103 protein-coding genes, 1 tRNA gene and 4 pseudogenes (2 of these 108 running past the window's edge) are annotated in these 113268 nt (G+C 71.9%); 68 read left to right on the top strand and 40 right to left on the bottom strand.

Going from position 1 to position 113268, the window contains the following annotated elements; all coding sequences use genetic code 11:
• The 11 genes from ACRAKF_RS18340 to ACRAKF_RS18290 all read left to right on the top strand — a co-directional run.
• A protein-coding gene (locus ACRAKF_RS18340; protein ID WP_447038238.1) for a small secreted protein crosses the window boundary here: on the top strand, nt 1-30 show its final stretch. Its footprint begins 558 nt before the window's first position; 30 of the gene's 588 nt are visible here — the last part of the coding sequence; the start codon falls outside the window, past its left edge; its stop codon occupies nt 28-30.
• Between the two features lie 85 nt (nt 31-115).
• Nucleotides 116-1630 carry a DUF7059 domain-containing protein gene (locus tag ACRAKF_RS18335; protein ID WP_447038237.1) on the top strand — a complete coding sequence of 505 codons (1515 nt, stop codon included), beginning with the start codon at nt 116-118 and terminating at the stop codon, nt 1628-1630.
• 386 nt (nt 1631-2016) lie between these two features.
• The gene (locus ACRAKF_RS18330; RefSeq protein ID WP_447038236.1) at nt 2017-2214 is read left to right on the top strand and encodes a hypothetical protein; all 198 of its coding nucleotides are present in this window, start codon (nt 2017-2019) and stop codon (nt 2212-2214) included.
• A 324-nt stretch (nt 2215-2538) separates the two neighbouring features.
• Nucleotides 2539-5376, top strand: coding sequence for a type I DNA topoisomerase (gene topA, locus ACRAKF_RS18325; protein WP_447038235.1), 2838 nt, complete (start codon nt 2539-2541; stop codon nt 5374-5376).
• Between the two features lie 125 nt (nt 5377-5501).
• Nucleotides 5502-8789, top strand: a complete 3288-nt coding sequence (gene tmk / locus ACRAKF_RS18320) for a dTMP kinase (protein WP_447038234.1) — start codon at nt 5502-5504, stop codon at nt 8787-8789.
• Nucleotides 8790-8900: 111 nt separating this feature from the next.
• Complete coding sequence (locus tag ACRAKF_RS18315; protein WP_447038233.1) at nt 8901-10106, top strand: DNA polymerase III subunit delta'; 1206 nt, start codon at nt 8901-8903, stop codon at nt 10104-10106.
• A 108-nt stretch (nt 10107-10214) separates the two neighbouring features.
• A complete protein-coding gene (locus tag ACRAKF_RS18310) occupies nt 10215-11828 on the top strand; it encodes an alpha/beta hydrolase (RefSeq protein WP_447038232.1) in 1614 nt (537 codons plus the stop codon).
• A 95-nt stretch (nt 11829-11923) separates the two neighbouring features.
• A tRNA-Thr gene (locus ACRAKF_RS18305) sits at nt 11924-11997 on the top strand.
• 122 nt (nt 11998-12119) lie between these two features.
• The gene (locus tag ACRAKF_RS18300; protein ID WP_447038231.1) at nt 12120-12245 is read left to right on the top strand and encodes a hypothetical protein; all 126 of its coding nucleotides are present in this window, start codon (nt 12120-12122) and stop codon (nt 12243-12245) included.
• A gap of 199 nt (nt 12246-12444) precedes the next feature.
• Nucleotides 12445-12942: a histone deacetylase gene (locus tag ACRAKF_RS18295; RefSeq protein ID WP_447038230.1), complete on the top strand. Its 498-nt coding sequence runs from the start codon at nt 12445-12447 to the stop codon at nt 12940-12942.
• Nucleotides 12943-13218: 276 nt separating this feature from the next.
• Nucleotides 13219-13839, top strand: coding sequence for a TetR/AcrR family transcriptional regulator (locus tag ACRAKF_RS18290; protein WP_447038229.1), 621 nt, complete (start codon nt 13219-13221; stop codon nt 13837-13839).
• A 10-nt stretch (nt 13840-13849) separates the two neighbouring features.
• On the opposite strand, the gene ACRAKF_RS18285 is transcribed toward ACRAKF_RS18290, so the two are convergent.
• A complete protein-coding gene (locus ACRAKF_RS18285; RefSeq protein WP_447038228.1) occupies nt 13850-14212 on the bottom strand; it encodes an alpha/beta fold hydrolase in 363 nt (120 codons plus the stop codon).
• Between the two features lie 119 nt (nt 14213-14331).
• On the opposite strand from ACRAKF_RS18285, the gene ACRAKF_RS18280 reads away from it, so the two are divergent.
• Complete coding sequence (locus ACRAKF_RS18280; RefSeq protein WP_447042054.1) at nt 14332-14976, top strand: cupin domain-containing protein; 645 nt, start codon at nt 14332-14334, stop codon at nt 14974-14976.
• The gene (locus tag ACRAKF_RS18275) at nt 14969-15745 is read left to right on the top strand and encodes an SDR family NAD(P)-dependent oxidoreductase (RefSeq protein ID WP_447038227.1); all 777 of its coding nucleotides are present in this window, start codon (nt 14969-14971) and stop codon (nt 15743-15745) included. The genes ACRAKF_RS18280 and ACRAKF_RS18275 overlap by 8 nt, the downstream gene beginning before the upstream one ends.
• A 44-nt stretch (nt 15746-15789) precedes the next feature.
• On the opposite strand, the gene ACRAKF_RS18270 is transcribed toward ACRAKF_RS18275, so the two are convergent.
• Nucleotides 15790-16443, bottom strand: coding sequence for a LuxR C-terminal-related transcriptional regulator (locus tag ACRAKF_RS18270; RefSeq protein WP_447038226.1), 654 nt, complete (start codon nt 16441-16443; stop codon nt 15790-15792).
• On the bottom strand, nt 16407-17696 hold the full coding sequence (locus tag ACRAKF_RS18265; RefSeq protein ID WP_447038225.1) for a histidine kinase: 1290 nt from the start codon (nt 17694-17696) through the stop codon (nt 16407-16409). The genes ACRAKF_RS18270 and ACRAKF_RS18265 overlap by 37 nt, the downstream gene beginning before the upstream one ends.
• Nucleotides 17697-18102: 406 nt before the next feature.
• Here ACRAKF_RS18265 and ACRAKF_RS18260 point away from each other — a divergent pair.
• Nucleotides 18103-18828: pseudogene (locus ACRAKF_RS18260) on the top strand (response regulator transcription factor); the annotation flags it as partial.
• 109 nt (nt 18829-18937) lie between these two features.
• Nucleotides 18938-21067 (top strand): HAMP domain-containing sensor histidine kinase, encoded by a 2130-nt coding sequence (locus tag ACRAKF_RS18255; RefSeq protein WP_447038224.1) that lies wholly within the window; start codon nt 18938-18940, stop codon nt 21065-21067.
• A gap of 321 nt (nt 21068-21388) precedes the next feature.
• Here ACRAKF_RS18255 and ACRAKF_RS18250 read toward each other — a convergent pair whose 3' ends face one another.
• The 3 genes from ACRAKF_RS18250 to ACRAKF_RS18240 all read right to left on the bottom strand — a co-directional run bounded on the left by ACRAKF_RS18250 (nt 21389) and on the right by ACRAKF_RS18240 (nt 26274).
• On the bottom strand, nt 21389-23077 hold the full coding sequence (locus ACRAKF_RS18250; protein WP_447038223.1) for a bifunctional 3'-5' exonuclease/DNA polymerase: 1689 nt from the start codon (nt 23075-23077) through the stop codon (nt 21389-21391).
• A gap of 99 nt (nt 23078-23176) precedes the next feature.
• Nucleotides 23177-25399 (bottom strand): FtsX-like permease family protein, encoded by a 2223-nt coding sequence (locus ACRAKF_RS18245; protein WP_447042052.1) that lies wholly within the window; start codon nt 25397-25399, stop codon nt 23177-23179.
• Complete coding sequence (locus ACRAKF_RS18240) at nt 25399-26274, bottom strand: ABC transporter ATP-binding protein (RefSeq protein WP_447038222.1); 876 nt, start codon at nt 26272-26274, stop codon at nt 25399-25401. Before ACRAKF_RS18240 ends, ACRAKF_RS18245 begins: the two co-directional genes overlap by 1 nt.
• Before the next feature lie 84 nt (nt 26275-26358).
• Between ACRAKF_RS18240 and ACRAKF_RS18235 the strand changes: the two genes are divergently transcribed.
• Together ACRAKF_RS18235 and ACRAKF_RS18230 are read left to right on the top strand one after the other, a co-directional pair.
• The gene (locus tag ACRAKF_RS18235; protein ID WP_447038221.1) at nt 26359-27486 is read left to right on the top strand and encodes a DUF2786 domain-containing protein; all 1128 of its coding nucleotides are present in this window, start codon (nt 26359-26361) and stop codon (nt 27484-27486) included.
• A 60-nt stretch (nt 27487-27546) separates the two neighbouring features.
• Nucleotides 27547-30309, top strand: coding sequence for an FUSC family protein (locus ACRAKF_RS18230; protein ID WP_447038220.1), 2763 nt, complete (start codon nt 27547-27549; stop codon nt 30307-30309).
• A 55-nt stretch (nt 30310-30364) separates the two neighbouring features.
• Here the strand turns inward: ACRAKF_RS18230 and rpsN are convergent, their stop codons facing one another.
• Both rpsN and rpmB read right to left on the bottom strand, forming a co-directional pair.
• Nucleotides 30365-30670 carry a 30S ribosomal protein S14 gene (rpsN, locus tag ACRAKF_RS18225; protein WP_447038219.1) on the bottom strand — a complete coding sequence of 102 codons (306 nt, stop codon included), beginning with the start codon at nt 30668-30670 and terminating at the stop codon, nt 30365-30367.
• A 32-nt stretch (nt 30671-30702) separates the two neighbouring features.
• Nucleotides 30703-30939 (bottom strand): 50S ribosomal protein L28, encoded by a 237-nt coding sequence (rpmB, locus tag ACRAKF_RS18220; protein ID WP_447038218.1) that lies wholly within the window; start codon nt 30937-30939, stop codon nt 30703-30705.
• A 72-nt stretch (nt 30940-31011) separates the two neighbouring features.
• On the opposite strand from rpmB, the gene rpmG reads away from it, so the two are divergent.
• From rpmG to ACRAKF_RS18195, 5 genes are all read left to right on the top strand, one after another.
• Nucleotides 31012-31176, top strand: a complete 165-nt coding sequence (gene rpmG, locus ACRAKF_RS18215; RefSeq protein ID WP_447038217.1) for a 50S ribosomal protein L33 — start codon at nt 31012-31014, stop codon at nt 31174-31176.
• A gap of 5 nt (nt 31177-31181) precedes the next feature.
• Nucleotides 31182-31427: a type B 50S ribosomal protein L31 gene (locus ACRAKF_RS18210; protein WP_447038216.1), complete on the top strand. Its 246-nt coding sequence runs from the start codon at nt 31182-31184 to the stop codon at nt 31425-31427.
• Entirely contained in the window at nt 31427-32566 is a 1140-nt protein-coding gene (locus ACRAKF_RS18205) for a CobW family GTP-binding protein (protein WP_447038215.1), read from the top strand. The genes ACRAKF_RS18210 and ACRAKF_RS18205 overlap by 1 nt, the downstream gene beginning before the upstream one ends.
• A 3-nt stretch (nt 32567-32569) precedes the next feature.
• On the top strand, nt 32570-32809 hold the full coding sequence (gene rpsR / locus ACRAKF_RS18200) for a 30S ribosomal protein S18 (RefSeq protein WP_447038214.1): 240 nt from the start codon (nt 32570-32572) through the stop codon (nt 32807-32809).
• A 240-nt stretch (nt 32810-33049) separates the two neighbouring features.
• Entirely contained in the window at nt 33050-33289 is a 240-nt protein-coding gene (locus tag ACRAKF_RS18195; RefSeq protein WP_361725630.1) for a DUF397 domain-containing protein, read from the top strand.
• Nucleotides 33290-33376: 87 nt separating this feature from the next.
• On the opposite strand, the gene ACRAKF_RS18190 is transcribed toward ACRAKF_RS18195, so the two are convergent.
• Nucleotides 33377-33865, bottom strand: a complete 489-nt coding sequence (locus ACRAKF_RS18190; protein WP_447038213.1) for an ATP-binding protein — start codon at nt 33863-33865, stop codon at nt 33377-33379.
• 303 nt (nt 33866-34168) lie between these two features.
• Here ACRAKF_RS18190 and ACRAKF_RS18185 point away from each other — a divergent pair.
• From ACRAKF_RS18185 to ACRAKF_RS18160, 6 genes and pseudogenes are all read left to right on the top strand, one after another.
• Nucleotides 34169-35058: pseudogene (locus ACRAKF_RS18185) on the top strand (helix-turn-helix domain-containing protein).
• Nucleotides 35059-35135: 77 nt separating this feature from the next.
• On the top strand, nt 35136-36593 hold the full coding sequence (locus tag ACRAKF_RS18180) for an aldehyde dehydrogenase family protein (RefSeq protein ID WP_447038212.1): 1458 nt from the start codon (nt 35136-35138) through the stop codon (nt 36591-36593).
• Nucleotides 36594-36730: 137 nt separating this feature from the next.
• Nucleotides 36731-37279, top strand: a complete 549-nt coding sequence (locus tag ACRAKF_RS18175) for a DinB family protein (protein ID WP_447038211.1) — start codon at nt 36731-36733, stop codon at nt 37277-37279.
• A 106-nt stretch (nt 37280-37385) separates the two neighbouring features.
• Nucleotides 37386-38027 carry a PadR family transcriptional regulator gene (locus tag ACRAKF_RS18170; RefSeq protein ID WP_447038210.1) on the top strand — a complete coding sequence of 214 codons (642 nt, stop codon included), beginning with the start codon at nt 37386-37388 and terminating at the stop codon, nt 38025-38027.
• An 84-nt stretch (nt 38028-38111) separates the two neighbouring features.
• Complete coding sequence (locus ACRAKF_RS18165) at nt 38112-38870, top strand: MerR family transcriptional regulator (protein ID WP_447038209.1); 759 nt, start codon at nt 38112-38114, stop codon at nt 38868-38870.
• A 234-nt stretch (nt 38871-39104) separates the two neighbouring features.
• Complete coding sequence (locus ACRAKF_RS18160) at nt 39105-39800, top strand: DedA family protein (protein WP_447038208.1); 696 nt, start codon at nt 39105-39107, stop codon at nt 39798-39800.
• A gap of 42 nt (nt 39801-39842) precedes the next feature.
• Here the strand turns inward: ACRAKF_RS18160 and ACRAKF_RS18155 are convergent, their stop codons facing one another.
• Together ACRAKF_RS18155 and ACRAKF_RS18150 are read right to left on the bottom strand one after the other, a co-directional pair.
• Complete coding sequence (locus ACRAKF_RS18155; RefSeq protein ID WP_447038207.1) at nt 39843-41513, bottom strand: threonine/serine ThrE exporter family protein; 1671 nt, start codon at nt 41511-41513, stop codon at nt 39843-39845.
• Between the two features lie 129 nt (nt 41514-41642).
• A complete protein-coding gene (locus ACRAKF_RS18150; RefSeq protein WP_030785786.1) occupies nt 41643-42134 on the bottom strand; it encodes an inorganic diphosphatase in 492 nt (163 codons plus the stop codon).
• Between the two features lie 385 nt (nt 42135-42519).
• Between ACRAKF_RS18150 and dacB the strand changes: the two genes are divergently transcribed.
• The 6 genes from dacB to folE all read left to right on the top strand — a co-directional run bounded on the left by dacB (nt 42520) and on the right by folE (nt 49886).
• The gene (gene dacB / locus ACRAKF_RS18145; protein ID WP_447038206.1) at nt 42520-43785 is read left to right on the top strand and encodes a D-alanyl-D-alanine carboxypeptidase/D-alanyl-D-alanine endopeptidase; all 1266 of its coding nucleotides are present in this window, start codon (nt 42520-42522) and stop codon (nt 43783-43785) included.
• 121 nt (nt 43786-43906) lie between these two features.
• Nucleotides 43907-45037 (top strand): zinc-dependent metalloprotease, encoded by a 1131-nt coding sequence (locus ACRAKF_RS18140; protein ID WP_447038205.1) that lies wholly within the window; start codon nt 43907-43909, stop codon nt 45035-45037.
• Between the two features lie 257 nt (nt 45038-45294).
• Entirely contained in the window at nt 45295-46350 is a 1056-nt protein-coding gene (tilS, locus tag ACRAKF_RS18135) for a tRNA lysidine(34) synthetase TilS (protein ID WP_447038204.1), read from the top strand.
• A 53-nt stretch (nt 46351-46403) separates the two neighbouring features.
• The gene (gene hpt, locus ACRAKF_RS18130; protein WP_365360061.1) at nt 46404-46964 is read left to right on the top strand and encodes a hypoxanthine phosphoribosyltransferase; all 561 of its coding nucleotides are present in this window, start codon (nt 46404-46406) and stop codon (nt 46962-46964) included.
• Between the two features lie 182 nt (nt 46965-47146).
• A complete protein-coding gene (gene ftsH / locus ACRAKF_RS18125; protein WP_447038203.1) occupies nt 47147-49171 on the top strand; it encodes an ATP-dependent zinc metalloprotease FtsH in 2025 nt (674 codons plus the stop codon).
• Nucleotides 49172-49280: 109 nt separating this feature from the next.
• Nucleotides 49281-49886, top strand: coding sequence for a GTP cyclohydrolase I FolE (folE, locus tag ACRAKF_RS18120; RefSeq protein ID WP_447038202.1), 606 nt, complete (start codon nt 49281-49283; stop codon nt 49884-49886).
• A 26-nt stretch (nt 49887-49912) separates the two neighbouring features.
• Here the strand turns inward: folE and ACRAKF_RS18115 are convergent, their stop codons facing one another.
• The 6 genes from ACRAKF_RS18115 to ACRAKF_RS18090 all read right to left on the bottom strand — a co-directional run bounded on the left by ACRAKF_RS18115 (nt 49913) and on the right by ACRAKF_RS18090 (nt 54940).
• Nucleotides 49913-50398 carry a DUF3180 domain-containing protein gene (locus tag ACRAKF_RS18115; RefSeq protein WP_447038201.1) on the bottom strand — a complete coding sequence of 162 codons (486 nt, stop codon included), beginning with the start codon at nt 50396-50398 and terminating at the stop codon, nt 49913-49915.
• A gap of 120 nt (nt 50399-50518) precedes the next feature.
• Complete coding sequence (gene folK / locus ACRAKF_RS18110; protein WP_447038200.1) at nt 50519-51130, bottom strand: 2-amino-4-hydroxy-6-hydroxymethyldihydropteridine diphosphokinase; 612 nt, start codon at nt 51128-51130, stop codon at nt 50519-50521.
• Entirely contained in the window at nt 51127-51486 is a 360-nt protein-coding gene (gene folB / locus ACRAKF_RS18105; RefSeq protein WP_447038199.1) for a dihydroneopterin aldolase, read from the bottom strand. Before folB ends, folK begins: the two co-directional genes overlap by 4 nt.
• A gap of 143 nt (nt 51487-51629) precedes the next feature.
• Entirely contained in the window at nt 51630-52220 is a 591-nt protein-coding gene (locus ACRAKF_RS18100) for a nuclear transport factor 2 family protein (RefSeq protein WP_447038198.1), read from the bottom strand.
• Nucleotides 52217-53089 (bottom strand): dihydropteroate synthase, encoded by an 873-nt coding sequence (gene folP / locus ACRAKF_RS18095; protein WP_447038197.1) that lies wholly within the window; start codon nt 53087-53089, stop codon nt 52217-52219. The genes ACRAKF_RS18100 and folP overlap by 4 nt, the downstream gene beginning before the upstream one ends.
• Before the next feature lie 30 nt (nt 53090-53119).
• Complete coding sequence (locus ACRAKF_RS18090; RefSeq protein ID WP_447038196.1) at nt 53120-54940, bottom strand: phosphatidylglycerol lysyltransferase domain-containing protein; 1821 nt, start codon at nt 54938-54940, stop codon at nt 53120-53122.
• 259 nt (nt 54941-55199) lie between these two features.
• On the opposite strand from ACRAKF_RS18090, the gene ACRAKF_RS18085 reads away from it, so the two are divergent.
• A complete protein-coding gene (locus ACRAKF_RS18085; protein ID WP_447038195.1) occupies nt 55200-56318 on the top strand; it encodes an alpha/beta hydrolase in 1119 nt (372 codons plus the stop codon).
• Nucleotides 56319-56399: 81 nt separating this feature from the next.
• Here the strand turns inward: ACRAKF_RS18085 and ACRAKF_RS18080 are convergent, their stop codons facing one another.
• Nucleotides 56400-57557 carry an ABC transporter ATP-binding protein gene (locus ACRAKF_RS18080; protein WP_447038194.1) on the bottom strand — a complete coding sequence of 386 codons (1158 nt, stop codon included), beginning with the start codon at nt 57555-57557 and terminating at the stop codon, nt 56400-56402.
• A 163-nt stretch (nt 57558-57720) separates the two neighbouring features.
• On the opposite strand from ACRAKF_RS18080, the gene ACRAKF_RS18075 reads away from it, so the two are divergent.
• From ACRAKF_RS18075 to ACRAKF_RS18060, 4 genes are all read left to right on the top strand, one after another.
• A complete protein-coding gene (locus ACRAKF_RS18075; protein ID WP_447038193.1) occupies nt 57721-58449 on the top strand; it encodes an ABC transporter permease in 729 nt (242 codons plus the stop codon).
• Nucleotides 58446-59126 carry an ABC transporter permease gene (locus ACRAKF_RS18070; RefSeq protein ID WP_447038192.1) on the top strand — a complete coding sequence of 227 codons (681 nt, stop codon included), beginning with the start codon at nt 58446-58448 and terminating at the stop codon, nt 59124-59126. Before ACRAKF_RS18075 ends, ACRAKF_RS18070 begins: the two co-directional genes overlap by 4 nt.
• A 47-nt stretch (nt 59127-59173) precedes the next feature.
• Nucleotides 59174-60145, top strand: coding sequence for an ABC transporter substrate-binding protein (locus tag ACRAKF_RS18065; RefSeq protein ID WP_447038191.1), 972 nt, complete (start codon nt 59174-59176; stop codon nt 60143-60145).
• A gap of 132 nt (nt 60146-60277) precedes the next feature.
• Nucleotides 60278-61423, top strand: a complete 1146-nt coding sequence (locus tag ACRAKF_RS18060) for a hypothetical protein (protein ID WP_447038190.1) — start codon at nt 60278-60280, stop codon at nt 61421-61423.
• A gap of 149 nt (nt 61424-61572) precedes the next feature.
• On the opposite strand, the gene ACRAKF_RS18055 is transcribed toward ACRAKF_RS18060, so the two are convergent.
• Both ACRAKF_RS18055 and ACRAKF_RS18050 read right to left on the bottom strand, forming a co-directional pair.
• Complete coding sequence (locus tag ACRAKF_RS18055; protein WP_447038189.1) at nt 61573-62970, bottom strand: PH domain-containing protein; 1398 nt, start codon at nt 62968-62970, stop codon at nt 61573-61575.
• Complete coding sequence (locus ACRAKF_RS18050) at nt 62967-63476, bottom strand: PH domain-containing protein (protein ID WP_447038188.1); 510 nt, start codon at nt 63474-63476, stop codon at nt 62967-62969. Before ACRAKF_RS18050 ends, ACRAKF_RS18055 begins: the two co-directional genes overlap by 4 nt.
• A 57-nt stretch (nt 63477-63533) precedes the next feature.
• Between ACRAKF_RS18050 and ACRAKF_RS18045 the strand changes: the two genes are divergently transcribed.
• The gene (locus ACRAKF_RS18045; protein WP_447038187.1) at nt 63534-64697 is read left to right on the top strand and encodes an NADH-quinone oxidoreductase subunit D; all 1164 of its coding nucleotides are present in this window, start codon (nt 63534-63536) and stop codon (nt 64695-64697) included.
• Between the two features lie 41 nt (nt 64698-64738).
• On the opposite strand, the gene ACRAKF_RS18040 is transcribed toward ACRAKF_RS18045, so the two are convergent.
• Complete coding sequence (locus tag ACRAKF_RS18040) at nt 64739-65746, bottom strand: SAM-dependent methyltransferase (RefSeq protein WP_447038186.1); 1008 nt, start codon at nt 65744-65746, stop codon at nt 64739-64741.
• Between the two features lie 105 nt (nt 65747-65851).
• Between ACRAKF_RS18040 and ACRAKF_RS18035 the strand changes: the two genes are divergently transcribed.
• Both ACRAKF_RS18035 and ACRAKF_RS18030 read left to right on the top strand, forming a co-directional pair.
• Nucleotides 65852-67057: a sensor histidine kinase gene (locus ACRAKF_RS18035; protein WP_447038185.1), complete on the top strand. Its 1206-nt coding sequence runs from the start codon at nt 65852-65854 to the stop codon at nt 67055-67057.
• A gap of 68 nt (nt 67058-67125) precedes the next feature.
• Entirely contained in the window at nt 67126-67800 is a 675-nt protein-coding gene (locus ACRAKF_RS18030; RefSeq protein ID WP_447038184.1) for a response regulator, read from the top strand.
• Nucleotides 67801-67833: 33 nt separating this feature from the next.
• Here ACRAKF_RS18030 and ACRAKF_RS18025 read toward each other — a convergent pair whose 3' ends face one another.
• Both ACRAKF_RS18025 and ACRAKF_RS18020 read right to left on the bottom strand, forming a co-directional pair.
• On the bottom strand, nt 67834-68997 hold the full coding sequence (locus ACRAKF_RS18025) for a serine hydrolase domain-containing protein (RefSeq protein ID WP_447038183.1): 1164 nt from the start codon (nt 68995-68997) through the stop codon (nt 67834-67836).
• Between the two features lie 175 nt (nt 68998-69172).
• The gene (locus tag ACRAKF_RS18020) at nt 69173-70279 is read right to left on the bottom strand and encodes a DUF5937 family protein (protein WP_447038182.1); all 1107 of its coding nucleotides are present in this window, start codon (nt 70277-70279) and stop codon (nt 69173-69175) included.
• Between the two features lie 336 nt (nt 70280-70615).
• Between ACRAKF_RS18020 and ACRAKF_RS18015 the strand changes: the two genes are divergently transcribed.
• Nucleotides 70616-70861 (top strand): hypothetical protein, encoded by a 246-nt coding sequence (locus ACRAKF_RS18015; RefSeq protein WP_447038181.1) that lies wholly within the window; start codon nt 70616-70618, stop codon nt 70859-70861.
• Here the strand turns inward: ACRAKF_RS18015 and ACRAKF_RS18010 are convergent.
• Entirely contained in the window at nt 70800-72011 is a 1212-nt protein-coding gene (locus ACRAKF_RS18010; protein ID WP_447038180.1) for a threonine aldolase family protein, read from the bottom strand. The two genes, ACRAKF_RS18015 and ACRAKF_RS18010, sit on opposite strands and share 62 nt — an antisense overlap.
• A gap of 145 nt (nt 72012-72156) precedes the next feature.
• On the opposite strand from ACRAKF_RS18010, the gene ACRAKF_RS18005 reads away from it, so the two are divergent.
• The 10 genes from ACRAKF_RS18005 (at nt 72157) to ACRAKF_RS17960 (ending at nt 80433) form a co-directional block, all read left to right on the top strand.
• The gene (locus tag ACRAKF_RS18005; protein ID WP_447038179.1) at nt 72157-73095 is read left to right on the top strand and encodes a Rossmann-like and DUF2520 domain-containing protein; all 939 of its coding nucleotides are present in this window, start codon (nt 72157-72159) and stop codon (nt 73093-73095) included.
• Nucleotides 73092-74096, top strand: coding sequence for a pantoate--beta-alanine ligase (gene panC, locus ACRAKF_RS18000; protein WP_447038178.1), 1005 nt, complete (start codon nt 73092-73094; stop codon nt 74094-74096). Before ACRAKF_RS18005 ends, panC begins: the two co-directional genes overlap by 4 nt.
• Nucleotides 74093-75811, top strand: coding sequence for an L-aspartate oxidase (locus tag ACRAKF_RS17995; protein ID WP_447038177.1), 1719 nt, complete (start codon nt 74093-74095; stop codon nt 75809-75811). Before panC ends, ACRAKF_RS17995 begins: the two co-directional genes overlap by 4 nt.
• Before the next feature lie 2 nt (nt 75812-75813).
• On the top strand, nt 75814-76803 hold the full coding sequence (gene nadC / locus ACRAKF_RS17990; protein WP_447038176.1) for a carboxylating nicotinate-nucleotide diphosphorylase: 990 nt from the start codon (nt 75814-75816) through the stop codon (nt 76801-76803).
• Nucleotides 76803-77609 (top strand): type III pantothenate kinase, encoded by an 807-nt coding sequence (locus ACRAKF_RS17985; RefSeq protein WP_447038175.1) that lies wholly within the window; start codon nt 76803-76805, stop codon nt 77607-77609. The genes nadC and ACRAKF_RS17985 overlap by 1 nt, the downstream gene beginning before the upstream one ends.
• Nucleotides 77610-77925: 316 nt before the next feature.
• Entirely contained in the window at nt 77926-78558 is a 633-nt protein-coding gene (locus tag ACRAKF_RS17980; RefSeq protein WP_447042051.1) for a hypothetical protein, read from the top strand.
• Nucleotides 78559-78572: 14 nt separating this feature from the next.
• Nucleotides 78573-78749, top strand: coding sequence for a hypothetical protein (locus ACRAKF_RS17975; RefSeq protein ID WP_447038174.1), 177 nt, complete (start codon nt 78573-78575; stop codon nt 78747-78749).
• A 123-nt stretch (nt 78750-78872) separates the two neighbouring features.
• Complete coding sequence (locus tag ACRAKF_RS17970) at nt 78873-79307, top strand: BlaI/MecI/CopY family transcriptional regulator (RefSeq protein ID WP_447038173.1); 435 nt, start codon at nt 78873-78875, stop codon at nt 79305-79307.
• A gap of 9 nt (nt 79308-79316) precedes the next feature.
• Nucleotides 79317-79859 carry an amino-acid N-acetyltransferase gene (locus ACRAKF_RS17965; RefSeq protein ID WP_447038172.1) on the top strand — a complete coding sequence of 181 codons (543 nt, stop codon included), beginning with the start codon at nt 79317-79319 and terminating at the stop codon, nt 79857-79859.
• Between the two features lie 235 nt (nt 79860-80094).
• Nucleotides 80095-80433: a histone-like nucleoid-structuring protein Lsr2 gene (locus tag ACRAKF_RS17960; RefSeq protein WP_447038171.1), complete on the top strand. Its 339-nt coding sequence runs from the start codon at nt 80095-80097 to the stop codon at nt 80431-80433.
• On the opposite strand, the gene ACRAKF_RS17955 is transcribed toward ACRAKF_RS17960, so the two are convergent.
• Entirely contained in the window at nt 80412-80999 is a 588-nt protein-coding gene (locus ACRAKF_RS17955) for an SCO3374 family protein (protein WP_447038170.1), read from the bottom strand. The genes ACRAKF_RS17960 and ACRAKF_RS17955 overlap by 22 nt on opposite strands.
• Nucleotides 81000-81439: 440 nt before the next feature.
• Here ACRAKF_RS17955 and ACRAKF_RS17950 point away from each other — a divergent pair, with 440 nt between their 5' ends.
• Complete coding sequence (locus ACRAKF_RS17950) at nt 81440-83968, top strand: ATP-dependent Clp protease ATP-binding subunit (RefSeq protein WP_447038169.1); 2529 nt, start codon at nt 81440-81442, stop codon at nt 83966-83968.
• A 113-nt stretch (nt 83969-84081) separates the two neighbouring features.
• Here ACRAKF_RS17950 and ACRAKF_RS17945 read toward each other — a convergent pair whose 3' ends face one another.
• The 3 genes and pseudogenes from ACRAKF_RS17945 to ACRAKF_RS17935 form a co-directional block, all read right to left on the bottom strand.
• Entirely contained in the window at nt 84082-84261 is a 180-nt protein-coding gene (locus tag ACRAKF_RS17945) for a DUF397 domain-containing protein (RefSeq protein ID WP_447038168.1), read from the bottom strand.
• Nucleotides 84258-84932, bottom strand: a complete 675-nt coding sequence (locus ACRAKF_RS17940; RefSeq protein ID WP_447042049.1) for a DUF5753 domain-containing protein — start codon at nt 84930-84932, stop codon at nt 84258-84260. The genes ACRAKF_RS17945 and ACRAKF_RS17940 overlap by 4 nt, the downstream gene beginning before the upstream one ends.
• A 36-nt stretch (nt 84933-84968) precedes the next feature.
• Nucleotides 84969-85160: pseudogene (locus ACRAKF_RS17935) on the bottom strand (helix-turn-helix domain-containing protein); the annotation flags it as partial.
• A 311-nt stretch (nt 85161-85471) separates the two neighbouring features.
• Here ACRAKF_RS17935 and ACRAKF_RS17930 point away from each other — a divergent pair.
• Nucleotides 85472-85891, top strand: coding sequence for an ATP-binding protein (locus ACRAKF_RS17930; protein WP_447038167.1), 420 nt, complete (start codon nt 85472-85474; stop codon nt 85889-85891).
• Nucleotides 85892-86417: 526 nt separating this feature from the next.
• A complete protein-coding gene (locus ACRAKF_RS17925; RefSeq protein ID WP_447038166.1) occupies nt 86418-87095 on the top strand; it encodes a M23 family metallopeptidase in 678 nt (225 codons plus the stop codon).
• 10 nt (nt 87096-87105) lie between these two features.
• Here the strand turns inward: ACRAKF_RS17925 and ACRAKF_RS17920 are convergent, their stop codons facing one another.
• Nucleotides 87106-87702, bottom strand: coding sequence for a TetR/AcrR family transcriptional regulator (locus tag ACRAKF_RS17920; protein ID WP_447038165.1), 597 nt, complete (start codon nt 87700-87702; stop codon nt 87106-87108).
• A gap of 144 nt (nt 87703-87846) precedes the next feature.
• On the opposite strand from ACRAKF_RS17920, the gene ACRAKF_RS17915 reads away from it, so the two are divergent.
• Nucleotides 87847-89421 carry an MDR family MFS transporter gene (locus tag ACRAKF_RS17915; RefSeq protein WP_447038164.1) on the top strand — a complete coding sequence of 525 codons (1575 nt, stop codon included), beginning with the start codon at nt 87847-87849 and terminating at the stop codon, nt 89419-89421.
• Between the two features lie 16 nt (nt 89422-89437).
• On the opposite strand, the gene cseC is transcribed toward ACRAKF_RS17915, so the two are convergent.
• The 5 genes from cseC to ACRAKF_RS17890 all read right to left on the bottom strand — a co-directional run bounded on the left by cseC (nt 89438) and on the right by ACRAKF_RS17890 (nt 94064).
• Nucleotides 89438-90862: a two-component system sensor histidine kinase CseC gene (gene cseC / locus ACRAKF_RS17910; protein WP_447038163.1), complete on the bottom strand. Its 1425-nt coding sequence runs from the start codon at nt 90860-90862 to the stop codon at nt 89438-89440.
• Nucleotides 90863-90942: 80 nt separating this feature from the next.
• Nucleotides 90943-91656: a two-component system response regulator CseB gene (cseB, locus tag ACRAKF_RS17905; RefSeq protein WP_447038162.1), complete on the bottom strand. Its 714-nt coding sequence runs from the start codon at nt 91654-91656 to the stop codon at nt 90943-90945.
• 89 nt (nt 91657-91745) lie between these two features.
• Nucleotides 91746-92390 (bottom strand): hypothetical protein, encoded by a 645-nt coding sequence (locus tag ACRAKF_RS17900; RefSeq protein ID WP_447038161.1) that lies wholly within the window; start codon nt 92388-92390, stop codon nt 91746-91748.
• Nucleotides 92378-92917 (bottom strand): SigE family RNA polymerase sigma factor, encoded by a 540-nt coding sequence (locus tag ACRAKF_RS17895; protein WP_363248336.1) that lies wholly within the window; start codon nt 92915-92917, stop codon nt 92378-92380. The genes ACRAKF_RS17900 and ACRAKF_RS17895 overlap by 13 nt, the downstream gene beginning before the upstream one ends.
• Nucleotides 92918-93128: 211 nt before the next feature.
• Nucleotides 93129-94064, bottom strand: a complete 936-nt coding sequence (locus tag ACRAKF_RS17890) for an A/G-specific adenine glycosylase (protein ID WP_447038160.1) — start codon at nt 94062-94064, stop codon at nt 93129-93131.
• 148 nt (nt 94065-94212) lie between these two features.
• Here ACRAKF_RS17890 and ACRAKF_RS17885 point away from each other — a divergent pair, with 148 nt between their 5' ends.
• Together ACRAKF_RS17885 and ACRAKF_RS17880 are read left to right on the top strand one after the other, a co-directional pair.
• Nucleotides 94213-95958: a histidine kinase gene (locus ACRAKF_RS17885; RefSeq protein WP_447038159.1), complete on the top strand. Its 1746-nt coding sequence runs from the start codon at nt 94213-94215 to the stop codon at nt 95956-95958.
• 38 nt (nt 95959-95996) lie between these two features.
• A complete protein-coding gene (locus tag ACRAKF_RS17880) occupies nt 95997-96620 on the top strand; it encodes a response regulator (RefSeq protein ID WP_447042047.1) in 624 nt (207 codons plus the stop codon).
• A 285-nt stretch (nt 96621-96905) separates the two neighbouring features.
• Here ACRAKF_RS17880 and ACRAKF_RS17875 read toward each other — a convergent pair.
• Nucleotides 96906-97517 (bottom strand): annotated as a pseudogene (locus tag ACRAKF_RS17875) (phosphatase PAP2 family protein); the annotation flags it as partial.
• 258 nt (nt 97518-97775) lie between these two features.
• Here ACRAKF_RS17875 and ACRAKF_RS17870 point away from each other — a divergent pair.
• Nucleotides 97776-98594, top strand: a complete 819-nt coding sequence (locus ACRAKF_RS17870) for a hypothetical protein (RefSeq protein ID WP_447038158.1) — start codon at nt 97776-97778, stop codon at nt 98592-98594.
• A gap of 49 nt (nt 98595-98643) precedes the next feature.
• Here ACRAKF_RS17870 and disA read toward each other — a convergent pair whose 3' ends face one another.
• Nucleotides 98644-99768 carry a DNA integrity scanning diadenylate cyclase DisA gene (disA, locus tag ACRAKF_RS17865; RefSeq protein ID WP_447038157.1) on the bottom strand — a complete coding sequence of 375 codons (1125 nt, stop codon included), beginning with the start codon at nt 99766-99768 and terminating at the stop codon, nt 98644-98646.
• 79 nt (nt 99769-99847) lie between these two features.
• A complete protein-coding gene (gene radA, locus ACRAKF_RS17860; RefSeq protein WP_447038156.1) occupies nt 99848-101257 on the bottom strand; it encodes a DNA repair protein RadA in 1410 nt (469 codons plus the stop codon).
• Nucleotides 101258-101440: 183 nt separating this feature from the next.
• Here radA and ACRAKF_RS17855 point away from each other — a divergent pair, with 183 nt between their 5' ends.
• A complete protein-coding gene (locus tag ACRAKF_RS17855) occupies nt 101441-103195 on the top strand; it encodes a BACON domain-containing protein (RefSeq protein ID WP_447038155.1) in 1755 nt (584 codons plus the stop codon).
• Nucleotides 103196-103277: 82 nt separating this feature from the next.
• Here ACRAKF_RS17855 and ACRAKF_RS17850 read toward each other — a convergent pair whose 3' ends face one another.
• A complete protein-coding gene (locus ACRAKF_RS17850; protein ID WP_447038154.1) occupies nt 103278-104192 on the bottom strand; it encodes a hypothetical protein in 915 nt (304 codons plus the stop codon).
• A gap of 71 nt (nt 104193-104263) precedes the next feature.
• On the opposite strand from ACRAKF_RS17850, the gene ACRAKF_RS17845 reads away from it, so the two are divergent.
• The 5 genes from ACRAKF_RS17845 to ACRAKF_RS17825 all read left to right on the top strand — a co-directional run bounded on the left by ACRAKF_RS17845 (nt 104264) and on the right by ACRAKF_RS17825 (nt 108775).
• Nucleotides 104264-105196 (top strand): Ppx/GppA phosphatase family protein, encoded by a 933-nt coding sequence (locus ACRAKF_RS17845; protein WP_447038153.1) that lies wholly within the window; start codon nt 104264-104266, stop codon nt 105194-105196.
• Between the two features lie 96 nt (nt 105197-105292).
• Nucleotides 105293-106117: a sugar phosphate isomerase/epimerase family protein gene (locus ACRAKF_RS17840; protein ID WP_447038152.1), complete on the top strand. Its 825-nt coding sequence runs from the start codon at nt 105293-105295 to the stop codon at nt 106115-106117.
• Nucleotides 106114-106371, top strand: a complete 258-nt coding sequence (locus ACRAKF_RS17835; protein WP_447038151.1) for a hypothetical protein — start codon at nt 106114-106116, stop codon at nt 106369-106371. Before ACRAKF_RS17840 ends, ACRAKF_RS17835 begins: the two co-directional genes overlap by 4 nt.
• Nucleotides 106372-106401: 30 nt before the next feature.
• Complete coding sequence (gene ilvD / locus ACRAKF_RS17830) at nt 106402-108255, top strand: dihydroxy-acid dehydratase (RefSeq protein WP_447038150.1); 1854 nt, start codon at nt 106402-106404, stop codon at nt 108253-108255.
• 151 nt (nt 108256-108406) lie between these two features.
• Nucleotides 108407-108775, top strand: a complete 369-nt coding sequence (locus ACRAKF_RS17825) for an SH3 domain-containing protein (protein ID WP_447038149.1) — start codon at nt 108407-108409, stop codon at nt 108773-108775.
• A gap of 10 nt (nt 108776-108785) precedes the next feature.
• Here ACRAKF_RS17825 and ACRAKF_RS17820 read toward each other — a convergent pair whose 3' ends face one another.
• Nucleotides 108786-111053, bottom strand: a complete 2268-nt coding sequence (locus tag ACRAKF_RS17820) for a serine/threonine-protein kinase (RefSeq protein ID WP_447038148.1) — start codon at nt 111051-111053, stop codon at nt 108786-108788.
• Nucleotides 111054-111269: 216 nt separating this feature from the next.
• Here ACRAKF_RS17820 and ACRAKF_RS17815 point away from each other — a divergent pair, with 216 nt between their 5' ends.
• Together ACRAKF_RS17815 and proC are read left to right on the top strand one after the other, a co-directional pair.
• A complete protein-coding gene (locus tag ACRAKF_RS17815) occupies nt 111270-111905 on the top strand; it encodes an EamA/RhaT family transporter (RefSeq protein ID WP_447038147.1) in 636 nt (211 codons plus the stop codon).
• Nucleotides 111906-112101: 196 nt separating this feature from the next.
• Nucleotides 112102-112986, top strand: coding sequence for a pyrroline-5-carboxylate reductase (gene proC, locus ACRAKF_RS17810; protein ID WP_447038146.1), 885 nt, complete (start codon nt 112102-112104; stop codon nt 112984-112986).
• Nucleotides 112987-113020: 34 nt separating this feature from the next.
• Here the strand turns inward: proC and trpS are convergent, their stop codons facing one another.
• Nucleotides 113021-113268, bottom strand: partial view of a tryptophan--tRNA ligase gene (trpS, locus tag ACRAKF_RS17805; RefSeq protein ID WP_447038145.1) — the 3' portion only. Its footprint extends 763 nt past the window's final position; the window shows 248 of its 1011 coding nt (coding positions 764-1011); the start codon falls outside the window, past its right edge; it ends in the stop codon at nt 113021-113023.

Genomic DNA, 113268 nt, shown 5'->3' with positions numbered 1-113268 from the left:
GCGTCCGCCACGCCCTCCACCAAGAACTAGCTTCTTTCGGCCGTACGTTCCTCACGCCCTCGGTGCCCAGTGCGGCGCCGGGGGCGTCGGCGTGACGGAGGGCCACAATGGAGGGGTGAGTAATGCCAGCCTCCCCCTGCCCTCGTCCGACCGAGCCGACGTGTCCGCCGCCCTGCGCAAGGCTCTGCTCGACGCCGCCTTCACCGCCGACGGGCTGCTCGAACTGCTCGGGGCCACCGCGTACGCCGCGCTCGCCCGCAGCGAGACCGTCCCCGCGCTGCGCGCCACGCGCGGCGACGGAGCCCTCGCCGCGCTCGTCCGCCTCTTCCTGCTCCAGGAATCCGTCCCGCACGCGCGCGTGGCCGACGTTCTGCCCGTCGACGCCCTCCTCGAGAGCGGCTGGCTGACCGGAGGGGACGGTGAGCTGCGGGCGACCGTGGACGTGCGGCCCTACGGCGGGCCGAGCGGCGAGGACTGGTTCATCGTGTCCGACCTGGGGTGCGCGGTCGGCGGCGCGGGCGGCATCGGCAGCCATGACGAAGGCATCGTCCTCGGCGTCGGCGGGGCGTCCACGACGCTCGCCGGGATCACCGTGCGGACGCCGGTGGCCGGCGCCCTCGACCTCGGGACCGGCTCGGGCATCCAGGCGCTGCACGCCGCGCAGCACGCCACGCGCGTGACCGCGACCGACCTCAACCCCCGGGCGCTCCAGTTCACGCGGCTCACGCTGGCGCTGTCCGGGGCGCCCGCGGCGGACCTGCGGGGGGGCTCGCTCTTCGAGCCGGTGGCGGACGAGACGTACGACCTGATCGTGTCCAACCCGCCCTTCGTGATCTCGCCGGGCGCCAGGCTCACCTACCGCGACGGCGGGATGGGCGGGGACGATCTGTGCCGTTCGCTCGTTCAGGAGGCGGGGGAGCGGTTGAACGAAGGGGGGTACGCGCACTTCCTGGCCAACTGGCTGCACGTGGACGGCGAGGAGTGGCAGGACCGCCTGCGCTCCTGGGTGCCGCGCGGCTGCGACGCCTGGATCGTGCAGCGCGAGGTGCAGGACATCACGCAGTACGCCGAGCTGTGGCTGCGGGACGCGGGCGACCACCGTACGGACCCCGCGCGGTACGCGGAGCGGTACGAGGCATGGCTGGACGAGTTCGAGGCGCGCGGGACGCGGGCCGTCGGCTTCGGGTGGATCACCCTGCGCAAGACCGGCGCCGCCGAGCCGGTCGTGACCGTCGAGGAGTGGCCGCACCCCGTCGAGCAGCCGCTCGGTGACACGGTGCGGGAGTTCTTCGAGCGCCAGGACTACCTGCGCACGCACGACGACGCGGCGCTGCTCGCCGGGCACTTCAAACTCGCCGACGAGGTCATGCAGGAGCAGGTCGGGCTGCCGGGCGCCGAGGACCCGGAGCACGTCGTGCTGCGCCAGCACCGCGGGATGCGGCGGGCCACCAAGGTGGACACGGTGGGCGCCGGTTTCGCCGGGGTGTGTGACGGGTCGCTGAGCGCCGGCCGGATCCTCGACGCCATCGCTCAACTGGTCGGCGAGGACCCCGTGTTGCTGCGCGACCGGACGCCCGCGCAGATCCGGCTCCTCGTGGAGCAGGGCTTCCTGCTGCCGGTCGAGGCGTAGGAACCCGTGCGCCCCGCCGAAGCGCCGACCGGACCCCGGCGTAGCGCAGACCGAGCCCCGGCGTAGCCCCGTCTCCGTCCGCGAGGGCGGGGCGGCGGGCCCGCTCCCCGGCGGGCAGCCGCAGCGATCCGGCCATGATGAGCGGAACCGGCCAACATCCCGTACGGCTCAGGAAATTCGGGGTGCTCCCGGGCAGGAGCGCCGAACCGCCTCTGAGGCGCCGCGCGGAGGCGGCAGTCGCCGGCCGCTCGCCGGGGGAGCGGGGGCCGGCCCGGCGGGGCAAGGGGCCGCCGACCGTTCACCCCGATTTCGCGCTCCCGATTCCCTCGCGTGTCAGCCTCCGAGCGGGGACCGCGAAGGAAGAGCTGCACGGGGAGGCAATGGCCATGGAGAGCGCACCAGCGATCTTCGCCGGGACGGTGTTCGCGCTGTTCGGCGCCGGGCTGCTGCTGTGGACCGGCGCGCGTGTCGCGCACCGCGCACCCGTCGCCCAAGGTGTGAGTCCCGTCGCATCGGCGACGCTCGCCGCACTCGCGGGTTCGGGTGCGCTGCTCCTCGCGGCGTGGTGCTTCACGCGGCTGTGAACTCGCTGCGTGGCCGCCCTCTTCCGGTGGGGCGGAGCGGCGTACTCCGGTGATCGCCCCGGTGGCGTGGGGCCACTGCCCGGACCGGGCGCCGAAACGGCAGGTCCACCCTCCGGGCGGCAGGAATGGCGGTAGTCGGGTTACCGTTCGAGTGGCCGTTGCGGGCTTTTCCCGTTTGACACGGGGGCGGGATGTACCGTCACACTCCGCAGCGACAGCGCAACGCAAGCCATGCGAGCACTGCCACCGCACTGCCAGGAGTACTGCCACGAGCATTGCCCTCGCGCACTGCCACCGAGCGTCGAACCGGAGAGAAGAGCGAAGTTGTCCCCGACCAGCGAGACCGCACAGGGCGGCCGCCGACTCGTCATCGTCGAGTCGCCTGCCAAGGCGAAGACGATCAAGAGCTACCTCGGCCCCGGCTACGTAGTCGAGGCCAGCGTCGGGCACATCCGTGACCTTCCCAATGGCGCCGCGGAGGTGCCCGAGCAGTACACCGGCGAGGTGCGCCGCCTCGGCGTGGACGTCGAGCACGACTTCCAGCCCATCTATGTCGTCAACGCCGACAAGAAGGCACAGGTCAAGAAGCTCAAGGAACTGCTGAAGGATTCCGACGAGCTCTTCCTCGCCACCGATGAGGACCGCGAGGGCGAAGCCATCGCGTGGCACCTCCTCGAGGTCCTGAAGCCCAAGGTTCCCGTCCACCGCATGGTCTTCCACGAGATCACCAAGGACGCGATCCGCAGCGCCGTCGCCAACCCGCGCGAGCTCAACCAGCGCATGGTCGACGCCCAGGAGACCCGCCGCATTCTCGACCGCCTCTACGGCTACGAGGTCTCGCCGGTCCTGTGGAAGAAGGTCATGCCGCGCCTGTCGGCGGGCCGTGTGCAGTCCGTGGCCACCCGCCTCGTCGTCGAGCGGGAGCGCGAGCGCATCGCCTTCCGCTCCGCCGAGTACTGGGACCTGACCGGTACCTTCGGGACCGGCCGCGCCGGTGACGCCTCCGACCCGTCGCAGCTCGTCGCCCGCCTCACCACGGTCGACGGCAAGCGCATCGCACAGGGCCGCGACTTCAACTCCGTCGGACAGCTCAAGTCCGACACCCTGCACCTGGACGAGGCCAACGCCCGCTCGCTGGCCGCCGCCCTGGACAACACCGACTTCTCCGTGCGGTCGGTCGAGTCCAAGCCCTACCGCCGCTCGCCGTACGCCCCGTTCCGTACGACGACCATGCAGCAGGAGGCCTCGCGCAAGCTCGGCTTCGGCGCGAAGGCCACCATGCAGGTGGCCCAGAAGCTGTACGAGAACGGCTTCATCACGTACATGCGTACGGACTCCACGACCCTGTCGGACACGGCGATCACCGCCGCCCGCGCCCAGGTCACGCAGCTCTACGGCAGTGACTACCTGCCGGACAAGCCGCGCACGTACGCCGGCAAGGTCAAGAACGCGCAGGAGGCGCACGAGGCGATCCGCCCGTCGGGCGACCGTTTCCGTACGCCCGCCGAGACCGGCCTGACCGGTGACCAGTTCCGGCTCTACGAGCTGATCTGGAAGCGGACCGTCGCCTCCCAGATGAAGGACGCGGTCGGCAACTCCGTCACGGTCAAGATCGGTGGCCGCGCCTCCGACGGCCGCGACGCCGAGTTCAGCGCGTCCGGCAAGACGATCACCTTCCACGGCTTCCTCAAGGCCTACGTCGAGGGCGCCGACGACCCGAACGCCGAGCTGGACGACCGCGAGCGCAGGCTTCCGCAGGTCAGCCAGGGCGACGCGCTCTCCGCCGACGAGATCTCGGTCGACGGCCACGCGACCAAGCCGCCGGCCCGCTACACCGAGGCCTCGCTGGTCAAGGAGCTCGAAGAGCGCGAGATCGGCCGCCCCTCGACGTACGCGTCGATCCTCGGCACGATCCTCGACCGCGGGTACGTCTTCAAGAAGGGGACGGCGCTCGTCCCCTCCTTCCTGTCGTTCGCCGTCGTCAACCTGCTCGAGAAGCACTTCGGGCGCCTCGTCGACTACGACTTCACCGCCCGGATGGAGGGCGACCTCGACCGCATCGCGCGCGGTGAGGCGCAGGCCGTGCCGTGGCTGCGGCGCTTCTACTTCGGTGAGGGCGAGGGCTCCGGCTCCGCGGCCGAGGCGGGCAACGGCGACGGCGACCACCTCGGCGGGCTCAAGGAGCTCGTCACCGACCTCGGGGCGATCGACGCCCGCGAGGTGTCCTCCTTCCCCGTCGGCGACGGCATCATGCTGCGCGTGGGCCGCTACGGCCCCTACATCGAGCGCGGCGAGCGGGACTCCGAGGAGCACCAGCGCGCCGACGTCCCCGAGGACCTGGCGCCCGACGAGCTGACCGTGGAGTACGCGGAGGAACTGCTCGCCAAGCCGAGCGGTGACTTCGAGCTGGGCGCGGACCCGGTCTCCGGCAACCAGATCGTCGCCAAGGACGGCCGCTACGGCCCTTACGTGACCGAGATCCTCCCCGAAGGCACCCCGAAGACCGGCAAGAACGCGGTCAAGCCGCGCACGGCCTCGCTCTTCAAGACCATGTCCCTCGACACGGTCACCCTTGAGGACGCGCTCAAGCTGATGTCGCTGCCGCGTGTGGTCGGTGCCGACGCCGAGGGCGTCGAGATCACCGCGCAGAACGGGCGGTACGGGCCGTACCTCAAGAAGGGCACGGACTCGCGGTCCATCGACACCGAGGAGCAGCTCTTCACCATCACGCTGGAGGAGGCTCTGGAGATCTACTCCAAGCCGAAGCAGCGCGGGCGGGCCGCGGCGAAGCCGCCGCTCAAGGAGCTCGGCGAGGACCCCGTCAGCGGGAAGCCCGTCGTCGTCAAGGACGGGCGCTTCGGGGCGTACGTGACCGATGGCGAGACCAACGCGACGCTGCGCGCGGCGGACTCCGTGGAGGAGATCACCCCGGAGCGGGGTTACGAGCTCCTCGCGGAGAAGCGGGCGAAGGCGCCTGCCAAGAAGACGGCGAAGAAGGCCCCTGCCAAGAAGGCGCCTGCCAAGAAGACGGCCGCCAAGAAGACCGCCGCGAAGAAGACGACCGCTACGGCCAAGAAGACCGCGGCCAAGAAAACGACCACCAAGAAGGCCGCCACCAAGAAGACGGCCGCTTCCGCCGAGAGCGCTGCCTCGGAGAGCTGAAGTCCCGGCTGCCGGGTGCCGTGATCCTTCGGTACCCGGCGGCTTTGGCGATGTGCCCGACGATCGTACGGTCGTTTGTTCGGGTGGGCACGCATGGACGTTGGCGGTCCGGATAGGCTGGACGGATGACGCGTGCCGAGCAGCCAACGGCCGGAATTCCGGCCCCCGACGACGCCCTGGTCGCAGATTCCCGAGAGCGTGCCGTCCGCGCCTTGCTGCGTGTACCGCAACTGAAGCGCCTGTGGAGCGCACAGCTCGTGGGCAGTGTCGGTGACGCCCTCGCCCTGCTCGTCCTGGTGATTCTCGCGCTCCAGTCGGCCATCTCCGAAGCAGCCTTCGGCGGTGGCTACCGGGGTGTCGCCCTAGCGATCACCGCCGTCTTCGGAGCGCGTGTCCTCGCGACACTGCTCTTCGGGGCGGTGCTCCTCGGGCCCCTGACCTCCCTCACGTCACCGGGCGGACCACTCGACCGGCGCTGGACCATGGTCGGGGCCGACGGCGTGCGCGCCGCGCTGCTCGTCGTCGCACCGCTGTGGATCGACTGGACCCCGGACAACGCCCTCGCGGTGATCCTGGTGACGTCCTTCGTGGTCGGCGTCGCCGAGCGGTTCTGGACGGTCGCGAGGGAGTGCGCAGCGCCCGCGCTGCTGCCCCCGCCGCCCCCGGAGGGCGCGACGGTGCGGCCGCTGCCGGACCACATGGAGGCGCTGCGGCGTCTGTCCCTGCGTACGGGATTCGTGGCGCTGCCCGTCGCGGCCGCCGCGCTCGTGGCCATCACCCTCGTCGGCAACCTGCTCGGCGCCGGGCTCGACTGGTTCGCACTGCACCAGGCCGGGCTCGCCTCGTTCGTCGCGGCCGGCCTCTTCGCCGCCTCGCTCTCCATCGTCTACTCCCTCGAACTGCCCGGCAGGCAGACGCCACGCGCGCGTAGCCCGCTCGAAGGGCTGCGCAGGCCGCGCACCGGCACCGGCACCGACAGGGGGCGTACGGGTGCCATCCCGCTGCTCGTCGTCGCCTGCGCCGCGGTCGCCACCGCCATCGCCGCGGCCGTCGCCGTGGCCCTGCTGCACGCCAAGGACATGGGCGGCGGACCCGTCGCGTACGGCCTGGTCGTGCTCGCCCTGACCGGCGGCACCGTCGTCGGCATCCTCGGCGCGCCGTCCCTGCTGCCCTCGCTCTCGCGCCGCCGGCTGCTCGCGCTCGCGATCGCGCTCACCGGCACCGCGCTGCTCGCGGCGGGCCTCGTGCCCGATGTGACCACCGTGCTGCTGCTCCTGGCCCTCGCCGGAGCCTCCGCGGGCGTCTCCGCGAACACCGGGCACGCGCTGCTCGACCAGGAGGTCGAGGACTACCGCAGGACCCGCACCGCGGAGCACCTGCAAGCCGTCGTACGCCTCTGTGTCGCGCTCGGCGCCCTCGTGGCCCCTGTGGTCGCCGCCCTGATCGGGCCGCACCGCGTGGTCAACGGCAAGTTCGTCTTCGACCACGGAGGCGCGTCCTTCACCCTGATGCTGGTCGGCGCGCTGCTCCTGCCGGTGGCCGCGCTGCTGCTCGCCAAGACCGACGACCGGCAGGGCGTACCGCTGCGGCACGATCTGCGCGACGCCCTGCGCGGCGGCGACGACCCGGCGCAGGCGACCTGCGCCACCGGCTTCTTCATCGCCCTGGAGGGCGGCGACGGCGCCGGCAAGTCGACCCAGGCCGAGGCGCTCGCCGAGTGGATCCGCGCCAAGGGTCACGAGGTCGTCGTCACCCGCGAGCCGGGGGCCACGCCCGTCGGCAAGCGGCTGCGGTCGATCCTGCTCGACGTCTCGTCGGCCGGTCTCTCGCACCGCGCCGAGGCACTGCTGTACGCCGCCGACCGCGCGGAGCACGTCGACACCGTCGTACGCCCCGCCCTGGAACGCGGTGCCGTGGTGATCTCCGACCGGTACATCGACTCCTCCGTCGCCTACCAGGGCGCCGGACGCGACCTCTCGACCACCGAGATCGCCCGCATCAACCGCTGGGCGACCGGTGGCCTCGTACCGCATCTGACGTGCCTGCTCGACGTGTCGCCCGAGGCGGCGCGGGAGCGGTTCACGGAGGCGCCCGACCGACTGGAGTCGGAGCCCGCCGAGTTCCACGCGCGCGTGCGGTCCGGTTTCCTCACCCTCGCCGCGGCCGACCCCGGGCGCTACCTCGTCGTCGACGCCGCCCAGGAGCCCGAAGCGGTCACCACCGTGATCCGGCACCGGCTCGACGTGGTGCTCCCGCTCTCCGAGGCCGAGGTGAAGGCCCAGGAGGAGGCGCGTAAGGCCGCCGAGGAGGAGGCCAGGCGCAAGGCCGAGGAAGAGGCCGCGCGCAAGGCCGAGGAGGAGCGCCTTGAGCGCGAGCGCCAGGAGCAGCTCGCCAAGCTCCGCGCCGAGGAGGAGGAGCGCAAGCGCCGCGAGCTGGAGGAGGCGCAGCGCCGCGAGGCCGAGCGGCAGGCCGAGGAGGCCAGGAAGCGTGCCGAGGAGGCGCGCCGCAAGGCCGAGGAGGAGAAGGCGAGGCTGCTCGCGGAGGAGAAGCTCCGCGAGGCCGAGGAGGCGCGGCGCCGCCGGGAGGCCGAGGAAGAGGCCAGGCTGCGCGCCGAGGCGGAGGAGCGCCGCCTGGAGAAGCAGCGCAAGGCGGAGGCGGCGCTGCTCCGGGCGGAGGAGGCGCGGCGGATGGCTGCGGCCTCCGCGGCCGCGGCTGCCGCCGAGGCGGAGACGGCGCGGGCTGCCGCTGCTGCCAAGGCGGCCGAGGCGTCTGCGGCCGCTGCTGCGGCCGCACCGAAGCGGGCGGATCTCTCCAAGGCCGCGGGTTCCGCTTCGGACTCGGGCTCTGCTTCAGGCTCGGACTCGGGCTCTGCTTCGGGCTCGGGCTCGGGCTCTGCTTCGGGCTCGGGCTCTGCTTCGGCTTCGCCGAAGGACGCGGCTCGGGGGACGGCCGCCGGTTCGTCCGGCGCTCAGCCCGTCCCGGACAACGAGACCACCGTGCCGACGCCCGTGGTGAAGCCGCTCACCGGTCCCGCCGACGAGACGGCCGTGCTCCCGGCGGTACGGCTCGACGGGCCCGGCCCCGAGGACACCGAGGTGATGCCGCAGCCGCAGGTTCCGGGTGCGACGGACGAGACGGCGGTGCTGCCCGCCGTCCCGGAGGACCAGGTGCCGCGCGGCTACTACCGCGACGAGCGGCCCACGAGGTCCGCCACGCCCGACGGGCCCAACGAGCGGACGGCGGAGCTCCCGCAGGTCGACGAGCAGGGCGTACCCCGGCGACCGCGGCCCGACTGGGCCGAGGAGACCCCGCTGGACGACCTGCCGACGCTGGCGGACGAACTGCTCGGCGGACAGGACGGCGAGGGCGACAAGGACGGACGGCGGCGGGGCCGGGGCGGGCGCCGGGGCTGACGGTCCGGCGGCCCGCGTGGTCAGTGCCGTGTCCCGTGTTGTCAGTGCCGTGTCCCACAATGGGAGGTCCGGTGAAGCACAGAGCAGTGAGCGGCGTAAGGCGGTGACCCCATGAGCGTGTGGGACGACCTGGTGGGGCAGGAGCGGGTGAGCGAGCAGCTCGAGGCTGCCGCCCGGGACGCCGACGCGCAGGTGACCGCGGTCACCGCGGGCACGTCGTCGCCGGACTCGTCGAAGATGACGCACGCATGGCTGTTCACGGGACCGCCCGGCTCCGGGCGGTCCACCGCCGCGCGGGCCTTCGCCGCGGCCCTCCAGTGCACGAGTCCGGACCGGGCGCTGGGCGGCGCCCCCGGCTGCGGGTTCTGCGACGGCTGTCACACCAGCCTGATCGGCACGCACGCCGACGTCGAGGTGGTCCGCACGGACCTGCTCTCCATCGGCGTGAAGGACACCCGTGAACTCGTGCGACGGGCGCAGCTCTCGCCGGCGGTGGGACGCTGGCAGGTCATCGTCCTCGAAGACGCCGACCGCCTCACCGAAGGCGCGGGGAACGTCCTGCTCAAGGCCGTGGAGGAGCCCGCTCCCCGTACGGTGTGGCTGCTCTGCGCGCCCTCCCTGGAGGACGTGCTGCCGACCATCCGCTCGCGCTGCCGGCACCTGACACTGCGGACGCCCTCCGTGGACGCCGTGGCCGACGTGCTCGTACGCAGGGACGGCATCGAGCCGGACGTCGCGGCCGTCGCGGCGCGCGCGACGCAGGGCCACATCGGCCGTGCCCGGCGCCTCGCCACCGACCCGCGCGCGCGTGAGCGCAGGGCCGCCGTGCTCAAGCTGCCCGTGCGCGTGCAGGAGATCGGCGGCTGCCTGAAAGCCGCTCAGGACCTGATCGACACGGCCGGCGAGGACGCCAAGCAGATGGCCGAGGAGGTCGACGTCAAGGAGACCGAGGACCTGAAGGCGGCGCTCGGAGGCGGACAGGGCAGCCGGATGCCGCGCGGCACCGCGGGCGTGATGAAGGAGCTGGAGGACAAGCAGAAGCGCCGCAGGACCCGTACGCAGCGCGACAGCCTCGACCTGGCGCTCATCGACCTGACCGCGCTCTACCGCGACGTCCTCGCCCTCCAGCTCGGCTCCCGCGTGGCCATCGCCAACACCGAGGTGCAGGACATGCTGGAGCGCATGGCCCTGGGCACCTCGCCCGAGTCCACTCTGCGCCGGATAGAGGCGATCGGCGCCTGCCGCACGGCCCTCGACCGCAACGTGGCACCGCTGCTGGCGGTCGAGGCGATGACGGTGGCGCTCCGGGCGGGCTGAGCCTTGAGCAACCCACGTGCATGACGGACCGGTTGACGGCGTCACTCGTACGAGTACCGTGCGAGCACGTTAAGTGATGTGAAGCTGACGGACAGTTAGCCTCGTCCGATGGACACCAGCCGTCACCGCAGTCGCCGCAGTCGCCGCCCCCTCCGCCGTCACCTCACCTTCCGTACGTGCGGCACGCTGCTCGTGACCGCGGGGCTGCTCGTCTCCGGATGCTCGTCGGGCGGTTCGACGGCGGACGCCTCCCTGGTCGCCGCCCTGCCCGAGTCGACGCCCACGGAGCTCGCCCCGTACTACAACCAGAAGCTGAGCTGGCGCGCGTGCGGCGTGGAGGGCTTCGAGTGCGCCTCCATGAAGGCGCCGCTCGACTACGACGAGCCCGCGAAGGGCGACATCAAGCTGGCGGTGGCCAGGAAGCAGGCCACGCGCAAGAGCGAGCGACTCGGATCGCTCCTGGTCAACCCGGGCGGCCCCGGCGGCTCGGCGATCGGCTACCTCCAGTCGTACGCGGCGCTGGGCTACCCCGAAAAGGTCCGCGCCCGGTACGACATGGTCGCCGTCGACCCGCGCGGGGTGGCCCGCAGCGAGCCCGTCACCTGCCTCGACGGCAAGGAGATGGACGCGTACACGCAGACCGACGTCACCCCCGACGACCGGCCCGAGACGAAGGCGCTCCGGGCCTCGTTCGGACGGTTCGCGGACGGCTGCGAGAAGCGTTCGAAGAAGATCCTTCCGCACGTCTCCACGGTCGAGGCGGCGCGGGACATGGACGTCCTGCGGGCGGCGCTCGGCGACGGGAAGCTGTCGTACGTGGGCGCGTCGTACGGCACGTTCCTCGGAGCGACGTACGCCGGCCTGTTCCCCAAGCGCGTGGGCCGGCTGGTCCTGGACGGGGCGATGGACCCGTCCCTGTCGGCGCGCCGGATGAACCGCGACCAGACGGCGGGCTTCGAGACGGCGTTCCAGTCGTTCGCCAAGGACTGCGTGAGGCGCGGCGCGGACTGCCCGATCGGCACGGGCGGCGCGGGCAGTGCCGGTACCAGTGCCGACGGCGCGGGCAAGCGCCTGAAGGGCTTCTTCGACGCCCTGGACCGCGAGCCCCTGCCCACCGGCGACGCGTCGGGCCGCAAGCTCACCGAGGCGCTGGCCACGACGGGCGTGATCGCGGCGATGTACGACGAGGGGGCCTGGCCACAGCTCCGGGACGCGCTCACCTCGGCGGTGCGGAACAAGGACGGGGCGGCCCTGCTCGCCCTCTCCGACAGCTATTACGAGCGGGACAGCAACGGCAAGTACTCGAACCTGATGTCCGCCAACGCGGCCGTGAACTGCCTGGACCTGCCGCCCGCCTTCACCACGCCGGACCAGGTGCGGAAGGCGCTGCCCGACTTCGAGAAGGCGTCCCCGGTCTTCGGCGAGGGCCTGGCCTGGGCCTCGCTCAGCTGCGCGTACTGGCCGGTCAAGGCCACGGGGAAGCCGCACCGCATCGAGGCGAAGGGCGCGGCGCCGATCGTGGTCGTCGGCACGACACGCGACCCGGCGACCCCCTACCGCTGGGCCCGCTCCCTGGCCTCACAGCTCTCCTCGGCCCGCCTCCTCACGTACGAGGGCGATGGCCACACGGCGTACGGCCGCGGCAGCGAGTGCGTCGACTCCACGATCAACGCGTACCTCCTGGACGGCACGGCCCCGGCGGAAGGAAAGCGCTGCTCATAGCCGCCTCGGGCCGCCCGCGCGGGGGTGTGCGGAGCACCTCCGGAAACTGTGTAGACTTGGCCGCGTTGCCGACCGCACCATGGTGCAGACGGCGCGCCGCCTTAGCTCAGATGGCCAGAGCAACGCACTCGTAATGCGTAGGTCTCGGGTTCGAATCCCGAAGGCGGCTCGGATCAACCCCAGGACTCACTCGCCGTGACCTGGGGTTTTTTTCATGCCTGCCGACAGTACGCTGAGCTCAGCGGGACCGGGCCCGCCCCGCATGTCGTCATGTCGTCTGGGAGGTGCGTCATGACTGCCGAGATGGCAGCCCCTGCGTGGATGCACGAGCAGATCGCGGTGAAGCGGTACGACTTCACCGGCGTCGGCAAGGTCTCGGCGCCCTTCCCGGTGGAGCTCGACCTCGGACGGGTCTGATTTCGTGCCGGGCTCGGCTTCCGGAGGCGGCTCCGGTGGTTCCGGTGGTTCCGGTGGCTCTGATGGTTCCGTGGCCTCGTCAGGCGTCTGGTATGCGGCCTATGGGTCGAACGTGCATCTGGAGCGGCTGAGTGCCTACATCCGCGGGGGGTGTCCGCCCGGTGGGGCGCGCGTGTATCCGGGGTGCCGTGACTCCGCCATGCCTGTCGCGTCCGTTCCCGTGGAGCTTTCCGGGGTGATGTACTTCGCCACTCGGTCGCCCGTCTGGGGCGGCGGGCGTGCCTTTTACGACCCGGGGGCGCGTGGGCGGGTGCTGGGCAGGGCGCATCTCGTCACCGTCGAGCAGTTCGGTGATATCGCGGCTCAGGAGATGTACCGGGAGCCGGGTGGAGTCGGTTCGCGGATCGATCTGAGCGAGGTGCTCTCGCGGGGGCGTGCCGTGCTGGGGGACGGGCGTTACGAGACCTTGGTGTGCGTGGGGGAGATCGACTCCGTGCCTGTGCTGACCTTTACCGCTCCCTGGGGGGTGGGTGACGTTCCAGGGGTCTCGCCCTCTGCCGCTTATCTGCGCCACCTGGGGACGGGGCTGCTGGCCACCGGGGCTTGGGAGGCGGGCGTCGTCGCTTCGTATCTCGCCGGTTGCCCGGGGGGCGCCGAACGCTGGTCGGAGCAGGGCGTTCTGGATTTGTTGGGGTGACGGGGCAGGGCCCCTGCCGGTGCCGGTGCCGGTGCCGGTGCCGGTGCTGGTGCCGGCGCCCGTGCCGGTGTCGATGCCCGTGCCCGGGCTGGTCCGTGGGCAGGCCGGTCGCCGTGCCGATGCCGGTCCGTGCGCACCCCCGTCCGCACGGACGGACACCGGGCCGGGCCCGGCCAGACCAAGCCCGTTGAACAGTCTGGACCATGGCCCTCCGCCAGTGGAAGCTGTTTCTAGAAAAGGGTTCTAGAAAATCTGTGCTTTACGCTGATACGCACCATGAGCCCCAAGCAGCAACGTGGCGCGGAGACCGCCGACCGACTCCTGGACGCCGCCCTCCAGGTGTACGCCGAATCCGGGGATCAGGGCGTCACCGTCGGCGCCCTCACCAAGGCGAGCGGGGTCAGCCTCGGCAGCCTCTACCACCACTTCGGCAGCGTCGACGGACTGATGAACGCCCTGCTGCTGCGCTGGCTCGGCCGCCTCCTCGGGGAGCTGTCCGCGGCCGTGGAACGTTCCCGGACGGCACGGGGCGGCATCCGTGCGCTCGTACGTACGTACCTCACGTTCATCCAGGAGCATCCGGACGCCGCGCGGCTCCTGCACTCCTCCTATGCCAACCGGCTCGGCATGGCGCAGGCCAAGCAGCTTCGCGACGCGCAGGAGGCGCGGCTTTCGCCCTTGACGGACTGGGTGGCCCGGCAGGTCGAGGCGGGACAGATCGCGCCTCTTGAGGTGCCGTTGGTCGAGTCGCTCGTCATGGGGCCGATCGTCGCGGTCGCGCGGCGCCGGCTCTCCGGCATCGACGGCATCGTCGGCCCCGACGACGTCGACGGCGTCGGCCTCGACCGGGCCGCGCGGGTCCTGTCGGAGCGGATCTGGCGGTCGGTCATGCCGTGAGCCGGTGCGGTCAAGCGGCTTCCGGGTCAGCGGCTTCCGGAGCGGCTATCGGGGCGGCTATCGGGGCGGCTTCCGGGGTGGCCGGCGTCATCGTCGTGAGTTCCGCGTGGGCCCTGCGGAGGAGCCGGCTGAACGTGTCCGGCTCCGTCAGCGCCAGCACACGCGGGCCCGGTACGTGGACCAGGCGGGCCGGGGTGCCCGCCGAGCGCAGGGCGTGCAGGAACTGGCGTTCCTGGCGGCGGAAGAGCGGGTCGGCGCGGCCGTTGACCAGGATGACGGGGGTGGTCACCCGGGTGGCGCAGGAGAGGGTGTCCCAGCGTGACAGCTCGTCGATGACCTCGCCGAACGAGTGCCGGGAGATGCCGTCGGCCATGATCTCCCGGAAGCTTTCCCTCTTCCTCTTCCTCTTCCTCTTCCGCTTCTTGTGACGCCGGGTGTGGTTGGGGGGTTGCCGGAGAGGGGAGCGATCGGGGCATGGGTGAGATGGGCGAGATGGGTGAGACCGCCGAGGTGGGTGAGACGGCCGAGGACGTGGCCGTGCGTTATGGGTTGCGGCCGTTGCCGGTGGAGGGCGGGTTGTTCCGGCGGACCTGGTCGGGGGCGGAGGGTGCGGACGGGCGGCCCGCGGGCTCCGCGATCATCGCACTGCTGAGTACCACTCCCGGTGACTTCTCCGCCATGCACCGGCTGCCCGTCGACGAGGTCTGGCACTTCTACCGGGGGGATGCGCTGGAGCTGCTGCTTCTCGCCCCCGACGGTTCCGATCGGCTCGTCCTGCTGGGGGCGGGCGGAGCGGGCGGAGAGGGCGGAGAGGTGCAGTACGTGGTGCCCGCGGGGACGTGGATGGGGGCGCGGGTCATCCGTGGTGGGCGGCACGGGTGGGGGCTCTTCGGGACGACCATGGCACCTGGTTTCGTGCCCCGGGATTACGAGGGCGGGGACGCGGAGGCGCTGTGCGCGCGGTATCCGGGACGGGCGGCGCTCATCCGGGAGCTGTGCCGGGTGGGGGCTCCTGGGCGGATGCCCGATGACCTTGAGCCGGGGCCGGGGCCGGGACCGGGGCCGGGGTCCGGGCCGGAGGCTTGCGGCCGGGCGCCTGGAGATTCTGGGCGGATGGCAGGGGGGTCCGATGCGTGACGCGGCGTTGCCGGGGCTGAGGGGGCGGGTCGCTCTGGTGACCGGGAGCAGCGGTGGCATCGGAGCGGGGATCGCGGTGCGGTTCGCGCGGGCCGGGGCGGCGGTCGTCGTCCACTACCGGGGAGGGGGGACGCGGGCCCGGGAGGTGGTCGAGCGGATCGGGCAGGCGGGCGGTGACGCCATCGCCGTAGCGGCGGATCTTGCCCGGGAGGAGGAGTGCCGGCGGCTCGTCGAGGACGCGTACGCCTGGCGGGGGCGCCTGGACTCCCTCGTGAACTGTGCCGGGGTCCAGCCCGTACGGGAGCTGCCCGGCATGACCGCGGACGAGTGGAGGGACGTCGTCGAGGCGAACGTGACGAGCGCGTTCTGCTGTACGCAGGCCGCGGCGGAGGTCATGGCCGGGCAGGACGGCGGTGGGTCCGTCACGCATGTCGCGTCCATCGAGGGGACGAACCCTGCGCCGGGGCACGCCCATTACAGCGCGTCCAAGGCCGCGTTGATCATGTTCGCCCGCTCGGCGGCCCTGGAGTACGGGCCGCGCGGCATCCGCGTGAACACCGTGTCGCCGGGCCTCGTCGACCGGCCCGGCCTGGCCGAGGACTGGCCGGAGGGGGTGGCCCGGTGGCGGGCCGCGGCGCCGCTGGGACGGCTCGGCCGCCCGGAGGACATCGGCAACGCCTGTGTGTTCCTCGCCTCGGAGGCGGCGTCCTGGATCAGCGGGACGGATCTGGTCGTCGACGGAGGGGTGGGGGCGCGGCCTACGTGGTGACGCCGGGCCTGCCTTCGAGCCCGTCCCCTACACCTCTACCGGACCTACCCCGCGCCCGCGTTCAGATAGGCCAACACCGCCAGTACCCGCCGATTGTCCGTGTCGGACTGCGGCAGGCCCAGCTTCGGGAAGATGTTGCTGATGTGCTTCGCCACGGCTTTTTCCGAGATGAACAGGGCCTCCGCGATGCCCGCGTTGGAGCGGCCCTGGGCCACGCACTCCAGGACCTCGCGTTCGCGGCCGGTCAGGGTGCCCATCGGCTCGTCGCGCTTCTTGCCGGTCAGGAGCTTCGAGATGACCTCGGGGTCCATCGCCGTGCCGCCGTCGGCGACGCGCTGGATGGTCGACATGAACTCGGCGCCGTTGGTGACCCGCTCCTTGAGGACGTAGCCCACTCCCTCGGAGCCCGTGGAGAGCAACTCGTGGGCGTAGAGGGGTTCCACGTACTGGGACAGGAGGAGGACGGGCAGGTTCGGGACGCGGGTCCTCGCCTCCACCGCCGCCCGCAGGCCCTCGTCACTGAAACCCGGCGGGAGCCGGACGTCGACGATCGCGACGTCCGGCTCCCGCGCGGTGAGGCTGCGGAGCAGCTCAGGGCCGTTGTCCACGGCCGCCACGACTTCGTGGCCGTAGGCCTGGAGGAGGCGGCACAGGCCGTCCCTCAGGAGAAAGTGGTCTTCGGCGAGGACAACACGCACGGCAGCTCCATCGTCACCATGGTCGGGCCGTTGAGCGGGCTGCTCACGGCGAGAACGCCGTCGAAGGTGGCGAGGCGGCGCTCGATGCCGCGCAGCCCCGTACCGGCGTCGATGTCGGCGCCACCGCGGCCGTTGTCGGTGATGGTGATGCGCAGCATCCCCGCGTCGTGCCGGATGTCGACCGAGCAGCGCTCGGCACCGGAGTGCTTGGCGGCGTTGGTGAGGATCTCCGAGACGGCGAAGTAGGCCGCCGACTCCACCGGAGGCTCCGGGCGGGCCGGCAGGTCCACCTGGACGTCGGCCTTCAACGGGCTGATCATCGCCAGCGAGCGTACGGCATCGCCGAGTCCGCGGTCGGCGAGCACCGGCGGATGGATGCCGCGGACCAGGTCGCGCAGCTCCTCCAGGGCCTTGATCGAAGACTGGCGGGCCTCGGCCAGGAGGGCGCGGACGGCTTCGGGGTTGGACTCCAGGAGGTGCTCGGCGGCGTCCAGCGTCATGCCCATCGCGACCAGGCGGGCCTGGGCGCCGTCGTGCAGGTCGCGCTCGATGCGGCGGATCTCGGCCATCTGTGTGTCCACGGCGTCCGAACGCGTCGTGGTGAGGTGTTCGATGCGGCTCGCCAGGAGCTCGGCCTCACTGGGGGCCAGCATGGCCCGCAGGTAGCGGGAGTGCTGGTGCACCGCGCGGGGGCCCGCCCAGAAGAACGCCAGGGGGAACTGGGCCAGGCCGACCGCACCCGCCAGGATCGCCGTGCCCCAGCCGTCGACCGGGATGAACAGGTACCAGATGCTGTCCCAGTCCTGGGAGAGCCGCGCCCCGAAGACCGCGGTCGTCAGGCCCCAGAGGCCGCTGAGGACCAGGAGCAGCGGGACGAAGGAGATGACACCGCCCGCGATGGGGTCGATCGTGGCCCAACGCCAGTCGCGGTAGACCTGGTTGTCCTTGGAGAGGAGCTGGGCGCGCAGGGCCTTGCCGCGGCCCTGGGCGGGAACTTCCTTGTACGGGGCGGGTATCTCCATGCCCGAGTACTCGCAGGCCAGTGCCCGCTGCCGGTCGGCGAGGCGCCGGACGCGGGACACCGCGCCCGGCATCAGCCTGACGCCCAGCGGCCCGCTCAGTGTCAGGTGGACGAAGAAGAGCCAGAGGGACAGCCAGAACGCGCGGCACGACAGTCCCCACAGCACCAGCGAACGGCGGAAGCCGGTGGGTCCTGAGGCGAGGGGGAGGGGAGACTTTCGCGAGCTGTCCATCTGGCCAACGCCTTTCTGCCTGCTTCTCATACGGGGCACGGAGCCACGGGGCACGGAGCCACGGGGCACGGAGCCACGGGGCGCGGAGCCATGGGGCGCGGAGCCACCGGGCACGGAGCCATGGGGCACGGAGTACGGAGTACGGCGTACGTACGCGTACGGGACAGGAGCGATGAACTGCTGCGGTTCCGCTCGACCAGTATGAGAGGGGGGCCGGCCCGAAGTCGGTGGTAATAACTCCCCTCTTGGGCCGGGCAGGCGCGGACAAAGCTCCCCCGCCAACGTCCTGGGGGACCCGCCCGGCCGACCCGCTCGCCCGGCCGGCAGTTATGAGAATCCTGTCAGGGCGGCCGCATCGACCGGCCTCGCCGCCCTTCCTCCGGCGGCCCGTGCCTATCCTCACCCCATGTGCGCTGCAGTCCTGATCGCGGAGGACGACGAGAAACAGGCCGAGCTGGTCCGCCGCTATCTGGAGCGCGAGGGCCACTCGGTCACCGTCGTCCACGACGGGAACGCCGCCCTCGCGGCGGTCCGGAACCGGCCGCCGGACCTGCTGATACTCGACGTGATGATGCCGGGTACGGACGGCCTGGCCGTCACGCGGACGCTGCGGGACGGCGGTGTGACGCCGGAGCTGACGCAACTGCCGATCCTGATGTTGACCGCCCGTTCCACCGAGGACGACCTCCTGGAGGGCCTCGACCTCGGCGCCGACGACTACCTCACCAAGCCGTACAGCCCCCGCGAGCTGATGGCCCGCGTACGGACACTGCTGCGCCGCGCGTGCGGCATCCACGCGCCCTCGCCGGACACCGGCCGCCAGGTGCTGCGGGCGGGGGACCTCGTGGTCGACCCGCGGCGCCACGAGGTGACGGTCGACGGGCGGCCGATCGAGTGCACGCCGGGCGAGTTCGACCTCCTCACCGCCCTGGCGAGCGACCCGGACCGCGTCTTCACCCGCCCCCAGCTCCTGGACCGCATCCACGGCTCGTCGGGCTACATATCGGCACGCACGGTCGACGTCCACGTGCTCAACCTCCGCAAGAAGATAGAGCTGGATCCGCGCCACCCGACGCGGCTGCTCACGATCTTCGGCGTGGGTTACAAGCTGACCTCGACCTCGACCTCGACCTCGGCATCGACGTCGACGGCACCCGCCGGGTCCAGGAACGCGGGCCAGGCTTCGGCGATCGCCGGGACCTCGCCGACCGCCACGGCGCCGGGGCCCGCCCAGGCTTCGGGTGCCGTTCGCAACCCGTTGGCCCGCCGTGGCGCGTGACATTCCTCTGCGGCGCAGCCTCCTCGCCCGGCTGCTCGCCGTGTCCGTGCTGGTGTCCGTCGGGTCCATCGCCGCCACCGCGTGGCTCGCCGCGCAGACCACTTCCGGGGCGCTTCGGCAGGAGCAGGGGCAGGTGCTCGCCGATGACGCCCGTATCTACGACCGGCTCCTCGGCGTCGGGGCCGGCGCGCCCGCGTGGCGCGGGGCCGACGAGGCCGTACGCGAGCTGTCCCGGCGCACCGGGCGCCGCATCGCCCTCACCACGCAGGACCGCAAGGTCATCACGGACTCCGCGGCCCCCGCGAAGCACACCCCGCTGCCCCCGAACGCCTCCGCCGTCCTCGACCCGCTCGCCGTCGACACCACGCTGACCCCCGGCCGCTCGGGAGAGGACGCCGCCGCCGACCGCATCGATCCGCGCGCGATCGGCCCCTACCGCCTCACCCGAGCAGAGCGCACCCGGCTGAAGGCGGCCGCCGAACGCGCCGCGGCCTGCCTGACGAAGATCGGAATGACCCCGGAGGTCGTCACCGCGCCCGGCGGCCGCCCCTCCGTCCGCGTCGGCGGCGACCCTATGGCCGTCAACAAGATGGCCTGCGGCGACCCGCGGCTCGACATGCCCACCGAGACCGAACGCAAGGCCCTGAAGAAGCTTGACTCCCTCGCGGGTGCCTGCATGGAGCGCCGCGGCCTCCAGCACATCCCCGTCGGCCTCGACCTGAGCGGACGGTCGGGCCCGAAGCCGGTCGGGGCGGTCCCCACGTACGCCGCGTACGTCCTCCCCGTGGACCCGGTGGACCCGGTGGACCCGGCGGGCCCGGCGGACGCGGCGGACCCGGCGGGCCCGGCGGACCCGGCGGCCCCATTGAACCCCGTGGACCCCTTGGACCCCGTGAACCCCGTGGCCCCAGTGGACCCCGTAGACCTCGCCCCCGAGGAGCCCGCCCCCGAGGAGCCCGCCCCCGTGGAGCCCCCCGCCGCCGAGGCGGACCGCCCGCCCGAGCCGAGCGCCACCCCCGATCCCTTCGGCTCCCGCACCGCCGACGACGCCGCCCGCGAGGCCTGCGTCGACAGCGCCCGGCGCGAACAGCTCGGCCCCTACGTCTCCTCGCCCGCCCTGCTCTTCATCACCAGTCCGGACGGCTCCCGCGGGGAACCGGGGTTCAGCCTCTCCAGGGACAACACCGCCCGCCTGGCCGGGCTCGCCGCGGCCGTCCTCGCCGTCACGGTCGCCGTCACCGCGTTCGCCGCGACCCGGCTGACCCGGCCCCTGCGCGCGCTGACCACCGCGACGCGGCGCATGAAGGCGGGCGAGCCCGGCGACCCCGTCCCCGCCACGGCCACCCGTTCCGCCGGGGAGATCAGCCAACTGGCGGCCGCCTTCAACGACATGGCGGCCCACCGCAAGGCCCTGGAGGAACAGCGCAAGGCCATGGTCAGCGACGTCGCGCACGAGCTGCGGACCCCGCTCTCCAACATCAGGGGCTGGCTGGAGGCCGCTGAGGACGGCGTCGTCGAGACCGACCCCGAACTGGTCACCTCGCTCCTCGAAGAGGCCCTGCTGCTCCAGCACATCGTCGACGACCTCCAGGATCTCGCGGCGGCCGACGCGGGCACGCTCCGGCTGCACAGGGAACCGGTGCGGGCCGCCGACATCGCCGAGCAGGTGGCCGCGGCGCACCAGGCCCGCGCGGACGCGGCGGGGGTGAAACTGAGGGCCACCGCGTTCGGTGACCCCTGGCTGACGGCGGACCCGCTGCGGCTGCGGCAGGCGGTCGGCAACCTCGTCTCCAACGCGGTACGCCACACCCCCGAGGGCGGCAGCGTCCGCGTCACCTGCAGGGGTACGCCCGACGCCGTCCTGATCGAGGTCGCCGACACCGGCACCGGCATCGCGCCCGCCGACCTGCCGTACGTCTTCGACCGCTTCTGGCGCGCGGACAAGTCCCGCACGCGGGCGACGGGCGGCAGCGGCCTCGGCCTGTCCATCGTGCGGAAACTGGTGGAGGCCCACGACGGCACGGTGACGGCGGAGAGCGTGCCGGGCAGAGGCTCCCAGTTCACGGTCCGGCTACCGACACCGACCTCCTGACCAGCGGCCGTACGGGGGTTCCGGCGCGGCGGGCTGTACGGGGCTGCCGCGCGACCGGCGCTACGGGGCGTCCCGCGCGGCGGGCTGTACGGGGCTGCCACGCGACCGGCGTCACGGGGCGTCCCGCGCGACCGGCGTTATGCGGACCCACGCGGCCGGCGCCACGGGGGACTCACGCGGCCGGCGCCACGGGGGACTCACGCGACCGGCGCCACGGGGACCCGCGCGACCGGCGCCACGGGGAACCCACGCGACCGGCGCCACGGGGAACCCACGCGGCCTGCGCCACAGGGACCCGCGCGACCGGCCGGCCAGGCGGGGCTATTTCGCGTCCGCGTAGCACTCCACGATCGCCGTGGTGAACGGGAACCGGACCGGGGTCTCGCCGAAGGCGATGTGGCCCGCCAGGGCGCCCGCCTCCCGTACCGCGACGGCGACGGCCGCCGCTTCCTCCGCCGGGCAGTGCACGATGACCTCGTCGTGCTGGAAGAAGACCAGCTCGGCCCGCATGCCGCCCTCGGACATCGCCCGCCGCAGCGCGGCCAGCATCAGCAGCGCCCAGTCCGCCGCACTGCCCTGCACGACGAAGTTACGGGTGAACCTCCCGCGGGCCCGTGCGTCGTTCGACGCGTACCCCGCGGTGAACTCCCCGGTGGCGGAGGGCCCCTCCTGGGGGATGCCCGCCTCGTCGTCCTCCCCGGCCCCCGCCGCCGGGGGACTCGTCCGCCCCAGCCACGTCCGCACGAGCCGCCCCTCCTCGCCCGCCTTCGCCGCGTCGTCGACGTACGCGACGGCGGCCGGGAACCGGCGGCGCAGCGCGGCGAGGTTCTTCAGGCCGTCCCCCGAGGTCTGTCCGTACACCGCGCCCAGAAGCGCGATCTTCGCGTGGTCGCGGTCGCCGGAGAAGGCACGGTCGGAGAGGCGGGTGTAGAGGTCCTCCTCGCTGCCCGCCACCTCCATGAGCCCCCGGTCGCGGGAGATCGCGGCGAGGACCCTGGGCTCCATCTGGTCGGCGTCGGCGACCACGAGCCGCCAGCCGGGGTCGGCGACGACGGCCCTGCGGATCACCTTGGGGATCTGGAGCGCGCCGCCGCCGTTGGTGGTCCAGCGCCCGCTGACGGAACCGCCCGGCGTGAACCCGGGCCGGAAGCGGCCGTCGTGCACCCAGGACTGGAGCCAGCTCCAGCCGTGGGCCGTCCATATGCGGTACAGCTTCTTGTGCTCGACGAGGGGCTTCACCGCCGGGTGGTCGAACTTCTCCAGCTCCCAGCGACGCGTCGACTTCACCTTGATGCCGGCCTGCGCGAACGCCTTCACCACGTCGGCCGGGAGGCCGGGGCGGACCCGGCGGCCGAAGGCGGCGGACACCTCGTCGGCGAGCTCGGCGAGGCGGCGGGGCTCGCCACCGCCCGCGTACCGCTCGCCGAGCAGTTCGTGCAGGAGCTCGCGGTGGACGTCGGCGCGCCAGGGCAGCCCCGAGGCGTTCATCTCGGCGGCCACGAGCATGCCCGCCGACTCGGAGGCGGTGAGCAGGCGCATGCGGCCGGGGTGCTCGGTGGTGTCGTGTCTTCGCTGCTGATCGGCATAGACCTCGACGAGCTCGGCGAGGGACACGTCGACGCCACCGGGGCGGGGCTCGAAGAGGGAGTCCTGCGTGCCGGGCTCGGCGGCGCGGGGCGGCGGATCGGGCGGTACGGGGGCGTCGCGCAGCCGGGCGAGGGCCGCCGCGGCGGAACGTGGCTCGCCCAGACGTCCCGCGTGGCCGAGGAGCAGCAGCTCGGCGGCCTCCACGTCATAACACCGCTCGACGCGGACCCCGGCGGCGAGCAGCCGCGGATACAGCGCGGGCGTGGACCGCCACACCCACCGCTCCACTTCGGGCCGCCGCCGCACGGCTTCGACGAGGTCGCTCTCGCGCCGCACCTCTCCCGCGGGCAGCCCGTCGTCCCCCAGTGGGACCAGCTCGGCCCCACCCCCTTCACCAGCGACGATCCCCCATCGACCACTCATGCCACGAGTCTCGCACCCGGCACTGACATTGACGCCGACGCTCGGGTCCCGAGGAGGCGTGGCTCGGGCACCGCCCGACGTCCGGCGGACTCCTAACGCCTACCGCCGCGCCACTCTCACCCCCGACCCCACCCCCGACCCCGACCCCGCTCCCACTCCCGAGGTCGCCCCCGCGGCCACCACCGCACAGACCCCCACGCAGACCCCCACCTCGCCCCAGGGCACCGCCACCCCCGCAGGCACCGACAGGCTCGCCAGGCCCGCCGCGAGTCCTGCCAGGTTGACGGCCGTCACTGCGAGGCCGATCAGCGCGCCCGCGGCCACCGCCGCCAGGGCCTCACCGGCGAGGACCAGACGGACCTGCCGGCGCGTGGCTCCCGCCAGGCGCAGGGAACGCAGCTCCGGGCCCCGGACGGAACCGGCCATCAGCAGCGTGCTCGCGAGCGAGATGGCGGTGTAGAGGAGGGAGATGCCAAGGACCATCAGCAGGCCGAGCCGCGTCTGGGCCTTGACGCGGGGATGCGTCGCCGCCAGCCACTGCTCCGCCGTGCGGACCTCGCCGCCGCTGCCGGCCAGGGCCGCCGCGGCCCGCCCGGCGTCCGCGCCCGCCGCCAGGCGTACGTCGACGCGGTCGACCACGGCCGCGGGGGCGTTCGCCGAGGTCACGTACGCCCCGTTGTCCCCGGTGCCGCGCGCGAGGACCGCCGCGACGCGCAGCTCGGCGCGTCGCCCGTCGCCGAGCCAGACGTCGACGCGTTCGCCGACCCGCCGCTTCTCCCACTCCTCGTTGACCACGATCGACCGGTCGTCGAGGTCGCGTACGTCGCCCGCGACGACCGGCAGCCGGGACGTCGCCGCGAGCGCCGCGGGGTCGCGTACCGCGCGGGCCTCGGACCGGATGAGCGCCGAGCCCTCCTCCCGTACGAACACGGCGGTGGCGGCGGACGCCGAGACGGCCACCGCTCCGGGCACATCCCGGCGGCCCGGCGGACGCAGGCCACGCGAGTCGTCCCCGGTCAGGCCACGCGGGCCGTCCCCCGTGACGACGAGGTCGGATGCCACCTGCTCCCGCGCCTCCGCGGCCTTCGCCCCGCTCACGGTCTGCGCCGAGCCGAGCAGGCTGCCCGCGAGGGCGACGGTCACCAGGACCGGTGCCGCGACGGCGGCGGTGCGGCGCACGGACGCGGTGGAGTTCTCGCGGACGAGCAACCCGATGGCCCCCGGCAGCCGGAAGGCGCGGACGACGGGGCGTACGAGGAGCGGTGCGAACGCGGCGGCCGCGGTGATCAGGATCATCGGCTGGGTCGTGTACGTCTTGCGCTTGAGCAGGGCGGACGGATCGGTGGCCAGCGTGTGGAGGAGCAGTCCGAGCCCGCAGGCGAGCAGCAGGGCCCCGACGATCCGCCGGCTCCACGGCATGACGCCGCTGTCCACGGAGGCGTCGCGCATAGCCTCTGCCGCGGTGATGCGTCCGGCGCGGCGCGAGGCCGCCCAGGCGCCCGCGAAGGCCACGAGGAGGCCGGTCCAGAAGGCGAGCTGGAAGGGCCAGGTGAGCCAGGCGCCCGACGCCAGGTCGGCCGAGGCGTCCGTGACCGCGAACCAAGGCGGTGCCACCTCCGCGCCGACCAGCGCGTCGGCGAGCGGCGGCCCGCCCCACGCCCCGAGCGCGCACCCGGCCGCCGAAGCGGCGACGCCGACCGTGAGCGCCTCACCGAGGAGCTGCCCGCGCACCTGCCCCGGCGTCGCGCCCGCCATCCGCAGCAGCCCGAACTCCCGCCGCCGCAGCGCCACGACGAACGCGAACGTCGACGCCGTGACGAACACCGACACGAAGGCGGCCACCCCGCCCGCCGTGCCGAGGAAGGCGTTGACGGCGACCAGCGCCTCGGCGTCACGCGCCGCGCCGGGGTCGGCGAGGCGCCGGTCCGCGCCGGTCAGGACGCGGGCCCGCCCGTCGACGACCGCGCGGACGTCGCGCGCGGGGGCGTCGACACCGACGGCGTCCCGTTCACGCCCGTCGAACCGCAGCGGCCCGAGGCGCCGAAGTTCGCGCAGGAGCCCGCTGTCCACAGGGTGTGGATGGGCGAGCGGCTTCGATACGTGCTCAACACCGGGGCCGCGCCGGACCGGCACGGTCAGCGTGTCCTGGCCCATGACGACGACGTCCGACCCCGCGAACCGCACGGGTTCCCGTACGGGAGCCCGCAGGCTCGCGTCGAGCCCGAGCCCCATGGCGGCGATCAGCCCCACACCGAGCCCGACGGCGACGAAGGCCCCGAACAGGCTGCTCCAGCGGGCGCGGAGAGAAGCGAGGAAGACCATCACGCGCCCACCTCGACGTCGCAGACGGAAGCCGCACGGGACGTGGACGTGGACGTGGATGTGGACGTGGATGTGGACGTGGACGTAGACGTAGACGTGCCGCTCTCCAGCTCCGCCATCCGATCGGCCACCGCCCGCGCCCCCGGGGAGCGGAGTTCGCCGGCGACCAGGCCGTCCACCAGGAACACCACACGGTCCGCGTACGAGGCGGCCACCGGGTCATGCGTGACCATCACCGTCGTCTGGCCCTCCCCGTCCACCAGGCCCCGCAGCAGTTCGAGCACCTGCCGGCTCGTGACCGTGTCCAGCGCACCGGTCGGCTCGTCGCCGAAGAGGACCGCCGGGCGGCTGACCAGGGCCCGCGCGAGGGCCACCCGCTGCTGCTGGCCGCCCGACAGCTCGCCGGGCCGGTGCCGCGCCCGGTCGGCGAGGCCCACCCTGGCGAGGGCGTCGCCGACCTCCGTACGCGAGGGGCGGCGGCCCGCGAGCCGCAGCGGCAGCGCGACGTTCTGGGCGGCGGTCAGTGAGGGCAGGAGGTTGAAGGCCTGGAAGACGAACCCGATGCGGTCCCTGCGCAACAGCGTGAGCCGCCGTTCGCTCAGCCCCGTCAGCTCGGTTCCGCCCACCTCGATGCTGCCGGACGTCGGCCGGTCGAGCCCGGCGGCACACTGGAGGAGCGTGGACTTCCCGGACCCCGAGGGGCCCATGACCGCGATGAAGGTCCCGGACCGCACGGCGAGGCCGACGCCCGCGAGGGCGGCCACATCACGGCCGGCGGCGTCACGGTAGAGACGGCGGACGGCGGTGAGCCGTACGGCGGTCGAGGAGGCCGCGGAGGCGGGGGCCCGGTTCACGGGGGCGGGGGTCTGGTTCATGTCCTCAACCCAACCGCCGCGCGCGCCCCCGCACACGACCACTGGTGGGCGTCGCGAGGGTAGGGCCGGCCCTACCCTTGACCCATGGATTCGGTGATCGACAAGGCGTTCGCGGCGGCGCTGTACGGCGACGGCGACGACGGCCTCGACACCGGTGCCTCCCTCCTCGCGGCGGCCCCCAGCGTGGACGCCGAGCTGCGCCGCCGGGGCGAGGAATACCTGTCCCGCGCCTGGCGCCACGGCTGGCAGCCCGCCGACGTCGTCCGCCTCGTACGCCGTGAGCTCGACGAGCCGCACGTACGCCTGACCGCGGCGCTGGTCCACGCCGAGATCCGGCGCTACGCCCACCTGCCGCCGCGCTGGCCAGCCCAGCTCGCCGAGATCGGCCCCGCGCGTGACCTCTCCGGCGACCGCTTCTCGTACGCCACCACCCACCTGGAGCTCTACCGTCTGCTCCTGCGGCTGCCGCCGATCGAACCGGTCGGCCCGCCGCCCGGCGAGAGTGTGCCGGGCCCGGTCGAGGGCGAGCCGCGCACGCTGACCCGCATCCGCGCCCTGCTCGCCAAGGCCGAGGCGACCGATTACCCGCAGGAGGCGGAGGCGCTGACCGCGAAGGCGCAGGAGTTGATGGCGCGCCACTCCCTCGACGAGGCCCTGCTCGCCGCCCGCACCCACGCCAAGGACACCCCGGTGGCCTGCCGGATCGGCGTGGACGCCCCGTACGAGACGGCCAAGGCGATCCTCCTGGACGCCGTGGCCTCGGCGAACCACTGCCGCGCGGTGTGGAACGAGGCGTACGGCTTCTCGACGGTCGTCGGCTTCGAGACGGACCTGGAGGCGGTGGAACTCCTGCACACGTCTCTGCTGGTCCAGGGCACGGCGGCGATGACCAAGGCGGAGGCGGCCCAGCGCGCGGGAGGCCGCAAGCGTACGAAGACCTTCCGGCAGACCTTCCTCCTCGCCTACGCCCACCGCATGGGCGTCCGCCTGGCCGAGGCGGGCGACCACGCGGTCGCCGAGGCCGCGGAGCCACAGAACTCACTGCTCCCGGCCCTGGCCGCCAGGGACGTGGCCGTCACGGATCACGCCGAGCACATGTTCCCCGAGACGACCGCGACGCGGATACGCGGCGCGACGGACCCGGAGGGCTGGACCCACGGCACGACGGCGGCGGACCGGGCTCACGTGAGAAGCCGGGGCCTGAGCCGGTAACGGCGCCGGCGGCGCGCTAACGACACCACCTTCGCCCGATATGCCCCGTATGATCACAGAGTGACCTGGCTGAGCGCGCTGAAAGAGACAGCCCGCACGGGCCTGACGGTGGAGCGCAAACGCCTGGAACCCCTCGTGGCGGCGAGAGGCGCCGCGGGCCTGGCCCTGGTCATCGGCGTGAGCCTCGCCCTCTTCGGCCCGGCAGTGGCCGCAAGCTCCGCCTTCGGCGCGTTCCAGGCGGCCATCGCCACGTTCCAGCGGAGCTGGCGGCCCCGCCCGGAGCTGGCCCTGGCCTCCGGTACGAGCCTCGCCCTCTCGACGTTCCTGGGCTACCTCACCGGCTCCCACCTGATCCTCTTCCTCACGCTGCTCTGCCTGTGGACCTTCCTGTCGGGCCTGAGCTGGGCCGCGGGCCCGACGGTCGGCATCATCGCCTCGTCGAACGTTGCGATCATGCTGGTGACAGTCACCATCCCGACCTCGGTCGCCGACGCCGCGGGCCACGCGGCGATGATGATCGTCGGCGGGTTCGTCCAGGCGGCGCTGGTGGTCCTTTTCCCGGTACGGAGATGGGGCGCCCACCGCGACGCCCTGGCCGACGCCCTGGCGGCCGAGGCGGACTACGCCCGCAGGCTCAGGCACGACCCCGTGGCCCCCTTCGACCCGGAGCCCCTGATGGCGGCGCGCGACGCGGCGAGGATCACGCCGAGGGAGGCCCGCAACCGCCCGGCGGAACTGCGCGGCTCGCGTGGCCTGGCCGAACGCATCCGCCCCGTCCTCGCCAGCCTGGCGGACCCGGCGGTGGGCGTCCCGGAGGAGGGCAGGGAGCGGGACCGCGTCCGGGAGGTCCTCGCGGCGGCGGGCACGGTCCTCGACGCGGCGGCCCGCGCGATCCGCCACGGCGAGCCGGTCCGTGTCTCCCCGGCGGCCATGGCCGCCCTGAGAACCCCGGACACGGGGGCGATCCTCACCGGCCCGGCATACCGCGCGGCCTCCCGCCTGGCGGCACTCCTGAAGGACGTACTGGAAACAGCGGGCGGCACCCAACCACCCCCCACCCCGCCAAAACCAACGCAGCCCCCACAAACCCCACCGCCGACCCGGGACGCGGACGCGCCCCGGGCCCCCGACTTGCCCCCGACCCCGGAACCAGCCCCGGCCCCCGACTCGGCCCCGGACCCCGACGCGCCCCAGGGCTCCGGCTCAGCCCGGAGCTCCGGCTCAGACCCGGACCCCGACTCAAGCCCAGGCTCCGGCTCAGGCCCAGGCTCAGGCCCAGGCGCGGGCCCCGGCTCCGGCTCCGACCCCAGCCCGGGTCCGGGCCCCGGCACCGGCTCCAGCTCAAGCCCGGGTCCGGGCTCAGGGCCAAGTGCAGCGGCAGGGACAGGCCCGAGCCCCAACCTCAACCCCAACCCGAGCCCAAGCCCGAGCCCGAGCGCCAGCCCCAACCCGAGCCCAAGCCCAAGCCCAGGCGCAGGCTCAGGGTCAGGCCCGGCACCCGACCCGAGCCCAACCACAGCTCCCCGCCCAGCACCCGAGCCCGGCCCGAACCCCACCCCCGAAACCCAAGCCGCGACCCAAGCCGCAAACCAGTCCGGAGCCCAGTCCGGAGCCCAGCCGGGGGCCCAGCCGGGGGCCCAGCCGGGGACCCAGTCCGGGACCCAATCCGAAACCCAGGCGATCCCCCTCCTGCGCCCCACCTTCCCCGCCCTGGTCCCCGCAGGGCTCCGCGCCATGCGGTTGGCCCTCCGGCGGGGGTCCCCGATCGCGAGGCACGCTATTCGGGTCACCGCGGTGGCGGCGGCGGGGTACCTCCTGGGCACGTGGCTGCCCTTCGGGCACGGCTACTGGGCCCCCATGGCCGCGGTCATGGTGCTGCGCCCCGACTTCTCGCAGACGTACTCACGCGCGGTGGCCCGATTCGGCGGCACCATGGTCGGCGTGGCGCTCGCCACGGGCCTGGTCCAGGTCGCCCACCCCGGCACGGCCCTGTCCGCGGCGGTCGCGGTGGTCTGCGCCGGGCTGATGTACCTGCTGATGCGGACAGGCCAGGTGGCCGCGCAGGCCTGCGTGGCCGCGTACGTCGTGTTCCTGCTGGGCATGGGCGGCCAGCAGTGGACGCAGACGGTCCCGGAGCGGTTGATCCTGACGCTGCTCGGCGGCGTCCTCGCGATGATCGCGTACGCGGTGTACCCCGCATGGGAGACCCCGCGGCTGCGCAACCGCCTCGCGGACTGGCTGGTCGCGGACGGGCGGTACGCGGCGGCGGTCGTCGACCACTACGCGGACCCGGCGGGCAAGGCCAGCCCCGACGTCCGCGAGGCGCTGCTCGCCGCGAGGGACGCGCGCATCGACTGGCAGGAGGCGTCGGACCGGGCGAAGAACGAGCCGGTGCGCCACCGTGGCCTGTCGCGCGCCACGGCCGCGGACGCGGAGGAGTGCCTCGCGCAACTGGGGCGCGTGGCCATGCTGATGGAGGCCCACCTGCCGGACCGCGACGCGACCCCCGTACCGGCGGCGGCCCGCCTGGCCGAGGCGCTGCGCAAGTCGACGGAACAGGGCGCCAAGGCGGTACGCGAACGCCGCGTACCCGAGTGGGACGCGGTCCGCACGGCCCTGACGGAGTGGGACGGCGAGGGGGTCCCCGACCGGGTGGTCCGCAGGGGCGCGGCCCTGCTGCTCGAAACCCTGGAAGACCTCTCCGAGGCGCTGGACACGACGCCGCCCCCCATGCTGGTGGACGGCACGTCGACCCGCGCCACGGCGGACGGACCGAAGGGCCCGGAGAACCCCCCGCCCAACCGCCCGCCCAACCGCGAATAGGGCCATCCCCTAGCCCCCGGCAGCCCCCCCCACGGCACCCCAGTCGCGCGCCGAGCTACCAGGACGACTTCCGCACCCCGGGCAGGAACCCGGCGTGCGCCTGCTCACGCAGCGAGATCCTGGAGAGGCCGAACGCCCCCACGTACCCGCGCGGGCGCCCGTCGACGCTGTCCCGGTTCCGCACACGCGTGGCGCTGGCGTCCCGCGGCTGGCGGGCCAACTCCCGCTGGGCGGCGACTCGTTCGGCAGCGGGCGTATCCGGCCTGCGGATGGTCTCCTTCAGCTCGGCCCGGCGCGCGGCGTACCGCGCGACGATCTCGCGGCGCCGCTCGTTCTTCGCGATCTTGCTCTTCTTGGCCATCGTTTCCTCTCCCGGTCCTCTCCTGGTCCTTCTCAGACCTTCACGCCACGGGCGCGGATCCTGGCGACCGCCGCCTCGATCCCGATGCGGTCGATCGTCTTGATCCCCTTCGCGGCGAGCCGCAGCCGCACGTACCGGCCCTCGCTCGGCAGCCAGTACCGCTTGCGCTGGACGTTGGGGTCGAAGCGGCGGGGGGTCCGCCGGTGGGAGTGGGAGATCTGGTTGCCGAAACCGGGCTCGGTCCCGGTGAGCTGACAGTGGGCGGACATGGGTGACGCACCTCTCGGTCGTGGCGAAGGACTCGCTGTTGAAAACGGGAGTCATTTTCATATACTAGCCACATGGCCCGCAACGAACTCCGCCCCGTCATCAAGCTCCGGTCCACGGCCGGAACGGGTTTCACGTACGTGACCCGAAAGAACCGCCGCAACGACCCCGACCGCCTCACGCTGCGCAAGTACGACCCGAAGGCCGGACGCCACGTCGACTTCCGAGAGGAGCGCTGACCGCCATGCGCAAGGACATCCACCCGCCCTACGGCCCGGTCGTCTTCCGCGACAAGGCCGCGGGCTACGCCTTCCTCACCCGGTCCACCGCCACCAGCGGCAAGACGGTCGAGTGGGAGGACGGACACACGTACCCGGTCATCGACGTCGAGGTGTCGTCCGCGAGCCACCCCTTCTACACGGGCAACGCGCGCGTGATGGACACCGCGGGCCGTGTCGAGCGCTTCGAGCGGCGCTTCGGTAAGCGCTGATGGGCCGCATGAACGTCGTGATCGTCGGCGGTCTCCACGCGGACGCCCGCAAGGAGGCCGTCGACCGGTTGCTCGCCACCGCCGCCAACAGCGTGGCCTTGCACCACGACCTCTCGACCGCTGTGCGGGGCACCGTCCTGCGCACCGTGCGCGATGCCACGGGCGTGCTCTCCACCGGCGAGGCCCCGCTCGCCAACGACTGCGCGTGCTGCGCGTTGCGCGAGGACCTCGTGCCCGAGCTGCTGCGGCTCGCGGACGCGGGCCTGACCCGCCTCGCCGTCGTCGAGCTGTGGGACTCGGTCGAGCCCAAGGCCATGGCCGAGGTGGTCGCCGCGCACGCCGGTGAGTCCCTCCTGCTCGGCGGCGTGGTCACGGCGGTCGACCCGGCGCTGCTGCTGCCCTACCTCGGCAACGGCGACGACCTCATGGACGCCGGGCTCGCCGCCGCACCCACCGACCAGCGCACGGTGGCCGACACGTGGGCGCGGCAGCTCGAATACGCGCCCGTCCTCGCCGTGACGGACTCCGCCGAGGCCGACGACGAGGACCGCGCGCTGCTCGCCCAGCTCCACCCGACGGCCCGGCAGGTCGTCATCGGCCGGGGTGACCTCCTCACGGCCGCGCTCGCGGGTTTCGACGTCGAGGCCGCCGCCGCGGCGCAGCACCCCGCGTGCGCGCTGCTGCCGGCCGAGGCCGACGCGTGCGGGGTCGCCACCCTCGTATGGCACCGGAAGCGGCCGTTCCACCCGGAGCGGCTGTACCAGGCGCTCGAAGACCTGACCTGCGCGGCGGCCCGCAGCCGTGGGCGGTTCTGGCTGGCCGACCACCCGGACACGCTGCTCGGCTGGGACGCGGCGGGCGGCGCGCTCTGCGTCGAGAGCGCGGGGCCGTGGCTGGCCTCGCTGCCGGACGCCGCGTGGGAGATGGTCCCGCCGGTGCGCCGCGCCGCCGCCGCGCTGGACTGGCACCCGGAGCACGGCGACTGCTGCAACCACCTGGTCTTCACCTCGCCCGGCCTGGACCGCGAGGGGCTCGTGGAGGTCCTGGAGTCCTGCCTGCTGACCGACGAGGAGTACGCCGCCGGGCGCGACGCCTGGAAACACCTGCCGCCCGCCTTCGACACCCTCCTGGAGGTCTGACCCTTGTCCCCGCGCAAGACCGCCGCCCGCCCGCTGAAGCCGCGCCCCAATCCGCTGGACGCCGCGGGCATCACGTACATCGACTACAAGGACACCGATCTGCTCAGGAAGTTCGTCTCCGACCGGGGGAAGATCCGCAGCCGCCGGGTCACAAGGGTGACCGCGCAGCAGCAGAGGCAGATCGCCGCCGCCATCAAGAACGCACGGGAGATGGCACTTCTGCCGTACGGCACCAACCGCTGATCGCATTACCGCTTCTTGCGCGCACCGCGTCGATGTTTTCCGCCTCCGCGGCGGAACACAAACGGCGCGGTGCGCGTCTTTTCATAGAGGTACTCGTGTCGACGTGGCCTGTAACCAAGCCACCACCCCGCGTGCACGTGCATCTGCCCATGCATCTGCATATGAACAGAGCTATGATCCGGGACAGTTGACTACTGCATCTAGAGGCCATACAGCCACAGCACCACCGGGGAGCGATCTGTGCACCACGCATTCAATGGCATGGCGGCCACGGAGCTTCACGGGGTGGTCTGGCAGAAGAGCAGGCACAGCAACTCGCAGGGCTCCTGCGTGGAGTTCGCGAAGCTGCCCGGCGGTGACGTCGCCGTGCGCAACTCGCGCTTCCCCGACGGGCCCGCGCTCGTCTACACGCGCGCGGAGATAGAGGCGATGCTGCTCGGCATGAAGGACGGCGAGTTCGACCACCTGGCCGGCGGTTAGACCCTTGAACGCCTGACCGCCGCTGGACCGCCGCCTGACCGCCGCTGGACGGCCGCCGGATGGCCGCCGGATGGCCGTCCAGATGATCTAGCCCAGGCGGAACAGCGCCCAGACCACCTTGCCGCGCGTCGCTCCGGCCAGCGGGTGCCAGCCCCAGCCGTCGCTGAAGGAGTCCACGAGGAACAGGCCCCGCCCGGACTCCGCCGAGAAGTCGTCGTCGGTGTCGCGCGCGACCGGACTGTCGTCGCTGGGGTCGCGCACCGCGCACACCAGACGTGACACCCAGCGCATCAGGTGCAGCCGCACGGGCGGTTCCTGGCGCTCACGCGGGGCGTCGGCGGGCAGCGCGTGCCGCAGCGCGTTGGTGACCAGTTCGGAGACGACGAGGGCTATGTCGTCGAAGCGGTCTTCCAGTTCCCACTGACCGAGCGTCGTACGGGTGAACTGCCGCGCGCTGCCCACCGCTTCATAACGGGCGGGAAGGGCGACGGACGCCGTGTCGGAGACCGCAGAGGGGTCGAGTGGGGGAAGCCCCTGCCGTAACGGCTCGAGCATGGTCGATCCATTCGTCCCCATGCGAGGCACTCCCCGGTTTCGCGGTCATAGCGATGGAGCGGTGGCGCGGTCGGTCGCCGATGGTGCGGTCAGGTCCAGCGGTGGCGCGCGGACCATGGTTCCGAATGCGCACAGCAGATGCAAGGGCAGATGCACGTGCACGCGCCGGACTTGATGGTGCCCGTGCCACTTCTTGCCCATTTCTTCCACCGACTTCTTCTGGAGAGCTTTCGGCGGCTTTCCGTTTCTGTAATCGAACGTGTACGGCGTGGTGCGTTTAATGGCAGACTGCAGGCTTCCAGTCGATGGGGAGGATTGAGCGAAGTGACCGCAGGGGAGTCGAGCGGCTCAGTGGTACGGCGCATCCTGCTGGGTTCACAGCTGAGGCGCCTGAGGGAGTCCCGCGGCATCACCCGCGAAGCGGCCGGTTACTCGATCCGCGCCTCCGAATCGAAGATCAGCCGCATGGAGTTGGGACGGGTGAGCTTCAAGTCCAGGGACGTCGAAGATCTTCTGACGTTGTACGGCGTCACCGACGAGACCGAGCGCGGCGCACTCCTCTCGCTCGCCAAAGAGGCCAACCTCACCGGCTGGTGGCACAGTTACTCCGACGTTCTGCCCGGCTGGTTCCAGACGTACGTGGGTCTGGAGGGTGCCGCCTCGCTCATCCGCGTCTACGAGGTCCAGTTCGTCAACGGCCTGTTGCAGACCGAGGCGTACGCGCACGCGGTCGTCAAGCGCGGCATGAAGGGCGCGAGCAAGGCGGAGATCGACCGCCGCGTGGCCCTGCGCCTGGAGCGCCAGAAGCTGCCCTGCGCCTGGAGCGCCAGAAGCTGCTGACCGCCGAGCGCGCGCCGCACTTCCACTGCGTACTCGACGAGGCGGCGCTGCGGCGCCCGTACGGCGACCGCGACGTGATGCGCGGCCAGCTCCAGCACCTCATCGAGATCTCGGAGTGGCCCAACGTCACGCTCCAGGTGATGCCGTTCAGCTTCGGTGGCCACGCGGGCGAGAGCGGCGCGTTCACCATGCTGAGCTTCCCGGAGTCCGACCTCTCCGACGTCGTGTACGTGGAGCAGCTCACCGGCGCGCTCTACCTCGACAAGGCCGAGGAGGTCGCCCAGTACGAGCGGGTGGCCGCGCAGCTCCACAAGGACAGTCCCGACCCGGCCGACAGCCGTGATCTCCTGCGCGGACTTCTCCAACTCACCTGACGCATAAGTACGATGACGTAACCTCAGGGTTCAGGTTCCGTCTGCTTTCGTTGCTGCCGCGGCAAGGGGTCCGTCTCATGTCCTTCTTCACTGACCTGGCTCATCAGTACATCGACGGGGAGTGGAAGGCCGGCTCGGGCTCCTGGGACATCATCGACTTCAACCCGTACGACGGGGAGAAGCTGGCGTCGATCACCGTCGCCACGGCCGACGAGGTCGACCAGGCCTACCGCGCGGCCGAGCGCGCCCAGCGGGAGTGGGCCGACACCAACCCCTACGCCAGGCGCGGCGTCTTCGAGCGGGCCCTGCGGGTGGTCGAGGACCGCGAGGAGGAGATAACCGAGGCGATCATCGCCGAGCTGGGCGGCACCCGGCTCAAGGCGGCCTTCGAGCTCCACCTCACCAAGGAGTTCCTGCGCGAGGCCGTGCACCTCGTCCTGCGCCCCGAGGGCCGCATCCTGCCCTCGCCCGTGGACGGCAAGGAGAACCGCCTCTACCGCGAACCCGTGGGCGTCGTGGGCGTCATCAGCCCCTTCAACTTCCCGCTGCTCCTGTCGATCAAGACGGTCGCCCCCGCGCTCGCCCTCGGCAACGCCGTGGTGCTCAAGCCGCACCAGAGCGCCCCGGTGACCGGCGGCAGCCTGGTCGCCAAGATCTTCGAGGACGCCGGTCTGCCCGCCGGCCTGCTCAACGTCGTGATCACGGACATAGCCGAGATCGGTGACGCCCTGATCGAGCACCCGGTGCCGAGCGTCATCTCCTTCACCGGCTCCGACCGCGTGGGCCGCCACGTCGCCACCGTCTGCGCCTCGCACTTCAAGCGCTCGATCCTCGAACTGGGCGGCAACAGCGCCCTGATCGTCCTGGACGACGCCGACATCGACTATGCCGTGGACGCGGCCGTCTTCAGCCGCTTCGTGCACCAGGGCCAGGTCTGCATGGCCGCCAACCGCATCCTGGTGGACCGCTCAGTAGAGGCGGAGTTCACCGAGAAGTTCGTCGCCAAGGCCGCCTCGCTCAAGGTCGGCGACCCGGCCGACCCCGCCACGCACATCGGCCCGCTCATCAACGCCTCGCAGGCGGAGGCCGTTTCGTCCGTCGTCGAGCAGGCCGTCGCCGCGGGCGCGCGGGCCCTGCTGCACGGCACCACCGAGGGGAACCTGGTCGCGCCCTCCGTGCTGACGGGGCTGCCGGCCGACTCCCCGGTCCTGCGGCAGGAGATCTTCGGCCCCGTGGCCCTGCTCGTGCCCTTCGACGGCGAGGACGAGGCGGTGCGGATCGCCAACGACACCCCGTACGGACTGAGCGGCGCGGTGCACACCGCCGACGTCGAGCGCGGCGTGCGGGTCGCCAAGCGGGTCAGGACCGGCATGATCCACGTCAACGACGGCACGGTGCACGACGAGCCGATCGTGCCGTTCGGCGGCGAGAAGAGCTCCGGTGTGGGCCGGCTCAACGGCGACTCGACGGTGGACGCCTTCACCACCCAGAAGTGGATCTCGGTGCAGCACGGCCGCTCGCGCTTCCCGTTCTGAGCGGCGCTCTCGACCCATCTCATGGCCCCGGGCCCTTGCGGACAGAACCTGACCGCAAGGGTCCGTAGCTTCTGAGGTGTCGGAAAGGCCCCCCGGGGGGGCAGCCCGCGGAAGCGGGCCGGAGAGAGGCGGAACCCATGGTCACCCACGTCAGCTCGGAAGCGCACGGAGACGAGCGCGGCGCCCTGATCGCCTTCGTCGAGGCCCAGCGCGGCGGCATCCGCCGGTCGGTGCTCGGGCTCACCGACGAGCAGGCGGCCCAGCGGCCGAGCGCGAGCGAGCTCAGCCTGTCGGGCCTGGTCAAGCACGTGGCCGAGACGGAGCTGAACTGGCTGCGCATGGCCCAGCAGAAGCCCAACGAGAAGCAGCGCACCCAGGAGACCTGGGGTGACAGCTTCCGGATCGTGGAGGGCGAGACGCTCGCCGAGGTTTTGGCCTTCTGGGACCGGGTCGCCGCCGAGACGGAGGAGTTCATCCGCGAGGTGCCGAGCCTGGACGACACCTTCCCGCTGCCCGAGGCGCCGTGGTTCCCGAAGGACGGTGTCGTGTCGATGCGCTGGATGATGCTGCACCTCGTCGAGGAGGCCGGCCGGCACGCGGGCCACGCCGACATCATCCGCGAGTCCCTGGACGGCAAGACCGCCTTCGAACTGGTGGCCCTGGAGCGCGGCGAGTCCTGGGGCTGATGCCGGGGCGGGCGTGGTAGGCCGCGGGCGGTATGCCGGTGGAGCGGAATCCCCCGTACCCTAGTCAAAATTGATGACTACGGTACGAGCGGAAGGGGCGCGGCGCATGTCAGCGATCCGGCTACTGGTTCTCGGGGCCGTGCGCCAGCACGGCCGCGCCCACGGCTACCAGGTCCGCAACGACCTGGAGTACTGGGGCGCCCACGAGTGGTCCAACGCCAAGCCCGGCTCGATCTACCACGCGCTGAAGCAGCTCGCGAAGCAGGGCATGCTGCGCGCCCACGAGGTCGCCCCCTCCACGGCGGGCGGCCCGCCGCGCACCGAGTACGAGATGACGGAGCAGGGCACGGAGGAGTACCTCTCCCTGCTCCGCTCCTCCCTGACCACGTACGACCAGCGGCCGGACGTCCTCACCTCCGGGCTCGGCTTCATGGTGGACCTGCCGCGGGACGAGGCCGTGGAGCTGCTCAAGGAGCGGGTGCGGCGCATGGAGGAGTGGCGGGCCTCCGTGACGGGCTACTACACGCCCGAGGACGGCCCCGAACAGCTCGGTCACATCGGCGAGATCATGAACTACTGGGTGCACTCGGCGGACACGGGCGCGGAGTGGACCAGGGACCTGATCGCCCGCATCGAGGGCGGCGCGTACACCTTCGCCGGTGAGGGCGCCCCCTTCGTCGCGGTGCTCGCCGAGGGGGAGGAGAACCCGTACGCGACGGGGGAGCGCCTCGCGGAGGACGACCGCTAGCCGGATCTGCGGACGCGCGGGCTTGCACCTCACGTGACGTGAGGATCCAGGCTGAGGGGCGTACCGAGAAGAGAGGCGGAGGTCATGGGCTACTCCGTGGGACAGGTCGCCGGTTTCACCGGCGTGACGGTGCGCACGCTGCACCACTACGACGAGATCGGCCTGCTCGTGCCCGGTGGGCGCAGCCACGCGGGTCACCGGCGCTACAGCGACGGTGATCTCGACCGGCTTCAGCAGATCCTGTTCTACCGGGAGCTCGGCTTCCCCCTCGACCAGGTGGCGGCACTCCTGGACGACCCGGACGCGGACCCGCGCGCGCATCTGCGCCGCCAGCACGAGCTGCTGACCGCCCGGATCGCGAGGCTGGAGGAGATGGCCGCCGCCGTCGAGAGAGCCATGGAGGCGAAGAAGATGGGCATCAACCTCACGCCCGAGGAGAGGTTCGAGGTCTTCGGGGACACCGACCCCGAGCAGTACGCGGACGAGGTGCGGGAGCGCTGGGGCGACACCGAGGGGTACCGGGAGGCGCAGCGCAGGTCGGCCTCTTACACCAAGGACGACTGGAAGCGGATCAACGAGGAGTTCTCCGCGCTCCACGCGCGCGTGGGCGATCTGCTCGCCCAGGGCTTCGCGGCCGACTCCCGGGAGGCGATGGACGGCGCTGAGGACCACCGCCTCTTCATCTGCCGGTACCACTACGAGTGCTCGCACGAGACGCACACCTGCCTCGGCGAGATGTACGTGGCCGACGAGCGGTTCACCGCCTTCTACGAGGCCATCCGGCCCGGGCTCGCGGTGTACATGCGGGACGCGATCCGGGCGAACGCGGCACGCAACGGCTGAGGGGTGCGCGCGGCGGTGATCGCTGGGCGGCGGTGAGGGGGTGCGCGGCGGTGATCGTCATGTCCGGCGGGGGATTTGCCCGGGTTATCCACAGGCCGAGTGCGGAAAGGGGCAGTGGAACCAGGCCGGGCCGCTCGGCGTTGATAACTTTGGGCGGCTGCACCCGCCGCCGCCCCGTTGGACGGCCGCAGCACCGCCGCCGCACCGCCCTCTCACCCTCAGGAGCCCGGAACCGTGACGACGCTTGCGCTCGGACCAAGCTGGCTGGATCCGGATTATCTCCTGAACCAGTTCGGCCTCTGGGGCCTCCTGCTGATCGTCTTCGCCGAGTCGGGGCTGCTCATCGGCTTCTTCCTGCCCGGCGACTCGCTGCTGTTCACCACGGGCATGCTGATCACGACGCACAAGCTGGACACCCCGCTGTGGCTGGCCTGCGTGCTGATCTGCATGGCCGCGATCCTCGGTGACCAGGCGGGCTATCTCTTCGGCAAGAAGGTCGGCCCCTCGCTCTTCAAGCGCCCGGACTCCAAGCTCTTCAAGCAGGAGAACGTGGTCAAGGCGCACGACTTCTTCGAGAAGTACGGACCCAAGTCCCTGGTCCTGGCCCGCTTCGTGCCGATCGTGCGGACGTTCACGCCGATCATCGCCGGCGTCTCCGCCATGCGGTACCGCTCGTTCATCACGTTCAACATCATCGGCGGCATCCTGTGGGGCGCGGGCGTCACGCTGCTCGGCGCCTGGCTCGGCCAGATCGATTTCGTGCACAAGAACATCGAGTCGATCCTGATCCTGATCGTCCTCATCTCGGTGGTCCCGATCGTCATCGAGTTCCTGCGCGCCCGCAGCAAGTCCAAGAAGGCGGCGATGGCCGGGGCCGCCACCCAGGGCCCCCCGCCGCCGTCCCAGCGGGGCCGCCACGCGAAGCGGTGAGCCGGGTCGGCGGAAGCCCCCGCGAGGCGGGCCCACCGGGGGCTAGAAGCCCCTGGTCCGCTTCGCCGCACGGCGATTCGCCGCGGAGGTCGCGCCCGGAATCTTGAGGATCAGCCGGGAGACCTCGCTCCCGAGGTTCACGCCGATCGCGATGGCCAGGGCCGTGGCAACGGCCTTGGTCAGCGAGTTTATGCCCGTGTTGAGGTCGTTCTGGGCCAGCGCGAGCAGCCCGAAGTACGTGGCACTACCCGGCAGCAGCGGCCCGATCGCCGCCGTGACGTACGGCAGTGACGACGCGAACCGGTAGCGCGAGAAGAGCTGCCCGAAGAGCCCCACGAGCCCGGCGGCGATGGCCGTGGCCGCCACGGGCGACAGCGCCAGGGGCGTCTGCGCGAGCGCGCCGAACATCACCCAGGCGATGCCGCCGTTGAGCGTCACGATCAGGACCGTGTGGCGCTCCTGCTGCAACAGGATCGCGAAGGCGAGGCTCAGCGCCATCGACGCCAGGATCTGGATGACCGGCCGCGACGACGTCACGCCGAACTGCGTCTCGGGCGTCAGGTTCGTCGCGTCCAGCATCACGCCGAGCGACAGCACGAGCAGCACACCGCAGACGATGCCGACGATCAGGTACATGACCTCAAGGAGGCGTGCGGCGGCGGTGATGTAGTAGCCGGTGAGACCGTCCTGCACGCCCGCCACCAGGGCCCGCCCCGGGATCAGCGCGAAGAGCCCACCGGTGATGACCGCGGACGCCATCGTCGCCTCGGTGTGGGCGAAGCTCAGGGCGACGCCCAGCGCGGCGGGCGGCATCGCGGCGCCCACGAACTGGTAGAACTCCGGGAGCCCGCGCCCCGCGCAGAGCCAGGCGAGCCGGTCGCCGAGCATCGCGCCGACGGCCGCCACGAGGAACACCAGCGCGCCACCGCCGACGAGCACGGACGCGGAGCCCGCGAGCAGCCCGCTGGCCGCCGTGAGGGCCCAGCCCGGGTAGGGGTGACGGTTACGCCGAATGCCCGCGAGCCGGCGGTAGGCCTCCTCCAGGGAGACGTCGATGTCCGGGTCGCTGATGTCGTCCACCAGGTGGAAGACCGCCGCGAGCCGGGTGTAGTCGGTGCCGCGTCGCCGTACCGTCCTGGACGCCGTGACGGGGTCCTCCACCAGCGAGGGCTGGTGGGAGATCGACAGGAGCGTGAACGTCACGTTCGGCTCGCAGCGGTCGAGGCCGTAGGAGCGGCAGACGGCGAACATGGCCGCCTCGACGTCCTCGGCGCCCTCACCGCCCGCGAGCAGCAGCTCGCCGATACGGAGCGTCAGGTCGAGGACGCGCGGAACGGCGGGGCCGGACTCGTCCTCCTGCTTCTGCGCGGGCTCCGGAGCGGGCCGCTCCGTCACCGGCATCCGCAGCATCGTGCGCATCTGGTCCTGCCAGGGCGCTTCCTTGGTGAGCTTCACCAGGGGTATGCCCTGCGCGGGCGTGAACGCCGGCGGGGCGTTGCGGGAGCTGTACGTGTGCGGCGTCGTGAACGCCGACTTCTCTGTCTCCTGCGTCGTGGTCGACGGTGACGCGAGGCCGGTCGGCACGGCGAACTCGGACGTCGTCTGCGACTCGTCCTCGGGGGTCTCCTGCGCGAGCACTCCGCTCGGCGGGACGAACGCGCTGCGGGCTTCGTCCGACTGAGGCTTACGGTCCTCGGCCTCATGCTCGGCCACTGATGCCCTCACTTCTCCTACGGCTCCTACGACTCCTACGCACCTCCGTATGGCCAGTATGGGCACAGATACGCGAACGGGCCGCGCGGCCCGGTGATCGGTCCGCGCGGCCCGTACGAGGCCGGAGGCTCAGTGGCCGCCCTGCGCCTCGAAGCGCTTGTAGGACTTCTCGATCTCGGCTTCGGCGTCCGCCCGGCCGACCCAGTCGGCGCCCTCGACGGACTTGCCGGGCTCGAGGTCCTTGTAGACCTCGAAGAAGTGCTGGATCTCCAGGCGGTCGAACTCGGAGACGTGGTGGATGTCGCGCAGGTGCTCCACACGGGGGTCCGAGGCCGGGACGCAGAGCAGCTTGTCGTCGCCGCCCGCCTCGTCGGTCATGCGGAACATGCCGATCGCGCGGCACTTGATGAGGCAGCCGGGGAAGGTCGGCTCGTCCAGGATGACCAGGGCGTCCAGCGGGTCACCGTCCTCGCCGAGGGTGTTCTCGACGAAGCCGTAGTCCGCGGGGTAGCTGGTCGACGTGAAGAGGCGACGGTCCAGACGGATCCGCCCGGTCTCGTGGTCCACCTCGTACTTGTTCCGCGAACCCTTCGGAATCTCGATGGTGACGTCGAACTCCACGGGTGGCTCCTCCATGATCAGCACATACTTCGGGTGGTTAAGTGTCCCTCACGCAGATGTGTGATCGCGAAAGGGGCTGGTCGTCGTGCCGGAGCTCAAGCCTTGGCGTCGGCCTCGACAGCTGCTGGAACAGCTGACCGAGCTCTCCGCCGTAAAGCTTCCCCGATTCTCGGGAAAGCTTACGAACTGGCAGCTCACGGCGGGTGCCGCCACCCTCGGCCTGGTGATTTCGGCCGGAGCGGTGGCCGCGGCCGGCCCTTGGGACTCCTCCGGTCAGCGTACGGCGGAGCGCGTTCGGGCAGCCGCCGGGGATGCCGGGGGTGGCGCAGATCACGGTGGCTCCGCCGCAGGGCAGGCGCCGGAGACCGCCCCGAGCGCCCGAACGGTGCTCGCCGGCCTCGGCGCGCCCGTGGGAACGGCGCCCGCGCCGACGGAGCGCGCCCTGGCGGACGTACTCGATCCCCTTCTGCGGGACCCGGCGCTCGGCCCGGAGCGCGCGGCCGTGGTCCTCGACGCGGCCACCGGCAAGCGCGTCTACGGCAAGGACGCGGGCCGGGGCCTGACGCCGGCGTCGACCGTCAAGATCGCCACGGCGGTCGCGGCGCTGTCCGCGCTGGGCCCCGACCACCGCATCACCACCAAGGCGGTGCTCGAACCCGGCTCGTCTGGCTCATCCGACTCGTCCGGCTCCGGGGGCGTGCGGGACGTGGTCCTGGTCGGCGGGGGCGATCCGACGCTCACCGCCCGCAAGGACGGCCGGTACACCGACACGGCCGCGAGCCTGCGCCGCCTCGCCGAGGACACGGCCCGCGCGCTGAAGGCCCGCCACGTCGACACGGTGAAGCTCCGCTACGACACGTCCCTGTACGCGGGGCCCGCGCAGCACCCCATCGGCCCCAACGAGAACATCACCCTCGTCAGCGCCCTGATGGCCGACGAGGGCCGCCTCGACGACTCCACCAGCGGCCCCGCCCCGCGCTCGGGGGACCCCGCGGGCGACGCGGTGAAGAAGTTCGCGGACTTCCTCGACGGCCACGGCATCAAGACCACGACCGACACGGCACGCTCGGCCAAGGCGTCCGGCCGGGCCGAATCCCTCGCCAAGGTCGAGTCGCCGCCTCTGTCGGCCCTGGTCGAGCGGATGCTGACCCACAGCGACAACGACATCGCCGAGGCCCTGGCCCGCCAGACGGCCGTGGCGGCCAAGGAGCGGCCGAGCTTCGACGGCGCCGACAAGGCGGTCCGCGCCCGGCTCACGAAGCTGGGCCTGCCCCTCTCCGGGGCGAGGTTCGCCGACGGCAGCGGCCTCGACCGCGCCGACCGCGTCTCCGCCGAGCTCCTCGCCGCGCTCCTGGACAGCGCCGCCGACCCGGCCCGCCCCGAACTGCGCTCCGCGGTGACGGGCCTGCCCGTCGCGGGCTTCACCGGCACCCTCGTCGACCGCTACCCCAAGGAGTCCCCGGGCACCGGCGTCGTACGCGCCAAGACCGGCACGCTCACGGGCGTGAACACCCTGGCGGGCACGGTCGTCGACGCGGACGGCCGCCTCCTGGTCTTCGCTTTCATGACCACAGGCACGACAGACCCCCAGGCAGCCCAGAAAACCCTGGACAAGATGGCCTCGACCGTGGCGAACTGCGGCTGCCGCTGACCCGCCGGAACCGCGCGGCGAGCCAGGACGGCGACGCGGAGAGCCCCTAGGGGCCCGCCCAGGGGCAAAGTGGGGGGCGCAAGCCCCACCACCGGGGAGAGCGACCACGTACCGTTGACGCATGACGAGCATCGGTGGTGCGGAGATGGTCGACTGGAATCTCGCGGTGGCGACCGCGACCCGGCTCGTACGGCCGGGCCCAGAAGTGAGCCGCGACGAGGCACGCGCCGTCGTCGCCGAGCTCCGTCGGCATGCCAAGTCCTCGGAGGAGCACGTCCGTTCCTTCACCGGTATGGGCACGGATGACACCCACGACACACCGGTTCTCGTCGTCGACAGAGCCGGCTGGATCCGGGCGAACGTCGCGGGCTTCCGGGAGCTCCTCAAGCCCCTCCTGGACAAAATGCAGGACAAGCGCTCGGGCGGCCCCGGCGGAGCCATGCTCGGCGCGGTCGGCGGCAAGGTGACGGGCGTCGAGCTGGGCATGCTCCTGTCGTTCCTCGCCTCCCGCGTCCTCGGGCAGTACGAGACCTTCGCCCCGGCCACCCGAGACCTCCCCGCGGGGGCGAACGGCGGCGGCAGGCTCCTCCTGGTCGCGCCGAACATCGTGCAGGTCGAGCGCGAGCTGGACGTGGACCCGCACGACTTCCGGCTCTGGGTCTGCCTCCACGAGGAGACGCACCGCACGCAGTTCACCGCGGTGCCCTGGCTGCGCGACCACCTGGAGGGCGAGATCCAGGCCTTCCTCGGCGAGACCGAGGTCGACCCGATGACCGTCCTGGAGCGCGTCAGGGAGGCCGCCCAGACGTTCGCCGGCGGACGGGGCGAGGACGAGGACGACGCGGCGGCCGACGGCGGCCGCTCCATCGTGGAGCTGGTGCAGACCCCCGTCCAGCGCGAGATCCTCGGCCGCCTCACCGCCGTGATGTCCCTCCTGGAGGGCCACGCCGACTTCGTGATGGACGGCGTGGGCCCCGACGTGGTGCCCTCCGTCGACGAGATCCGGGAGAAGTTCAAGGAGCGCAGGGCGCGCGGCGCGAGCCGCCTGGACCAAGCGCTGCGCAAGCTCCTCGGCCTCGACGCGAAGTTGCGCCAGTATCGCGACGGCGAGCGCTTCGTGCGGGCGGTCGTGGAGGAGGTCGGCATGGACGGCTTCAACCGCGTGTGGACCTCGCCGAACACGCTGCCGACCAAGGCGGAGATCGCCAAACCCGCGGACTGGGTCTCGCGGGTGCACCGCAAGGCGGACTGAGGGGCCGATAAGGCGGACTGAGGGGCAGATGGGGACCGATGGCAGGAGAATGCCCTCGTAATCACCCGTCCGAGGGACCGTGGGCGGTGGGTAGGCGTGCAATGCTCGGGGAACGGCTCGGCTCTGTCACCATCAACACACTCTGAGTGACCGAATGCTCGGGATTCCGAGGTCTGGCTGACCAGATCCGGTCTCCCGAGCGGTCCCTGAGCGACTGGTCCGAGGACACCCCCCGAACTTCATGAAGGGAACCGGACATGGGTCCCCATCCTGCGGTCGCGGCGATACGCCTGGCGGTCCGCCGCGTACTCCACGACGTACTGACCGACGTACAGCGCAGCTCCGAAACCGACCCCCCACCCCCCGTACTCCCCGCACCCTCCGCCCACGAGCAGGCCCCCCGACCGCTCGTGCTGGTCGCCTGCTCCGGCGGCGCCGACTCGATGGCGCTCGCCTCCGCCCTCGCCTTCGAGGCCCCCAAGCTCGGCATCCGCGCCGGCGGCGTCACCGTCGACCACGGCCTCCAGCCCGGCTCCGACCTGCGCGCCGCCGAGGTCGTCGCCCGCCTGACCGCCCTCGGACTGACCCCGGTCGAGTCCGTCGCCGTGGACGTCGGCCGCGACGGCGGCCCCGAAGCCGCCGCCCGCGACGCGCGGTACGCGGCTCTGGACGCCGCCGCCGAACGGCACGCGGCCGCCGCCGTGCTGCTCGGCCACACCCGCGACGACCAGGCCGAGACCGTCCTGCTCGGGCTCGCCCGTGGCTCCGGGATCCGCTCCCTGTCCGGCATGGCCGCGACCTCGGGGGTCGCCGGCCGGTACCGCCGCCCCTTCCTGCACCTCGACCGCCAGACCGCCCGCAAGGCGTGCATGGTCCAGGCGCTGCCCGTCTGGGACGACCCGCACAACGCCGACCCCGCCTACACCCGCTCCCGGCTGCGCCACGAGGGCCTGCCCGCGCTGGAGAAGGCGCTCGGCAAGGGTGTCGTCGAAGCGCTCGCCCGCACGGCCCAGCTCTCCCGCGACGACGCCGATGCCCTCGACACGTGGGCCGCCCAGGCCGAGACGTCGGTGCGCGACGCCACCGGCCTCCTGGAGTGCGCCAAGCTCTTCGCCCTGCCCCCCGCCGTGCGCCGCCGCATCGTGCGCCGGGCCGCGATCGACGCCGGTGCGCCGGCCGGTTCCCTGTTCGCCCGGCACATCGAGGAGGTCGACCGCCTCATCACCGGCTGGCGCGGCCAGGGAGCCATCAATCTCCCGGGCAAAGTCGTGGCTCAGCGCCAGGGTGGCAGACTGGTGATCCGGCAAGGCTGACGAGGACCGTGCGCGCTGCGGGACACCGTCGGCCGGTGGGACGACCGAAAGTGATGCGGGTGGACGCGAAAGACATGGGCACCGACCTCAAGTCGGTGCTCATCACCAAGGAAGAGATCGACGCGAAGCTGGCAGAGCTGGCCGCGAAGATCGACGCGGAGTACGCGGGCAAAGACCTGTTGATCGTCGGTGTCCTCAAGGGCGCGGTGATGGTCATGGCGGACCTGGCGCGCGCGCTGTCCACCCCGGTCACCATGGACTGGATGGCCGTCTCGTCGTACGGCGCGGGCACCCAGTCCTCCGGCGTCGTCCGGATCCTCAAGGACCTGGACACCGACATCAAGGGCAAGCACGTCCTGATCGTCGAGGACATCATCGACTCCGGGCTGACCCTGTCCTGGCTGCTCTCCAACCTCGGCTCCCGCGAGCCCGCCTCCCTCGAGGTGTGCACGCTGCTGCGGAAGCCCGAGGCGGCGAAGGTCGCGATCGACGTGAAGTGGATCGGTTTCGACATCCCCAACGAGTTCGTGGTGGGCTATGGCCTGGACTTCTCGGAGAAGTACCGGAACCTTCCCTTCGTCGGAACGCTCGCTCCGCACGTCTACGGCGGCTGACACCCGAGGGACCGTGTGCGGCGGCGGGGAACCCTCACCCGTTTCCCGGCGTTGGAGAAGCGAAGACAGTATTGCCAGCCCTCCCGTGCGGCTTCGGGTCACAATGCTGGGGTACCGTCCGAAGAACAGTCTTTATCAAACTCACTATGGCAGGAGGGACGGGGCGTCATCGCTCCGTATGGATGGACGTGAAGCGATACTTCCGTGGGCCAGTCATGTGGATCGTGCTGGCCGTCCTTGCCGTGGTCGTGTTGATGCAGGTCGTCGGCTCGTCCGGTGGCTACAAGACGGTTGACACAGGTCAGGTCGTCCAGGCGATCAACGACAACAAGATCAAGTCGGCCAAGCTCACCACAGGTGACGAGCAGACCATCAAGGCCGAGCTCATCGATGGTGAGAAGGTCAAGGGCAGCAGCAAGATCCAGGCGAGCTACATCGGCGACCAGGGCGTCGACCTCGCCAAGTCTCTGCAGGCCAAGTTCGAGGACAAGCAGATCAAGGACGGTTACACCGTCTCCCCGTCGAAGCAGAATCCCTTCGTCGGCATCTTGCTCTCCCTCCTCCCCTTCGTCCTCATCGTCGTGGTCTTCCTGTTCCTGATGAATCAGATGCAGGGCGGCGGCTCCCGGGTCATGAACTTCGGGAAGTCCAAGGCCAAGCTGATCACCAAGGACACCCCGAAGACGACGTTCTCCGACGTGGCGGGTTCGGACGAAGCCGTCGAGGAGCTCCACGAGATCAAGGAGTTCCTCCAGGAGCCGGCGAAGTTCCAGGCCGTCGGCGCCAAGATCCCCAAGGGCGTGCTCCTCTACGGCCCGCCCGGTACGGGCAAGACGCTGCTCGCGCGCGCCGTCGCCGGTGAGGCCGGGGTCCCGTTCTACTCGATCTCCGGTTCCGACTTCGTCGAGATGTTCGTCGGTGTCGGTGCCTCCCGTGTCCGTGACCTCTTCGAGCAGGCCAAGGCGAACGCCCCGGCGATCGTCTTCGTCGACGAGATCGACGCCGTCGGCAGGCACCGCGGCGCCGGCATGGGCGGCGGTCACGACGAGCGCGAGCAGACGCTGAACCAGCTGCTCGTCGAGATGGACGGCTTCGACGTGAAGGGCGGCGTCATCCTGATCGCCGCCACGAACCGGCCCGACATCCTCGACCCGGCGCTCCTGCGCCCCGGCCGTTTCGACCGCCAGATCGCGGTCGACCGTCCGGACATGCTGGGCCGCCTGGAGATCCTCAAGGTTCACCAGAAGGGCAAGCCGGTCGCCCCGGACGTCGACCTGGGCGCGGTGGCCCGGCGCACGCCCGGCTTCACCGGTGCCGACCTGGCGAACGTGCTGAACGAAGCGGCGCTCCTCACGGCGCGCGGTGACAAGAAGCTGATCGACAACCACTTCCTGGACGAGGCGATCGACCGCGTCGTGGCGGGCCCGCAGAAGCGGACCCGGATCATGTCCGACAAGGAAAAGAAGATCACCGCGTACCACGAGGGCGGACACGCCCTGGTCGCGGCGGCCTCCCCGAACTCGGACCCGGTCCACAAGATCACGATCCTGTCCCGCGGCCGGGCCCTGGGTTACACCATGGTCCTGCCCGAAGAGGACAAGTACTCCACGACGCGCAACGAAATGCTCGACCAGCTCGCCTACATGCTGGGCGGGCGCGCGGCCGAGGAGCTCGTCTTCCACGACCCGACGACGGGTGCGGCGAACGACATCGAGAAGGCCACCGCGACCGCTCGTGCGATGGTCACGCAGTACGGCATGACCGAGCGCCTCGGCGCGATCAAGTTCGGTGGCGACAACACCGAACCGTTCCTCGGTCGCGAGATGGGTCACCCGCGTGACTACTCCGAAGAGGTCGCCGCGCTGGTCGACGAAGAGGTCAAGAAGCTCATCGAGACCGCGCACAACGAAGCGTGGGAGATCCTCGTCGAGAACCGCGACATCCTCGACAACCTCGTTCTCCAGCTTCTGGAGAAGGAGACGCTCAACAAGGAGCAGATCGCCGAGGTCTTCTCCGGCATCGTGAAGCGCCCGGCCCGTCCGGCGTGGACCGGTTCCTCGCGGCGTACGCCCTCGACCCGCCCGCCGGTGCTCTCCCCCAGGGAGCTGTCGCTGACGAACGGTGCGAACGGCGCCACCCCCGCGATCTCCGGAGGCGGCACGGAACACCCCATCGAGGTGGCCCCGGAGGACCGCCCCGAGAGCTGAGTCCCGCGTCCCGGCAGGCCCGGAATGAATGCCGCGCCCCCCAGGTTTTAGCCTGGGGGGCGCGGCATTTCCGTAGCCCCGCGCAGGACGCACAGGAACGAGGCACCACATGACCGACCCGGTGACGTTGGACGGCGAGGGCTCGATCGGCGAGTTCGACGAGAAGCGCGCCGAGAACGCCGTGCGCGAGCTGTTGATCGCCGTCGGCGAGAACCCCGACCGCGAGGGCCTCCGGGAGACCCCGGCGCGGGTGGCTCGGTCCTACCGGGAGATATTCGCGGGGCTCTGGCAGCAGCCGGAGGACGTCCTGACGACGACGTTCGACCTGGGCCACGACGAGATGGTCCTGGTGAAGGACATCGAGGTCATGAGTTCCTGCGAACACCACCTGGTCCCGTTCGTCGGCGTCGCCCACGTCGGGTACATCCCGTCCACGGACGGCAAGATCACCGGTCTGTCGAAGCTCGCCCGCCTCGTCGACGTGTACGCGCGCCGGCCGCAGGTGCAGGAGCGGCTGACCACGCAGATCGCCGACTCCCTGATGAGCATCCTCGAACCGCGCGGTGTGATCGTGGTCGTCGAGTGCGAGCACATGTGCATGACGATGCGCGGGGTCCGCAAGCCGGGCGCCAAGACCATAACGTCCGCGGTCCGCGGCCAGCTCCGCGATCCCGCCACGCGCAATGAGGCGATGAGCCTGATCATGGCCCGCTGAGGCAGGCGTGGCTCTGCAGGGACGGGCTAGGCCGCCGGGGCCGCCTGGCCGTCCTCGTCGTCGTCCTCGGGGAGCTTGCAGACCCGTTCGAGGAAGAAGGCGGCGGCTATCACCGCGATGCCCATGACGACCGAAAGACCGGCGTAGACCGCCTGGTCGCGGCGGGCGGGGACGTCCAGGAACTCCAGCAGGAACGCGCCCGTGCCGCCGTACATCCCCGCGATGAGCGCCGCGACCAGGGCGCTGGCCTGGCCGAAGACGACGGCTCGGGCCGCCATCATCGGCTCGACGCCCTTGGCGCCGGGGCGGCGCTCACGCTGGTCGCGCAGGCGCGAGCGCAGCGAGAGCGCCGTCGCGAGCAGGACGACGGCGATCACCGCGAGCACGATGGGCGCGGCCAGCGGGACCTTCGGCAGGGTGCCGACGGAGTCCCACAGCCTGGCGCCCGACCAGGACAGCACTCCGGCCGCGAGGAAGAGGCCGGCCAGCGTCCTGATGCGCAGTTGCTTCACGAATGACCCTTCATAGCCGTCGTCCGACCTTCATGACCCTGGTCGGCGTCCCGATCGTCGTACATGCCGCCGTACATGCCGTCGTACACGCCGTCGTACGGGTTCATCAGACCCTAACGACTACTCCGGCAGTCGGAGTTCCAGGTCGGCGCGGGGCGTGACGCCCTCGCGGGTGAGGGAGTCGAGCAGATCGGCGACGGAGCCGCGGCCGGTCAGGCTGGCCTCGGGGTCGACGTCGTGCCAGGGGGCGAGGACGAAGGCACGCTCGTGCGCGCGCGGGTGCGGCAGCGTGAGGTCCGGGTCGTCGGAGACCACGTCGGCGTACGACACGATGTCGACGTCGATCGTGCGCGGGCCCCAGCGCTCGTCACGGACGCGGTGGAAGGCCTCCTCGACGGCCTGCGCGCGCTCCAGGAGCGACGTGGGCGGCAGGGTCGTCTTCACCAGGACCACCGCGTTGAAGTACGCGGGCTGGGAGCCGGGTTCGACGCCCCACGGCTCCGTCTCGTACACCGGAGAGACCGCCTTGACCCGCAGGCCGGGGGTGTCCTCCAGGGCGTCGACGGCGCCTTGCAGCGTCTCCAGGCGGTTGCCGAGATTGCTGCCGAGGGAGATCACGGCGCGGTGCGGGTTGGACAGGGTGTGGTCCGCCGCGTCCACCTGCTCGACCACGGAGGCGGGCACCGGCTGGACGGTCGGGTCGCTCTGACCCGCTTTGAAGGGCGCAGTCATACTCGGCTCCGGGTGATGGTGACGGTCACGTCGTCGAACGGCACGGTGATCGGGGCGTCCGGCTTGTGCACGCACACCTCGACCTCCAGGACTCCGTCGTGCTTCAGACACGTCTGGGCGATGCGCTCGGCGAGCGTCTCGATGAGGTCGACGGGATCGCTCTCGACGGCGGCCACGACCTCCTCGGCCACGATCCCGTAGTGCACGGTCTTCGCCAGGTCGTCGTCGGCCGCGGCCGCTCGCGTGTCCAGGCCGAGAACCAGGTCCACGATGAAGGTCTGGCCCTCTTCGCGTTCCCGCGGAAAGACACCGTGGTGTCCGCGGGCCTTGAGGCCACGCAGCGCGACACGATCCACGCGAATCACTCCTGCAATCGTCGGTATCGGCGGGCCTGCACCGAGTGCGGTCGGCGCTCCAGCCTCGATCGAATCTACCTGCGAGCACTGACAAGGCTCGCTCGCGGGGCCCGTGGGACCGGCCACATCCTTGCCCCTACCCACTAGGAAGGCGTCTCGTCGCTCTCGTCGTCGTCGGTTTCGGCGAGTACGGGAGAGGCGTGGTGCGACCAGAGTTTCCAGCCGTCCGGCGTGCGGCGGAACACATTGGTGGCGACCACGAGCTGGCCCACGAGAGGCCCGAGCTCGCCGCCGCCCTCCGGGGGCGGGCCGCCGCTGAGGATGTTCTCGGTGCAGGTCACCAGGGCGGTGTCGCCGGCCACGCCGACCTTCACGTCGGTCAGGAAGAACTGGATGTACTCGGTGTTCGCCATGATCAGCGCGTACGACCTGAGGACCTCGCCGCGGCCGGTGAGGACCGGCCAGCCGGGGTGCACGCAGGAGATCGCGGTGCCGTCGTCGGACACCTCGTCGTCGTCCGCCTCGTCGACCGGCACGTCGTCGGCGGTCGCGTCGCCGTCCGCCACGTCGCCGTCCGCCACGTCGCCGTCCGCCACGTCGTCGTCCGCCGCGGTGTCGGTCCCGGGGTCCAGCCACAGGTCGGAGACCTCGTCGAAGTCACCGCGTTCGAGTGCCTCGTAGAAGGCGGTGTTGGCACTCTCGACCTGCTCGACGTCGGTACGGGCCCCGGTCACCGGCTGTCGCCCGCGGCGTCCGTCACGGCCTGGGCGACGCGCACGGCGTCGGCGGTGGCCCGCACCTCGTGCACGCGGACCGCCCAGGCGCCCTGGTGGGCGGCGATGGCCGAGACCGCGGCCGTGGCGGCGTCGCGCTCGCGGGCGGGTGGCGGTGCCCCCTCCGGGCCCGCGAGGACCCGGCCGAGGAAACGTTTGCGGGAGGCGGCGACCAGGATGGGGTGGCCGAGCTCGCGCAGCCGGTCCAGGCGGGCCAGGAGGGCCAGGTCGTGCTCGGCCTTCTTGGAGAAGCCGAGGCCCGGGTCGACGACGATGCGCTCGGGGGCGATGCCGCCCTCGATGGCGGCCGCCACGCGTGCGTGGAGCTCGTCGACGACTTCGGAGACGACGTCCTCGTAGGCGGGCTCGGCGTGGATGTCGGTGAGGAAACCGCGCCAGTGCATGACCACGAAGGGGGCGCCGGCGGCGGCGACCGCGGGGACCATGCGGGGGTCGGCGAGGCCCCCGCTGACGTCGTTGACCAGGACGGCGCCCGCGGCGAGCGCCTGCTCGGCGACGGTGGCGCGCATGGTGTCCACGGAGACCGTGACGCCCTCGGCGGCCAGGCCGCGCACCACGGGGACGACGCGCTTGAGCTCCTCGTCCTCGTCCACGCGGGTGGCGCCGGGGCGGGTGGACTCACCGCCGACGTCGACCAGGTCGGCGCCCCGCGCGACGAGGTCGATGCCGTGCTTGACGGCGGCCGTCGTGTCGAACCAGCGACCGCCGTCGGAGAAGGAGTCCGGCGTGACGTTCACGACGCCCATGACCGCACAGCGGTCCCACTCCGGCAGTCCCTGGACCGATCCCCGCCCGCGCAACGTACTCATGGTTCCAGCCTAGGCCCGGTCGGCGGCGGGTTACGCCGCCTGGACCTCACGCTCCGTGCTCCGGTGCGCACAGGGGCGGCGCTGGGCGGTGCCCCTGCGCAGGAACCTGGGGAGCGCGAGGTTCACGAAGCCCTCGGCCTGCATGGCGGCGAAGCCGATGCGGGGCAGGTCCTTGCTGGAGCGGTAGACGACGAAGCGGGGCTCCCAGCGGGGGCGGAACTTCGCGTTGAACTTGTACAGGGACTCGATCTGGAACCAGCGCGAGAGGAAGACCAGCAGGCCGCGCCAGGCGCGCAGGACCGGGCCCGCGCCGATCTTCTCGCCGCGGGCGAGGGCCGCGCGGAACATGGCGAAGTTGAGGGACACGCGCGCGATGCCGAGCTTGGGGGCGGCCTGGAGGGCGGCCACGATGAGCAGCTCGTTCATGCCGGGGTCGGCCGCGCGGTCGCGGCGCATGAGGTCCAGGGAGACGCCGTCCTTGCCCCACGGGACGAAGTGGAGGACGGCCTTCAGGTCGCCGTAGGGCCCCGGTTCCTCGTCCGCCTTGTGGGCGGTGGCGATCAGGCAGTCGCCGTCCTCGGGGTCGCCGATGCGGCCGAGCGCCATCGAGAAGCCGCGCTCGGTGTCGGTGCCGCGCCAGTCCTCCGCGGCCTGCTGGATCCTGGCGAGCTCGCGCTCCCCGAGGTCACGGATGCGCCGTACGCGCGTCTCGTAGCCATTGCGCTCGATCCGCTTGACCATCTGGCGTACGTTGCGCATCGCACGCCCGGACAGGGAGAAATCCGCGACGTCCACCACCGCCTCGTCGCCCAGTTCGAGGGCGTCGAGGCCGGTCTCGCGGGTCCAGACCTCGCCGCCCGTCTCGGAGCAGCCCATGACGGCGGGCGTCCAGGAGTGGGCCTTGGCCTCGTCCATGAAGCGTTCGATGGCGCCGGGCCAGGCCTCGACGTCGCCGATCGGGTCACCGCTGGCGAGCATCACTCCGGAGACGACGCGGTAGGTGACGGCGGCCTTGCCGCTGGGGGAGAAGACGACACCCTTGTCGCGGCGGAGCGCGAAGTGGCCGAGGGAGTCGCGGCCGCCGTGCCTGTCGAGCAGCCCGCGCAGCCTCGTCTCGTCGTCCTCGGTGAGGCGGGCGGCCGGGTGCTCGGGGCGGAAGGCCAGGTAGATGGTGGTGAGGGCGGTGAGCATGCCGAGGGCGCCGAGGGAGAAGCCGACGGTCCAGGACGTGCTTCCGTAGTAGCCGACCGGGCCCTCGAAGCCGAAGAGGCCGTACAGGACGTGCTGGAGGCGTTCCGTGATGCCGGGGTCGCCGACGACCTTGCCGGGGTGGGCGCTGACGATCACCAGGCCGAGCAGGATCGAACCGGCGCCGAGCAGGACGAAGTTGGCCAGGGCCCGCCAGCGGCTGCGTGGATCGGGCAGCGCGGTGAATTCACTACGATGACGGAGCAGCAGCGCGAGCAGGGCGACGGAGATCAGTACGCCGATCACCGAGTGCCGGTACGTGAACTGCGCGATGGCACCCGCGGGCAGCAGCACCACGGCGGCCCGCCAGGCCCGCCGCTTGTGGCGCCGCAGGCCGTGGGCGAGCAGGAGGAGCAGGATGCCGGAGCTGAGGGCGAGAGCGGCCGCGAAGGGGCCGAGCGCGCCGGGCAGTACCTCGGCGATGGCGTGCATGCGGCTGTGCCGGAAACGTGGGAACACACCCGCCGCGACGTTCAGCACACCCACGAGCGCGCAGGCCCTGGCGACGAGGGTCGGCACGGCCTCCGGACGCGGACCGCGCGTCAACCGGCGGAACCGGCTGTCGAAGTGACGTTCCTGACCCTCCGGAACCTCGCCCGACATTTCCCCATCTATCCTGACAGACATCGCATCCCGTAGTTCTGCGAGAGAGCTTTAATCCGGTGCCAAAGCGGCATCCGGCACCATTGCCCCCTCTAGGACGGTCCTTCGGGGAAACGGGTTCATTCCCGATCGGAAACCACGGGAAATCTTCGGTGAATCACCGGCGAGCCGCCGTGCGGTCCCGGTCGGTTTCCGGTCGGTTCCGGTCACGCCGCGGCTCTCTCGGGGCACAGGCAGAAAGCGCAGGCAGGAAATCCCCATGGGACTCACGAGCAACGAGGTCCTGGCCCTCGCGGTCCTCTTGGCCGTAGTGCTCTTCTTCGGCACGATCTGGCTCTGGCCGCGGCTCGCCCGCCGCACCTGGCGTGCGGTCACGGGCCGCGTCGGGCTGCTTCTCGCCGCGCAGGTCGCCATCTTCGCCTCGGTGGGCCTGGCCGCCAACCAGGCCTTCGGCTTCTACGCCACGTGGGCCGACCTGTTCGGCCAGGAGACGAGCCCCGGCCTCGTGGTGGACCACGACCCGGCCAAGGGGGCGGGGCCCATCAAGGTCCTCGACACCCGGTCCGTGGACGTTCCCGGGGGCCACAGGACGGTCACCGGAGGCCAGATCCAGAAGATCGACATCGGTGGCAGGGCGTCACAGATCGCCAGCCCGGCCTACGTCTACCTGCCGCCCGAGTACTTCCAGCCGCAGCACAAGAACCGCAAGTTCCGCGCAGCCGTGGTCCTCACCGGCTACCCGGGGACCGCCGAGGCGCTCATCAAGGGGCTGCACTACCCCCAGACCGCGCACAGGCTGGCCTCCGAGGGCAAGATGCAGCCGATGGTCCTGATCATGATGAGGCCGACCGTCGCGCCGCCGCGCGACACGGAGTGCGTGGACGTCCCCGGCGGCCCGCAGGCGGAGACCTTCTTCGCCAAGGACCTGCCCAGCGCCATCTCGGGGCACTACAGGGTGGGCACCGGAGCCCGGAGCTGGGGCGTCGTCGGCGACTCCACGGGCGGCTACTGCGCCCTGAAGCTCGCCGTCCACCACCCCGAGCGGTACGGCGCCGCGGCGGGCCTGTCCGCGTACTACAAGGCGCCCATCGACGTCACCACCGGCGACCTCTTCCAGGGCGACGAGGACCTGGAGCGCCGCGCCGACCTGATGTGGTACCTCCGCCACGAGCCGCACCCAAGGACGTCCCTCCTGGTGACCAGCAGCAAGAAGGGCGAGGACAACTACCAGGACACCCTGGACTTCATCGGCGCGGTGAAGCCGCCCACGCGCGTGTCGTCGATCACGCTGGAGAGCGGCGGGCACAACTTCAACACCTGGCGCAGGGAGATCCCCGCCACGCTCCAGTGGATGAGCGGCCGGCTGAGCGACGGCTGAGCGGCCGGCTGAACTCCTCGGCCGCGTCGTCGCGGCGGGGCGTCGTCGCGGCGGGCGGCGGGGCGGCGGGGCTGCGGCGGGTCACGTCTTGCTGATGGCCGCCACCGTCTCCAGCTCGACGTCCGCGCGCGCCACCGCCCGCGCGTCGGCCGCCGTCGAGCGGCGCAGCGCCTCGTGCAGCCGGGCCGGGGTGAGCACGCCGAGGAAACGGCCCTCGCCGGCCTTGTCGATGACCGCGATCCAGCCCGCGTCGTGCTGGAGCATCGTCGCGAACGCCTGCTTCAGACTCGCGCCCACCGGCAGCCAGGCCTCCATGCGGCGGGCGTGCTCGCGGACCGTGCCGTGCCCCACGCGCGCGTGCTCGGCGGAGATCCAGCCGTGCAGGTTGTTCCCGCCGTCGAGGACCACGGCCCAGCGGGCGTCGAGCTCCTTCGGCAGCGGGTCGTCGAGGTGCACCACGGGGGGCTGTTCCAGGTCGCCCTCCTCGATCGGTGTCACGGAGAGCCGCTTGAGCCCCCGGTCCGCGCCGACGAAGTCGGCCACGTACTCGGTGGCGGGGGAGCCGAGGACCGTCGAGGGAGTGTCGAACTGCTCGACGCGGCCGTGGCCGTAGACGGCGATGCGGTCGCCGAGGCGCACCGCCTCCTCGATGTCGTGCGTGACGAACAGGACGGTCTTGCGCATGGATTGCTGAAGCCGCAGGAACTCGTTCTGGAGGTGCTCGCGGACCACGGGGTCGACCGCGCCGAACGGCTCGTCCATCAGCAGCACCGGCGGATCGGCCGCCAGGGCACGGGCCACGCCGACCCGCTGGCGCTGGCCGCCGGACAGCTGCTCGGGATAGCGGTCGCCGAAGACGGCGGGATCGAGGCCGACCAGATCGAGGAGTTCGGCGGCGCGCTCGCGGGCCTTGCCCCGCTTGACGCCGAGGAGGTGCGGGACGGTCGCGGTGTTCTCCAGGACCGTCTTGTGCGGGAAGAGGCCGATCTGCTGGATGACGTAGCCGATGCGGCGCCGCAGTTGGACCGGGTCGACGTCGGATATGTCGTCGCCGTCGACGAATATCCGGCCCGCGCTCGGCTCGATGAGCCGGTTCACCATCTTCATCGTGGTCGTCTTGCCGCAGCCCGACGGGCCGACGAGCGTGACCAGTTCGCCCTCCGCGACCTCGAAGGACAGATCGTCGACGGCCGTGGTGCCGTCCGCGTAGCGCTTGGTGACGTGCTCGAACCGGATCATGTTTCCCCATTGTGGCGGGCGGCGGCGGGCATTGCGTGTCGTCAGTATTGCGGCCGTACAACGACTCTCGGCGATTGTCGGTGCCGCGCGTTAGGGTCGCCAGACACGGGGGGACGTGTGTACGGCGCGTCCGGGAAATCAGGGTTCGGGGGAGGTGGGGCGCGTGGCCGAGCGGAACTGTCTGGTCACCAACGACTGGATCTGCGGCGAATATGTCCGCTCCCGCAGTCAGGAGCTGATCGACGCGACCCTTGAGCACGTCGGGATCACGCTCGTCTCGGTGGTGATCGGACTCGCCGTCTCCCTGCCGCTCGCGCTGCTGGCCCGGCGGTGGCGCTTCCTCACGGGGCCGATCCTCGGCGTGACGACCGTGCTGTACTCCGTCCCCTCCCTCGCGATGTTCTCGCTGCTCCTGCCCTTCTTCGGGCTCTCGGCCTCGCTGGTCGTCACGGGCCTGGTCCTGTACTCCCTCACGGTCCTCGTGCGGAACATCCTGGCCGGGCTCCAGGCGGTCCCGGACGAGGCCAGAGAAGCCGCCCAAGGCATGGGGTACGGCCCGCTGAGGCTGCTGTGGGAGGTGGAACTGCCGCTCGCGCTGCCCGCGTTGCTGGCCGGCGTCCGCATCACCACGGTCTCCACGGTCGCCCTGACGACCGTCGGCGCCATCGTGGACTACGGCGGTCTGGGCACCCTGATCCTCGACGGCCTCGACACGACCTTCAAGGCCCAGGTGCTCACGGCGTCCGTGCTCTGCGTGCTCCTCGCCGTCGCCGCCGATCTGCTCCTGCTCGGCCTCCAGCGGTGGCTGACGCCCTGGACGAGGGCCCACCGAATACGGACGAGCCGTGCCGACCGCGAGGCGGCCGTGGCCAAGGTGGCTGAACCTGCATGAACGCGATCACCGGTGCGTACGACTGGCTGGCCACGGGCGCCAACTGGCAGGGCGAGAAGGGGGTGTGGCACCGCCTGGCCGAGCACCTGTACTTCAGCGGGGTCTGCCTCGCCGTCGCCTGCTTGATCGCGCTCCCCCTCGCGCTCTGGCTCGGCCACATCGGCAAGGGCGGCGCCCTCGCGGTCAACATCTCCAACGTCGGCCGCGCGGTGCCCACCCTCGCCCTGCTGATCCTGCTTACGCTCACCCCGCTCGGTGAGCACGGCGACGCCCCGACGCTGATCGCGCTGGTCCTCTTCGCCGTGCCGCCGCTGCTGACCAACGCCTACCTCGGGATGCGCGAGGTGGACCGGTCCGTGGTGGAGGCCGCGCGGGGGATGGGCATGAGCGGTGGCCAGCTGTTCGCCCGGGTCGAGCTGCCGCTGGCGTATCCGCTGATCATGACCGGCGTCCGGTCGGCGGGCGTGCAGGTCGTCGCGACGGCCACGCTCGCCGCGATGGCGGGGGAGGGCGGCCTCGGCCGGATCATCACCGCCGGGTTCAACCTGCAGAACACCCCGCAAGTGGTCGCGGGCGCGGTCCTGGTGGCGCTGCTCGCGCTGCTCGTGGAGGGCGCCCTGGTGGTGGCGGGACGCCTCTTCGACCCGATGCGCAGGACGGGCGGCGCCACCCGCTGAGCGTCTTTCACTTCTCCTGGAATTCCCTTCGAAATGGTGGTTCACCGATGAACAGCACAACGCGTCGCGCGCGACGGATGGCAGGGGCGGCCGCGGCCGTCATGGCGCTGACCGCGGGGCTCGCCGCGTGCGGCGGGGACAGCCTGGAGGACGACGGCAAGGGGTCGGACAAGGCGGGCGGTGACAAGAAGGGCTCGGTCGTGGTCGGCACGGCCCGGTTCACCGAGCAGAAGGTCCTCGCCGAGCTCTACGCGGGCGTTCTCGCTGACGCCGGATATGACGCCGAGGTCAAGACGGTGCAGAACCGCGAGATCTACGCGCCCGAACTGAAGAAGGGCTCGATCGACGTCGTGCCCGAATACGCCGCGACCCTCGCGGAATTCCTGAACCTGGAGAAGAACGGCCCGAAGGCCGAGCTCGTCGCCTCCAGCGATCTCGACGCCACGGTGAGCGCCCTGGAGAAGCTCGCGGAGCCCGAGGGCCTCAAGGTGCTCCCCGCCGGCGAGGCGGTCGACCAGAACGCGTTCGCGGTCTCCGAGGAATTCGCGAAGGAGCACAAGCTGAAGACGCTCTCCGACCTCGGCAAGTCGGGCGAGAAAGTCAAGATCGCGGCGGGCGACGAATGCGAGTCCCGGCCGTTCTGCGCGCCCGGTCTGAAGAAGAAGTACGGCATCGACGTCAGCGGAATCGACCCCAAGGGCGTCGGCACCACGCAGTCCAAGCAGGCCGTCAAGAACGGCACGGACCAGTTGGTGCTCACCACGACGACCGACGCGACGCTGAAGAACTACGACCTCGTCATTCTCGAGGACGACAAGAAGCTCCAGAACGCGGACAACGTCCTTCCCGTGGTGAACGAGAAGGAGGCGGGCGACAAGGAGTTGGCCGACGCACTCGGCAAGCTGACCAAGACGCTCACCACGGACGACCTCATGGAGCTCAACCGGAAGGTCGACGAGGAGCGCCAGAAGGAAGCCGATGTAGCGAAGGAGTACCTGGAGTCGAAGGGCCTGGTCTGAGACCGGTTCGGCTGGTTGATCAGCTAGTTGATCAAGAAAAGGGATGGGCAATTATGACGAGTCGTGGCCGAGAAGGCTGCTTTTTGGCGGGCCGGACACATGACTTCGCCTACGCGCGGTAAGTTTCTGGCCATGCCACGTGGACGTCACCGCCATTCCCCACCCCTGCACAGGCTGCTTCCGCCTTCGACGGTCGCCGGCGTCTCTGTTCTCTGCGCCGGCGGCGCCTGGATGTTCGCGGAACCGATCGTGCTCCGCGGGCTCGTCGCGGCCGCGGCCGCCGCTGCCGTCGTCGGCTCGGTGGTCATGCGCCGCTGGGATCAGGCGGCCGGGAAACGGGTCGCCGAGCTCGGCCGGGCCCGCGCGAGCGACGAGTGGCGCCACGAGGAACGGATGGCCGAGGCCGAGAGCGACCTCGAGGAGTCCCGCGAGCTGCGGGGCAGGCTGGAGACAAAGCTGCGCGCCAAGCGGGCCGAGCTGGCCGCGCTGCGCAACGAACACGCCGAGCTGCTGCGCCGGTACGCGACCGCCGAGACCGAGCGGGCCAGCGCCCTGGAAGGCCGGCGGCTGCTCGCCATCGAGGCCACGTCCCCGGCGGCCGCACTGCCGAAGGCGGGCGCCGAGGACATGGTGCCGGGCGCGGTGGACCTCGTACCCGCGGTGCGGGCGGGAGCTCCCGCGCCCGCCGGGCGTACGGAGAACGCTGCCCCGCGCGAGGACGGCCCGCGTGCGGGAGCCGCTTCGGCCGCCGGTGCTGGTGCCCGTGCCGGTGCTGGTGTCGTCCCTGCTCAGGCCGCAGCCCTGCCGGGCGCCGGTCCGACGCCGTCGCTCTTCCAGCGCGCCAACGCCGCGCTCGACCGTATGACGCCGCGAGCGGAGCCCGCCGTGACGCCGCGAGCGGAGCCCGCCGCGGCGCCGGAAGCGGAGGACGAGTCGCGGGGGAAGCCCGGGGCGGCCGACGGATACGGGGGGCATGAGCGCGCGGTCGCCGTCGCGCCGCCCGTGCAGGCGCGCCGCCCGGTACCGCAGGGCGGGTTCGACTTCTTCGGCAACAAGGACGTCGTCGCGGGCGCGCTGGAGACCGTGCAGAACGAGGACCTCGCCGACGTGGTCGGCGAAGAGGCCCTCGCGGTGCACAAGGCCGAGGCGGAGGCGGAGTTCAAGGCCGCGCCCGACTCCGACGCGGCACGCGGCGTGGGCCAGGTCATCGACCTGACGGCCCACGACGAAACCGAACAGATCGACGTGGCCGGCCTCCGGACGGCCCTGCGGGCGTAACGCCCGCGGGCCCGCCGGCCGACCCGCCCGCCGGAATCGGGAGTCGCGAAAAGTCCCGGCGACACGCCGTATCGCACGGCGTGTCGCCGGGACTTTCGTGTGATTCGTGTAAGCAGGCGCCCCGGCCCGGCCCGCCTGCCCCCCTCGGCTCACGCCATCCAGCGGTCCGGGCGGGCCTCGCGGCGGCCCGTGTGGGAGCGGTCCGCCTGGGACTGGAGCAAACCGGCGGCCTCGGCGGCCGGGCGGAGCCGTGCCGTCACGGTCTTGTTGGCGCCGGTGTGGACCCGTACGTCCGCCACGTCCTTGGAGCGCTGCCAGGGGCCCTGCGAGAATTGCACGCTCTGCACCTTGGCGTGCGGCACCAGGGAGAGGCGACGCTTGAACAGGCCGTGCCGGGCCGCGAAGACCGCGTCGGTGACCGCGATGCCGTACCCCTTCCACCACCAGGGGACGCACCACGCCGCGCGCGCGGGCGGCCGCACCAGCTCGGCCGTCCCCGGCACGCGGACGCCGGGCAGGATGCGCCCGATCACCGCCTCGGCGTGCTCCCGCGGCGCCACCGGCACCAGGACGCTGTTGGACGAGCCCGCCACGTCCAGCTCGACGCGCACCCAGCCGTGCCGCCGCCACAGCAGCGGCTGCACGATGTGCACGGTCTGCACGCGGCCCGGCGGCACCGTCTCGTGGGCCTTGTCGAGCAGCCCGTGGTCGATGCGCAGACCGTCGGGGGACTCGCCCACCGTCCAGTCGTACTCCGTGATGAAGCGCCCGCCGCTGCTCGCGAACGCGCCGCCCAGCATCGGCAGGGCCGTCGCGAGGACGGTCCAGACGCTGTGCGTGGCGAACCAGAGGAAGGCGGGCACGACCACCGCGGCCATCAGCATCACCCAGGGCGCGCCGGTCAGCAGCAGGGAGACGGCGAGCATGCGCGGCTGTACGTGCAGGAGGCCCCGCACCGGGGCCTCGCCGACCTCGCGGGCCTGCTCGGGGGCGAAACCGGCCGCGCGGGCGAGGAGTTCGGCCCGCAGCTCGGCCGCCTCCCGCTCGCCGAGGAAGGCCAGCTCGTCCTTCTTGTCCGCGCCGACGACGTCCAGCTTCAGCTTGGCGACGCCCACGATGCGGGCGAGCAGCGGCCGCGTCACGTCGACGGCCTGGAGGCGGTCGAGCCGGATGTGGGCGGTGCGCCGGAAGAACAGGCCCGTGCGGATGCGCAGTTCGGTGTCGGTGACGGCGAAGTGGGTGAACCACCAGCTCAGCAGGCCGTACGCGGCTCCGCCGAGCACCACGGCCGCGCTGCCGATGAGCAGGGTGGTCGCGGTCAGCTCGGAGAGGCGCTGCTGCGTGCCGTTGGGGTCGTGGACCGCCCAGCCCACCAGGATCGCGAACGGCGCCCACGCGCGGCGCAGCGGCGTGACGGGGTGCAGCCGCCGCTCGGGGACCGCGCCGCCGCCCGGCGGCCCGCCCTTGACCGCCGCTTCCTCCGCGACCCCGTCCTCCGCGACCCCGTCCTCCGCGACCCCGTCCGCCACGGACGCGTCGCCGCTCACAGCCCCGCCGATCGGGCCTCGCCGAGCTCGGTCAGCCGGTCGCGGAGCCGCTCGGCCTCCTCGGGGAGCAGCCCCGGGATGCGCGCGTCGGTGGCCGCGGCGGCGGTGTGCAGCTGGACGCCCGCGAGCCCGAAGTGCCGCTCCACGGGGCCCGAGGTCACCTCGACCAGTTGCATCCGGCCGTACGGCACGACGGTCTCCTCGCGCCACAGCACGCCCCGGCTGATCAGCAGGTCGTCGACGCGCTCCGCGTACCGCCACGAGCGCCAGTTGCGCTCAAGCATCCACCAGCCCCACGCGGCCACGGCGAGCGGCAGCAGGGCGAAGGCGGCCCACGCGGGGCCCGCGAACAGGCCGAGCAGCACGCCGACGGCCGCGGCGAGCGCCACCATCCAGAACACGAGCAGCAGCCGCCGCATCTTCAGCAGGCCGCGCGGCAGCCCCGTCCAGACCGGTCCCTCGTGCGCCCCCGCCGGTCGTGCGGGCCCTGCCGTCCCCGTGTCCATGCCTCAAGCGTACGTACGACCTCCGACACCCGGGGGCGCGTGAGGGAGACTGGGCGCATGAGTCCCACGACGGAGACCACCACGCAGACCACGCTCGGCATCGGCGGCGCGGCCGAGAGCACCGACATGGTGCTCAACATCGGCCCCCAGCACCCGTCCACGCACGGTGTGCTCCGCCTGCGCCTCGTCCTGGACGGCGAGCGCATCCAGCACGCCGAGCCGGTCATCGGCTATATGCACCGCGGCGCGGAGAAGCTCTTCGAGGCCAGGGACTACCGGCAGATCGTGATGCTGGCCAACCGCCACGACTGGCTGTCGGCGTTCTCGAACGAGCTGGGCGTCGTGCTGGCCGTCGAGCGGATGCTCGGCATGGAGGTGCCCGAGCGGGCGGTGTGGACACGCACCCTGCTCGCGGAGCTGAACCGCGTCCTCAACCACCTGATGTTCCTCGGTTCCTACCCCCTCGAACTGGGCGGGATCACCCCGGTGTTCCACGCGTTCCGCGAGCGCGAGGAGATCCAGAACGTCATGGAGGAGATCTCCGGCGGGCGCATGCACTACATGTTCAACCGTGTGGGCGGCCTCAAGGAGGACATGCCCGCCGGATGGACCACGCGCGCGCGGGAGGCCGTCGCGTCGGTGCGTTCGCGCATGGACGTGTACGACCGTCTGGTGCTCGGCAACGAGATCTTCCGCGGCCGTACGCGCGGCGTCGGCGTCCTCACGGCCGAGGCAGCGCATGCCTACGGAGTGAGTGGCCCCATCGCCCGCGCCTCCGGGGTCGACTTCGACCTGCGCCGCGACGAGCCCTACCTCGCGTACGGCGAACTCCAGGACACCCTGAAGGTCGTCACGCGCGAGGAGGGCGACTGCCTGGCCCGCTTCGAGTGCCTCCTGGAGCAGACCCACAACGCCCTCGACCTCGCCGACGCCTGCCTCGACCGGCTCGCGGAGCTCCCGCAGGGCCCGGTCAACCAGCGCCTCCCGAAGGTCCTCAAGGCCCCGGAGGGCCACACGTACGCGTGGACCGAGAACCCTCTCGGCATCAACGGCTACTACCTGGTCTCCAAGGGCGAGAAGACGCCGTACCGCCTGAAGCTGAGGTCGGCCTCGTTCAACAACATCCAGGCGCTGGCCGTACTCCTGCCCGGCCAGTTGGTCGCGGACATGGTGGCCATCCTGGGGTCGCTCTTCTTCGTGGTCGGAGACATCGACAAGTAGCGACAAGTAGCGCCAAGCAGCGCCGCACGGGACGCGTCGCGTCAGGGCGTGAGCAGCGTGTCCGGGATGCCGACCGGTTGCAGCAGCCACCGGAAGTCGCCGAGCCCGCCGGGTGCCGTCAGCTCGGCGGCCTCCCCGGCGTGGGCCAGCGCGCGTACGTAGGCCGCGGGGTCGCTGGAGGCCAGGGCCAGCGGCGGGCGGCCGCCGCTCACCCCGAGCGCGCCGAGCGCCGCCCGCTGGCTGAGCAGAGCGGCCCCCTCCAGCGCGCAGGCGTCCAGCGCCACGTGTGCCGTGATGTCGCAGCTCCCGTCCGGCACGGGTGCCGTCTCGCGGCCCGCCCTGAAGCCCGTGAGCGTCCCGAAGGGCGGCCGGGCCTCCCGGAGGTGCGCGTAGTCCACGGCGACCGCCAGGCCGCGCTCCAGGGCCGTTACGGCCGCCGCCCACGCCTCGTCGCGGGGGTGCCCGATCTCGGCCCGCCGGCCGGGCTCGGCGCCCAGCGGCCACCAGCGGGCGAGCCAGCGGGCGTCCCGCCCCTCCACGGGGCCGCCGAGGGACTCCGTGCCGTCGCCGCTCACGAGGACGCGGCGGGCCGTGCCGTCCGCGGCTACTTCGGCGACGTCCAGGGGGACGTTGTCCAGCCACTCGTTGGCGAAGAGCAGCCCCGTGACGCCGGCCGGGGGCGCGGACCGCCACCGCACCCGCGGATCGAGCCCGGCGGGCCGCTCGGCGCGCTCCACCGCGTACGCACGCACGCGTGCCTCCACTTCGGCGGGCAGCGCGGCCAGGACCCCCGCCGTCAGCTCTCCGCGGCCCGCGCCCATGTCGACGAAGGCGAGCTCGTCCGGGTGGCCGAGAACGCCGTCCAGGCGGCACAGGAGCCGCGCCACGGCGCCCGCGAACAGGGGCGAGGCGTGCACGGAGGTGCGGAAGTGTCCGGCGGGTCCCTCCGGGCGGCGGTAGAAGCCGTCCGGCCCGTACAGAGCGGTCTCCGAGGCCTCGCGCCAGCCGCGCGGGAGGGCGATGGGGCTCGTCTGCTCGTCGTTCGTCACGACCGCAGGCTAAGCGGGCCTCCACCTTGGGGAGTACACGCGCTCGATACGGATCGCACCTCCGGTTGACCCCGGAGCGCCGTGGGCCTGCCTACGCTGGGTTACGTGCAGCGCCTCTATGACTTCCTCCGCAGACACCCGACCTGGGTCGACGGCTTCTGGGCTCTCGTCCTGCTCGGTATCTCCGGGATCGGTCTGGTCGCCACGAACGAGGCGGACGGCCACAACGAGCCGTCCATCGGGGCGATCCCCGCCACTCTCGGGCTCTGCCTGGTGATCGCGCTGCGTCGGCGGGCGCCCGAGAAGATGCTGGTGCTCGCCGCGGTCATCGGCTTCCTCCAGCTCGTCTTCGACGTGGAGACGCTGCCCGCGAACTTCGCGATGCTGGTGATCATCTACACGGCGGCGACCGACGGGGCGAAGTGGGCCTCGCGGTTCGCGCTGATCGGCGGCCTGTGCGCGGCCCCGCTCGCGATGATGCGCTGGCCCCAGGGGGACCTGGGTGTCGTCGGCACCATCTTCGTCACGGCGTTCCAGATCGTGCCCTTCGCGCTCGCCTGGGTCCTCGGTGACTCCGTCCGCACCCGCCGCGCCTACCTCGCCCAGCTGGAGGAGCGCGCCGACCGGCTGGAGAGGGAGCGCGAGGCGCAGTCCAAGGTCGCGGTGGCGGCCGAGCGGGCGCGCATCGCGCGCGAGCTCCACGACGTGGTCGCGCACAACGTCTCCGTGATGGTGGTCCAGGCCGACGGCGCCGCGTACGTCCTGGACGCCGCGCCCGACCAGGCCAAGAAGGCCCTGGAGACGATCTCGGGGACCGGCCGCCAGGCCCTCGCGGAGATGCGGCGCCTGCTCGGCGTGCTGCGGACCGGGGAGCCCGAGGAGGGTTCCGAGTACGTCCCGCAGCCCGACGTCGAGCAGCTCGACGAGCTCATCGAACAGGTGCGCACGTCCGGTCTGCCCGTCGACTACAAGGTCGAGGGAACCCCGCGCCCGCTGCCCAGCGGCGTCGAGCTCACCGCGTACCGCATCGTCCAGGAGGCGCTGACGAACACGCGCAAGCACGGCGGCGAGAAGGCAGGGGCGAGCGTGCGCCTGGTCTACTTCGACGACGGCCTGGGGCTGCTCGTCGAGGACGACGGCAAGGGCGCCCCGCACGAGCTGTACGAGGACGGCGGCGCCGACGGCAGAGGGCACGGCCTGATCGGCATGCGCGAGCGCGTGGGTATGGTCGGCGGCACGCTGGACGCGGGCCCGCGGCCCGGCGGCGGCTTCCGGATCAGCGCCCTGCTGCCCCTCAAGCCCACTCATTGATGTCCATGGATGACACCTGACAACCGATGACACCTGTCAACGACATACCCCCCGAAGGGACTCCCTTGATGTCGATCCGCGTGATGCTCGTCGACGACCAGGTGCTGCTGCGCACCGGGTTCCGGATGGTGCTCGCCGCCCAGCCGGACATGGAGGTCGTCGCGGAGGCGGGCGACGGGGTCGAGGCCCTGGAAGTGCTGCGGTCGACCGCGGTCGACGTCGTCCTGATGGACGTGCGCATGCCCAAGCTGGACGGCGTGGAGGCGACCCGGCGCATCTGCCAGGGCGAGAACCCGCCGAAGGTGCTGATCCTGACCACCTTCGACCTCGACGAGTACGCCTTCTCGGGGCTGAAGGCCGGCGCGTCCGGCTTCATGCTCAAGGACGTGCCGCCGGGTGAGCTGCTCACCGCCATCCGCTCGGTGCACAGCGGTGACGCGGTGGTCGCGCCGTCCACGACGCGGCGCCTGCTCGACCGCTTCGCGCCGATGCTGCCGAACGCGGGCGGACAGCCGCAGCACAAGGAGCTGGAGCGGCTCACCGAGCGCGAGCGCGAGGTCATGATCCTGGTCGCGCAGGGCCTGTCGAACGGCGAGATCGCGGCGCGGCTCGTCCTCTCGGAGGCGACCGTGAAGACGCACGTCGGCCGCATCCTGACGAAGCTGGGGCTGCGGGACCGGGTCCAGGTCGTCGTACTCGCCTACGAGACCGGCCTCGTGCGGGCCGGGGGCGGCGGCTCCTAGAGCCGTGCGACGGGGGCTTGCCCGGGTCCCGGTTCAGCGGCACAGGGCCTTGTCCACGACGGCGTCGACGTGGTCCATGACGGCTTTGTCGGAGGGCTGCGTGGTCACCGCGACGTTGGCGGCCCGGCCGTCGTCGGTGGCGCCGCCCCGGGTCTCGTAACCCGTCATGCTGCCGCCGTGGCCCCAGTAGACGCCGCCGCACGACAGCGGCCTGCTCACGAGACCCAGGCCGTAGCGGGCGCCGGGGCCGAAGTAGTCGGCGCGGACGGTGGTGCGCATCTCGGCGAGCTGGGCGTCCTTGAGGAGACGGCCGCCGAGGAGTGCGCCGTAGAAGCGGTTGAGGTCGGAGTTGGTGGAGATCATCTGGCCCGCCGACCAGCCCCAGGAGGGGTCGTACTCCGTGACGTCGACCGGGGCGCCCGCCGCGTCCCTGTCGTAACCCCTGGGGTGGCGTTCCCGGATGGTCGTCTCCCCGGGGGCGGGGAAGTAGGTGTGGTGCAGCCGGGCGGGGCCGATGATGCGCCGCTCCAGCTCGTGGGCCAGGGAATGGCGGGTGACCTTCTCGACGATGAGGCCCGCCAGTACGTAGTTGGTGTTGCTGTACGCCCACTTCTTGCCGGGCTCGAATTCGGCCTCGTGCTCCAGGGCGAGGCGGACGAGGTCGCGCGGGGCGTAGTACCGGACGTCCTCGGCGAGGTACCTGACGTAGTTGGGCAGGCCGCTGGTGTGCTGGAGGAGCTGGCGCACGGTGATGCGGCGGCCGTCGATCCCCTCGCCGCGGACGAGGCCCGGCAGATAGGTCTCGATCCGTGTGTCGAGGCCGATCTTCCCTTCGCCGACCAGTTGCAGTACCAGCACGGCGGTGAACGCCTTGGTGTTGCTGCCGATCCGCACTTGGCCGTCCCTCGGCACCTTCGCGCCGGTCGCCAGGTCACCGGTTCCCGCGGTGTAGGTGCGGGTGTGGCCCGCCCGGTCCTCGACGCTCGCCAGCGCCGCGGGCACGCCGTCGGAGCGCACCAGTGCGCGCAGGTCCTGCCGGACGGTGTCGGGCGCGACGGTGGCCGCCGCCGCGGGCTGCGTGAGGACGGCCGACGCCATGGCCACGGCGGTCACCAGGGCCGCGGCCGTCAGGGCTCCGGGCCGGCCGCCACGGCGCCGCTCGGACGGACGAAGCCTCTGTTCTGCCTGCTCACGCACGGGCCGACTCCTACGGGTTGTCGCTACGGGGCCGCCGGGAAACCCCCGGCGTCTGCCGGACCCAGCTTTTCCGTCGGCGGCGGCCCGGGGCGATCCTGCTGCCCGGTCGGCTCGCGGTGGGGCTAACCCCCGGCGGCGTGTTCCAGGCCGACCCCCGGGCGTGCTCCCGTACCGGCTAGCGCAGGACGCCCTCGATGAAGTCGCTGCCGAGGCGGGAGACCACGCTGATGTCGAGCTGGTGCTGCACATAGCGTCCGCGGCGGCGCGTGGTGACCAGGTCGGCCTTCTTCAGCACCGTCAGGTGCCGGGATATCTCCGGTGCGGTCATGCCGTGGGCGTCGGCCAGCTCGCCCGTGGTGTACGACCCGCGCGCCAGGTGGCGGCAGAGCCGCATCCGCACCGGGTGCGCCAGCGCCGACATGCGGCGGGTGAGCTGCTCCACGGTGGGCGGGGACGTGAGGCCGGGGGCGCTCACGGGATACGTGATCGAGGCCTGCCAGCCCCTGCGGTGCAGCACCATGAGGTGCGGCCAGCCGAGGCTGGTCGGCACGAGCACCAGACCGCCGTGGCCGGTGGCCGTCTGCCCATCGGTGATCTTGTCGATGGTGATGCGGTGGCCGCTCTCGTCCAGGGAGACCGCTCCGGAGATCGACTTGAGCGCCTCGCCGAGGCCCTTGCGCCGCAGCAGTTCGGTCTTGTGCCGGGCGTCCGCGGCGAGTTGATGGCTCAGGCGGGCCCAGGTGTCGGCGAAGAACGCCTCGTCGCACTCCTGGAGCAGCGTGCGGAGCCAGGTGCGGACGGCGGGCGGATCGTCGAGGAGCCGCCGGGTGAACCGCACTTGGTGGGGCCCGCGGGCCGCGGCCAGGTCCAGCGCGCGCTGCTGTACGACGGGGTCCGCCAGGAGGTTGCGGTCCGGCTCCGCGTACGTCGACTGGCAGGTGAACTCCAGGGCGGCGTCCACGAACTGCTCGTCGGTGAGCTTGTCGAGCTGGTCGAGCTCCTCGGCGAGCGTGGCCGCGGGGAGCGCGCTCTGGCCCGGCAGTCCGGCGAAGGGCGCGAACACGTCCGAGAACGTCGAGCGCCACAGGAAGTCGGCCTCGCACATGCGGTCCGCGAGGCAGGGGTCGAGGCGCGTGGAGACGGCCGTCGCCCAGCCCTGGAGCCCCGGGTGGTGGCCCGGCTCGGACAGCGCGTGCAGCGCCATGCCGAGCTCGGCCAGGGGCGAGGGCACGACGTGAATCCGCTCCTGGGAGAGCCCGGTGATGTCGATGCGCACGCTCATGGCCCCATGGTGCACCGCGCCACTGACAGCGCGGCCGTCGATTGACGAGCGTCGTCAATCGACGCGACGGCGGTGGCGCCGGGGGAGCAGTGTGGGGTCATCGAAGGAGCACGGCAGCGCCGCCGTCGCCGATGACCGACACCTACGGCCGGAGCGGCCTTCGTGCCGAGCCGTCATCGCGGCCGGCCCGCCGTTCCGCGATCCGCGTCCCCTTCGCCCATGTCCGCCGATCCGCCGATCCGCCGTCCGCGCCGGCCCGCCCTTCCACCCGTCAGTGCGGCACCACCGGCCCGTCAATGCCCGTTAAGTACCATTTGCCTTGAGAGGGAGTACGTCATGAGCGTCACCCAGCAGCACCTGCTCGACACCTACCGTGCCGCCCAGCACGGCGAGCCGAGGCCGCCCGCGCCGGGACGCCACGACTGGCAGGCCGTCCGCGAGATCCGCGACTACGGCCGCTTCCGGGCCGTCATCGCGGAACGCCCCGCACACGGCCGCATCCGCTCCGCGCTGGCCGGACTCATCCGTGACGCGCGCCGTCGGCGGGAATCCGTCGCACGAACTCCGCGACCGCTTCCTTGACGTCGTCGGCCGTCCACGCCAGGCCCTCGTCGGTCACGGTGACCTCCGTGACCGAGAGGCCGGGCGGCCCGTCGGGGAACCACCGGTCGAAGAGCTGGGTCCCGGTCTCCTCCGCCTGCCCGAGGGACGCCTCGTCCAGTACGCCGGGCTCGTACGGCAGCCAGACCTGGAACTGGTGGGTGTGCGGGCGCTCGGGGTGCACGCGCGACCAGGGCACCCCGGCGGCGGCGAACCCCTCGCGCAGCGCGTCGGCCACCACGCGCGCGTGGGCCACGTAGTCGGGCAGCCGCGGCAGCACGCGCCGCAGGCCGAGCAGGGCCGAGACGGCGGCGGGGTACTGCTGGAAGAGCTGGCCGCCGTAGCGGTGGCGCCACACCCTCGCCTCCTCCACGAGCGTGCGAGGCCCCGCGAGCGCGGCGCCGCTCAGCCCTTCGAGGGACTTGTAGAACGACACGTACACGGTGTCCGCGAGGTCCGCGATCTCCGCCAGGGGGCGGCCGAAATGGGTGGGGCACTCCCACAGGCGGGCGCCGTCGAAGTGGACGACCGCCTCCCGCTCGCGTGCCGCCTCCACCACCGCTTCGAGCTCCTCCCACGTCGGGAGGACGAAACCGGCGTCCCTGAGCGGAAGTTCCAGCATCAGCGTCCCGAAGGGCTCGGGGAAGTCCCGTACCTCGTCGGCCGTGGGCAGCCGCCGCGCGGTCGTCGGATGCACCGTACGCAGACCGCTGACCGCGCCCAGGGAACCTCCCTCATGGAGCTCGGGATGCGCCAGCGGGTGCAGCGCCACGGTCGCGTTCCCCGTACGGCCCGCCCAGCAGCGCAGAGCGACCTGCTGGGCCATGGTGCCCGTCGGGAAGAAGGCGACGGCCTCCTTGCCGAGCAGGCGCGCGACCTCGTCCTCCAGGGCGGCGACGACGCCGTTCCCGTAGATGTCCGCGGACTCCTCCGGGCCGACGACCTCGGTGGCCGCGGCCGCGAGCGCCGAGAAGCGTTCGGCGAGCGGGGTGTACGCGTGCGAGCGGGTCAGGGTACGGGTGGCGCCACGCTCCGCCGCCAAGCGCCTCGCCCGGATGTCCGGCTCCCCGTCGGCGCCGGGGGGATCGGTCCGGTCCTGGAGGAGCGCTTGTGCCGCTTCGGTTGAAGTCATGCCCAGAGCATGACCCGCCCGCCCGATCCAGTCACACTAATAACCACAGCCTGTGGACAGCGGAAGACGTGGCAGCCGCCGATCGCGTTAGCATGACGAGAAATCGTCCGGTACCCCGAGCGGACTGGAACGGAAGGCTCATCGCGTGAACGCATCGCATCAGCCGGACCCGCGGGACCGCCCCGCGAGGCTCACGGTGGGAGTCGTCGGAGCGGGCCGCGTCGGCCCCGCGCTCGCCGCGTCGCTGCGGCTCGCCGGGCACCGCCCGGTGGCCGCCTCCGGGGTGTCCGACGCCTCGGTGCGGCGGGCCGCCGCCATGCTGCCCGACATCCCCCTCGTCACACCCGCCGAAGTCCTTGAGCGGGCCGACCTGGTCCTCCTGACCGTCCCCGACGACGCCCTGCCCGGCCTGGTCGAGGGCCTCGCGGAGACCGGGGCGATCCGCCAGGGCCAGCTTCTCGTGCACACCTCCGGGCGGTACGGCACGCGCATCCTCGAACCGGCGCTGCGGGCCGGTGCCCTGCCGCTGGCCCTGCACCCCGCCATGACGTTCACGGGGACACCCGTCGACGTGCAGCGCCTGGCCGGCTGCTCCTTCGGCGTGACCGCGCCCGAGGAGCTGCGGCTGGCCGCCGAGGCCCTCGTCATCGAAATGGGCGGCGAGCCCGAGTGGATCGCCGAGGAGAACCGCCCGCTCTACCACGCGGCACTCGCCCTCGGCGCGAACCACTTGGTCACGCTGGTCGCCGAGTCCATGGACCTGCTGCGCGACGCCGGAGTCGCGGCCCCGGACCGCATGCTCGGCCCCCTGCTCGGCGCAGCCCTGGACAACGCGCTGCGGTCGGGCGACGCCGCGCTCACCGGACCCGTCGCGCGCGGCGACGCCGGCACGGTCGCCGCCCACATCGCCGAGTTGCGCAAGCACGCCCCGCAGACCGTCGCCGGGTACCTCGCGATGGCCCGCGCCACCGCCGACCGCGCCCTCGCCCACGGCCTGCTCAAGCCGGAGCTCGCCGAGGACCTCCTCGGAGTGCTCGCCGACGGCACGGGCCCGGCGGGCGGCACCGGAGGGGGAGAGCGATGACCACCACCCTCGTGCACACCGCCGAGTCCCTGCGCACGCGCGCGCGGGCGGGCCGCAGAGCCGTCGTCATGACGATGGGCGCCCTGCACGACGGGCACGCCGCGCTGATCCGCGCCGCCCGCCGCGCCGCGGGGCCCGACGGCGAGGTCGTCGTCACCGTCTTCGTGAACCCCCTCCAGTTCGGGGCCGGCGAGGACCTCGACCGCTACCCGCGCACCCTGGACACCGACATCGAGGTCGCCGAGCGGGCGGGCGCGGACACCGTGTTCGCCCCCGGCGTCGACGAGGTCTACCCGGGCGGCGAGCCACAGGTCCGCGTGAGCGCGGGCCCCATGGGCACGGTCCTCGAAGGCGCCACGCGCCCCGGCCACTTCGACGGCATGCTCACCGTCGTCGCCAAGCTGCTGCACCTCACCCGGCCCGACACGGCGCTGTTCGGCCAGAAGGACGCCCAGCAGCTCGCCCTCATCCGCCGCATGGCACGCGACCTGAACTTCGACGCGGAGATCATCGGCGTCCCCACCGTGCGCGAGGACGACGGCCTGGCCCTCTCCAGCCGCAACCGCTACCTCACGCCGGACGAGCGCCGCACCGCCCTGGCGCTCTCCCAGGCCCTCTTCGCCGGTCGCGACCGGCATGCCGCCCAGGAGGCCCTGCGCGCGCGTGCCGCCGGCGCCCACACCACACGCGCGCGCGTCGACGCCCTGAACGCCATCGGCGAGTCCCGCGCGGCCGCCGACGCCCACGCCGTGGCGCAGTGCGCCACGCCCTCGCCGTGCGGCGGCCCGGCCGCCGTCGTCGCGGCGGCCCGCCTCGTCCTCGACGACGCCGCGCGCCTGCGGCCCCCGCTGGAGCTCGACTATGTGGCGCTCGTCGACCCGGCCGACTTCCAGGAGGTCCGCCCGGGCCACACCGGTGAAGCCGTCCTCGCCGTCGCCGCCAAGGTCGGCACGGTGCGGCTGATCGACAACATCCCGCTCACCTTCGGAGACGCCGTATGAGTGCCACCGGAATACGGCTGCACGCGCCCGCCCCTGGCTGGTCCCTCGACGCCGACATCGTGGTCGTCGGCTCCGGCGTGGCCGGCCTCACCGCGGCGCTGCGGTGCCAGGCGGCAGGTCTGAGGGCCGTCGTGGTGACCAAGGCACGCCTCGACGACGGCTCCACGCGCTGGGCCCAGGGCGGCATCGCCGCCGCCCTCGGCGAGGGCGACACCCCCGAACAGCACCTGGACGACACGCTCGTGGCGGGCGCCGGCCTCTGCGACGAAGGGGCCGTACGCACCCTCGTCACCGAAGGCCCGGACGCCGTACGCAGGCTGATCGAGACCGGCGCCCACTTCGACACGGGCCCCGGGGGCGCCATCGAGCTGACCCGCGAGGGCGGCCACCACCGCCGCCGCATCGCGCACGCGGGCGGCGACGCCACCGGCGCGGAGATCTCCCGGGCCCTGGTCGAGGCCGTCCGCGCGCAGGGCATCCCGACCGTGGAGAACGCCCTGGTCCTCGACCTGCTCACGGACGCCGACGGCCGCACCGCGGGCGTCTCCCTGCATGTCATGGGGGAGGGCCAGCACGACGGCGTGGGCGCCGTCCACGCCCCGGCCGTGGTCCTCGCGACCGGCGGCATGGGCCAGGTCTTCTCGGCGACCACCAACCCCTCGGTGTCCACGGGCGACGGCGTCGCGCTCGCCCTGCGCGCCGGCGCCGAGGTCTCCGACCTGGAGTTCGTGCAGTTCCACCCCACGGTGCTCTTCCTGGGCGCCGACGCGGAGGGCCAGCAGCCGCTGGTCTCCGAAGCGGTCAGGGGCGAGGGCGCGCACCTGGTGGACGCCGACGGCGTGCGCTTCATGGTCGGTCAGCACGAACTGGCCGAGCTCGCGCCCCGCGACATCGTCGCCAAGGGCATCACGCGCCGCATGCTGGAGCAGGGCGCCGAGCACATGTACCTGGACGCCAGGCACTTCGGCGCCGACATGTGGGAGAACCGCTTCCCGACGATCCTCGCCGCCTGCCGCGCCCACGGCATCGACCCGATCACCGAGCCCATCCCGGTCGCCCCCGCCGCGCACTACGCCTCGGGAGGCGTCCGCACCGACCCGTGCGGCCGAACCACCGTCCCCGGGCTCTACGCATGCGGGGAGGTCGCCTGCACCGGCGTGCACGGCGCCAACCGCCTGGCCTCCAACTCCCTGCTCGAAGGACTGGTCTACGCCGAGCGCATCGCCGCCGACATCGCGGCACGGCACGCGGAGAACGGCCTCCACGCACGCGTGCCGGCCCCCGTGGCGGAGCCGGAGACACCCACTCACCCCTTGCTGCCGCCCGAGGCCCGCTTCGCCATCCAGCGCGTCATGACCGAAGGCGCCGGAGTCCTCCGTTCCGCCGACTCCCTCTCCGAGGCCGCGGCCCGCCTGGCCCGCATCCACGCCGAGGCCGCGGGCGCGCTCGCCGACGACGGCAAGACCGCGGAGCCCGGCGTCGACACCTGGGAGACGACCAACCTGCTGTGCGTGGCCCGCGTCCTGGTCGCCGCCGCCCAGCGCCGCGAGGAGACCCGCGGCTGCCACTGGCGCGAGGACCACGCCGACCGCGACGACGCCGCCTGGCGGCGCCACATCGTCGTACGCCTGAACCCGGACCGCACCCTGGCCGCCCACACGACGCAGAGCCCCGACTTCCCCCCGACGATCCGTCCCACTCCCCAGGAGCAGTGACCGTGAGCACCCCCGACGACCTCCCCCTCGCCCCGACCGGCGGTGGCTGCGGCGATGCCTGCGGCTGCGGCGGGGACGACGCGTTCGACCCCCTGGAGTGCGGCCTCGACCCCGCTCTCGCACGGCTCCTCGCCGAGGCGGGCCTCGACCCGCTCCAGGTCGAGGACATCGCGCACATGGCCATCGAGGAGGACCTGGCCGGCGGCGTGGACGTCACCACGGTCGCCACCATCCCCGAGGACGCCGTGGCCACCGCGGACTTCGTCGCCCGTGAGGCGGGCACCGTCGCCGGCCTGCGGGTCGCCGAAGCGGTCGTCTCCGTCGTCTGCGAGGACGAGTTCGAGGTCGAGCGCCACGTGGAGGACGGCGACCGCGTGGAGGCGGGCGCCAAGCTGCTCAGCATCACCACCCGCACCCGCGACCTGCTCACCGCGGAGCGCAGCGCGCTGAACATCCTGTGCCGCCTCTCCGGCATCGCGTCCGCCACGCGCGCGTGGGCCGACATGCTGGACGGTACGAAGGCGAAGGTCCGCGACACCCGCAAGACGACGCCCGGCTACCGCGCCCTGGAGAAGTACGCGGTCCGGATGGGCGGCGGCGTCAACCACCGCATGTCGCTCTCCGACGCGGCCCTGGTCAAGGACAACCACGTCGTCGCGGCCGGCGGCGTCTCCGAGGCCTTCAAGGCCGTGCGCGAGCAGTTCCCCGAGGTGCCGATCGAGGTCGAGGTCGACACGCTCCACCAGCTCCGCGAGGTCGTCGACGCGGGCGCCGACCTGATCCTCCTGGACAACTTCACGCCGGGCGAGACCGAGGAGGCGGTCGCCGTCGTCGCGGGCCGGGCCTTCCTCGAATCCTCGGGCCGCCTGACCCTGGAGAACGCCCGCGCGTACGCGGTGACGGGCGTCGACTACCTCGCCGTGGGCGCCCTCACGCACTCCTCGCCGATCCTCGACATCGGCCTCGACCTGCGGGAAGCGGTGCGGGACTGATGCTCCTCACCATCGACGTGGGCAACACCCACACCGTCCTCGGCCTCTTCGACGGCGAGGACATCGTCGAGCACTGGCGCATCTCCACGGACGCGCGCCGCACGGCCGACGAACTGGCCGTGCTGCTCCACGGCCTCATGGGCATGCACCCCCTGCTCGGTGACGAGCTCGGCGACGGCATCGACGGCATCGCGATCTGCTCGACGGTGCCCTCGGTCCTGCACGAGCTGCGCGAGGTCACCCGCCGCTACTACGGGGACGTCCCCGCCGTGCTCGTCGAGCCCGGCATCAAGACCGGCGTCCCGATCCTCATGGACAACCCCAAGGAGGTCGGCGCCGACCGCATCATCAACGCGGTCGCGGCGGTCGAGCTCTACGGAGGACCCGCGATCGTCGTCGACTTCGGCACCGCCACGACCTTCGACGCGGTCTCCGCACGGGGGGAGTACGCGGGTGGCGTCATCGCCCCCGGTATCGAGATCTCCGTGGAGGCGCTCGGCGTGCGCGGCGCGCAGCTCCGCAAGATCGAGCTGGCGCGGCCGCGGAGCGTGATCGGCAAGAACACCGTGGAGGCCATGCAGGCGGGCATCCTGTACGGCTTCGCGGGCCAGGTCGACGGGGTCGTCAACCGCATGGCGCGGGAGCTGGCGGGTGCGGGGGGCGACCCCGACGACGTCACGGTCATCGCGACGGGCGGGCTCGCCCCGATGGTCCTGGGGGAGGCTTCGGTCATCGACGAGCACGAGCCCTGGCTCACGCTGATCGGGCTCCGCCTGGTGTACGAGCGGAACGTGCCCCGCCTCTGACTGGCCGCTCGGCCTTGTTGCGCCCTGCCGTGCCCCGTTGTTTCGCCTCCCGTAGGAGCTTGAAGCCCGCCGCTTCGCGGCGGATGCTTCCCACCCGGCCCACCCGGCCCACCCGTCTCGCCGCGGCCGACCCGGTGACGTAGGAGCGGGGTTCGGCGGTGGCCGGGCCCCGGCCGAGCCGTTTCCCCGCCGCTGGAGGCGCCCCCGCCAGGACCCGGCCAGGACCCGCCGCGCCACTAAACTGGCGTTAAGCGGATTTTGTCCGAGTTGCGCTTATCGTCAACTCATGCCCACGCCCTACGGTTCCCGCGGCGGTATGGCCTTCAGCGCGGAGGAGCTGCGTGTGCTCCGCCGTGCCCTGGCTCTCGCCCTGCATCCACGCCCCGCCTCCGACGAGGACATCCAGGACTGTCTCCGCCTCGCCGAATCGGTCGACGAGGCCGTGAGCGAAGGCGCCAGACTGCGCGCCTTCCTGGTGGCCGACCTCGCCCGCTACCGGGCGGGACTGCCCGGCACCGCGTCCGGCTACCTCGCGCTCCTGGCCGACGTACTGGGCACCGGCTACCAGCCGGGCCCCGACGACCTCGCCGCGCTCCGCGCCCTGCGCGGCAACGCCAAGGCCGCCGCCCTCCTGGACAGCTGCCGCACGCTCACCGAGGACGCCGTGCGCGCCCGCCTCGCGGGACGCGCCGTACCGGCGGCACCGGAGCGCCCGGCCGTACCCGCGTCCCGCACCCACCTGCTCGCCCTGCCCGGCGGCCTTACCGCGGCGGACGACGAGGCCGCGTCGCCCGCGGCCGAGCCCGCCCGGCGCCCCGCGGCCCCCGCTCCGGACCCCGCCCGGCCGGTCCCGACCCCGGCGGAGGTCTTCCCGCCGAAACGCCGCCCCGCCGCGCCGGCGGCTCCGGCGGTACCCACGGGCCCCCCGCGTCAGCGCGCCGCGGGCTAGCTACTCTGGAGGGCATGGACTACGTTTCCGCGCTCGTGCCCCCCGTAGTGATGGCCGTGTTCTTCGCCCGTCTCATCGTGACGATCATGAAGACGCAGGGCGGCGCCAACAAGGCCAAGGAAGACGCGGCCGCGGACGCGATGAGCCGTGCCGAAGCGGCCCGCCGCATGCCGGAGGCCGGCGGCGCCTAGGGCCGGCGTGAGCCTCGCAAGGGCGTACGACTCATACTTTTTTGAGTCGTACGCCCTTTTTGTCGTGTAAATCCTCATCGCGCCGATAGTGCCGATAGTGACGCTGCCCACTATTGTTCTGATGTGCCTCGTCCATTGGGAGAACTCGAAGACGCCGTCATGACACGGGTGTGGAAGTGGAACCGCCCCGTGACCGTTCGAGAAGTCCTGGAAGACCTTCAGCAGGAACGGTCCATCGCGTACACGACCGTGATGACCGTTTTGGACAATCTTCATCAGAAGGGCTGGGTGCGCCGCGAAGCGGAAGGCCGCGCCTATCGATATGAGGCGGTCTCCACCCGGGCCGCGTACGCCGCCGCACTGATGAACGAAGCCTGGTCGCGGAGCGACAACCCCGCCGCCGCTCTCGTCGCCTTCTTCGGCATGATGTCGGCGGAACAGCGCGAAGCGCTGAGCGACGCCATGCGTATCGTCCAGGGTCCGGCCGCCCAAGGCCCGGAGAACCCCGGAGGCGGCCCGGAGAACCCCGGCGACGCCGGGCGCGAGACAGAGCGATAGCGTCCGCTCATGGCAGCAGAGGCATCCGAACTCAGCGAACGTAAGTCAAAAGCGGTCTCCGTCCGCAGGGCGCGAACCTCCGATGTGCCCGCCGTGCGAGGGCTCCTCGACTCATACGTCCGCGAGCGTATCCTCCTGGACAAAGCGACCGTGACGCTTTACGAGGACATCCAGGAGTTCTGGGTGGCGGAACGCGACGACAACGCCGAGTTGGTCGGCTGCGGCGCACTGCACGTGATGTGGGAAGACCTCGCGGAAGTCCGGACGCTCGCGGTGAATCCCGAGGTCAGGGGAGCCGGAGTAGGGCATCAGCTGTTGGGGAAGTTGCTGCAGACCGCCCGTTGGCTCGGCGTGCGCAAGGTTTTCTGTCTCACCTTCGAAGTCGACTTCTTCGGCAAGCACGGCTTCGTGGAGATCGGCGAGACTCCGGTCGACGGAGATGTCTACAGCGAGCTCCTGCGTTCCTATGACGAGGGCGTCGCGGAGTTCCTGGGCCTCGAACGAGTGAAACCGAACACCTTGGGCAACAGTCGGATGCTTCTGCATCTGTGATCGTCACGGTGGTATTCCGTGACCACCTCGTGCCCGGTGGCCTATGTCCGAAACGCGCATGTTTCCAGGGTTCTCGGGGCGCGGATCTCTCATGGATCTCACCCAGGGGTTTGTGTTTTTCGGGCAAAAGCGGTTTGCTTTCCGACGTACTGCAGTACTGCATATAACAGGGGTCGCGAATCGGCGACGCACGTCGTGCGGTCCGGCCTTGAAGTTATCGATGAAAGGAAATCCGGTGGCACAGAAGGTTCAGGTCCTTCTTGTCGATGACCTCGACGGCGGCGAGGCGGACGAGACCGTGACGTTCGCGCTGGACGGCAAGTCCTACGAGATCGACCTCACCACGGCCAACGCGGACAAGCTCCGTGGCGCCCTCGAGGACTTCGTCAAGGCGGGCCGGCGCACCGGCGGCCGTGGCTCCGGCGGGCGCGGCAAGACGCGTGCGGCGGCGACCGGCGGCGGTCAGGACACCGCGGCGATCCGCGCCTGGGCGAAGGAGAACGGTTTCGAGGTCAACGACCGCGGCCGCGTTCCCGCGTCCATCCGCGAGGCCTACGAGAAGGCCAACGGCTGACGGCTGCGACGCCGCAGCCGGACGCGGTGGCACTGGGTCGCCGCCGTGTCCACCAGTCGTACGAGATCGGAGCCCACGGCGGGGTCGCTGTGGTGCACCGTCCCACCCCACCCCACGGCGGGCAGGGACAGGGGCGCCGGCAGCGTCGGCTCCACCTCGCACCCGGGCTCCGGGGGCCGCAGCCAGACGGCGGACCCCGGCGAACCGGACCACCCAGGAGGCGTGGGCGCCTCGATCAGGCCGCCCGCCCCGACCGCGGTGAGGCCGAGGGGGATGTCCCCCCACTCCAGCCAGTCGAGCAGCCCCGGCAGTTCGTCGGCGCCACCCGCGCCGATCAGCAGGCGCATCGTTTCGCCAAGCAGCGCCACCGGCGCCTTCGGCCCGAGATGGCGCAATGCGGCGAACCCCGCCTCGGCGGGCAGTTCCAGTACGTCGAAGCGCAGCCCCGTCACCAGACGCACCGGGCCGGGTCCGGGCGCGGTCGCCCAGCCGAGTTCGTTCTCGTACCACTGCCGCACCGGGTCGCTCTCGACCGGCCTGCGGGGCTGAGGAACTGTGAGGGCCATGTTCGGGCAACAGCCGAAACGGTTCCCGGGTTACGCACTGTGGCCGGTTGAAAGCGCAGAGTGTCCGAAAAGGGGGCGTCCGGGCGCGTCCGGCAGTGCAAGGGTGTTCGCCCGTAGCTGAGGGAACCGGGGTGCGCCGCATGGAGTGTCAGTCGTAACGGGTAAGACATCCCTAGTGGGGAGGGTCGACACGCGGCTCCGGCAGGCCTCCGTTCGCCATCGGCGTAGTGATGGTGGGGGTAACTGCCTGGCCTGCGGGAACATCGTCTCGCACCATCGGGTTGGAGCAGGTGTCGGCTTTCCGGGTCAGGAGATCCTCCGAGAAGGGGTCCGGGTGTCGGCAGATGGAATGAGCGGTCCCCGCTTGCGGGACTAAGCTGCGGAAGGACAGGGAGGGGACCGACCCCTTACTGCCTGACCGCTCTGAGGAGCGATTAACGATGTTCGAGAGGTTCACCGACCGCGCGCGGCGGGTTGTCGTCCTGGCTCAGGAAGAAGCCCGGATGCTCAACCACAACTACATCGGCACCGAGCACATCCTCCTGGGCTTGATCCACGAGGGCGAGGGTGTCGCCGCTAAGGCCCTGGAGAGCCTCGGGATTTCGCTCGAGGCGGTCCGCCAGCAGGTGGAGGAGATCATCGGGCAGGGCCAGCAGGCTCCGTCCGGGCACATCCCCTTCACCCCCCGTGCCAAGAAGGTCCTGGAGCTGTCGCTCCGCGAGGCCCTTCAGCTGGGCCACAACTACATCGGCACGGAGCACATCCTGCTCGGCCTGATCCGCGAGGGCGAGGGCGTCGCCGCCCAGGTCCTGGTCAAGCTGGGTGCCGATCTCAACCGGGTGCGGCAGCAGGTCATCCAGCTGCTCTCCGGCTACCAGGGCAAGGAGACCGCCACCGCGGGCGGTCCTGCCGAGGGCACGCCCTCCACGTCCCTGGTGCTCGACCAGTTCGGCCGGAACCTCACGCAGGCCGCCCGCGAATCCAAGCTCGACCCGGTCATCGGGCGCGAGAAGGAGATCGAGCGGGTCATGCAGGTGCTGTCCCGCCGCACCAAGAACAACCCGGTGCTCATCGGCGAGCCCGGCGTCGGCAAGACCGCCGTCGTCGAGGGCCTGGCGCAGGCCATCGTCAAGGGCGAGGTGCCCGAGACCCTCAAGGACAAGCACCTCTACACCCTCGACCTGGGCGCGCTGGTCGCCGGTTCCCGGTACCGCGGTGACTTCGAGGAGCGCCTGAAGAAGGTCCTCAAGGAGATCCGCACCCGCGGCGACATCATCCTGTTCATCGACGAGCTGCACACGCTCGTGGGCGCGGGTGCCGCCGAGGGCGCCATCGACGCCGCTTCGATCCTGAAGCCGATGCTGGCCCGCGGTGAGCTCCAGACCATCGGTGCGACCACGCTCGACGAGTACCGCAAGCACCTGGAGAAGGACGCGGCCCTCGAGCGCCGCTTCCAGCCCATCCAGGTCGCGGAGCCGTCGCTGCCGCACACCATCGAGATCCTCAAGGGCCTGCGCGACCGCTACGAGGCCCACCACCGCGTCTCCATCACCGACGAGGCCCTCGTCCAGGCGGCGACGCTGGCGGACCGCTACATCTCGGACCGCTTCCTCCCCGACAAGGCGATCGACCTGATCGACGAGGCGGGCTCCCGGATGCGCATCCGCCGGATGACCGCGCCGCCGGACCTCCGCGAGTTCGACGAGAAGATCGCGGGCGTCCGCCGCGACAAGGAGTCGGCCATCGACTCCCAGGACTTCGAGAAGGCGGCCTCTCTCCGCGACAAGGAGAAGCAGCTGCTGGCGGCGAAGGCCAAGCGCGAGAAGGAGTGGAAGGCCGGCGACATGGACGTCGTCGCGGAGGTCGACGGCGAGCTGATCGCCGAGGTCCTCGCGACCGCCACCGGCATCCCGGTCTTCAAGCTGACGGAGGAGGAGTCCTCCCGTCTGCTGCGCATGGAGGACGAGCTCCACAAGCGGGTCATCGGCCAGAAGGACGCCGTCAAGGCGCTCTCGAAGGCGATCCGGCGTACGCGAGCGGGTCTGAAGGACCCGAAGCGTCCGGGTGGTTCGTTCATCTTCGCGGGCCCGTCCGGTGTCGGTAAGACCGAGCTGTCCAAGGCGCTCGCCGAATTCCTCTTCGGTGACGAGGACGCGCTGATCTCCCTCGACATGTCGGAGTTCAGCGAGAAGCACACGGTTTCGCGTCTCTTCGGTTCGCCCCCCGGTTACGTGGGTTACGAAGAGGGCGGTCAGCTGACCGAGAAGGTCCGCCGCAAGCCGTTCTCCGTCGTCCTTTTCGACGAGGTCGAGAAGGCCCACCCGGACATCTTCAATTCGCTCCTGCAGATCCTGGAGGACGGTCGCCTGACCGACTCCCAGGGCCGGGTCGTCGACTTCAAGAACACGGTCATCATCATGACGACCAACCTCGGCACCCGTGACATCTCGAAGGGCTTCAACCTCGGCTTCGCGGCCCAGGGCGACACGAAGTCCAACTACGAGCGGATGAAGAACAAGGTCAGCGACGAGCTGAAGCAGCACTTCCGCCCGGAGTTCCTGAACCGCGTGGACGACGTCGTCGTCTTCCCGCAGCTCACGAAGGACGACATCCTCCAGATCGTCGACCTGATGATCGACAAGGTGGACGAGCGCCTCAAGGACCGGGACATGGGCATCGAGCTCTCCCAGCCCGCGAAGGAGCTGCTCGCGAAGAAGGGTTACGACCCGGTGCTCGGCGCGCGTCCGCTGCGGCGCACGATCCAGCGCGAGGTCGAGGACAGCCTCTCCGAGAAGATCCTCTTCGGCGAGCTGCGTCCGGGCCACATCGTGGTCGTCGACACGGAGGGCGAGGGCGAGACCGCCACGTTCACCTTCCGTGGCGAGGAGAAGGCGGCACTGCCCGACGTGCCGCCGATCGAGTCCGCCGCGGGTGGCGGCGCCGGCCCGAACCTGAGCAAGGAGGCGTAGCCGCCGAGCGGGTCCGCCCCCGGGCGGGCCTGCCTCCGGCACGCTTCACAGGGGCTGCCCCGGACCGTTTCACACGGTTCCGGGGCAGCCCCTTTTTTCATGCGCCTACGGGCCTACGCCGGGGCGGTGAGGGTCCGTATGAGCGCGGCCAGGGCCTCGGGGGTGGTGGTGAGGGCCGCGGCCGGGTCGTCGCTCTCCTGGAGGTGGACCCGGCCGAGGGGGTCGGCGGCGACGTATACGCAGTTGGCCTGGTCGCCGCTGAACGACGACTTCTGCCAGTCGAGAGTGCTCATGCTTGTGCTCCCAGGAGGGTGTACAGGATGTGTTGGACAAGCCCCAGTGAGTCCCGTGTCCCGTGCTCGACGGAGAGCGCCGGCGCGGCAATGGGCGGGAGCGCTGCCGCGCCGAGCCGCTCGAACTGGCGGCGGTACTTGGCGACGGTGTCCTCGCCGTGCAGGAACATCGACTGCGCGGGGTGCTCCATCAGAACGGTTTCCAGCGCACCGCCATGCGAGGTGATGTGGCAGAACGGTGTGGTGAGCGCCGATATGGCGACGGCCGTGAACGGCATGATCTGGATCGTCACGTGCGGCAACCGAGCCAGTTCCACCAGCCTGAGCAACTGCTTGTGCATGACCTGCGCGCCACCGAAACGCATGTGCAGGGCAGCTTCGTGGATGACGGCGTGGACGCGAGGCGGGCGGTCGTTGGTCAGTACGCGTTGACGTCCCGAGCGGAAGCGGACGGCGGTTTCGATCTCTGCCGCCGAGGACACGTTGTCGCTCACCTCGAAGATGGCGCGTGTGTAGTCCTCGACCTGGAAGAGCCCCGGCAGGAACAGTGACTCGTACGAGCACAGCTGCGCGGCCTCGGACTCCAGCTCTGCGAGATCGAGCGCCGATGCGGGCAGCTGCCCCTTGTACGCGGTCCACCAACCCGTGCCGGTGGAGTCGGCGAGGTTCACCAGAGCCTCTACGTAGGGTGAACTTGTGACCCCGTAAGTCCGACACAGGGAGCGGATTCGCTCGGCGGAGATGGAGGTACGCCCATTTTCCGCATGTGTCAGGTGTACCCGTCCCATGCCGATCACTTCTCCGGCCGCTTGCACGGTAAAGCCACTGTGCTCGCGCAACCTTCGGAGTTCCGACCCGAGTCGGAGCTGCCGCTCGGTAGGAGCCGTTCGCAGTGCCAACGCTGTCTCTCTTCGTGGAGGTGGGGTCAGTCTGCACAAGGCGGAGCTACTCGGTCCACCAATGAGGCCAAGCAGGTTGAACAAGTAAGCCCCGTATCGCTACCTTGGGTGAGGCGATGCTCACGCAACGATGCCGGAAGCCTCGCTGTCGACGCAGTCATACCGTCATGCCCGCCCGCAGAAGCGCACCACCCGTTCCAACCCCCGTGCCGGACGGGGCGTTGCTCGCGAGGGGTGGTAGGCCACTGCGGCCGGGACGCGGCGGCGTATCCATCAGCCGAAGCAGCGACCCACCGCCATGGAGGCGTCTCATGGGCGTACCCGAGCGTGACCTCGACCCTGCCGGGCGCGAGCCCGGACCACCACTGACCTACACCCTGTTCACCCCCGGCAACGTCCACTCCGCCAAGATCTGCCGGGACTTCGTGCGCGGCACGCTGGAGACCCTCGGGCTCGGGCGTCTCGGGGACACCGCCGCGCTCTGTACCTCCGAGCTGGTGACCAATGTGCACCGGCACACCGGGAGCGACGTCCACTTGAGGGCCGCCGTCGCCGCCACCCACGTACGTGTGGCCGTGTACGACGGGCGTGTCCTGCTGCCCACGCCCCGCAGGGCCCTCGCCGAGGACGACGGCGGGCGCGGGCTGTTCCTCGTGACCGCGCTGTCGGACGTGTGCGGGGTGACGCCGACCGGGGCCGGCAAGGGGGTCTGGTTCCAGCTCAACCGGTGAGGACCGGTGCGGGACTCGCGGGCGACGGCGGCGTCCGCAGGTCCCGTAACCCGGCCCTCGGGCGTAGCCCGCGTCACAATTCCGGCGGGGTGGATCGCCGTGCCCGGTGACATGACGCACAGGGGTTTTGTCCGTTACTAGGCGGAATAGTGGGACGGCCGCAGGGGGCGTCCGGGACCTTTGGCCCGCGGCCTTCGGGCCGTTCGACGTGGTTGGCGGGACTCCGTCCGGGCCGTCCCCCGCGCGCGGCCGGGCGGCCTCCGACGTGCGGGGCAGTGCGTCGACCCGGGAAAAACGCCGTAAGTCGGACGTGGAGTAATTGTCCGCATTTGGTGGTGTCAAGAGGTTGAAATGCTGACGGCCTGCTACGGCTTTCCGTAGTAGATGGGCCCTTTGTGCGGTGACCGGAGAGCGGGTTACCAAGGTATGGCCGATCCGGCGATACGTGATCCGCGGGAACTCACCCGCTTCCCGCGTGCCGGATCTACGCATGCCCCCCTCAGTCAAAACTCCGGAGGACACACATATGTCGAAGCGCACCAAGTCCCACCAGGCCCGTCCGTCCATGCTCCGTACGAAGGTGGCCGTCGTCGCCGCGGGTGTCGGGGCGTCGGCGGTCCTCGGGGCCGGGGTCTCGGTCGCTGCGGACAGTGCCAAGTCCGGCGGCGCCCTGCCCGGCGTCTCCGTGAACTCTGTCCGCGCCCAGGCCGACGCTCAGGCCAAGGCCGCCGACAAGGCGCAGAAGGACGCGGCGAAGAAGGCCGCGGACGCCAAGAAGGCCGCGACCTCCTGGGTCCACCCGGTCGAGCGCTACACGCTCTCCGCGACCTTCGGTCTCGGCGGCAACATGTGGTCCTCCAAGCACTCCGGCCAGGACTTCGCCGTGCCGGTCGGCACCAACGTGGGCGCCGCGCACGCCGGCACCGTCGTCAAGGCCGGCCCGAACGGCGGCGGTGACGGTCCCGCGTACGGCAACGCCGTCGTGATCAAGCACGACAACGGTACGTACTCGCAGTACGCGCACCTCTCGCGGATCGACGTCCACGTGGGTCAGAACGTCACCACCGGCCAGCACATCGCCCTCTCCGGCAACACCGGCAACTCCAGCGGTCCTCACCTGCACTTCGAGATCCGCAAGACGGCGAACTACGGCTCGGCCATCGACCCCGTGGCCTTCCTCGGCTCGGTCGGCCTGAAGCTCTGAACCCCAGGGCCTAGCCGCCGCTCGTGCCCGTGTGCGCCTGCGTGATCAGATCGATGGCGACCTCCAGGATGGCCTTGCGCTTCTCCTCGGGGTCGCCTTCGACGTCCTTGAGCGCGAACATTCCACCGTGCATGGTGAACAGCGCGCTGAAGCACCGCACCTGGTCGACCATGTCCGCCCCGGGGTCCTTGAGGATGTCGAAGAGCCCGATCATGCGGCCCTTGAAGGACTCGCCGATCTGAAGGTCACGCACCGTGGCCTGGTTCTCCTGCATGAAGCGGAAGAGCGGCGACGCGTCGACGAGGATCTCGCTGTAGCGGTGCAGAACCTCCTGCCGGGTCTCCAGGGAGGGCGGCTGCGGCTGCTCGCGGCCCCACTCGATCAGCTCGTCGATGGGCCTGGTGCCGTCCTCGAAGAGGCTGTTCAGGATGTCTTCCTTGGTCTTGAAGTGGTAGTACAGCGCCGCCTTCGTGACCTCCAGACGCTCCGAGATCTCCCGCAGTGACGTCTTCTCGTACCCATGCTCGGCGAAGAGTTCGAGGGCCACGTCCTGGATGCGCTGGCGGGTGTTCCCGCGGCGCTGCTGCTTGCCTGTGCCCGTGCCCATCGGGGTACTCCTCGACTCCGCTTAACTTACTTGACGCCCGGCTAGTTAGGGGTCTACTTTCCCCAGTGTAATCAACTAGCCGGGCGGCAAGTAAGGCGCCCGGCGTCCAGGGCGTTCCTGGGGGACCGCGGGGAGTGGGAAAACATGGCTGACACGACTACGGCGAGAGCCGTACCGGAGCAGAAGGGGGACCAGCCGGCGCCGCGCAGCGTACGCGTCGTACTGATGGCCCTGATGATCGCGATGCTGCTCGCGATGCTCGACAACATGATCGTCAGCCCGGCGATGCCGACCATCGTCGGCGATCTCGGCGGCCTCGAACACCTGTCGTGGGTCGTGACCGGCTACACCCTGGCCACCGCCGCCTCCACCCCCATCTGGGGCAAGTTCGGCGACATGTACGGGCGCAAGGGCGCCTTCCTCACCGCGATAGTGATCTTCCTGGTGGGCTCCGTGCTCAGCGGCATGGCGCAGGACATGGGCCAGCTCATCGGGTTCCGCGCGATCCAGGGCCTGGGCGCGGGCGGTCTGATGGTCGGCGTCATGGCGATCATCGGCGACCTGGTGCCGCCGCGGGAACGCGGCAAGTACATGGGCATGATGACCGGCGTCATGGCGGTCGCGATGATCGGCGGCCCGCTGGTCGGCGGCACGATCACCGACCACCTCGGCTGGCGCTGGGCCTTCTACATCAACCTGCCGCTCGGCGCGGTGGCGCTCGTCATGGTGACCGCCGTCCTGCACCTGCCGAAGAAGAAGGCCGAGGGGCGCATCGACTACCTCGGCGCGGCCCTGCTCACCGTCGGCATCAGCGCGCTCGTGCTCGTCACCACCTGGGGCGGCTCCGAGTACGCCTGGAGCTCGGCCGTGATCATGGAACTGATCGCGATCGGCGTCGCCACCCTGGTCGGCTTCGTCTTCGTGCAGAAGAGGGCCGCCGAGCCGATCATGCCGCTGCACATCTTCCGCAGCCTCAACTTCTCGCTGATGGCCGTGATCGGCTTCATCACCGGCTTCGTGATGTTCGGCGCGATGCTCTTCCTGCCGCTCTACCAGCAGTCGGTGCAGGGGGCGTCGGCCACCAACTCGGGGCTGCTGCTCCTGCCGCTGCTGCTCTCGATGATGGTCGTCTCGGTGTTCGCCGGCCGGTACACCACGGCCACCGGCAAGTACAAGATCCTCCCGGTCGCCGGCACCGTACTGATGGCCGTCGGCTTCTTCCTGCTCGCGCAGATGGACACGGAGACGTCGCGACTGACCTCGGGCCTCTACATGGCCGTGGTCGGCGCGGGCATGGGCTTCCTGATGCAGGTCACCATGCTGGTCGCGCAGAACAGCGTGCAAATGAAGGACATGGGCGTCGCCTCGTCCTCGGCCACGCTCTTCCGTACGCTCGGCTCGTCCTTCGGCGTCGCGATCATGGGCGCGCTCTTCAACGAGCGGGTCCAGGACGTGATGGCCGAGCGCGCCGGCTCGGGTGGCGGAAAAGAACCCGCGGCCGCCGTCACCGAGCAGTCGACGCAGCTGACCGCGGACAGCCTGGCGAAGCTGCCGGAGCCGGTGCGCGAGGCGTACCAGTACGCGGTCGCCTCCGGTACGCACTCGGCGTTCCTGCTGGGCGCGGCCATCGCGGTGGCAGCCCTGGTCGCGGCGCTCTTCGTCAAGGAGCTCCCGCTGCGAGGCTCGGCCCCGGCCCCGGCCCCGGTCGACAAGAGCTGACGCAGGACCCGTGGAGCTACGGCTTGTCCGGGAGTTGCAGCATGGGGTAGCTGCCGGTGTTCGTCGGGGCGTGCTCCGGTAGCCACAGCACGGCTACCGCGCCCTCGGCGGGCTCGTCGGGCGGCGCGCCGGCCGGGCGTACGTTGCGGAACGTGAGGCGGGCGCCCAGTACGCGCGCCTGGCCCGCCGCGATCGTCAGACCGAGGCCGTGGCCGTGGCCGGCGCGGTCGGTGCTGCCGGTGCGGAAGCGGCTCGGCCCTTCGTGGAGGAGCGCCTCGGGGAAGCCCGGCCCGTGGTCGCGCACCCGGACGACGCGGCCCTCGACGCTCACTTCGATCGGCGGCTTGCCGTGCTTGGCGGCGTTGGCGACGAGGTTGCCGAGGATGCGTTCCAGGCGGCGCGGGTCGGTGGTGACCTCCGACTCGTGCACCACCGTCACCGCGACGTCCGTGGTCAGCGCCGCCATGCGCCGGCTCACGAAGTGGCCGAGGTTGATGTCCTGCAATTCGGCGCGCTCCGCCGCGGAGTCCAGACGGGCCACTTCGAGTACGTCCTCGACGAGCGTGCGCATGGCCTGCGCGCGGTCCTTGACCAGCTCGCTCGGGCGTCCGGGGGGCAGCAGCTCGGCCGCCGTGAGCAGCCCGGTCACTGGGGTGCGCAGCTCGTGCGCGATGTCCGCCGTCACCCGGCGCTCGGCTTCGAGGCGCTGCTTGAGGGCGTCGGCCATGGCGTCCACGGCGCTCGCCAGATCGTCGGTCTCGTCCTTCACCACGCCGCCGATGGCGTCGCGCACGCTGACGTCCGTCTGGCCCTGGGCGACGTCGCTCGCCGCCATCGCCGCCTTGCGCAGGCGCCGCGAGAGCTGCCCGCCGATCAGCACGCCGAGCGCGCAGCCGCCGAAGACGACCGTGATCGAGCCGATGACCAGGGCCTGGTCGAGGTCCTTCATGACGGTGGCGCTGCGGTCGGTGAAGCGCGAGTGCAGCGAGAGGACGTGCCCGTCGGCGAGCGGCACGGCGGCCCAGATGTCCGGCACGCCGCCCGGCTTGTCCTCGACGAACGTGGCGCGGCGGCCCGTGAGCACCTTCTGGCGCAGCTCGCCGGGGAGCGCGGGGTCGTCGACCTTCGTGCCGAACTGGAGGGTCTGCCGCTGGGACGCGGAGTACAGGCGCAGGGCGAACTGGATGCGCTCGTCCTGCACGTCGCGCGCGTTGTCGAGCATCGAGACGCGCGCGGCGTTGTGCACGACGAGGCTGAGGACGACCGCGACCAGCGCGCCGACCAGCGCGATCGCCGCGCTGATCTTCCAGCGCACGCCGGTGCGCAGACCGGAGGGCAGCGCGGTGCGGAACCGTCCGCCCGCCCTGGACGCCCCGCCGCGGCCCGCGCGGGACCGCCGCCGTATGCCGTCCATCACGCGCCCGCTCAGGAGCCCGCTCATCCGTCTGTTCAGAAGCCCGCTCACACGCCCGCTCACACGCCCGCTCATGCGTCCGTTCAGGAGCCCGTCCACGCGCCCGCTCACGCCTTGAGCTTGTAGCCGAAGCCGCGCACCGTCTCGATGCGGTCCTGGCCGACCTTGGTGCGCAGCCGCTGCACGTGGACGTCGACGACGCGGGTGTCGCCGCCCCAGCCGTAGTCCCAGACCCGCTCAAGCAGCTTGTCGCGGGAGAGGACCGTGCCGGGCGCGGAGGAGAATTCGAGGAGCAGCCGCATCTCGGTCGGCGTGAGGCCCACCGGGGTGCCGTTCCTGCGCACCTCCATGCCCTCCGTGTCGATCTCCAGATCGCCGAAGTGCAGCACGCCCCCGTCGGCCGCGGACCCCGCGTAGCCGGCGCCGCCCGTGGAGCCCGGGCCGCTCGCGTGCCCGAAGCGGCGGAGAACCGCGCGGATACGGGCGACCAGGACGGCACCGTCGAACGGCTTGGTCACGTAGTCGTCGGCGCCCGCCTCCAGGCCCAGCACGACGTCGATGGAGTCGGCGCGCGCCGACAGCATGATCACCGGGACGGTCGACTCGTCGCGGATGCGGCGGCAGAGCGAGACGCCGTCCAGACCCGGCACCATCACGTCGAGCAGCGCGATGTCGGGCTGGTCGGCGCGGAACGCCTCAAGGCCCGAGAGGCCGTCGGGCATGGCGGTCACCACGAAACCGTCGCGCTCCAGGGCGAGCTGGGTGGCCTCGCGGATGACGTCGTCGTCCTCGACGAACAGGACATGGGTCTGCTCTGCCATCGGATGCTCTCAGTCCCTCTCGTGCGTGTCGTGCGTGTCGTGCGTCCCGTACATGTACGTGTCGTCCGTAGTGTGCGACCCGGAACCGGTCAGTCCGTGGACGGGGGGGTGGCCTCGCCGCCCGCCGCGTCGCTGAAGTCGCTGCGCGTGCGTTCCGTCTCGGTGAAGTGGTTCGACGCCCAGCGGTACGTGATCACTTCCTCGCCGGAGGGATAGGCCACCGAGTCGCCCTTCTCGTAGAGCTGCTTCGTCACGACCAGGTCGCCCCGGTCGATCTCGGCGTAGACGGACGCGGGCTCCTCGGCCTTGAACACATTCTCGTATCCGCCATCCTGCGCCCGGTATACGTAGCTGCCGATGCCGACCGCGTCCGCGCAGGTCAGAACATTCACCACGACATCGGAGGCCGATCCTCCGGTCAGATTCCCGTACGAGACGTCGACCGGGTACGTGTCCCCGGCGCACGGCTTCAGGTCCCGCTTGATCTCCGGGCTGACCTCCGGATCGTCCTTGACGAGCCGCACCGCGTCGATCTTCTGCTTCGGCAGGGCGGTCGAGGCCGAGGGGGACGGCGATGAGGACACCACCGCCTCGCTGTGGGCCGGGCCCTCGTCACGCGCGCCGGAGCCGCCCGTCGAGCAGGCGGCGAGTGAAAGGCCGAGGGCGGCGAGCACGGCCACCGCCGTACTCACCGCCTTCACACTTCTCGTGACCCCAGAATCTAGGCCGCGCAACGCTCCCGCTCCCCACGTTCGAGCGCGCGGGCATCGAGGTCGCGGCTCTCCAGCTCCTGGCGGAGCCGGGCCAACGCCCGGTGCAGCGTGCTCTTGACCGTTCCGGCCGACATGCCGAGTGCGGCAGCCGTCTCCTCTGTGGACATCTGCTCCCAGTGTCGCAGCACGACCACGCTGCGCTGCTTGGGTGCCAGCACCTTCATGATGTCCATGAGCAGCGCGCGGTCCGCGTGCTGGTCGGTGGAGTCTTCCACGCTCGCGTCGGGAAGCTGCTCGGTGGGTACCTCTTCGAGCTTGCGCGCCCGCCACCACTCCGTACGCGTATTGATCATGACGCGGCGCAGGTACGCGTCCGCGAGCCGCTTGTCGGCTATGCCGTCCCAGCGGCCGTACGTCCGTACGAGCGCGGTCTGGAGCAGGTCCTGGGCGTCCACGGGGTCCGGGACCAGGCGCCGGGCACTGCGCAGCAGGGCATCCTGCCGAGTGCGGACGTACTCTTCGAACTCGAGCACCTCACCGTGCGCCATCTCAAACCGCCTTCGTTCCGTCTCCATCGCCGACCGCTGTCCCTGCTCCGCGGTACGGGTATGAAGTTACGGAGGCGTTGTCACGAGGTTGTGCGGACGAGCCAGCGGAGGACGCACGGCTGTACGTAGGTTGTGTAACAGACGTAGGAGCGGCGTAAAAGCCTGCGTTTGCGAGGGTGGCGGCGGCCGCCACCCCCGGGTGGCAAGGCTCTCAGGTGAGCGGAAGCCGGTAGAGGCCGCCCCGCAGCGGCTCGACGAGACCGTCGGCGACCAGGCCGTCGAGGGCGCGGGCCCGCTGCACCGGCTCGTCCCAGACCCGGTCGAGCGTGGCCTGCGGCACGGGCGTCACGGCCTCGCGGAGCACGGCGAGCAGCTTGCCCCGCACCTGACGGTCCGTCCCCGCGTACGTCTGGCCGCGGCGCGCCGGGCCCTCGTGCGCGGGCTTCCCCGCCGCGAGCCAGGCGCATTGGGCCGCGATCGGGCACCGCTCGCAGGCCTCGTTCCGCGCGGTGCAGATCAGGGCGCCGAGCTCCATCGACGCGGCGGCCCAGCGGGAGGCGGTGTGCTCCTCGTCCGGCAGCAGGGCGCGGGCGAGCTTGCGCTCGGCGGCCGTGGTGGCGTTCGGCGGGTACTGCACGCCGGTCACGGCGCGCGCGAAGACACGGCGCACGTTCGTGTCGAGCACGGCGTGGCGCTGCCCGTACGCGAACGAGGCCACGGCGGCGGCCGTGTACTCCCCGATGCCGGGCAAAGCGAGCAACTGGGCGTGCCCGGTGGGCACATCGCCGCCGTGCCGCTCCGTTATGGCGACGGCCGCGCCGTGCAGCCGCAGGGCGCGGCGCGGGTAGCCGAGCCGCCCCCAGGCGCGGACGGCCTCGCCGGGCGCCTCCTTGGCGAGGTCGGCGGGGCGGGGCCAGCGGGCCAGCCACTGCTCGTACACGGGCAGGACCCGGCTGACCGGCGTCTGCTGGAGCATGAACTCACTGACCATCACGCCCCACGGCCCGGCGTCCTCGCGCCGCCAGGGCAGGTCACGGGCGTGGGCGTCGAACCAGGCGATGACGGGACGGTGCAGGGCGTCACCGGCGGCCCCGGGAACGTCTCCGGGGCTCGGGCTGTGCGGCAAGGGCTTCGCGGGAGCAGTCATGGCACCAACGATCCTGCCATGCCCCCGACGGTTCTGGCGGGACGCCTGCTGTCGTGGCTCCTACGGGGGTGTCCCGACGCGGCGGCCGAGGAAGAACCTGACGATCGGCAGGGGAGACACCCGTCCTCCGGCAAGTACCGTCGGCCGGGTGGAGAGACGTACCCGAAGCGCGCTGCTGTGGGCGGCCCTGGCCGTCCCCGCGGTGTCGGTGGACCATCTGGGCCTGAACGAAACGGCCTCCCCGCAGGAGCGGCTCACCGCGCTGGCCGTCCTGGCCGCGGCCGTCGCCGTCCGCAGGGCGAGCCCCCTCCTCGCGTTCCTCCTCGCCGCGGCCCTGGGCCTGGCCACCGCCCCGTCCCTCTTCACCCTCTCCTACGGCCCCGCCCTCGCGGTGTTCGCGCTGCTGATGGGCCGCGGGGCCGAGCGCATCAGCCCCGCTCCACTCGGTTTCGGTGCGATCGCCCTGATCGGCACGGTCAAGATCGCCGTACGGGACGTCGACCCCGTGGTCGAGTGGCTGGTCCTCACCGGCACGCTGCTCTTCGGCACGGTCTTCCCCTGGCTCGCGGGCCGCTACTGGCGCCAGAACCGCGAACTGGCCGCCGCCGGGTGGGCGAGGGCCGACCAGCTCGAGCGCGAGCAACGCATCGTCGCCGACCGCGCCAGGCTGCGCGAACGGGCCCGTATCGCCCAGGACATGCACGACGACCTGGGCCACGAGCTGAGCCTCATCGCCGTCCGCGCGGGCGCCCTCCAGGTCGACCCCGACCTGCCCGCACCGCACCGCGAGGCCGCCGCCGACCTCCGCGCGGCCGCCTCGCACGCCACGGACCGGCTGCACGCCATCATCGGCCTGCTCCGCGAGGAGGGCGACGAGACGGCCCCGCTCGCCCCGGCCGGGGAGAGCGTCGCGGACCTCGTGGCCCGCGCGGCCGAGTCCGGCCTTGAGATCAGCTACACGGAGGACGGCCTGCCGGCCAGGAGCGGCCCGTCGGCCGGGAGCGGCCCGTCGGCCGGGAGTGGCCCGTCGGCCGGGAGCGGCCTGCCGGCCGGGAGCGGCCCGTCGGTCGGGAGCGGCCCGTCGGTCGGGAGCGGCCTGCCGGTCGGGAGCGGCCTGCCGGCCGGGAGCGGCCCGTCGGCCAAGAGCGGCGGACAGGCCCCGGGTGACGCGTTCCCCGAGGACACGACCGCCCGCACCCTCCACCGCGTCGTCCAGGAAGCCCTGACCAACGCCGCCCGCCACGCCCCCGGCGCCCCCGTCACCGTGGCGGTGACCCGGGACCCCTCGGCGACGACCGTCACGGTCACCAACGACCGCCCGGCGGAACCGGGCCCCCCGTCCCACGGCGGCTCCGGCCTGCGCGCGCTGCGGGCCCGCGTCACGGACCTGGGCGGCACCTTCCACGCGGGCCCGCACGGCCACGGCCACCGGGTCACCGCCCGGCTGCCGGTCCAGGGCGCCGCGCCCGCGCCCCCGCGCTCCGGCGGCCACCTCGCCTACGCACGCCGCCGCACCGTCCTGGCCTTCGGCGCCGCCCTCACCACGGGGGCGCTGCTGGTCGGCGGCGCCTTCGCCTGGTACGCGTACTCACGGACGCACTCCGTCCTCGACCCCGCCGACTTCGCCCGGCTGCGCGTCGGCGACCCGCGCGCGGAGGCCGAGCGCGTACTGCCGGCCAGGACCGCCTCCGACCCGCCCGCGGAACGCGCGCCGAGCCCCGCCCCCGCGGACGCCGACTGTGTCTACTACCGGGCCGAGGACAGGCTCTTCTCCGCCGTCCCCTACTTCAGGCTCTGCTTCGGCACAGCCGGGGACGACGCGGACCGCCTCGTCGACAAGACAGTGATCCCGACGGCGAACGAACGCCCCGAACCCGAGGAAGAGAAGCCGTGAACGAGACCATCCGCGTCCTGCTGGCCGACGACGAGGCGATGATCCGCGCGGGCGTCCGCGCCATCCTCGCCGCGGGCAAAGACATCGAGGTCGTCGCGGAGGCCGCCGACGGGCGCGAGGCGGTCTCCCTGGCCCAGGCCCACCGGCCCGACGTGGCGCTGCTCGACATCCGCATGCCGCGCTTGGACGGCCTCGCCGCGGGCGAGGAGATCGTGCGTACGGTGCCGGGCACCGCGGTGGCCATGCTGACGACGTTCTCCGAGGACGCGTACGTCTCCCGGGCCCTCGGCGGCGGAGCCACCGGCTTCCTGCTGAAGTCGGGTGACCCGCACGAGCTCATCGCGGGCGTACGGGCGGTCGCGGACGGCGCCGCCTTCCTCTCGCCCAAGGTCGCCCGGCACGTCATCGAGGGCTTCGAGGCCGGCCGCATGAACCGCGGAGCCGCCGCGCGGGCCCGCGTCGGGACACTCACCCCGCGCGAGCGCGAGGTCCTCGGGCTGGTCGGCGCGGGCCTCTCCAACCCGGAGATCGCCGCCCGGCTCCACCTGGTGGAGGGCACGGTCAAGGCGTACGTCAGCGCGGTCCTGGAACGCCTCGGCGTCAAGAACCGCGTCCTGGCGGCGATCGTCGCGTACGAGGCGGATCTCGTACCCCGGGACTGAGACGCCGCCCCGCGGGGCGAAAGCCCCGCGAGGCACGGCGATTCAGCGGCGGTGCGAACCGCCGCGGGGGGAGTCCTGGTGAGGGGGCTCGTGACGGGGGGAATCCTGGCCGTACCCGTTCTGGCCGTACGAGTCCTGGCCGTACGAGTCTTGGCCATACGTGTTCTGGCCGTACGCGTCTTGGCCATACGCGCTCTGGCCGTACGCGTCCTGGCCGTACGCGTCGTGACGGTGGAACGTCATCGTCGGGGTGTCGTACGCCGCCGGATCCGTGGCCGGGGACGGGGCGAGCGCGGGTCCTGGCCCGGCGAACCACGTAACGACCCCCGTGGAGGACCCCCGCATCGACTGCACGACCCGCGCCACCGGACGCGTGGTGAGCCGTACGACCACATACGTGACCACCGCGCCGAAGACGAGACCGACCGCCACGTCATGCGGGTAGTGGACGCCGACGAAGACCCGGGACGCGGCCATGAGCACCGCCATCGGAACCGTCAGGGCCGCGATGCGCGGCCAGGCGAGCGTGAGGCCGATGGCGGCGGCGCCCGCGATCGTCGAGTGGTTGCTGGGGAACGACCAGTCGCCGTAGGCGGGACACTCGACGAGCGGCTTCAGCGCCCCGGAGACCGCCCGGCAGGGCCGCTCCTCGTCGATCACGGACTTGAGCGCCTCGCTGCACACGTACGCCACCGCCGTGGCGAGGGGAGCGAGCACGGATATGGCAAGCGCGCGGGGATCCCCCCGCCGGGCCCGCCACCAGGCGACGACGAAGAGCACGCCGAAGAGCAACAGCCCGAGCTCCGTCCACACCTCCGCGAGGTGCTGGAACCACGACGGAGTGTCGTGGGCGAAGTCGAGTGTGTCGCGGTAGAGGTCGTCGTCCATGGTGTCCATGATTATGGACGGTACGGAGAGGCTCCGAATCCCCGCATCCGGCGATCGACCAGTACCGCCCCCCGACGATCGACAGGGTTCGCGGGGGATCGGGTGGATTGCGCCCCATGGCGAAGCCCGGAAGAGGCACCGGAACCAGCATCGGAACCGGCATCGAACCGGCATCGGGTCCGAACCGGAATGATGATCGAACAAACTTTGTTGCTCCGGACGGCGGGTGGGGCGGGAGAAGAGCCGGTTCTCTCGTAAGGTTTGGGCGTGGGATCTCTGCGCAATCCGGTCGGGCCGCTTCCCTCCACCATTTACTGGCGTCGGAGGGCCGTCCTGCTGTCCGTAATCGGCCTATTGGCCCTTCTTGTCGTCTGGATCGTCACCATGGGTGGCGGCGGCGGGAAGAACGGCGCCAACGGGCCCGGCGAGAACGGACCCGCCACGTCCATCACTCCGGGCCCCTCCGAGTCCGGACCCGCGATCAGCCAACACCCGGGCGGGCGCGACGAGTCCGACGACGGCTCGGGCGACGGTTCGGGCTCCGGCTCCGGTTCCGGCTCGGGCGGTGCCGGTGGCACCGGAGGGTCGGGCGGGGGCGGCTCGGCGGGCTCGGCCGGTGGCTCGGGCGGCGACGCCAAGGGCGGCGGCGGCTCGGGTGACCGTCTCTCGGCGGGCACGCGACTGCCCAACTGCACCAAGAGCGACGTCGAGTTGAAGGTCCGCAGCGTCCGCAACACGTACGGGATCGACGAGAAGCCCAAGTTCGAGCTGATCGCGGAGAACGGCGGCGGCAAGGCCTGCAAGGTCGATCTCGGCGGCAGGGGAACGGTCCTGACGATCACTCAGGCCGAGGGCGACGACGCGTTCTGGTCCTCGGACGACTGCCCCTCCGGCAGCGGCAGCCTGCTGCTCCGGGTGCCGGCCGATGGCCGCGTCACGCACACCGTGGACTGGGACCGCAGGGCGAGCGCCGAGAAGTGCGCCACGCCCCCGGCGAAGAAGGCCGCGCCCGGCACCTACCTGGTCGAGGCCAAGGCCCCCGGCCTCGGCACGGCCCAAGCCTCGTTCGTCCTGGAAAAGGACTGAGCCACCGCCCCTGGGGGGGGCGGGTGACACCGCTCCCCGGCAGGAAGGGCTAGACGTACCGCTCCAGGATCGAGGACTCCGCCAGGCGGGAGAGGCCCTCGCGGACGCTGCGGGCTCGGGCCTCGCCGACGCCGTCCACGGTCTGGAGGTCGTCCACGCTGGCGGCGAGCAGCTTCTGGAGGCCGCCGAAGTGCTCGACCAGGCGGTCGATGATGGCGCCGGGCAGCCGCGGGACCTTGGCGAGCAGGCGGAACCCCCGGGGGGAGACCGCGGAGTCCAGGGTCTCGGGGGAGCCCGTGTACCCCAAGGCGCGGGCCACGGTGGAGAGTTCGAGGAGCTCCGCGTGGCTGAGGGAGTCCAGCTCCGAGAGCGCCTCGTCGACCGTGCGGGAGCGCTTCGCGGTGGGCTCCGGCACATAGTCCCTGACGACCAGCTCGCGCTCGGGCTCCACGCCGGCGATCAACTCGTCGAGCTGGAGGGCGAGGAGACGGCCGTCCGTGCCGAGCTCCACCACGTACTCGGCGATCTCGGTGGCGATGCGGCGCACCATCTCCAGGCGCTGGGCGACCGCCGTGACGTCCCGCACGGTCACCAGGTCCTCGATCTCCAGGGCGGAGAGCGTGCCCGCGACCTCGTCGAGACGGAGCTTGTACCGCTCCAGGGTCGCGAGGGCCTGGTTGGCGCGCGAGAGGATCGCCGCCGAGTCCTCCAGGACTCGGCGCTGCCCGTCCACGTACAGCGCGATCAGGCGCATGGACTGCGAGACGGAGACGACGGGGAAGCCGACCTGCTTGGAGACGCGGTCCGCCGTGCGGTGCCGCGTGCCCGTCTCCTCGGTGGGGATCCTCGGGTCCGGCACGAGCTGCACGCCGGCCCGCAGGATCTTGGTGATGTCCTTGTCGAGGACGATGCCGCCGTCGAGCTTGCAGAGCTCACGCAGGCGCGTCGCGGTGAACTCGACGTCCAGGATGAACCCGCCCGTGCACATCGACTCCACGGTCTTGTCCCAGCCGAGCACGATGAGACCGCCGGTGTTGCCGCGCAGGATGCGCTCCAGGCCGTCGCGCAGGGCCATGCCGGGGGCGACGGCGCTCAGGGAGGCGCGCATCAGTGCGTCGGCAGCGGTGCTTCCGCCGGACTTGCCGGAACTCGCTGCCCGGTCGTTGGCTGCCACTGCACTCCCTCGGTCGCGGGTTCTCCATGCCACTTCCGTACGCCTGACTTCGTACGAGTGGGCGAGACCAGGGCAAAGTCTACCGGCGCTCTTCCTCCTCCCGTGGGGCCTCTCGGCGACGCGACCTCGGCAGGACCCGCAGGGCGTCCCCCATGTCGGCGACTTCGATGACCTTCATACCGGGCGGGACCTTCCCCGGATCGGCCGGTACGAGCGCGTGCGTGAAGCCCAGGCGGTGCGCCTCCGACAGCCTGCGCTGGACGCCCGTGACCCGTCTGACCTCGCCCGCCAGGCCCACTTCCCCGATCGCGACCAGGTTCTTCGGCAGCGGGGTGTCGGTCGCGGCGCTGGCCAGGGCCAGGGCGACGGCGAGGTCCGCGGCGGGCTCGGAGAGCTTCACTCCGCCGACCGTCGCGCTGTAGATGTCCCGCTTGCCGAGGGCCGTGATCCGGCCGCGCTGCTCAAGAACGGCCAGCATCATCGAGACACGGGAGGTCTCCAGACCGGACGTGGTGCGCCGGGGGCTCGGGATCTGCGAGTCGACCGTGAGCGCCTGGACCTCGGCGACCAGGGGGCGGCGGCCCTCCAGGGTGACGGTCAGGCAGGTGCCGGGAACGGCCTCGGCCCGGCGGGTGAGGAAGAGGCCGCTGGGATCGGCGAGGCCCGTGATGCCCTCGTCGTGCAGCTCGAAGCAGCCCACCTCGTCCGTCGTCCCGTAGCGATTCTTGATGCCGCGGACCAGGCGCAGGCGTGCGTGCCGGTCGCCCTCGAACTGGAGGACCACGTCGACGAGGTGCTCCAGGAGGCGGGGCCCCGCGATCGCGCCGTCCTTGGTGACGTGGCCGACCAGGAGGGTGGACATGCCGCGCTCCTTGGAGGCGCGGATCAGGGCGCCCGCGACCTCGCGGACCTGCGCCATGCCGCCCGGCGCCCCGTCGATCTCGGGGGAGGCGACGGTCTGCACGGAGTCGAGGACCAGGAGCGAGGGCTTGACCGCGTCCAGGTGGCCGAGGACGGCGGCCAGGTCGGTCTCCGCCGCCAGATACAGGTGGTCGTCGATGGCGCCGATGCGGTCGGCCCGCAGCCGCACCTGGCTCGCCGACTCCTCGCCCGTCACATAGAGCGTGCGGTGCTCGTCGCTGGCCGCCTTCGCCGCGACGTCCAGGAGCAGCGTGGACTTGCCGACGCCCGGCTCGCCCGCGAGCAGCGCCACGGCGCCGGGGACCAGGCCGCCGCCGAGCACGCGGTCCAGCTCGGGCACGCCGGTGCTGCGCGCGGTGGCCCGGCGGCCGTCGACCTCGCCGATCGGCACGGCGGACGAGGTGACGCGGCCGGGGGCGGTGGTGCGGACGGCGGGCGCGCCGTACTCCTCGACCGTGCCCCAGGCCTGGCATTCGGGGCAGCGGCCGAGCCACTTGGCCGTCTGCCAGCCGCACTCGGTGCAGCGGTAGGACGGACGGTCCTTGGTGGATTTCGTACGGGCAGCCATGTTCGGAACCGTAGCCGAGCCCACTGACAACGCCGTCTCCCGCGGTTCACCACCCGTCAACGGGCGGGTTCGGCCGACGGAATGATGGGTTCCTGTCCTCTTTCGAGGGATTGGTTCACCCGTAAGGATTAAATACGCTCAAGAGGGCGGAAGACGCCTGCATCATCCGCCTACCTTCACACGGTGACGAGCAGCAGGCCGGAATCCGCAGTGACCAAAACCGGCGCACACCGGGCGCACCGCGACGCGCGCAAGCGGGTGGCGCCCCGCCAGGTGCCCCGGACCACCCCGCCCGGGCGCTATGACCCCTGCCTGGACGGCCTGTTCACGTACTGCCTGTCCGTCCTCTGCGACCACGACGCGGCGACCGCGGCCGTGGGCGACGTCCTCCACATCGCCGAGCGCAGGGGCTCGCGCGGACCGGACTCCGGCGGCGAGCTGAAGGCCTGGCTCTACGCACTGGCCCGCTGGGTCTGCCTGCGCAGGCTCGCCGAGGCCAAGCGCAGCCGCCATGCCGCCCACGCCACGGGCGAGAAGACGGGCCGCACCCCGAAGGACCCGCCGCGGGACGCCGGCCCCGCCCCCGGGGCGGCCCGCCCCTCCGGGGAGTCCGAGGAGGTCCAGCGGGAGCGCCGCAGCGAACTGGCCCGGCTCGCCTGGCCGGAGGCCGCCGGCACCACCCCCGAGCAGCGTGAGGCGCTGGAGCTGGCCGTGCGCCACCAGCTCACCCCCGCCGAGGTCGCCGCCGTGCTCGGCATGGACCCCACCAAGGCCCGCGAGCTGCTCGCCTCCGCCGCCTGCGAGGTGGAGCGCACCCGCGCCGCCCTCGCCGTGGTGGAGACCGGCAGCTGCCCCATCGTGGCCCGCCTCACCGGCGACAACCAGCTCCTGCTCGGCACGGCCCTGCGCCGCGAGCTCGTCCGGCACGTCGACGACTGCCCGCGCTGCCGCCGCACCGCCGAGCGGGCCGGAGCGGGCACCTGGCCCGGCACGGCCGTGAGTCCCGCCACGCTCCCCCTGATCGAGGCCCCCCGGACCGCCCTGCACCGCGCGATGGCGCACGCCCCACGCGCGCGTGGCGTCCACCCCCGCTATGACCGGCGCGGTTTCCCGATGGACCCCAAGGACCACGCGGCCCGCAGGGACCGGCTCCGCGCGCGTGCCGTCACCACGACCGTCGTCGCCACCGTGGTGGCCGCCCCGGTGCTCGCCCTCTGGGCGGCCTACCGAGGCCCGCTCACCGGCGAGGGCCGCGACGGCGGTTCGGTGACCGCGAGCGAGGACGAAGGCGCCGGAGGCCTCGGCAGCGACCACGCGGGCGACGGCTATGAGAACGCGGGCAATGCCCGCAAGGGCTCCGGGCCGCACTTCACGGCGGGCAGCAGGTCGTCGGACGTCTCCGTGGAGGTCATCAGCGGCGGCGGCTCGTCGACCGGCCCCGGGAGCCTCACCGTGACGGCCAGGCCGAGCGGCGACATCACCCTGATCACACTGACCGCGTCGGGCAGCGCCCCGGTGGACTGGTCGGCCGGCGCGAACGTCTCATGGCTCTATCTGAACCGCTCGTCGGGCACGCTGGCGCCGGGCGAAACGGTCACTCTGCGGGTGTACGTGGACCACCGCCGCGAGCCGTCGGGGCCCTGGCGCGCACGCGTGTCGATCGCCCCTTCCGGCGCGGTCGTCTCGATCGACGGGCACGGCGGAGGGCGCCCGCCGCACACGCCGGACCCCGGCCCGCGGCCCACGGACCCGCGCCCCACCGACCCCGGGCCCTCGGACCCGGATCCGGGTCCCGACCCGACCCCGAGGCCCACCGACCCGGACCCGTCTGACCCCGACCCCACGCCGACGCCCACGGAGCCGACGTCCACCCCGTCGTACCCCGGACCGGGCGGCCCGTCGGCGCCTCCGGGCGACGGCGCGACGAGTCCGGGCTGACGGGGCCCGGCGACCGAGGGGACAGGTGTACCGACAGGGACAGGTGTACCGACAGGGACAGGTGTACCGACGGGGACAGGTGTTACGCGGGGTCCGCGGGATGCGGGGCGAGGAGGGGCAGCCGGGAGGCGAGGCGCTCCTCGCAGAGCTCCACGAGCCGGTCGTAGCCCTCCTTGCCCATCATCTCGATCAGCTCGGGGCGGTAGGTGACGTACACCGGGTCGCCCGCGCCGTGCGCCGACGTCGCCGAGGTGCACCACCAGTGCAGATCGTGGCCGCCGGGGCCCCAGCCGCGCCGGTCGTACTCCCCGATCGACACCTGGAGGATGCGCGTGTCGTCGGGCCGGTCGATCCACTCGTACGTCCTGCGCACCGGGAGCTGCCAGCAGACGTCCGGCTTGGTCTCCAGGGGCTCGCGGCCCTCGCGCAGCGCCAGGATGTGCAGCGAGCAGCCGGCGCCGCCCTCGAAACCGGGGCGGTTCTGGAAGATGCAGGAACCGTTGAACGGACGGGTCTGGCGGTCGCCGTCCTCGTCCGTGGAGACCCAGCCGGTCTCCCGGCCCACGTCGTGGTGCTGCCAGATGTCGGGGGTGAGCCGCTCGACGTGGCCGGCGACGCGCTTCTCGTCGTCGTCGTCCGAGAAATGGGCACCCAGCGTGCAGCACCCGTCATCGGCACGGCCCTCCTGGATGCCCTGGCAGCCGCTGCCGAAGATGCAGTTCCAGCGAGAGGTCAGCCATGTCAGATCGCAGCGGAAGACCTGCTCGTCGTCCGCCGGATCAGGGAACTCCACCCATGAGCGGGCGAAGTCCAGGCCCTTCTCGTCCGGTTCCGCCTTCCCGGTCTTCGCCGGCTTTCCGGACTTTCCCACCTTCTCGGCCTTCTCCGGCCTTCCCACCACCTTCTCCCGCTTCCCCTGCTTCGACGGCTCATGGGACTCGGGTGACGACTTCGCCGACTTCGATTTGTCGGCCTTCGTCTTTTTCGTCTTCGGCACGTCTCCAGGGTATGCGTGCGATGGGCCGCCCGGAGCCAGAGCATCGCCGCACTCGGCGTAGCGTCTCGTACATGAGACTCGGTGTCCTCGACGTGGGGTCGAACACGGTGCATCTGCTCGTGGTCGACGCCCACCCCGGCGCGCGCCCGCTGCCCGCGCACTCGCACAAGGCCGATCTGCGGCTTGCCCAACTCCTCGACCCGTCGGGGGCGATCGGGCCCGAGGGTGTGGACCGCCTCGTCGCCGTCGTGCGCGAGGCGATGGAGGCCGCCGAGGACAAGGGCGTGGAGGAGGTCCTGCCGTTCGCCACCTCCGCGGTGCGCGAGGCGACCAACGCCGACGAGGTCCTCGGCCGGGTCAGGGACGAGACCGGCGTCGACCTGAAGGTGCTGTCCGGCGCGGAGGAGGCCAAGCTCACCTTCCTCGCCGCCCGTCGCTGGTTCGGCTGGTCCGCGGGCAAGCTGCTGCTCCTCGACATCGGCGGCGGCTCGCTGGAGATCGCGTACGGCATGGACGAGGAGCCGGACGCCGCGGTCAGCCTGCCCCTGGGTGCCGGGCGCCTCACCGCCGCCTGGCTGCCCGCCGACCCGCCGGACCCGGCCGACGTGAAGACGCTGCGCCGGCACGTACGCGCGCAGATAGCGCGGACGGTGGGGGAGTTCAGCCGCTTCGGCGCCCCCGACCACATCGTGGCCACCTCGAAGACGTTCAAGCAGCTCGCCAGGCTCGCGGGCGCGGCGCGCTCCGCGGAGGGCCTGTACGTCCAGCGCGAACTGAAGCGGAAGTCCCTGGAGGACTGGGTTCCGCGGCTCGCCGCGATGACCACGGAGGAGCGCTCGGAGCTGCCCGGCGTCTCCGAGGGGCGGGCCGCGCAACTGCTCGCGGGAGCGCTCGTCGCGGAGGGCGCCATGGACCTCTTCGGGGTCGAGAACGTGGAGATCTGCCCCTGGGCACTGCGCGAGGGCGTGATCCTGCGCCGGCTCGACCACCTTCCGCCCTCCTGAGCGGGCGGGCCCCGTGCGGGACGGGCGCCAGGCCTTGTGCGGGGTGGCGTGAGGGCACCTCCCCGGCGCCCCGGCGCGGCCCGTACCCTGTCTTGCGTGGCAGAACCAGTGGTGCGCATCCCGGATGCGAAGGTCGCCCTGTCGACGGCCTCGGTCTATCCGGAGTCGACGGCGACGGCCTTCGAGATCGCCGCGCGCCTCGGCTACGACGGCGTCGAGGTCATGGTCTGGACCGACCCCGTCAGCCAGGACATCGAGGCCCTGCGCAGACTGAGCGACTACCACCAGATCCCGATCCTGGCCATCCACGCCCCATGTCTGCTGATCACGCAGCGTGTCTGGTCCACCGACCCGTGGGTCAAGCTCCAGCGCGCGAAGGCCGCCGCGGAGAAGCTCGACGCCTCCACGGTCGTCGTCCACCCGCCCTTCCGCTGGCAGCGGCAGTACGCGCGCGACTTCGTCGACGGAATCTGGCGGATGGCCGACGAGACGGACGTGCGCTTCGCCGTCGAGAACATGTACCCCTGGCGCTACCGCGACCGCGAGATGCTCGCCTACGCCCCCGACTGGGACGTCACCAAGGACGACTACCGCCACTTCACGGTCGACCTCTCGCACACCGCGACCGCCCGCGCCGACGCCATGGACATGGTCGACCGCATGGGCGACCGGCTCGGCCACGTGCACCTCGCCGACGGCAAGGGCTCGGCCAAGGACGAGCACCTGGTGCCGGGCCGCGGCACGCAGCCGTGCGCCGAGCTCCTGGAGCGCCTGGCCACCACCGGCTTCGACGGGCACGTCGTCATCGAGGTCAACACCCGCCGCGCGATGTCCGGCGCCGAGCGCGAGGCCGACCTCGCCGAGGCGCTCGCCTTCACACGGCTGCACCTCGCCTCCGCGGTCGGAGCGAAGCGCCCGTGACGCCGGGCGACGCGGGCGCCGCCGCCCCGCGCCGCCGGGGATGGCCCTCCCGTACGGAGACGGAGACCGGCCCCGCCACCCGTGACCGGATCATCCGGGCGGCCCGCGACGAGTTCTCCGAGCTGGGTACTTCGGCACGAAGGATCCTCGGCGTCCGGGAGCCGGTCCCCGAGACGCGCGTCCCGGTATTCGGACAGCCTGTCCAGATCGTGGAGGGGCGGCGTACGCTCGACAGCAGTCCCATATCTCTGTAGATCGCCGAATTCCTGAAGGAGCGAGCGACGATGCCCGAGCTCAGGTCCCGCACTGTCACCCACGGCCGCAACATGGCGGGCGCCCGCGCCCTTATGCGTGCCTCCGGTGTACCGGGGGCCGACATCGGGCGGAAGCCGATCATCGCCGTGGCCAACTCCTTCACGGAGTTCGTGCCCGGCCACACCCACCTTCAGCCGGTCGGCCGCATCGTCTCCGAGGCGATCACCGCTGCGGGCGGCATCCCGCGCGAGTTCAACACGATCGCCGTGGACGACGGCATCGCGATGGGCCACGGCGGAATGCTGTACTCCCTGCCCTCCCGCGACCTGATCGCGGACTCGGTGGAGTACATGGTGGAGGCCCACTGCGCCGACGCCCTGATCTGCATCTCCAACTGCGACAAGATCACCCCCGGCATGCTGATGGCCGCCCTGCGCCTCAACATCCCGACGGTCTTCGTCTCCGGCGGCCCGATGGAGGCCGGCAAGACCACGCTCGTCGACGGCACCGTCCGCAAGCTCGACCTGGTCAACGCGATCAGCGACGCCGTGGACGAGAGCGTCTCGGACGAGGACATCCTCCGCATCGAGGAGAACGCCTGCCCGACCTGCGGCTCCTGTTCCGGCATGTTCACCGCCAACTCGATGAACTGCCTGACCGAGGCCATCGGCCTCTCCCTGCCGGGCAACGGCTCGGTCCTCGCCACGCACACCGCCCGCAAGGCGCTGTACGAGCGGGCAGGGCAGACGGTCGTCGACATCACCAAGCGGTACTACGACGGTGACGACGCCTCGGTCCTGCCGCGCTCCATCGCCACGCACGCCGCGTTCGAGAACGCCATGGCCCTCGACATCGCCATGGGCGGCTCCACCAACACGATCCTGCACCTGCTCGCCGCGGCCCGCGAGGCCGAGGTCGACTACGACCTGACGGACATCGACGCCGTCTCGCGCCGCGTCCCGTGCCTGGCCAAGGTCGCCCCGAACGTCGCGGGCAGCACGACGTACTACATGGAGGACGTGCACCGCGCCGGCGGCATCCCCGCGCTCCTCGGCGAGCTGTACCGCGGCGGTCTCCTCAACGAGGACGTGCACACCGTCCACTCGCCCTCCATCAAGGAGTGGCTGGACGCCTGGGACATCCGCTCCGGCGCCGCCTCCGACGAGGCGAGCGAGCTGTGGCACGCGGCGCCCGGCTGCAAGCGCTCCGCCGAGGCCTTCTCGCAGTCCGAGCGCTGGGACACCCTCGACACGGACGCCGCGGGCGGCTGCATCCGCGACGTCGCCCACGCCTACTCCAAGGACGGCGGCCTCGGCGTCCTCAAGGGCAACATCGCCGTGGACGGCTGCGTCGTGAAGACCGCCGGCGTCGACGAGTCGATCTGGACCTTCGAGGGCCCCGCGGTCGTCTGCGACTCGCAGGAAGAGGCCGTCGAGAAGATCCTCAACAAGGCGGTCACACCGGGCGACGTGGTCGTCATCCGCTACGAGGGCCCCAAGGGCGGCCCCGGCATGCAGGAGATGCTCTACCCCACCTCCTTCCTGAAGGGCCGTGGCCTCGGCAAGACCTGCGCCCTGATCACCGACGGCCGCTTCTCCGGCGGCACCTCGGGCCTCTCCATCGGCCACGCCTCGCCCGAGGCGGCGGCAGGCGGCACGATCGCTCTCGTCGAGGACGGCGACCGCATCCGCATCGACATCCCCGGCCGCTCGATCGAACTCCTCGTCCCCGAGGAGGAGCTGACCGCCCGCCGCGAGGCCCTGAACGGCGTGTACGCGCCCAAGGCCCGCGAGCGCAAGGTCTCCGCGGCCCTGCGCGCGTACGCGGCGATGGCGACGAGCGCGGACAAGGGCGCGGTCCGTGACGTGTCGAAGCTCGGCTGAGGGCTGAGGGCTGAGGGCTGAGGGCTGAGGGCTGATCGGCTGAGAGGCCGACCGGCCCGATATCTCCGGAACGATTTGGGGCGCGGGTGCGTCCTTGGTGTGAGGAACACGCCAGGGGCGGCCCGCGCCGCCGTTTACGGGGGAGAGAACAGTGAGCGAGAACGTCATCACGCCGAAGGTTCCCGGGGACGTCCCGGCCACCGAGGCCGACACCGACACCGTGACCGACGCCATGACCGACGCCGTGACCGACGCCGAGGCCGTGACCACGGTCGCGGCCGGGAGGACCTACCCGATCATCGCGTCGGTCAACGTCCGCTCCGGCCCGGGCACGTCGTACTCCAAGGTGGGCCGCCTCAGCGCGGGCGCGCGCGTCACCATCCAGTGCCAGAAGGCGGGCGAGACGGTCAGCGGGCCGGGCGGCACCTCGAAGCTCTGGGACCGGATCGGCAGCGGCCGCTGGGTCTCGGACACGTACGTGCGCACGGGCACCACGGGGTACGTGGCACCGCGCTGCTGAGCGCGGCGCGTCAGCCGGTCCGCGGCGGCTTCGTCGCGTCGAAGGCGAACACCGTGTTGTCGGCGGCGGCCACGACGACCACGCGCCCCGTGACGGTCACGCGCGGCGTGGCGTTCAGCTCGCCCGCCAGGCCGTCGGCCCGTGGGTCCGTGGTGAGGAGCGGCTTGCCCCGGCCGGCGGAGAGCGCGACGACCCGGCCGCTGGCCGAGCTGAAGTACAGCGTCCCCTTGCCGTCCGCCACCGGTCCCGACACGCCCTCGACCGCCGTCTGCCGTGACCACTTCTTCCCGCCGGTCACCGGGTCGAGCGCGGTGATCAGGCCGGTCTGCCCGCTGAAGTAGAGGGTGCCGCCGGCCATGCCGGGCGTCCCGTCGTACGTCTTGGGCAGCCGCGCGTACGACACCTCGCGCGACGCCATGTCCACCCGCGCCACCCCGTCGTAGCCGAGCAGGGCGGGTCCCTCGCGGTGCTCATGGAGGAGTACGAGGCGGCCGTCCGCGGTGCCGACCGGCATGGCGGGCCCCTTGACGGCGACGGCCGGGCCCAGGCTGCCCGAGGTCAGGTCGGCCCGGCGCAGGACGGGGTGGCGCACATCGGTCGCGGCCATCTCGGCGTCGGGCGCGCACATCACGTGCAGCCGCTTGCCCGCGGGAACGGGGGCACACTGCGTGCCCGCAGGGAACGGAGTGCGCCAGAGCACCTGGCCGCTGTGCGCCTGCCGCGCCTCGAAGCGGGAGTTCGACGCGTCGACCGTCACGACCGTGGAGCCGACGACCACGGCGTCCTGGGTGCGCCCGGTCACGCCCGTGGACTGGGCGCCGGACGGGGTCGACCACAGTTCCGTGCCCTTGTCCGCGTCCAGGGCGACCACCTCGGTGGCGGCGCTGTCCGGCTGCTCCTCGGTCCCGATGCGGTAGCCGAGCACGGTGTCGCCGCTCACGCCCACCAGGTGCATGCCCTGCGCGGGGACGCCCGGACTCTTCTCCGTCCAGACGCGGGAACCGTCGGCGGCCCTGATCCGGGTGGCGACGACCCCACCGCCCCCGCAGAACAGCGCGTCGCCGCGCGCCACGCAGCGCACCTCGTCCGGGATGTCCTCCCGGCCGCCCGGCACCGCCTCGCGCCACGGCCGGAACCCCTCCGGGAGCGCGGCCTCCTTGGCCGCCGCGACCGTGCGCCCGCGGTCGTCCGCGCCGCCGCTCCCGCCGGAGTCCCCGGCCTGAAGCAACGCGACCCCGCCCCCGATCGCGGCGACGGCGACGGCCGCGGCGAGCACGGAACGCAGGCGGCGGCGCGGGCGGCGGGGGGCGTCGCCGGCAGTGCCGGCGTCGGCAGCGGTGGCCGTAGCGGTGGACACGGGGGCCGCGGGAGTCACGGGAGCCACGGGGGTGTCATCGGTGGCCAGGTGGTGCTGGGTGTCCGTCTCCCGGGTGCGGCGCGGGCCGGCGCCGGCTTCCGAGGCACCCCCGAGGTCGGTGGGCAGGTCCCGCAGCCGCACGAGGAGTTCGTCGGCCGACGGCCGCTCGTCGGCGTCCTTGGCGAGGCAGGGCTCGACCACCGGCCGCAGCGCGTCAGGGACCGCGCCGAGCGACGGGGCCTCGTGCACCACCTGGTACGCGGTCATGTACGGGCTGTCCGCGTCGAAGGGCCCCTGCCCGGTCGCCGCGTACACGAGCAGCGTGCCGAGCGAGAAGACGTCGGAGCGGGGGCCGACACCGCGCGGCGCCTGCAACTGCTCCGGCGACATGAACGGCGGCGTACCGATCACCCGCCCCGTCATCGTCAGCGTCTGCTGGTCCGCCGCGCGGGAGATGCCGAAGTCGATGACGCGGGGGCCCTCGGGGGAGAGGACCACGTTGGACGGCTTGAGATCCCGGTGCACGACACCGGCCCGGTGGATGTCACGCAGGGCCTCGGTGAGCCCGATGGCCAGCCTGCGCAGCTCGGCACCGCCGATCGGGCCCCGCTTCGCGATGCGCTGCGCGAGGGTCGGGCCCTCGATGAACGTGGTGGCCATCCACGGGTGCGCGGCCTCCGGATCGGCGTCGATCACGGCCGCGGTGAAGGCACCGCTGACCCGCCGGGCGGCGGCCACCTCCTGCCGGAAACGGATCCGGAACTCGTCGTCGTCCGCGAACTGCTGGTGGATCAGCTTGATGGCCACGGGCCGCCCGGAGGCCGAGCGCCCCAGGAACACGGTCCCCATGCCACCCGAACCGAGCCGCGCCTCCAGCGGATAACCGCCGATCTCCTCCGGGTCTCCTCCACGGAGTGACATGTCCAGACCTCCCCCGCGCTTCCCGGCTACGTCTTTACCCCGCCCAAACTAACCGCCGGACGGTACGGGGAGACAAGGAGGGGGACGAATAGGGCGCGTACGGCCAAGAGGGGTGGAGCGGAGGTGGAGACGTGGTGAGGGGGGCGTGGAGACAGGGACGGCCCCGCAGCACGCAGGCGCCGACATGGCCCGCGCTGTCCGAGCGATAATGACCCGGTGAGCGAAGAACCCGGAAAATCTGGCACACCTGGTACCTCTGGCGCATCTGGCGTCCCTGCCCCCTCGGGCCGTACTGGCACGCCACGCACCGCCACCGATGCCGCGGCCGGCACCGGCTCTGGCTCCGGCACCGGCTCTGGCTCCGGCACCGCTTCCGCCTCCGGCACCGCGCCCGGCCCGCGGCCGGAGGAGATCCGCTTCTTCGGGACGACCTGGGTCGCCCACGACGGCGGCTACGGCGCCCGCCGGGCGGGCCTCGCCGCCGGGTCCCTGATCGCGGCGGCAGCGGGCTGCTTCGTCCTGCGCTTCGCGTACGAGGGCCTGACCATCGCGGAGGTGGGCTCGTTCGTGAACATGCTCGTCGTCGTGATGTTCGCGCTCTGTAGCGCGATGGCCTTCCGCCGCACGTGGGAGGGGTTCACCAAACGCCACGACCCGGGGTCCCAGGCCTCCATGCGCGGCCTGCTCACGATCGGCTTCGTCGGCACCCTGCTCGCCTACTTCTTCCGCTCCCTGACGGAGGCCCCGGGCGAGAGCCTGCACCGCAAGGAGTACGAGGAGGCCCGCGAGCAGTACGCGAAGCGGACCCAGCGCCGAGCGGGAAACCCCGCCCGCAAGAAGCGCAAGCGCTGACACCGTGCGGTCGTCGCCGGCTGCGCCCTCCTGGTCCTGGTCCTGGCCCTCGGCGCGGCAACCCTCCGCCGCCGCACGGCCTGACGCCAGGGACGCGACACCCACGGCATGGTCCGCCCACCGGACACCTCCACTGGCCCCGGCGCCCGCGGTGCGAGGATGACCCCCGGACGACGCAACCCGGGAGGCCCCGCCCATGAGCACGACGAGCCAGCCGAGCCAGCCGAGCCGGTCGAACCAGCCGAACCGGCCGAGCAGGCCGCAGGCGCACCCGAGCCAGAAGGTCGCGGTCCTCGGTACCGGAAAGATCGGCGAAGCTCTGCTCAGCGGCATGATCCGCGGCGGCTGGGCCCCCGCCGACCTCATGGTCACCACCCGGCGGCAGGAACGCGCCGACGAGCTCCGCACCCGCTACGGCGTCACCCCCGTCAGCAACGCCGACGCCGCCAAGCAGGCCGACACCCTCATCCTCGCCTGCAAGCCGCAGGACATGGCGAAGCTGCTCGACGAACTCGCCCCGTACGTCACCGCCGACCGCCTCGTCATCAGCGCCGCGGCCGGCATCACCACCGCGTTCATCGAAGAGCGCCTCGCCGAGAACACCCCGGTCGTCCGCGTCATGCCGAACACCCCCGTGCTCGTCGACGAGGGCATGTCCGTCATCTCGGCAGGAAGCCACGCCACCGCCGACGCCCTGTCCCACGCCGAGGACATCTTCGGCGCCGTGGGCAAGACGCTCCGCGTACCCGAGACCCAGCAGGACGCCTGCACGGCCCTGTCCGGCTCAGGCCCCGCGTACTTCTACTTCCTCGTGGAGGCCATGACCGACGCGGGCATCCTCCTCGGCCTGCCCCGCGACAAGGCCCACGACCTCATCGTCCAGGCGGCGATCGGCGCGTCCGTCATGCTCCGCGACAGCGGCGAACACCCGGTGAAGCTCCGCGAGAACGTCACGTCACCCGCGGGCACGACGATCAACGCCATCCGCGAACTGGAGAACCACGGCGTACGAGCCGCCCTGATCGCCGCCCTGGAAGCAGCGAGGGACCGCAGCCGGGAACTGGCATCGGGCAACAACTGACGCCGCTCGCCACCAGCCCCCGCGCCCACCGCGCCTACCGCGCCTCGTTCACCGGCGGCAGCAGCCCGATCGCCCGATAGGCACCGTCCACCGTCGGCCTGGCCATCCCCCTGGCCCGCTCGGCCCCCCGCCGCAGCACCTCCTCCACATACGCGGGGTCGGCCATCAGCTCCTTGTGCCGCTCCTGAACGGGCCTGAGCAGTTCCACCACGGCATCGGCGGTGTCCTTCTTCAACGCGCCGTACGACGCGTAGGCGCCGCTCAGGGTCTCGGGGTCCCCAC

The sequence above is a fragment of the Streptomyces sp. DSM 118878 genome (genome assembly GCF_052936595.1).
Note: the sequence above shows the minus strand (reverse complement) of the source record. Positions and strands in the feature narration are given on the sequence as shown.

What these genes read in the sequence shown, in the direction of transcription:
- ACRAKF_RS18330 (WP_447038236.1), top strand. Translation starts at nt 2,017, where the DNA reads ATGGAGAGCGCACCAGCGATCTTCGCCGGGACGGTGTTCGCGCTGTTC.
- tmk (WP_447038234.1), top strand. Translation starts at nt 5,502, where the DNA reads ATGACGCGTGCCGAGCAGCCAACGGCCGGAATTCCGGCCCCCGACGAC.
- ACRAKF_RS18315 (WP_447038233.1), top strand. Translation starts at nt 8,901, where the DNA reads ATGAGCGTGTGGGACGACCTGGTGGGGCAGGAGCGGGTGAGCGAGCAG.
- ACRAKF_RS18310 (WP_447038232.1), top strand. Translation starts at nt 10,215, where the DNA reads ATGGACACCAGCCGTCACCGCAGTCGCCGCAGTCGCCGCCCCCTCCGC.
- ACRAKF_RS18300 (WP_447038231.1), top strand. Translation starts at nt 12,120, where the DNA reads ATGACTGCCGAGATGGCAGCCCCTGCGTGGATGCACGAGCAGATCGCG.
- ACRAKF_RS18295 (WP_447038230.1), top strand. Translation starts at nt 12,445, where the DNA reads ATGCCTGTCGCGTCCGTTCCCGTGGAGCTTTCCGGGGTGATGTACTTC.
- ACRAKF_RS18290 (WP_447038229.1), top strand. Translation starts at nt 13,219, where the DNA reads ATGAGCCCCAAGCAGCAACGTGGCGCGGAGACCGCCGACCGACTCCTG.
- ACRAKF_RS18285 (WP_447038228.1), bottom strand. Translation starts at nt 14,212, where the DNA reads ATGGCCGACGGCATCTCCCGGCACTCGTTCGGCGAGGTCATCGACGAG.
- ACRAKF_RS18280 (WP_447042054.1), top strand. Translation starts at nt 14,332, where the DNA reads ATGGGTGAGACCGCCGAGGTGGGTGAGACGGCCGAGGACGTGGCCGTG.
- ACRAKF_RS18275 (WP_447038227.1), top strand. Translation starts at nt 14,969, where the DNA reads ATGCGTGACGCGGCGTTGCCGGGGCTGAGGGGGCGGGTCGCTCTGGTG.
- ACRAKF_RS18265 (WP_447038225.1), bottom strand. Translation starts at nt 17,696, where the DNA reads ATGGACAGCTCGCGAAAGTCTCCCCTCCCCCTCGCCTCAGGACCCACC.
- ACRAKF_RS18250 (WP_447038223.1), bottom strand. Translation starts at nt 23,077, where the DNA reads ATGAGTGGTCGATGGGGGATCGTCGCTGGTGAAGGGGGTGGGGCCGAG.
- ACRAKF_RS18245 (WP_447042052.1), bottom strand. Translation starts at nt 25,399, where the DNA reads ATGGTCTTCCTCGCTTCTCTCCGCGCCCGCTGGAGCAGCCTGTTCGGG.
- ACRAKF_RS18240 (WP_447038222.1), bottom strand. Translation starts at nt 26,274, where the DNA reads ATGAACCAGACCCCCGCCCCCGTGAACCGGGCCCCCGCCTCCGCGGCC.
- ACRAKF_RS18235 (WP_447038221.1), top strand. Translation starts at nt 26,359, where the DNA reads ATGGATTCGGTGATCGACAAGGCGTTCGCGGCGGCGCTGTACGGCGAC.
- rpsN (WP_447038219.1), bottom strand. Translation starts at nt 30,670, where the DNA reads ATGGCCAAGAAGAGCAAGATCGCGAAGAACGAGCGGCGCCGCGAGATC.
- rpmB (WP_447038218.1), bottom strand. Translation starts at nt 30,939, where the DNA reads ATGTCCGCCCACTGTCAGCTCACCGGGACCGAGCCCGGTTTCGGCAAC.
- rpmG (WP_447038217.1), top strand. Translation starts at nt 31,012, where the DNA reads ATGGCCCGCAACGAACTCCGCCCCGTCATCAAGCTCCGGTCCACGGCC.
- ACRAKF_RS18210 (WP_447038216.1), top strand. Translation starts at nt 31,182, where the DNA reads ATGCGCAAGGACATCCACCCGCCCTACGGCCCGGTCGTCTTCCGCGAC.
- ACRAKF_RS18205 (WP_447038215.1), top strand. Translation starts at nt 31,427, where the DNA reads ATGGGCCGCATGAACGTCGTGATCGTCGGCGGTCTCCACGCGGACGCC.
- ACRAKF_RS18190 (WP_447038213.1), bottom strand. Translation starts at nt 33,865, where the DNA reads ATGGGGACGAATGGATCGACCATGCTCGAGCCGTTACGGCAGGGGCTT.
- ACRAKF_RS18180 (WP_447038212.1), top strand. Translation starts at nt 35,136, where the DNA reads ATGTCCTTCTTCACTGACCTGGCTCATCAGTACATCGACGGGGAGTGG.
- ACRAKF_RS18175 (WP_447038211.1), top strand. Translation starts at nt 36,731, where the DNA reads ATGGTCACCCACGTCAGCTCGGAAGCGCACGGAGACGAGCGCGGCGCC.
- ACRAKF_RS18170 (WP_447038210.1), top strand. Translation starts at nt 37,386, where the DNA reads ATGTCAGCGATCCGGCTACTGGTTCTCGGGGCCGTGCGCCAGCACGGC.
- ACRAKF_RS18165 (WP_447038209.1), top strand. Translation starts at nt 38,112, where the DNA reads ATGGGCTACTCCGTGGGACAGGTCGCCGGTTTCACCGGCGTGACGGTG.
- ACRAKF_RS18140 (WP_447038205.1), top strand. Translation starts at nt 43,907, where the DNA reads ATGACGAGCATCGGTGGTGCGGAGATGGTCGACTGGAATCTCGCGGTG.
- tilS (WP_447038204.1), top strand. Translation starts at nt 45,295, where the DNA reads ATGGGTCCCCATCCTGCGGTCGCGGCGATACGCCTGGCGGTCCGCCGC.
- hpt (WP_365360061.1), top strand. Translation starts at nt 46,404, where the DNA reads ATGCGGGTGGACGCGAAAGACATGGGCACCGACCTCAAGTCGGTGCTC.
- ftsH (WP_447038203.1), top strand. Translation starts at nt 47,147, where the DNA reads ATGGACGTGAAGCGATACTTCCGTGGGCCAGTCATGTGGATCGTGCTG.
- folE (WP_447038202.1), top strand. Translation starts at nt 49,281, where the DNA reads ATGACCGACCCGGTGACGTTGGACGGCGAGGGCTCGATCGGCGAGTTC.
- folK (WP_447038200.1), bottom strand. Translation starts at nt 51,130, where the DNA reads ATGACTGCGCCCTTCAAAGCGGGTCAGAGCGACCCGACCGTCCAGCCG.
- folP (WP_447038197.1), bottom strand. Translation starts at nt 53,089, where the DNA reads ATGAGTACGTTGCGCGGGCGGGGATCGGTCCAGGGACTGCCGGAGTGG.
- ACRAKF_RS18090 (WP_447038196.1), bottom strand. Translation starts at nt 54,940, where the DNA reads ATGTCGGGCGAGGTTCCGGAGGGTCAGGAACGTCACTTCGACAGCCGG.
- ACRAKF_RS18085 (WP_447038195.1), top strand. Translation starts at nt 55,200, where the DNA reads ATGGGACTCACGAGCAACGAGGTCCTGGCCCTCGCGGTCCTCTTGGCC.
- ACRAKF_RS18080 (WP_447038194.1), bottom strand. Translation starts at nt 57,557, where the DNA reads ATGATCCGGTTCGAGCACGTCACCAAGCGCTACGCGGACGGCACCACG.
- ACRAKF_RS18070 (WP_447038192.1), top strand. Translation starts at nt 58,446, where the DNA reads ATGAACGCGATCACCGGTGCGTACGACTGGCTGGCCACGGGCGCCAAC.
- ACRAKF_RS18065 (WP_447038191.1), top strand. Translation starts at nt 59,174, where the DNA reads ATGAACAGCACAACGCGTCGCGCGCGACGGATGGCAGGGGCGGCCGCG.
- ACRAKF_RS18060 (WP_447038190.1), top strand. Translation starts at nt 60,278, where the DNA reads ATGCCACGTGGACGTCACCGCCATTCCCCACCCCTGCACAGGCTGCTT.
- ACRAKF_RS18050 (WP_447038188.1), bottom strand. Translation starts at nt 63,476, where the DNA reads ATGGACACGGGGACGGCAGGGCCCGCACGACCGGCGGGGGCGCACGAG.
- ACRAKF_RS18045 (WP_447038187.1), top strand. Translation starts at nt 63,534, where the DNA reads ATGAGTCCCACGACGGAGACCACCACGCAGACCACGCTCGGCATCGGC.
- ACRAKF_RS18030 (WP_447038184.1), top strand. Translation starts at nt 67,126, where the DNA reads ATGTCGATCCGCGTGATGCTCGTCGACGACCAGGTGCTGCTGCGCACC.
- ACRAKF_RS18020 (WP_447038182.1), bottom strand. Translation starts at nt 70,279, where the DNA reads ATGAGCGTGCGCATCGACATCACCGGGCTCTCCCAGGAGCGGATTCAC.
- ACRAKF_RS18015 (WP_447038181.1), top strand. Translation starts at nt 70,616, where the DNA reads ATGAGCGTCACCCAGCAGCACCTGCTCGACACCTACCGTGCCGCCCAG.
- ACRAKF_RS18010 (WP_447038180.1), bottom strand. Translation starts at nt 72,011, where the DNA reads ATGACTTCAACCGAAGCGGCACAAGCGCTCCTCCAGGACCGGACCGAT.
- panC (WP_447038178.1), top strand. Translation starts at nt 73,092, where the DNA reads ATGACCACCACCCTCGTGCACACCGCCGAGTCCCTGCGCACGCGCGCG.
- ACRAKF_RS17995 (WP_447038177.1), top strand. Translation starts at nt 74,093, where the DNA reads ATGAGTGCCACCGGAATACGGCTGCACGCGCCCGCCCCTGGCTGGTCC.
- ACRAKF_RS17985 (WP_447038175.1), top strand. Translation starts at nt 76,803, where the DNA reads ATGCTCCTCACCATCGACGTGGGCAACACCCACACCGTCCTCGGCCTC.
- ACRAKF_RS17980 (WP_447042051.1), top strand. Translation starts at nt 77,926, where the DNA reads ATGGCCTTCAGCGCGGAGGAGCTGCGTGTGCTCCGCCGTGCCCTGGCT.
- ACRAKF_RS17975 (WP_447038174.1), top strand. Translation starts at nt 78,573, where the DNA reads ATGGACTACGTTTCCGCGCTCGTGCCCCCCGTAGTGATGGCCGTGTTC.
- ACRAKF_RS17965 (WP_447038172.1), top strand. Translation starts at nt 79,317, where the DNA reads ATGGCAGCAGAGGCATCCGAACTCAGCGAACGTAAGTCAAAAGCGGTC.
- ACRAKF_RS17955 (WP_447038170.1), bottom strand. Translation starts at nt 80,999, where the DNA reads ATGGCCCTCACAGTTCCTCAGCCCCGCAGGCCGGTCGAGAGCGACCCG.
- ACRAKF_RS17950 (WP_447038169.1), top strand. Translation starts at nt 81,440, where the DNA reads ATGTTCGAGAGGTTCACCGACCGCGCGCGGCGGGTTGTCGTCCTGGCT.
- ACRAKF_RS17945 (WP_447038168.1), bottom strand. Translation starts at nt 84,261, where the DNA reads ATGAGCACTCTCGACTGGCAGAAGTCGTCGTTCAGCGGCGACCAGGCC.
- ACRAKF_RS17930 (WP_447038167.1), top strand. Translation starts at nt 85,472, where the DNA reads ATGGGCGTACCCGAGCGTGACCTCGACCCTGCCGGGCGCGAGCCCGGA.
- ACRAKF_RS17925 (WP_447038166.1), top strand. Translation starts at nt 86,418, where the DNA reads ATGTCGAAGCGCACCAAGTCCCACCAGGCCCGTCCGTCCATGCTCCGT.
- ACRAKF_RS17920 (WP_447038165.1), bottom strand. Translation starts at nt 87,702, where the DNA reads ATGGGCACGGGCACAGGCAAGCAGCAGCGCCGCGGGAACACCCGCCAG.
- ACRAKF_RS17915 (WP_447038164.1), top strand. Translation starts at nt 87,847, where the DNA reads ATGGCTGACACGACTACGGCGAGAGCCGTACCGGAGCAGAAGGGGGAC.
- cseC (WP_447038163.1), bottom strand. Translation starts at nt 90,862, where the DNA reads ATGAGCGGGCTCCTGAGCGGGCGCGTGATGGACGGCATACGGCGGCGG.
- cseB (WP_447038162.1), bottom strand. Translation starts at nt 91,656, where the DNA reads ATGGCAGAGCAGACCCATGTCCTGTTCGTCGAGGACGACGACGTCATC.
- ACRAKF_RS17895 (WP_363248336.1), bottom strand. Translation starts at nt 92,917, where the DNA reads ATGGCGCACGGTGAGGTGCTCGAGTTCGAAGAGTACGTCCGCACTCGG.
- ACRAKF_RS17890 (WP_447038160.1), bottom strand. Translation starts at nt 94,064, where the DNA reads ATGACTGCTCCCGCGAAGCCCTTGCCGCACAGCCCGAGCCCCGGAGAC.
- ACRAKF_RS17880 (WP_447042047.1), top strand. Translation starts at nt 95,997, where the DNA reads ATGATCCGCGCGGGCGTCCGCGCCATCCTCGCCGCGGGCAAAGACATC.
- radA (WP_447038156.1), bottom strand. Translation starts at nt 101,257, where the DNA reads ATGGCTGCCCGTACGAAATCCACCAAGGACCGTCCGTCCTACCGCTGC.
- ACRAKF_RS17845 (WP_447038153.1), top strand. Translation starts at nt 104,264, where the DNA reads ATGAGACTCGGTGTCCTCGACGTGGGGTCGAACACGGTGCATCTGCTC.
- ilvD (WP_447038150.1), top strand. Translation starts at nt 106,402, where the DNA reads ATGCCCGAGCTCAGGTCCCGCACTGTCACCCACGGCCGCAACATGGCG.
- ACRAKF_RS17820 (WP_447038148.1), bottom strand. Translation starts at nt 111,053, where the DNA reads ATGTCACTCCGTGGAGGAGACCCGGAGGAGATCGGCGGTTATCCGCTG.
- proC (WP_447038146.1), top strand. Translation starts at nt 112,102, where the DNA reads ATGAGCACGACGAGCCAGCCGAGCCAGCCGAGCCGGTCGAACCAGCCG.